Origin of the sequence: Zobellia uliginosa (assembly GCF_018860745.1) — a bacterium.
GTDB classification, from domain to species: Bacteria; Bacteroidota; Bacteroidia; order Flavobacteriales; family Flavobacteriaceae; genus Zobellia; species Zobellia uliginosa_B.
In genome coordinates, this window is sequence record NZ_JAHKPY010000003.1 from 519,045 (window position 1) to 631,982 (window position 112,938).

General features: G+C 37.7%; 100 protein-coding genes (1 of these 100 cut by a window edge). 41 read left to right on the plus strand and 59 right to left on the minus strand.

Annotation, left to right across the window (positions count from 1 at the left end):
• Both KO521_RS05935 and KO521_RS05940 read left to right on the plus strand, forming a co-directional pair.
• Positions 1–1,843, plus strand: partial view of a PorP/SprF family type IX secretion system membrane protein gene (locus tag KO521_RS05935; RefSeq protein WP_215938983.1) — the 3' portion only. The gene continues 20 nt to the left of window position 1, outside the view; the window shows 1,843 of its 1,863 coding nt (coding positions 21–1,863); the start codon falls outside the window, past its left edge; the stop codon is at positions 1,841–1,843.
• Positions 1,844–2,567: 724 nt separating this feature from the next.
• The gene (locus KO521_RS05940; RefSeq protein ID WP_215938984.1) at positions 2,568–3,209 is read left to right on the plus strand and encodes a response regulator transcription factor; all 642 of its coding nucleotides are present in this window, start codon (positions 2,568–2,570) and stop codon (positions 3,207–3,209) included.
• Positions 3,210–3,311: 102 nt separating this feature from the next.
• Here the strand turns inward: KO521_RS05940 and lpxD are convergent, their stop codons facing one another.
• Together lpxD and rlmF are read right to left on the minus strand one after the other, a co-directional pair.
• Positions 3,312–4,304: a UDP-3-O-(3-hydroxymyristoyl)glucosamine N-acyltransferase gene (lpxD, locus tag KO521_RS05945; RefSeq protein WP_215938985.1), complete on the minus strand. Its 993-nt coding sequence runs from the start codon at positions 4,302–4,304 to the stop codon at positions 3,312–3,314.
• Positions 4,305–4,599: 295 nt separating this feature from the next.
• On the minus strand, positions 4,600–5,556 hold the full coding sequence (rlmF, locus tag KO521_RS05950; RefSeq protein ID WP_215938986.1) for a 23S rRNA (adenine(1618)-N(6))-methyltransferase RlmF: 957 nt from the start codon (positions 5,554–5,556) through the stop codon (positions 4,600–4,602).
• Between the two features lie 318 nt (positions 5,557–5,874).
• Between rlmF and KO521_RS05955 the strand changes: the two genes are divergently transcribed.
• The 3 genes from KO521_RS05955 to KO521_RS05965 all read left to right on the plus strand — a co-directional run bounded on the left by KO521_RS05955 (position 5,875) and on the right by KO521_RS05965 (position 8,699).
• Positions 5,875–6,507, plus strand: coding sequence for a nitroreductase family protein (locus KO521_RS05955; RefSeq protein WP_215938987.1), 633 nt, complete (start codon positions 5,875–5,877; stop codon positions 6,505–6,507).
• A gap of 92 nt (positions 6,508–6,599) precedes the next feature.
• Positions 6,600–7,790: a DegT/DnrJ/EryC1/StrS family aminotransferase gene (locus KO521_RS05960; RefSeq protein WP_215938988.1), complete on the plus strand. Its 1,191-nt coding sequence runs from the start codon at positions 6,600–6,602 to the stop codon at positions 7,788–7,790.
• A 123-nt stretch (positions 7,791–7,913) separates the two neighbouring features.
• Positions 7,914–8,699 (plus strand): 3-keto-disaccharide hydrolase, encoded by a 786-nt coding sequence (locus tag KO521_RS05965; protein ID WP_215938989.1) that lies wholly within the window; start codon positions 7,914–7,916, stop codon positions 8,697–8,699.
• Between the two features lie 250 nt (positions 8,700–8,949).
• Here KO521_RS05965 and ribB read toward each other — a convergent pair whose 3' ends face one another.
• The 11 genes from ribB to nhaC form a co-directional block, all read right to left on the minus strand.
• The gene (gene ribB / locus KO521_RS05970) at positions 8,950–10,092 is read right to left on the minus strand and encodes a 3,4-dihydroxy-2-butanone-4-phosphate synthase (RefSeq protein ID WP_215938990.1); all 1,143 of its coding nucleotides are present in this window, start codon (positions 10,090–10,092) and stop codon (positions 8,950–8,952) included.
• Positions 10,089–11,672, minus strand: coding sequence for an LptF/LptG family permease (locus KO521_RS05975; RefSeq protein WP_215938991.1), 1,584 nt, complete (start codon positions 11,670–11,672; stop codon positions 10,089–10,091). Before KO521_RS05975 ends, ribB begins: the two co-directional genes overlap by 4 nt.
• Positions 11,673–11,682: 10 nt before the next feature.
• Entirely contained in the window at positions 11,683–12,327 is a 645-nt protein-coding gene (locus tag KO521_RS05980) for a LolA family protein (protein ID WP_215938992.1), read from the minus strand.
• Between the two features lie 26 nt (positions 12,328–12,353).
• Complete coding sequence (locus KO521_RS05985; protein WP_215938993.1) at positions 12,354–14,741, minus strand: FtsK/SpoIIIE family DNA translocase; 2,388 nt, start codon at positions 14,739–14,741, stop codon at positions 12,354–12,356.
• A 105-nt stretch (positions 14,742–14,846) separates the two neighbouring features.
• Positions 14,847–16,799 (minus strand): LTA synthase family protein, encoded by a 1,953-nt coding sequence (locus tag KO521_RS05990; RefSeq protein ID WP_252729886.1) that lies wholly within the window; start codon positions 16,797–16,799, stop codon positions 14,847–14,849.
• Positions 16,800–16,858: 59 nt separating this feature from the next.
• Positions 16,859–17,227 (minus strand): diacylglycerol kinase, encoded by a 369-nt coding sequence (locus KO521_RS05995; RefSeq protein WP_215938994.1) that lies wholly within the window; start codon positions 17,225–17,227, stop codon positions 16,859–16,861.
• Positions 17,220–17,726 carry a thiol peroxidase gene (tpx, locus tag KO521_RS06000; protein ID WP_215938995.1) on the minus strand — a complete coding sequence of 169 codons (507 nt, stop codon included), beginning with the start codon at positions 17,724–17,726 and terminating at the stop codon, positions 17,220–17,222. Before tpx ends, KO521_RS05995 begins: the two co-directional genes overlap by 8 nt.
• A 188-nt stretch (positions 17,727–17,914) precedes the next feature.
• A complete protein-coding gene (locus KO521_RS06005; protein ID WP_215938996.1) occupies positions 17,915–18,172 on the minus strand; it encodes a DUF6952 family protein in 258 nt (85 codons plus the stop codon).
• Positions 18,153–18,467, minus strand: a complete 315-nt coding sequence (locus tag KO521_RS06010) for a thioredoxin family protein (protein WP_215938997.1) — start codon at positions 18,465–18,467, stop codon at positions 18,153–18,155. The genes KO521_RS06005 and KO521_RS06010 overlap by 20 nt, the downstream gene beginning before the upstream one ends.
• 97 nt (positions 18,468–18,564) lie before the next feature.
• The gene (locus KO521_RS06015; RefSeq protein ID WP_215938998.1) at positions 18,565–19,209 is read right to left on the minus strand and encodes a peroxiredoxin; all 645 of its coding nucleotides are present in this window, start codon (positions 19,207–19,209) and stop codon (positions 18,565–18,567) included.
• A gap of 237 nt (positions 19,210–19,446) precedes the next feature.
• Complete coding sequence (nhaC, locus tag KO521_RS06020) at positions 19,447–20,937, minus strand: Na+/H+ antiporter NhaC (RefSeq protein ID WP_215938999.1); 1,491 nt, start codon at positions 20,935–20,937, stop codon at positions 19,447–19,449.
• Between the two features lie 131 nt (positions 20,938–21,068).
• Here nhaC and lpdA point away from each other — a divergent pair, with 131 nt between their 5' ends.
• Positions 21,069–22,475, plus strand: a complete 1,407-nt coding sequence (gene lpdA / locus KO521_RS06025) for a dihydrolipoyl dehydrogenase (RefSeq protein WP_215939000.1) — start codon at positions 21,069–21,071, stop codon at positions 22,473–22,475.
• A 63-nt stretch (positions 22,476–22,538) separates the two neighbouring features.
• Here lpdA and KO521_RS06030 read toward each other — a convergent pair whose 3' ends face one another.
• Both KO521_RS06030 and KO521_RS06035 read right to left on the minus strand, forming a co-directional pair.
• Positions 22,539–22,766 (minus strand): CDGSH iron-sulfur domain-containing protein, encoded by a 228-nt coding sequence (locus KO521_RS06030; RefSeq protein WP_215939001.1) that lies wholly within the window; start codon positions 22,764–22,766, stop codon positions 22,539–22,541.
• A gap of 204 nt (positions 22,767–22,970) precedes the next feature.
• Positions 22,971–24,170: a heparan-alpha-glucosaminide N-acetyltransferase domain-containing protein gene (locus KO521_RS06035; RefSeq protein WP_289846360.1), complete on the minus strand. Its 1,200-nt coding sequence runs from the start codon at positions 24,168–24,170 to the stop codon at positions 22,971–22,973.
• Between the two features lie 206 nt (positions 24,171–24,376).
• Here KO521_RS06035 and KO521_RS06040 point away from each other — a divergent pair, with 206 nt between their 5' ends.
• The 4 genes from KO521_RS06040 (at position 24,377) to KO521_RS06055 (ending at position 29,552) form a co-directional block, all read left to right on the plus strand.
• Positions 24,377–24,910, plus strand: a complete 534-nt coding sequence (locus KO521_RS06040) for an NADPH-dependent FMN reductase (RefSeq protein ID WP_215939002.1) — start codon at positions 24,377–24,379, stop codon at positions 24,908–24,910.
• Between the two features lie 12 nt (positions 24,911–24,922).
• Positions 24,923–26,218, plus strand: coding sequence for an anthranilate synthase component I family protein (locus KO521_RS06045; RefSeq protein ID WP_215939003.1), 1,296 nt, complete (start codon positions 24,923–24,925; stop codon positions 26,216–26,218).
• A gap of 107 nt (positions 26,219–26,325) precedes the next feature.
• Positions 26,326–27,585: a tRNA lysidine(34) synthetase TilS gene (tilS, locus tag KO521_RS06050; RefSeq protein ID WP_354668196.1), complete on the plus strand. Its 1,260-nt coding sequence runs from the start codon at positions 26,326–26,328 to the stop codon at positions 27,583–27,585.
• Positions 27,585–29,552: a protein-disulfide reductase DsbD family protein gene (locus KO521_RS06055; RefSeq protein WP_215939005.1), complete on the plus strand. Its 1,968-nt coding sequence runs from the start codon at positions 27,585–27,587 to the stop codon at positions 29,550–29,552. The genes tilS and KO521_RS06055 overlap by 1 nt, the downstream gene beginning before the upstream one ends.
• An 82-nt stretch (positions 29,553–29,634) precedes the next feature.
• On the opposite strand, the gene KO521_RS06060 is transcribed toward KO521_RS06055, so the two are convergent.
• On the minus strand, positions 29,635–30,792 hold the full coding sequence (locus KO521_RS06060; protein WP_215939006.1) for a hypothetical protein: 1,158 nt from the start codon (positions 30,790–30,792) through the stop codon (positions 29,635–29,637).
• 275 nt (positions 30,793–31,067) lie between these two features.
• Between KO521_RS06060 and KO521_RS06065 the strand changes: the two genes are divergently transcribed.
• On the plus strand, positions 31,068–33,461 hold the full coding sequence (locus KO521_RS06065; RefSeq protein ID WP_215939007.1) for a penicillin acylase family protein: 2,394 nt from the start codon (positions 31,068–31,070) through the stop codon (positions 33,459–33,461).
• Positions 33,462–33,535: 74 nt separating this feature from the next.
• Entirely contained in the window at positions 33,536–35,071 is a 1,536-nt protein-coding gene (locus KO521_RS06070; protein ID WP_215939008.1) for a YifB family Mg chelatase-like AAA ATPase, read from the plus strand.
• A gap of 862 nt (positions 35,072–35,933) precedes the next feature.
• Here the strand turns inward: KO521_RS06070 and KO521_RS06075 are convergent.
• Both KO521_RS06075 and KO521_RS06080 read right to left on the minus strand, forming a co-directional pair.
• Complete coding sequence (locus KO521_RS06075) at positions 35,934–36,497, minus strand: hypothetical protein (protein ID WP_215939009.1); 564 nt, start codon at positions 36,495–36,497, stop codon at positions 35,934–35,936.
• Positions 36,498–36,515: 18 nt separating this feature from the next.
• Positions 36,516–36,959, minus strand: coding sequence for a hypothetical protein (locus tag KO521_RS06080; RefSeq protein WP_215939010.1), 444 nt, complete (start codon positions 36,957–36,959; stop codon positions 36,516–36,518).
• Between the two features lie 251 nt (positions 36,960–37,210).
• Between KO521_RS06080 and pxpA the strand changes: the two genes are divergently transcribed.
• The 11 genes from pxpA (at position 37,211) to KO521_RS06135 (ending at position 50,874) form a co-directional block, all read left to right on the plus strand.
• The gene (gene pxpA, locus KO521_RS06085) at positions 37,211–37,987 is read left to right on the plus strand and encodes a 5-oxoprolinase subunit PxpA (protein WP_252729888.1); all 777 of its coding nucleotides are present in this window, start codon (positions 37,211–37,213) and stop codon (positions 37,985–37,987) included.
• Positions 37,980–38,717 (plus strand): 5-oxoprolinase subunit PxpB, encoded by a 738-nt coding sequence (gene pxpB / locus KO521_RS06090; RefSeq protein ID WP_215939011.1) that lies wholly within the window; start codon positions 37,980–37,982, stop codon positions 38,715–38,717. The genes pxpA and pxpB overlap by 8 nt, the downstream gene beginning before the upstream one ends.
• On the plus strand, positions 38,710–39,552 hold the full coding sequence (locus tag KO521_RS06095) for a biotin-dependent carboxyltransferase family protein (RefSeq protein ID WP_215939012.1): 843 nt from the start codon (positions 38,710–38,712) through the stop codon (positions 39,550–39,552). The genes pxpB and KO521_RS06095 overlap by 8 nt, the downstream gene beginning before the upstream one ends.
• A gap of 434 nt (positions 39,553–39,986) precedes the next feature.
• On the plus strand, positions 39,987–41,663 hold the full coding sequence (gene ilvD, locus KO521_RS06100; protein ID WP_215939013.1) for a dihydroxy-acid dehydratase: 1,677 nt from the start codon (positions 39,987–39,989) through the stop codon (positions 41,661–41,663).
• Positions 41,664–41,750: 87 nt separating this feature from the next.
• Positions 41,751–43,484, plus strand: a complete 1,734-nt coding sequence (gene ilvB / locus KO521_RS06105; protein WP_215939014.1) for a biosynthetic-type acetolactate synthase large subunit — start codon at positions 41,751–41,753, stop codon at positions 43,482–43,484.
• Between the two features lie 47 nt (positions 43,485–43,531).
• The gene (locus tag KO521_RS06110; RefSeq protein ID WP_215939015.1) at positions 43,532–44,113 is read left to right on the plus strand and encodes an O-methyltransferase; all 582 of its coding nucleotides are present in this window, start codon (positions 43,532–43,534) and stop codon (positions 44,111–44,113) included.
• 129 nt (positions 44,114–44,242) lie between these two features.
• Positions 44,243–44,773, plus strand: coding sequence for an acetolactate synthase small subunit (gene ilvN, locus KO521_RS06115; protein ID WP_215939016.1), 531 nt, complete (start codon positions 44,243–44,245; stop codon positions 44,771–44,773).
• Between the two features lie 93 nt (positions 44,774–44,866).
• Positions 44,867–46,342, plus strand: coding sequence for a ketol-acid reductoisomerase (gene ilvC, locus KO521_RS06120; protein WP_215939017.1), 1,476 nt, complete (start codon positions 44,867–44,869; stop codon positions 46,340–46,342).
• A 78-nt stretch (positions 46,343–46,420) separates the two neighbouring features.
• Entirely contained in the window at positions 46,421–47,671 is a 1,251-nt protein-coding gene (ilvA, locus tag KO521_RS06125; RefSeq protein WP_215939018.1) for a threonine ammonia-lyase IlvA, read from the plus strand.
• Positions 47,672–47,818: 147 nt separating this feature from the next.
• Positions 47,819–49,399 (plus strand): NADP-dependent glyceraldehyde-3-phosphate dehydrogenase, encoded by a 1,581-nt coding sequence (locus tag KO521_RS06130; protein WP_215939019.1) that lies wholly within the window; start codon positions 47,819–47,821, stop codon positions 49,397–49,399.
• A gap of 275 nt (positions 49,400–49,674) precedes the next feature.
• Entirely contained in the window at positions 49,675–50,874 is a 1,200-nt protein-coding gene (locus KO521_RS06135) for an MFS transporter (RefSeq protein WP_215939020.1), read from the plus strand.
• A 76-nt stretch (positions 50,875–50,950) separates the two neighbouring features.
• Here the strand turns inward: KO521_RS06135 and leuB are convergent, their stop codons facing one another.
• The 4 genes from leuB to leuC all read right to left on the minus strand — a co-directional run bounded on the left by leuB (position 50,951) and on the right by leuC (position 55,871).
• Positions 50,951–52,006 carry a 3-isopropylmalate dehydrogenase gene (gene leuB, locus KO521_RS06140; RefSeq protein ID WP_215939021.1) on the minus strand — a complete coding sequence of 352 codons (1,056 nt, stop codon included), beginning with the start codon at positions 52,004–52,006 and terminating at the stop codon, positions 50,951–50,953.
• Positions 52,007–52,143: 137 nt separating this feature from the next.
• Complete coding sequence (locus KO521_RS06145) at positions 52,144–53,658, minus strand: alpha-isopropylmalate synthase regulatory domain-containing protein (protein ID WP_215939022.1); 1,515 nt, start codon at positions 53,656–53,658, stop codon at positions 52,144–52,146.
• A gap of 121 nt (positions 53,659–53,779) precedes the next feature.
• Positions 53,780–54,376, minus strand: a complete 597-nt coding sequence (gene leuD / locus KO521_RS06150) for a 3-isopropylmalate dehydratase small subunit (protein WP_215939023.1) — start codon at positions 54,374–54,376, stop codon at positions 53,780–53,782.
• A 76-nt stretch (positions 54,377–54,452) separates the two neighbouring features.
• A complete protein-coding gene (gene leuC, locus KO521_RS06155) occupies positions 54,453–55,871 on the minus strand; it encodes a 3-isopropylmalate dehydratase large subunit (protein WP_215939024.1) in 1,419 nt (472 codons plus the stop codon).
• A gap of 318 nt (positions 55,872–56,189) precedes the next feature.
• Here leuC and KO521_RS06160 point away from each other — a divergent pair, with 318 nt between their 5' ends.
• Positions 56,190–57,179 carry a DUF4138 domain-containing protein gene (locus tag KO521_RS06160; protein WP_215939025.1) on the plus strand — a complete coding sequence of 330 codons (990 nt, stop codon included), beginning with the start codon at positions 56,190–56,192 and terminating at the stop codon, positions 57,177–57,179.
• A 109-nt stretch (positions 57,180–57,288) separates the two neighbouring features.
• Here KO521_RS06160 and KO521_RS06165 read toward each other — a convergent pair whose 3' ends face one another.
• The 37 genes from KO521_RS06165 to KO521_RS06345 form a co-directional block, all read right to left on the minus strand.
• The gene (locus KO521_RS06165) at positions 57,289–57,687 is read right to left on the minus strand and encodes a DUF3592 domain-containing protein (RefSeq protein ID WP_215939026.1); all 399 of its coding nucleotides are present in this window, start codon (positions 57,685–57,687) and stop codon (positions 57,289–57,291) included.
• A 222-nt stretch (positions 57,688–57,909) separates the two neighbouring features.
• On the minus strand, positions 57,910–58,455 hold the full coding sequence (locus KO521_RS06170; RefSeq protein WP_215939027.1) for an SMI1/KNR4 family protein: 546 nt from the start codon (positions 58,453–58,455) through the stop codon (positions 57,910–57,912).
• Positions 58,456–58,754: 299 nt separating this feature from the next.
• Positions 58,755–59,582, minus strand: coding sequence for a hypothetical protein (locus tag KO521_RS06175; protein WP_215939028.1), 828 nt, complete (start codon positions 59,580–59,582; stop codon positions 58,755–58,757).
• 18 nt (positions 59,583–59,600) lie between these two features.
• A complete protein-coding gene (locus KO521_RS06180; protein WP_215939029.1) occupies positions 59,601–60,569 on the minus strand; it encodes a hypothetical protein in 969 nt (322 codons plus the stop codon).
• Between the two features lie 272 nt (positions 60,570–60,841).
• Complete coding sequence (locus KO521_RS06185) at positions 60,842–61,759, minus strand: hypothetical protein (protein ID WP_215939030.1); 918 nt, start codon at positions 61,757–61,759, stop codon at positions 60,842–60,844.
• A gap of 2 nt (positions 61,760–61,761) precedes the next feature.
• Complete coding sequence (locus KO521_RS06190) at positions 61,762–62,217, minus strand: hypothetical protein (protein WP_215939031.1); 456 nt, start codon at positions 62,215–62,217, stop codon at positions 61,762–61,764.
• Positions 62,218–62,649 carry a hypothetical protein gene (locus tag KO521_RS06195; protein ID WP_215939572.1) on the minus strand — a complete coding sequence of 144 codons (432 nt, stop codon included), beginning with the start codon at positions 62,647–62,649 and terminating at the stop codon, positions 62,218–62,220.
• Positions 62,650–62,873: 224 nt separating this feature from the next.
• The gene (locus KO521_RS06200) at positions 62,874–63,608 is read right to left on the minus strand and encodes an Imm52 family immunity protein (protein ID WP_215939032.1); all 735 of its coding nucleotides are present in this window, start codon (positions 63,606–63,608) and stop codon (positions 62,874–62,876) included.
• A gap of 7 nt (positions 63,609–63,615) precedes the next feature.
• The gene (locus tag KO521_RS06205; protein ID WP_215939033.1) at positions 63,616–64,233 is read right to left on the minus strand and encodes a Tox-REase-5 domain-containing protein; all 618 of its coding nucleotides are present in this window, start codon (positions 64,231–64,233) and stop codon (positions 63,616–63,618) included.
• 275 nt (positions 64,234–64,508) lie between these two features.
• Entirely contained in the window at positions 64,509–65,465 is a 957-nt protein-coding gene (locus KO521_RS06210) for a hypothetical protein (RefSeq protein ID WP_215939034.1), read from the minus strand.
• 117 nt (positions 65,466–65,582) lie between these two features.
• Positions 65,583–66,140: an REP-associated tyrosine transposase gene (locus KO521_RS06215; protein WP_215939035.1), complete on the minus strand. Its 558-nt coding sequence runs from the start codon at positions 66,138–66,140 to the stop codon at positions 65,583–65,585.
• Between the two features lie 564 nt (positions 66,141–66,704).
• Positions 66,705–67,211 (minus strand): DUF6630 family protein, encoded by a 507-nt coding sequence (locus tag KO521_RS06220; RefSeq protein WP_215939036.1) that lies wholly within the window; start codon positions 67,209–67,211, stop codon positions 66,705–66,707.
• A gap of 4 nt (positions 67,212–67,215) precedes the next feature.
• Complete coding sequence (locus tag KO521_RS06225) at positions 67,216–67,917, minus strand: PoNi-like cognate immunity protein (protein WP_215939037.1); 702 nt, start codon at positions 67,915–67,917, stop codon at positions 67,216–67,218.
• 9 nt (positions 67,918–67,926) lie between these two features.
• Entirely contained in the window at positions 67,927–68,961 is a 1,035-nt protein-coding gene (locus KO521_RS20410) for a hypothetical protein (protein ID WP_252729896.1), read from the minus strand.
• Positions 68,962–69,011: 50 nt separating this feature from the next.
• On the minus strand, positions 69,012–69,803 hold the full coding sequence (locus KO521_RS06235) for a PoNe immunity protein domain-containing protein (protein ID WP_215939038.1): 792 nt from the start codon (positions 69,801–69,803) through the stop codon (positions 69,012–69,014).
• Positions 69,804–69,828: 25 nt separating this feature from the next.
• The gene (locus KO521_RS06240) at positions 69,829–71,193 is read right to left on the minus strand and encodes a PAAR-like protein (RefSeq protein ID WP_215939039.1); all 1,365 of its coding nucleotides are present in this window, start codon (positions 71,191–71,193) and stop codon (positions 69,829–69,831) included.
• Positions 71,194–71,205: 12 nt separating this feature from the next.
• Positions 71,206–72,096, minus strand: a complete 891-nt coding sequence (locus KO521_RS06245; protein WP_215939040.1) for a hypothetical protein — start codon at positions 72,094–72,096, stop codon at positions 71,206–71,208.
• 2 nt (positions 72,097–72,098) lie between these two features.
• Positions 72,099–73,943, minus strand: coding sequence for a type VI secretion system Vgr family protein (locus KO521_RS06250; RefSeq protein WP_215939041.1), 1,845 nt, complete (start codon positions 73,941–73,943; stop codon positions 72,099–72,101).
• Between the two features lie 383 nt (positions 73,944–74,326).
• The gene (locus tag KO521_RS06255; protein WP_215939042.1) at positions 74,327–74,689 is read right to left on the minus strand and encodes a hypothetical protein; all 363 of its coding nucleotides are present in this window, start codon (positions 74,687–74,689) and stop codon (positions 74,327–74,329) included.
• On the minus strand, positions 74,673–75,233 hold the full coding sequence (locus tag KO521_RS06260) for a LemA family protein (RefSeq protein ID WP_215939043.1): 561 nt from the start codon (positions 75,231–75,233) through the stop codon (positions 74,673–74,675). The genes KO521_RS06255 and KO521_RS06260 overlap by 17 nt, the downstream gene beginning before the upstream one ends.
• A gap of 10 nt (positions 75,234–75,243) precedes the next feature.
• The gene (locus tag KO521_RS06265) at positions 75,244–76,197 is read right to left on the minus strand and encodes a hypothetical protein (protein ID WP_215939044.1); all 954 of its coding nucleotides are present in this window, start codon (positions 76,195–76,197) and stop codon (positions 75,244–75,246) included.
• 172 nt (positions 76,198–76,369) lie between these two features.
• Entirely contained in the window at positions 76,370–76,984 is a 615-nt protein-coding gene (locus KO521_RS06270) for a hypothetical protein (RefSeq protein WP_215939045.1), read from the minus strand.
• Between the two features lie 65 nt (positions 76,985–77,049).
• Positions 77,050–77,544, minus strand: a complete 495-nt coding sequence (locus KO521_RS06275; RefSeq protein ID WP_215939046.1) for a hypothetical protein — start codon at positions 77,542–77,544, stop codon at positions 77,050–77,052.
• 11 nt (positions 77,545–77,555) lie between these two features.
• Entirely contained in the window at positions 77,556–78,074 is a 519-nt protein-coding gene (locus tag KO521_RS06280) for a hypothetical protein (RefSeq protein ID WP_215939047.1), read from the minus strand.
• A 15-nt stretch (positions 78,075–78,089) separates the two neighbouring features.
• Positions 78,090–78,920 carry a hypothetical protein gene (locus KO521_RS06285; protein ID WP_215939048.1) on the minus strand — a complete coding sequence of 277 codons (831 nt, stop codon included), beginning with the start codon at positions 78,918–78,920 and terminating at the stop codon, positions 78,090–78,092.
• Between the two features lie 14 nt (positions 78,921–78,934).
• Positions 78,935–81,538 carry an OmpA family protein gene (locus KO521_RS06290; protein ID WP_215939049.1) on the minus strand — a complete coding sequence of 868 codons (2,604 nt, stop codon included), beginning with the start codon at positions 81,536–81,538 and terminating at the stop codon, positions 78,935–78,937.
• A gap of 9 nt (positions 81,539–81,547) precedes the next feature.
• Complete coding sequence (locus KO521_RS06295; RefSeq protein WP_215939050.1) at positions 81,548–82,033, minus strand: DUF4280 domain-containing protein; 486 nt, start codon at positions 82,031–82,033, stop codon at positions 81,548–81,550.
• A 4-nt stretch (positions 82,034–82,037) separates the two neighbouring features.
• Positions 82,038–82,895 (minus strand): hypothetical protein, encoded by an 858-nt coding sequence (locus KO521_RS06300; protein WP_215939051.1) that lies wholly within the window; start codon positions 82,893–82,895, stop codon positions 82,038–82,040.
• 20 nt (positions 82,896–82,915) lie between these two features.
• Positions 82,916–84,751, minus strand: coding sequence for a type VI secretion system Vgr family protein (locus KO521_RS06305; protein WP_215939052.1), 1,836 nt, complete (start codon positions 84,749–84,751; stop codon positions 82,916–82,918).
• A 186-nt stretch (positions 84,752–84,937) separates the two neighbouring features.
• The gene (locus tag KO521_RS06310; protein WP_215939053.1) at positions 84,938–86,797 is read right to left on the minus strand and encodes a type VI secretion system baseplate subunit TssF; all 1,860 of its coding nucleotides are present in this window, start codon (positions 86,795–86,797) and stop codon (positions 84,938–84,940) included.
• Positions 86,798–86,857: 60 nt separating this feature from the next.
• Positions 86,858–87,289: a GPW/gp25 family protein gene (locus KO521_RS06315; protein ID WP_215939054.1), complete on the minus strand. Its 432-nt coding sequence runs from the start codon at positions 87,287–87,289 to the stop codon at positions 86,858–86,860.
• 57 nt (positions 87,290–87,346) lie between these two features.
• On the minus strand, positions 87,347–89,809 hold the full coding sequence (locus tag KO521_RS06320; protein ID WP_215939055.1) for an AAA family ATPase: 2,463 nt from the start codon (positions 89,807–89,809) through the stop codon (positions 87,347–87,349).
• 7 nt (positions 89,810–89,816) lie between these two features.
• Positions 89,817–90,326: a type VI secretion system TssO gene (gene tssO, locus KO521_RS06325; RefSeq protein ID WP_215939056.1), complete on the minus strand. Its 510-nt coding sequence runs from the start codon at positions 90,324–90,326 to the stop codon at positions 89,817–89,819.
• Between the two features lie 9 nt (positions 90,327–90,335).
• Positions 90,336–91,478, minus strand: coding sequence for a hypothetical protein (locus tag KO521_RS06330; RefSeq protein WP_215939057.1), 1,143 nt, complete (start codon positions 91,476–91,478; stop codon positions 90,336–90,338).
• A 10-nt stretch (positions 91,479–91,488) separates the two neighbouring features.
• The gene (locus KO521_RS06335; RefSeq protein WP_215939058.1) at positions 91,489–92,355 is read right to left on the minus strand and encodes a TssN family type VI secretion system protein; all 867 of its coding nucleotides are present in this window, start codon (positions 92,353–92,355) and stop codon (positions 91,489–91,491) included.
• Between the two features lie 6 nt (positions 92,356–92,361).
• Complete coding sequence (locus tag KO521_RS06340; protein ID WP_215939059.1) at positions 92,362–93,267, minus strand: hypothetical protein; 906 nt, start codon at positions 93,265–93,267, stop codon at positions 92,362–92,364.
• A 2-nt stretch (positions 93,268–93,269) separates the two neighbouring features.
• Positions 93,270–93,896 carry a C40 family peptidase gene (locus KO521_RS06345; protein WP_215939060.1) on the minus strand — a complete coding sequence of 209 codons (627 nt, stop codon included), beginning with the start codon at positions 93,894–93,896 and terminating at the stop codon, positions 93,270–93,272.
• A 55-nt stretch (positions 93,897–93,951) separates the two neighbouring features.
• Between KO521_RS06345 and KO521_RS06350 the strand changes: the two genes are divergently transcribed.
• The 17 genes from KO521_RS06350 to KO521_RS06430 form a co-directional block, all read left to right on the plus strand.
• The gene (locus KO521_RS06350; protein WP_215939061.1) at positions 93,952–94,971 is read left to right on the plus strand and encodes a PKD domain-containing protein; all 1,020 of its coding nucleotides are present in this window, start codon (positions 93,952–93,954) and stop codon (positions 94,969–94,971) included.
• A gap of 450 nt (positions 94,972–95,421) precedes the next feature.
• Complete coding sequence (tssD, locus tag KO521_RS06355) at positions 95,422–95,811, plus strand: type VI secretion system tube protein TssD (protein WP_215939062.1); 390 nt, start codon at positions 95,422–95,424, stop codon at positions 95,809–95,811.
• A gap of 309 nt (positions 95,812–96,120) precedes the next feature.
• Positions 96,121–96,573, plus strand: coding sequence for a hypothetical protein (locus KO521_RS06360; protein ID WP_215939063.1), 453 nt, complete (start codon positions 96,121–96,123; stop codon positions 96,571–96,573).
• 6 nt (positions 96,574–96,579) lie between these two features.
• On the plus strand, positions 96,580–97,938 hold the full coding sequence (locus KO521_RS06365; RefSeq protein WP_215939064.1) for a DUF5458 family protein: 1,359 nt from the start codon (positions 96,580–96,582) through the stop codon (positions 97,936–97,938).
• Positions 97,939–98,081: 143 nt separating this feature from the next.
• Positions 98,082–98,471, plus strand: coding sequence for a type VI secretion system tube protein TssD (gene tssD, locus KO521_RS06370; protein ID WP_215939065.1), 390 nt, complete (start codon positions 98,082–98,084; stop codon positions 98,469–98,471).
• Between the two features lie 12 nt (positions 98,472–98,483).
• Positions 98,484–99,749, plus strand: coding sequence for a hypothetical protein (locus KO521_RS06375; protein ID WP_215939066.1), 1,266 nt, complete (start codon positions 98,484–98,486; stop codon positions 99,747–99,749).
• Between the two features lie 242 nt (positions 99,750–99,991).
• Complete coding sequence (locus KO521_RS06380; protein WP_215939067.1) at positions 99,992–100,447, plus strand: hypothetical protein; 456 nt, start codon at positions 99,992–99,994, stop codon at positions 100,445–100,447.
• Between the two features lie 41 nt (positions 100,448–100,488).
• Positions 100,489–100,707, plus strand: coding sequence for a type VI secretion system tube protein TssD (tssD, locus tag KO521_RS06385; RefSeq protein ID WP_215939068.1), 219 nt, complete (start codon positions 100,489–100,491; stop codon positions 100,705–100,707).
• A 4-nt stretch (positions 100,708–100,711) separates the two neighbouring features.
• A complete protein-coding gene (locus KO521_RS06390) occupies positions 100,712–101,743 on the plus strand; it encodes a hypothetical protein (RefSeq protein ID WP_215939069.1) in 1,032 nt (343 codons plus the stop codon).
• A complete protein-coding gene (locus tag KO521_RS06395) occupies positions 101,736–102,146 on the plus strand; it encodes a hypothetical protein (RefSeq protein ID WP_215939070.1) in 411 nt (136 codons plus the stop codon). The genes KO521_RS06390 and KO521_RS06395 overlap by 8 nt, the downstream gene beginning before the upstream one ends.
• Positions 102,147–102,226: 80 nt before the next feature.
• Positions 102,227–102,667: a hypothetical protein gene (locus KO521_RS06400; RefSeq protein WP_215939071.1), complete on the plus strand. Its 441-nt coding sequence runs from the start codon at positions 102,227–102,229 to the stop codon at positions 102,665–102,667.
• A gap of 700 nt (positions 102,668–103,367) precedes the next feature.
• Complete coding sequence (locus KO521_RS06405) at positions 103,368–103,754, plus strand: hypothetical protein (RefSeq protein WP_215939072.1); 387 nt, start codon at positions 103,368–103,370, stop codon at positions 103,752–103,754.
• A gap of 175 nt (positions 103,755–103,929) precedes the next feature.
• Positions 103,930–104,355 (plus strand): hypothetical protein, encoded by a 426-nt coding sequence (locus KO521_RS06410; RefSeq protein ID WP_215939073.1) that lies wholly within the window; start codon positions 103,930–103,932, stop codon positions 104,353–104,355.
• A gap of 42 nt (positions 104,356–104,397) precedes the next feature.
• On the plus strand, positions 104,398–105,090 hold the full coding sequence (locus KO521_RS06415) for a hypothetical protein (RefSeq protein ID WP_215939074.1): 693 nt from the start codon (positions 104,398–104,400) through the stop codon (positions 105,088–105,090).
• A 268-nt stretch (positions 105,091–105,358) separates the two neighbouring features.
• Complete coding sequence (locus tag KO521_RS06420) at positions 105,359–106,363, plus strand: DUF4138 domain-containing protein (protein ID WP_215939075.1); 1,005 nt, start codon at positions 105,359–105,361, stop codon at positions 106,361–106,363.
• On the plus strand, positions 106,360–106,896 hold the full coding sequence (locus KO521_RS06425) for a conjugal transfer protein TraO (protein WP_215939076.1): 537 nt from the start codon (positions 106,360–106,362) through the stop codon (positions 106,894–106,896). Before KO521_RS06420 ends, KO521_RS06425 begins: the two co-directional genes overlap by 4 nt.
• Before the next feature lie 984 nt (positions 106,897–107,880).
• A partial coding sequence (locus tag KO521_RS06430; protein WP_215939077.1) for a PKD domain-containing protein occupies positions 107,881–112,938 on the plus strand: 5,058 nt, incomplete at its 3' end.

Sequence of the window (112,938 nt, forward strand, 5' to 3'; positions counted from 1 at the left end):
TATCAACACATTTTTCCTGCTCTTATTATTATGCACCATTTTTGGTACACAGTCTAACTACGGGCAAGAAGCAGTGACGGAAATTAACACGAAGAGCACGTACCACAATCAGTTGTTCTTCAACAGATTTTTGATTAACCCAACGTTCTCATTAGTGAGAGAGAACAAATCTTATATTAACATTCTTCACAGAAATCAATACGCTACGTTTGAAGACAATAACCAAAATTACTTTTTGGGCTTCAGCAATAAGCTTAATGAAAATGCAGCTTTGGGAATTAGTGTTTACAGTCAATGGTCTGGAGTAGTTCAGGAATTTGGTTTTAACGCTAACTACGCAACTGCAGTAAAATTAGGAGATGAAAGTAAATTAACTTTTGGTACGAACGTAACTTACTATACAGAAGGTTTAGACCAAAATAGAGTAGTTGTGGCGGCTACGGACACTAAAATTTCAGAAGCTAAAAAAGAGAGTAAAATAGCCGTTCAGCCAGCTGTAACATTGTCTTTAGGAGGATTTGATTTTGGTCTTTATGCCACTGAACTTTTTAAATATAACCAAACAACCAATGAATTTTTAACGAACCTAAGTACAAAGAGTGTAAAAGCTTCGGTACAGTATACACACCAGTTTTTGGCTAATAGAGGTCTTTTTGCCAATGCACGTTTAATGCCTATGGTACAAGTTGGTAAAAACAAAGAAGGTGGTTTGGGTTATGTGGGGTCGCTTTTATTGGACCTACCTAACTACGGATGGCTTCAAACTAACTTTGATGATGATTACGGACTTTCTTTAGGTCTAGGCTTCAACTTAAGTAAACGTATGTCTTTAGGATATTTATTAGAAAAAGATTTAATGACGGATGATGCTGATTTAGGGTGGAATCATGAAATCTCTTTGGCCTATACTTTTGATAATCATGGTTCAAGTATGGATGCTTATGCAGATAGCTCCGAAGATGCCAAGGTAGATCGCATTGTAAGAAATTATGAGGAACAGATTTTGAGATTAACAGCAGAGAATAAAAAGAACCAAGAAAATAACAATGCTAACTTAGCAAATAGAAGCTTCAAAAATCAAATTTCTACGGAGATAGAGGATGATATTAATGGCATGGCTTATGAAAATAGATTGATTTTAGATGAAATGATCATAAGACAAGATTCAATAGAAGCTGCACGTGATGCCGCTTTTGAAAGACGATTAAAATCTTTAGTAGACGTACTTAAAAAGGAAATAAAAGAGAATATTAATCCAGAGAACAAAGAAGAGGAAATGGTTCCTGTGCCACCGGAATATACCGCTCTTGCAGCTAATACAGAAACTAATTCAACAAAGAATTTTGTAGTTTCCAACCAAGACAGTAATGATAGATTCAATGACGTTCAAGATTTCTTGAAAGTAAATGAAACTAAAATGTCAAATGCCCGTAAAGTAGAGGAGAAAACGGTTGAAGTGGTAGCAGAAACAACATCTCAGCCAATTGTAGAAAAAGATGCAAATGCAAGAGAAATTAAGGATTACACGAAACTTCCTATCAAGATATTAAATCAGTCAGACATAGTTGGTGTAAAATCAGGATACTATGTAATAGCTAATGTATACTCTAATAAAAAGTATTTAAATGCCTTTATGCAGACTTTAAAGGAACAAGGTCTTGATGCTAGACAGTTTTATAATAAAGAGAATGGTTTACATTATGTATACCTAGCCGATTATAACTATAAGGAAGAAGCAGAAACAGCTTATGTTTCTAACCTAAACGGAAAGTACAACGAAGAAAAGTGGATTATGCAAGTAGATGATCATTCTGCAGTAGTGAATAACATATACGAAGACTAAACAATATTAACTTATGGTTAGTGGGACCTGATTTTTTGGTAGAAAATTAGGCTATAAATAGCGGGGGAGGCCCCGCTGTTTTTTTGTTTTTAACCACTATTTTAATGAGTTTCACACTCTTTTTAACTAAATTTTTGTTTTTCGAACATCGTTAATTGGTATCATAATGACGATATAATGCAATACAGTAAGGGCTTTGGCGGTAGTTTAACGAAAATGGACGATTGTACAGTGAGCAGGATAGAAATAATGCTTAAGTTTGATTATATCATACCAAAAGTAGTTTTATTTATTAATCCCCAAATCGCACAAACCATGCAACATTACCTACAACATTACCACAAGAAATGCACACTTGATCACTTCTTAAAAGTGCAACATCTCTGCGTCTGATAGAGACAAAATTTTAAAGTAATCATTTTAAGTTTTAAAGCTTTACCTACAGCAATAAAACCTAACGATTCACCCAGCGTATAGCGCATAAATCTGTTTTAGTTTTTAACTAAGGCCCGGCAGAAAACTGTCATAACCATAGGCTTTAACTACAAACCTTATACAACGGATAATAAAATCTCTTGATTTTTAAATCACGGAGAAAGAGCCCTCTTACGCCAAAATTTGAATAAAAAGTCGCTTTACCGAGCGATAATCTATTAATAGTAAACCCCAATATTAACCTTGTGTTCTATTGATTTAAAATAGGATACTAAAACATCCCACTACCATGGATACAAACATTTTAAAAATTATCGTAATCGATAATGATTTCACATCGCATGAATCTTATGAGACTTATTTTAACTCTTATTCAGAGTATTCTTTGAAAGGAATTTACACTTCGGTAAAGGATGCCTTGGCAGCTTATGATAAAGTTGAACCGGACATTATTTTTTCGGAAGTTTCTTTGCCGGATATAAACGGCATTGAAGGTATTCGTCTTTTTAGAAAGAAAGACCCGCAAGTAAAGATTATCATGCTCAGCGCACAGAACAATTTTGACTTGGTCAAAAAAGCGTTCAAAAATACCGCAAATGGCTACCTATCCAAACCGGTGACTGAACGCGCCCTTTACAATGCACTTGATTCGATCAAGTCTGAAGGCGCAACAATGAGCAATGATATCATAAGTCAGATTATTTCAAAGTTTCAGCGGAAATCAAATGAGTTTTTCTCGGAAAGAGAGAATCAGGTAATTGATTATTTGAGCCAAGGTGCTACATATAAGACTATTGCCGAAAAATTATTCGTAACCGCCAGTGCAATTAATTTTCATGTGCAGAATATCTATTTAAAGCTAGATGTCAATTCCAAATCGGAAGCTCTAAGAAAGTTACAGGAATTAGAATATTCCAATGCTCTGGTATAACAACTTAGGAATAGTTGCTTTTTCCCGGAGGCTCAATAGGAGGGCCTCCAACCATAAAAAAGCTTTACGTTACGTAAAGCTTTTTTTTATAATCAAGGAGTTTTACTTTTTAATCAATCGTCTAACAGACGCCCATTCTTTAAGCATCTCTCTAGCTTCTTGTGCAGGATAACCAAGAACGGTTTTGCCTGCTGCCACGTCATTCATAACTCCTGAACCGGCACAAACCGTAGCTCCGGAATGTATGGTGGTATGGTCCTTAATTGAGGCGCTGCCTCCAATCATAACTCCATCACCTAGAGTAACCGAACCTGCAAGGCCACTATGTCCTGCCATAATACATGAACGGCCTAAAATGCTGTTGTGTGCTATTTGTACCAAGTTATCGATCTTACAATCATCACCAAGTATGGTTGAGCTAAATTTAGCTCTATCAACACAAGAGTTGGCACCAATCTCAACATGATTACCAATAACTACATTTCCTATTTGAGGTATTTTTACCAACCCTCTGCCATCTTCACTAGGGCGGTACCCAAAACCATCTGCACCTATACTTACATTGGCGTGAAAAATACAATGGTGGCCAATAACACAACGTTCACGGATCATAGTTCCAGACCAGACAACGGTTGCTTCACCAATAGTAGTTTCATCAAAAACGCAGACATTAGGATAGAGCACGACCCCTTTTCCCAACTGAACATCTTTGCCTATATAACAATTTGCTCCGATCTTGCAACCTTCACCAATTTGTGCAGTTTCATGAACAACCGCTGTTGGGTGAATATCGGTCTCAAAAACAGGCGTAGATGGTTTAAAAAGAGATAGTATTTCGGCCATAGCCAAATCTACATTTTTTACTTTGATAAAAGCACGATTATCGCCTGGTTCAATTTTGTTTTTTGGACATACAAGTGCAGCGCAAGCTTTTGAATCTGACCAAAGTTTGGAATATTTAGGACTTCCAATAAAAGAAATCTGATTGTTATTGGCCTTCTTTAATTCTTCCGGCCCTTCGATTATTTGATTGGTATTGCCTATTAATTCTCCTTTTAGAATGTCGTTAATTTCACTTACAGAAAAAGATGTCATTAGCTTATTATTGGTTAGTTAGTATTTAAAACAGAAATGTGAAATCAATATTGTTCTTTTATATGGAAATGCTTATTTGTTCACTTTGAGATACTTAGGTTTGGATTGTTATTTGTGAAGTGGATATAAGTAGTTCTAGTTGTGAATTAGGGGACTTTCAAACTTAATTTCATTTATAAAACAGGAAAAACTCCTATTTATTGGAATTTTTCGGAAATATAGTTAAAATATTATGGATTTTATTGAAAATCCCGCCCTTTGAAGTGAATTTATTTTAATAGGATAAAAAGAGGAACTACCATCTGCTTTCAACCCATTCTATCTGTTCTTCTTTTGAGAAAAAAGACCAAGCTACAATACGGCTAGATTTGTTACCTGTACCCATAGGAATTGTTTTGATCTGCGTGGCTTCAACTTTTTCCAATAATTTATATATCCTTTTAAGATTGGATTCTTTTGAAACCAATGTTGAAAATACATAACAATTTTTGGCAAATTTTCTACTCTCCCAAATCATATTTTCTATAAACCTGGATTCTCCGCCATCATAGATAAGTTCATTGCTAATACCGGAAAAATTAAGTTCAGGTGTTTTTACTTTTTTACCGGATAGGTTTTTTATTTTTCTGCGGGTTCCTTTCTGTGCTTCTTCAATTGAAGCGTGAAAAGGAGGGTTACTAATTACTATATCGATTTTTTGCTCAGGTGATAATACACCTTTAAAAATATCTCTGGAACTCTTTTGTAACCTGCACTCAACTTTGCCTCTAAGGGATGGGTTAGAAAGAACAATTTCCTGTGCGGATGCAATGGATTTTGGGTCAATATCAGAACCATAAAAGTGCCAGCCATATTCCGTAACCCCAATAATTGGGTAAATACAACTAGCACCCACACCCACGTCAAAGCAGGATACTTTGTTGCCCGTAGGGATATTTCCAGAATTAGTGCTGCCTAACAACTCGGCAATATGATGAATGTAGTCTGCCCGTCCCGGTATAGGTGGACATAGATTTTCTTCCGGAAAATCCCAACATTTTATGCCGTAATAATGATTTAACAATGCTTTGTTCAAAAGTCTAACCGCCTTGGGATTAGAGAAATCAATAGATTCTGCTCCAAATTTATTAAGTTTAATAAAACCTTTTAGCTCAGGATTGGTAACTTTTAAAGCCTCTAAATCATATCTCTCCCTATTTTTGTTTCGGGCGTGCAGTCTAGCTTTATCCTTGGGCTGTTTTTCTGAAGACATAGAATATTTTAGTTTTTAGTAGTGCGTATATTGGCAGTACTTGCAAATAAATGGAATTCTTTTGGTTTTACGATTACTACACGTGCTTTATACTGCGTACTATCTATATTTATGTGAACCAAACCTACGGTGCTGTGGAACAAAAAAAACAAATTGGAGCAAAATTAGGGTGATAAATAAATACCCTATTTTTGCACCAGGTTGACTAAAACTACGGTTAGGTAAACTAAAAACGGAAAATTAGATTGAGGTTATTGAAAGCCGATTTTAAAAAAGAGCTAATCATCATTTCCAAAAGGAAACATAAATATTGTGAGTTTGGATTCCATTAAAGATTTAGAATGGCGCTATGCCGTAAAAAAGTTCGATTCGGAAAAAATACTTCCGCAAGAAAAAATTGAATGTTTAAAACAAGCCTTCAACCTTACTGCTACTTCATATGGTCTGCAGCCTATTATTTTGGCGGTTATTCATAACAAAGAGTTGCAGAACAAACTAGTAGAGCATTCGTACGGTCAGAAGCAGGTAGTCCAGGCTTCCCATGTATTGATTATCTGTATTCAGAATGATATCAATGAGGCTTACATTAACCGGTATTTTGAACAAGTGAAAAAGGTAAGGGGCACGAGCTCGGACATTTTAGACCCATTCAAAAATGCGCTAATGGCAGACTTCTCTAGAAAAGAAGTTCGCGAGATTGAGCAGTGGTCCAAAAATCAAGCGTATTTAGCATTAGGAAATTTACTAACTGTATGTGCTTTGGAAAAAATAGACTCATGTCCAATGGAAGGCTTTGTTCCTTCTGCCTATGATGAATTATTGGGTTTAAAAGAAAAAGGGTTAACTTCTGTTTTGGTTCTTCCCGTGGGCTATCGTGCTGATGATGATATGTTTTCAGAATTAAAAAAAGTCCGTAAAAACATTGAAGAAAGCATTATTGACATTAATTAACGTTCTTCACCTAACACCTAACACCTAACACCTAACACCTAACACCTAACACCTAACACCTAACACCTAACACCTAACACCTAGAATAAAATATGCCAGGATTTGAATTATTCGGAGACAAGGAACGTCAACAAGTAAATGATGTATTAGACTCAGGAGTACTAATGCGTTATGGTTTTGATGGTATGAGAAACGGTCACTGGAAAGCCCTTGAGCTAGAAAAATCGTTATCCGAAAAAATGCAAGTGAAACATACCCAATTAGTGAGTAGCGGTACTGCAGCTTTAACAGTGGCGTTAGCGAGTGCTGGTATTGGTGCAGGTGATGAAGTTATTATGCCCACATTTACATTTGTTGCCAGTTTTGAATCTATTTTAGCAATTGGCGCTGTCCCTATTTTAGTTGATGTTGATGATACATTGGCATTAAGTCCGGAGGCAGTTGAGAAAGCTATTACAGAAAGAACAAAAGTGGTGATGCCCGTACACATGTGTGGATCAATGGCCGATTTAAAGGCTTTGAAGGCTATTTGTGTCAAACATGATTTATTGTTGTTGGAAGATGCATGTCAGGCTATAGGAGGTACTTTTGAAGGAAAGCCATTAGGAAGTTATGGCGATTTAGGTTGTTTTTCTTTTGATTACGTAAAGACGGTTACCTGTGGAGAAGGTGGAGCTGTAATTACAAATAATGATACCTATAAAACCAATGCAGATCATTATTCCGATCATGGCCATGACCATGTGGGTAAGGATAGGGGAGCGGAGACACATCCATTTTTAGGATATAATCATAGGATTTCAGAATTACACGCAGCAGTTGGTTTGGCGCAAATTAAGAGATTAGATGAATTTCTGGCCATTCAGAAAAAAAATTATTCGGTCTTAAGGGAAGCAATTCAAGATTTACCAAATATAACGTTTAGAAAAGTTCCTAGAGGAGGCGAAGAGAGTTATGCCTTTTTAAGTTTTTTTCTTCCAAATACCGAAACGGCTAAAAAAGCACATTTAGCATTAGGTAAAGCTGGTGTAGATGCTTGTTTTTATTGGTTTGATAACAACTGGCATTACTACAGGGAATGGAAACATTTAATAGAAAAAAAATCTTTGGGCAGATTACCTGTGGAAGTTCAAAAGCAACTACCGGACTATTCAAAATCGGATTTTTCAGCATCCGACAAATGGGTGGGACGTACCATTTCATGCCTTGTGAAATTGGGCTGGTCTGAGGAAGAAGTCCGCGAGCGATCCAAAAAAATGGCAGAAGTACTTTCCAAACTGTAAGTTGATAAATAGAAAAATATCCTGTTATTTTTTATAACCTACAAAAAAGGTTTCAAGAACTAATAGCTATATTTAGTTCTTAATAAATGTATATAGAACCAAAAACAAAATACAATCCGCATTATGAACTTAAACAATTATTCTCTCTTCTTAGCTGCTGCAGCATTCTCACTGCAAGTAACAGCTCAAAAACACTCTAGCACTCCTCCTGAAGTATCGCCAATGCCCATGGAACCTCAGATGACAGAAATCTGGGAACCAGAAGTAAAAGTAGTTACACCGGCAAAAGTATTGGGAGATGCTCCTTCTGATGCCATTATATTGTTTGACGGTAACAGCCTTGATCAATGGGTAAGTCAAAAAGACAATACAAAACCCGCACCATGGAAAATTGTGGATAATGACCATTTTGAAGTCGTGCCTGGTTCTGGTGGCATTAGCACAAAAATGAAGTTTGGTGATTGCCAACTGCATATTGAGTTTAGCGCGCCAGATAAAGTTGAGGGAGAAAGCCAAGGAAGAGGTAATAGTGGCTTGTTCTTGCAGAACAGGTATGAACTTCAGATCTTAGACTCGTATAACAATAGAACTTACCGTAATGGACAGGCGGGTAGTATCTATAAAGACCATGCTCCTTTGGTTAATGCTATGCGAGGCCCATTAGAGTGGAATACGTATGATGTAATCTACAGAGCTCCAAGATTCAAGACAGACGGTAGATTAGACTCAAAGGCTGAAATTACGGTGCTGCACAATGGTGTTTTGGTTCAAAACCATACCGTAATTAACGGTAATACTTTTTATATTGGTTTACATAATTATCCTTCTGCTCATGGAGATGACGTTATTTCTCTACAAGATCATGGTAACAAAACTCAATTTAGAAATATCTGGTTAAGAAAATTGTAGGCCATAGAATTTTTAATGATTTTCTTTTGCATAATAGTCTTTTAAACTATTAAAAAAACCTTCTGGATTCATACAAATCCAGAAGGTTTTTAAATTATAACTTTATATTAATCAAACAAAAAAACATCATATGCCCGATGTCACTACACTCATCGGTTTTAACGACTCTTTGTGTTTTTATAGTTTTTTTAAAGGCAATTTAGATAACCGCTAAATCAGTCAATAAAACACGCCATTTTCAAACAAAATCTTAATATCCTACGTATTCAACAATTTCTAAACCATAACCAACAATACCCACACGTTTGGTCTGTGGTGAGTTTGATAAGGCTCTCATTTTGGCGATGTCCAAATCGTGAAGAATTTGGGCTCCAATACCAAAATCACGAGCATCCATATCTATCTTAGGTGCTTTTTGAATACCTTCTTTTTGAAGTTCTTTTAACTCGGTTAAACGCGAAAGCAGATTAAGCGACTGAGCATCCTGATTTATAAAAACTATAGCACCTTTGCCCTCTTTGTTAATGGCGTTGAACATATCTTCAAGCTTGGCATCAGGATTGTTTGTGAGCGTGCCTAAGATATCGTTGTTTACCAAAGTAGAGTTGATGCGGGTCAAGACCTTTTCGGTCTTGTTCCAAGTACCTTTGGTTAAAGCAATATGAACATGATTGTTCGTAGTCTGTTGGTAAGCTCGTAAACGGAATTTCCCAAAACGGGTTTCAATATCAAAATCCTCCTTTTTAGCAATTAAGCTATCGTGCTCCATTCTATAGGCGACCAAATCTTCTATAGAAACTATTTTCAGGTCAAACTTTTTAGCAACTTTAATAAGTTGAGGAAGACGTGCCATGCTACCGTCTTCGTTCATGATTTCTACAATGTAACCAGCAGGTTTAAGACCTGCAAGCCTTGCAAAATCAATAGCAGCTTCTGTGTGACCTGTTCTTCTCAAAACCCCACCCTCTCTAGCAACAAGGGGAAAAATATGTCCGGGACGCGCCAAATCATGAGGCTTAGTGTCGTCTTGAGTTAGTGCAAGTACCGTTTTAGCCCTATCTGAGGCTGAAATACCAGTAGTGACACCACCACCACGTAAATCTACAGATACTGTAAAAGCCGTTTCCATTGGGTCCGTATTGTTATTAACCATCATATGAAGACCCAAATCTTTACATCTGCCTTCAGTTAGAGGAGCACAAATGAGGCCTCTACCATGCGTGGCCATAAAATTTACGGTTTCCGGGGTAGCCAATTCTGCGGCAGCTAAAAAATCACCTTCGTTTTCACGATTTTCGTCGTCAACAACAATAATGACATTACCCTTTCTAATTTCATCAATAGCCTCTTCAATAGTATTCAATTGAATTTTCTTTTCCATACTGGTAATCATTCTTCTTCATTTTTGTCTTTTCTAGAAAAAAGACGTTTGACAAAGTCAATAACATTCCCAAAATTCATCATTCCCTGGTCTGCTGTGGCTTGTCTTGTTAGATAAATACCTAAAGGTAACATAACCATTGAAGATAGCCATGCTCCGATTATAGGGTGAATATTGCCTTTATAACTATAGTTTTCAGCAAAGACACCTAAAAAGTAATAAACTAAAAAAAGTAAAATGGCAACTACCATTGGCAGTCCAATTCCCCCTTTACGTATGATAGCTCCCAATGGTGCTCCCACAAAAAACAAGATAATACATGAAAGTGCCAAAGCATACTTTTCATGTAAGGAAAAAATATGACGTCTGTGTATTTCGTATCGCTTGTTCAATTCTTGCTTTTTGCCATCAATTGAGGTCATAATACTAGAAACGGAGTTCTTGGCGCCGTTCATAACTTGAACTTTTTGCCAATCTTTAAACAAAGTTATTATATCCGTGGGAGGAGTTTTAACTGTAAACGCTTCTTTAGCTACTGTAACTGAGTCAATTTTATTCTGCGCTATAGTTTCATCGGAATCAATGGTGTTGACCGCATCAACTGCACTTTTTGAAGGCGATTTTTTCTTTGAAGCCTCTTTCTTCCGTAGCAATTCCATTTTTTTGGTAACTGCAGTATCCTTGGGAGTAAGAGGAATAAAACCGCCCATACGGTAAACAATGTTTTTTGAAAAGGCTTGAACAATCCTGCGGTTATCATCCTCAAGAGAATCCATATCTTTAAGCAATCGCGAGACATTTTTCATTTTCTCACGGTTAGAAACATTCTCCTCCTCAAGGTCTTGCTCCATTTCCGGGATTTCTATGTTCATCCGGTATATCTCAAAATCGGTATTGGTGAAAGGATATTTTCGTTTTTCAGTACTTTTGGTCTTATCCATGTCGCGGTAATCATGACCGTCACGTAATACCAATTGAATAAGCTCTGAATCTTCGCTACTGATAAGTTCGCCTGTTTTCGCTTTTATTACCGTATTATTGACGTTGGCAGCAGTTTTTTGATGGATAATTACGTTTTTCAAAAAGCGGTCTTTTTCCCCATACTTTTCATCAACTTTAATGCTCATTCCCTCAAAATCACTAAAAACGCCTTTTTCAATAGCTGCAGCAGGCTTTACTTTAGCAATATTACGACGCATATTGTAGATTTTCTGCTCTGAAGCAGGTATCACGCTGTTCGCGAAATAAAAGGTAACCCCTCCCAGACCCACCATGAATATTATAAGGCTAAGCATAGAGCGCTGCAGGGAAATACCTGAAGCTTTCATTGCTGCAAACTCATAGTTTTCGGCAAGTGTACCAAATGTAAGAATGGAGGCTAAAATAACGGTTAAAGGCAAAACCTTTTCTGTTAAGCTGGGCATCATGTAGAAGAAGAACTTCCCTATAATTCCAATATCCAGACCTTTTCCGGCAAAATCATCAATGAACAACCATATCGTCTGAAATATGAAGATAAACATCAATATTACAAACGAACTCAAAAAATTATAAAGGAACCGTTGTAATATATATCGGTCTAGAATTCTCAATGTGGCAATGTTAATTTCTTACTATGTAGTACCCGTCGTTTTTGTACTTCGCCTCATCAAAAGTAAACAAGGTTTTTGATAAAGGTTGGTCCGTTTTGAAAGAATTAACGGTAATGGTGGTTGTAGTACCATTTTTACCCGTTTCTATCAGTTTGTAAATATGCTTTGTTTCTGCATCAATACCCAATAGAATCGTCTTTATTTCAGAATTAGTGTCAATAGGAGTAAGCTTTACATATTGAATTTTTCTGCCATTCACGTTCTGCAGAATATCCATTTCATAGTTGTGTCCTTCTCTATAAAACGTTAACATTTTAGCGGGCGTAAGTGCATTTTCGTCTTCGGACTTATTTTCAATGGTCACTTCTTCATTTTCAGGGATGATGGTATATACCTTGGAACCATCAAATAATAGCGTAGTGCCAAAGAAATTACCAATGTATTTATCACCTTGTAAAGTAACGTCACCACGGGTCTCTTGATTTATACCAGCCTCGGAATTGTTAAGAACGTACTTAAAGTCAACATAAATATTGTCGTAGCTTTTTACCTTATTATAAACGTCTTCCAACAATGCTTTGGCTTTCTCCGAGTCCTGGGCAAAAATGGTATTTGATAGCGATACAAGGGCAAGAACTAAAAAAATCTTTTTCATTTTATGGTTTAAGTTAATAGCTCTTTTTATGAGCGTTCGTTGCTTAATAATTGGTCTAGGGCTATAAGGTCCGGCACCAAGACTTGTCTGGCTTTGCTTCCTTCAAAAGGACCTACTATACCAGCAGCTTCCAACTGGTCTACTATACGGCCTGCACGGTTATAACCTAATTTTAATTTTCGTTGAATTAGAGAGGCAGAACCTTGCTGTGCAGTAACTATAACTTCGGCCGCATCACGGAACAATGCATCTCTATCCGCTATATCAACATCAATACTTGTGCCAGAATCTTCGCCAGAATACTCTGGCAGTTCATGGGCATTGGGATAGGCTCTCTGTGAACCAATATACTCTGTAATTTTTGCCACTTCCGGGGTGTCAACAAAAGCACATTGAATACGGGTAACATCGTTACCTTGGGTGTATAACATATCACCCCGTCCAATTAGTTGGTCCGCACCCTGAGCATCCAATATGGTTCTTGAATCTATTTTAGAAGTTACCCTAAATGCTATTCTGGCAGGGAAATTAGCCTTAATTATACCGGTAATAACGTTTACGGAAGGTCTTTGCGTTGCAATGATCAAGTGAATACCAATAGCCCTTGCCAACTGCGCCAAACGTGCAATAGGGGTTTCTACTTCTTTGCCCGCAGTCATAATTAAATCTGCAAATTCATCAATGACCAGTACAATGTAAGGCAGAAATTTATGTCCGTCGTTAGGATTTAATTTCCGCGCCTTGAATTTAACGTTATATTCTTTAAGATTACGTACCTGGGCATGTTTCAACAGTTCATACCTATCGTCCATTTCAATACAAAGGGAGTTCAAGGTGTTTATAACTTTAGCGTTATCCGTTATAATCGCTTCTTCCGAGTCGGGTAATTTGGCCAAGAAGTGTCTTTCAATTTTATTATAAATAGAAAGTTCCACCTTCTTTGGATCCACTAATATAAATTTAACCTCCGCAGGATGTTTTTTATAAAGAAGGGAGGTAAGAACAGCGTTTAAACCAACCGATTTACCCTGTCCCGTAGCACCCGCCATTAAAAGGTGTGGCATTTTGGCCAGATCAACTACAAAGGTTTCATTGCTAATAGTTTTTCCAAAAGCAATTGGCAATTCCATTTCTGCCTTTTGAAATTTACTTGAGGCCACAACCGATCGCATAGAAACAATAGTTGCATTTTTATTTGGCACTTCAATACCAATAGTTCCTTTTCCGGGAATAGGCGCAATAATACGTATCCCTAAAGCAGCAAGTGAAAGGGCAATATCGTCCTCTAAGTTTTTAATCTTTGAAATTCTCACTCCAGCTTCGGGCACAATTTCATAAAGCGTTACCGTTGGTCCAATTGTAGCTTTAATTTGCGAGATACCAATCTTATAGTTTTTTAGGGTATCTACAATCTTATTTTTGTTTTCCTCAAGTTCCTCTTGGTTTATAGTGATACCACCAGTTACACCATGCTGGTCTAATAATTCAATAGTGGGGAATTTGTAATTACCAAGTTCCAGGGTAGGGTCGAATTCACCAAAATCCTCTACCAGCTTATCAGCTATGTTATCCGTCTCTTCCGGTTCTTCAACAATTTTTTCGACTTCCATTGCTAGTTCATCGGTCGTTTCTTCCTCAACAGGAACGGTAACCTCAAAATCATCAATACTAACTTCCTCTTTTATTGGAGGAATATCTTTTTTATGGGTATAGGTATCTAGTATTACCGGAGCTTCTTTCTCTGTTTTTTTGATGGATTCTTGAACATCCCTAACTGCATCCGATGCCTCTTTTGAAGTAGATTTCAACTCCGATTTTAAGGTAGAGGTTTTCTTCTTGAAAAAACGTGCCATTCCTTCCGGGGTAAAATGGAAGAAACGAACAAGTATAAAAATCAGTCCAAAAAGGAGGATGAGCACAACACCGATGTTTCCGGTGTAATCTCTCAAGAAATCATTCATTTCATAGCCTACAAGACCTCCTAATAGAGGTTTGGTATCTGCTAAAAATCCCAAAGCAATAGATATCCAAATCATGAAAATAAGACCCCAAATCCATTTTTTTAGGAGTCCTTTTTTTTCTAAGCTCAAAAAGAGATGCAATCCTGTAATGCAAACTAAAATAGTCAGGATAACAGAAGCTACTCCAAATCCTTTATAAACAAAGAAGTGACTTACACTAGCTCCGAATTTATTGAGAAGGTTTTTGGCTTGTTCATTTCTATTAGCGAATTCAGATAACAAACTTTGGTCATCTTGCCACGTGAAATAAAAAGACACAAAAGAAAAGAAGAGTGCCATACTGAAGAGTATCAGTAAGCTTCCTAATATAATCTTGTTCTTTTTGGATACCTCAAAGTTTGCCTTTTTAGGGGTTACTTTTTTTTTGGTTGTCGTTGTTTTCTTTTTGGCCATTACTTTTTTTCCACTGGGTGCAAAAATACGTATTACGAATTTTTTGGAGTAGGGATTACGAAAAGTCTTTTCGATTTAATAGTATACATACTCCTTAAATGTTGGTTATGGTTCTTTTGTTTCTTTATTTTCAGCATCTAAATTTCCGTCTAAAATGCGGTTCATATAATCCTGAACAAAGCCCTCTTCCATAACCTCCATCTTTTTGGTTTCTAACGGATATTTATCGGCAATGTTGTGTTCAAGGCCTTTATCTAAATTTTGGTAGAGTCCTAGGGTGTTTTCATCATCTCGGACCAGAATAAGGCTATCCCTCATAAAAAGGAAATTCGTACCCGTATTTGCTAAGGCGTAGGGCTTTTGAATACTGTCCGAAGTTAAGCTTCTTCCCCAGCTTCTAAACGGTTTCTGATATCCGGTAATTGTGGCCAATGTAGGATAAATATCTATTTGTTGGGCTAGACTATGGTCTACACCTTGGTACTTTTCATTGGGGTCAAAAATAAGAATAGGAACCGCATATCTATTAGCTGTTTTCTGATAGGCCTCATAATAGATTTGGTTGCCATGGTCTGCCGTAATCACAAAAACCGTATTCTTGTACCAAGATTCATTTTCTATGGTCTCAAAGAATTTTTTTAACGCAAAATCTGTGTACCCTACACATTGATGAATGTCTAAAGTACCCTTTGGGAATTTCCCATTGTATTTTTCAGGTATTTGATAGGGTGCATGCGATGAAACTGTAAATACAGTAGAGAAAAAGGGTTGTTGTTTTTTTGATAATACTTGGGCCGTATATTGAAGAAAAGGCTCATCCCAAATACCCCATATACCATCAAAGTCATCATCATTATTATATTCTGTTTTGCCGTAGTAATGGTCATATCCAAGAACATTTCCAAAACCCAAAAAGCCCATAGAACCGTTAGGTGCACCATGAAAAAATGAAGTATCATACCCCATGCTGTTTACAGCAGAGATAATGGATTCTATCTTTTTGTTCGCGTATGGAGTAGAAGTGTAGGCTATTTTAAATGAAGGAATACCGGCCAGTATGGAAGACATGGCATGAATGGATTTCCGGCCATTTGAAAAGGCATTCGGAAAAATTAAACTGTGCTGAGCGAGTGAGTCTATAAACGGAGTATAACCAACATAATCCTTAATATTCATCTCTTTATTAAAGCTGCCTAAATACTCACGACCAAAACTTTCTAATATGATTATAACCACGTTAGGTTTATTGGTCACCTTATTGCTATATTGTTTAATAGGGTGGAAGGTAGAATCAATAACAGCTTGGGGCACACCGCTGCGTCTTTTAAAGTCAGAAGATTTTATGGTTCTTATAAAAGCGAAAGGGGTGTTGAGAACAATATTGGCCTGTTCGGGATTTTTTACATGCCTACTGGCGTCTACCATATTAATTGGTCGCGTGCTATGACTAAAGTCTCCACGAATGCCGCCAATGGTTAATAAAGCTGTTACCAAAAGAGCAGCAATAGAACTTATGAAATACGGTAGTTTTTTTGGATAAGCTCTGTTTTTTACGGTAACTAACCTGTACAATTTAACCCAAATAATGGCGCAAATAATAAATATTAAAAATACGTGCCAATAGTCGATTATAAAAGAGATAAGCAACGCTTCTTTGTTTTTTTCGTTTTCAAGGGATTCAAAGGAGGCAAATGTGCTTCTGGTAAAAGTGTAGTTGTAATAAATGAAATCCACAAAGTTAGTGGCGAATGCAAAAAGGTTCGTTACCATGTATATCCACATGATTGCTTTCTGATACATTCCCGTGGTATTGATCCACAGAGGTAAGATACTTAAGGCTATGAATAATAAGTTAACGTAAAGTATGGCGGTGGTGTCAAAACTAAGTCCCCAAAAACTTAGAGTCAGAAATTCTCCAATACCGTCAATATTAAACAGGCTATGGTTATAAATATAGAATAAAAGACGCGCCACAAAATAGAAGATGTAAGCCAAAAATATGCGGTACAATGTTACGGCATATTCGTTTAATCGATATATGTTTTTAGGGTTCAGCAAAATGTGTTGTCTTTTTTACGAAAAATAACTTTCCTTTTCAGTAAGGATATAAGGCTTGCCTAGAATATTTTTGGCAAATAGATAATGCAACCAATAATAGTTGCGCCAATAGAAACGAGCATTACCGCTCCCGCTGCTACATCTTTTATGAAGCCAATTCTCGCGTCAAATTCTGGATGGATAAAATCGCAAATTTTTTCAATAGCGGTATTGGCGCCTTCAATACCCATAACTAGGGAAACCGCAAAGATTTGTAGAATCCACTCAGTGGCCGATATTTCATAATAAAACCCCGCAATAGTAACCACGATGGCCAAAAAAACCTGAATTTTGATACTGGCTTCCGTCCTGATCAAAAGAAGGGCTCCACGCATAGCGAAGCCCACACTTTTTATTCTATTTACTGCAAACGACTCTTCCTTAGGCATTGGCTAAAGCTTCTAAAGCTGCTTTGTAATTAGGCTCATCTACGGTTTCAGAAACTTGTTCGGAGTAAATAACGTTACCAGATTCGTTAACGACAACTACCGATCTAGATAATAAGGAAGCCAAAGGTCCATCCGAAAAAGCAACGGCATAATCTTTTCCGAAAGCTCCATCACGAAAGTCAGATAGCATTTCTACGTTTTTTATTCCCTCTGCACCACAAAAGCGTGCTTGTGCAAAAGGTAAGTCCTTGGAAACACAGAGAACTACTGTATTTTCTAATTCTGCAGCTTCTTGGTTAAATTGCCTAACCGATTGTGCACAAGTACCCGTATCAACACTAGGAAAAATATTCAGAACCACCCTCTTACCAGAATAATCCGATAGAGAAGCTGATGAAAGGTCATTTTTCGTTAATGTGAAGTTAGGTGCTTTGCTTCCGTTAGTAGGGAGATTTCCTAAAGTATGTATTTCGTTTCCTTTTAAGGTTACTGTAGCCATGATATATTCTATTTATATTGGTTGTGAAATTATAAAATAATGTGGTAATTAAAGGTGCACATTAAAAGAAATATCCTTTTAGCGAAGAAGAAGCTAAAAACAGAAAAGTGAAACAACACTATTGATTCAATTAAAAACCAAAAGTTGTTTCACTTTTTAACGCCTCAGAAAAATCCTGTTTATGAGGTTTATTTATCTATAGCACCCATTACACGCTGCATAAACTCATTCAAAGCCTCTTTTTGAGGTTTACCTTCTTTTATACCTTTTTGTACTTCAAGAGCGCCGTACATATTAGATATCAATTCTCCAATAACATCAAGCTCTTCGTCTTTAAGAGAAGGAACTTCTGTTAGGGCTTCTAGAGTTTCAATGGTCTCAACAACAAAATCCTCGTCGTTTTCAGCAATGAAATTGGTTAAATGCTTAATTACTGGAAGCTTCACTTATCAATTCTTTTAGAACATCATATTTGTTCGTTTGTACTTGATTTTTGAATTCGCCATTAGTAAAAGTAGCAAAAGTAGGCAGGTTGTCTACGTTAGCTAATTTTCTGCTTTCAGGGAATTTTTCCGCATCCGCAATTACAAAAGTAAAATCTTCGTGCGTTGAAGCTTCTTTTTTGAATTTAGGCTTCATAATACGACAGTTACCACACCATCCGGCAGAATACTGTACTATCACATTTTTTTTGTCCGCAATGATTTCTTGCAGATTATCTTGATCCAATTCCAATACCATAACTAAAAGGTTTAAAATTTGTAAAAATTAGTTGTGAAATGAACCGCGTGTATTTTGCTAATATGGCACCATACAAGCGGTTTTTTTTGTACTACAATTAGTTAGCGTGAGCAGAAAGGTAGTCAGCAACACCTTTTCTATCAGCTTTCATTGCATCTTTCCCTTCTTCCCAGTTTGCGGGACAAACCTCACCTTTTTCCTGTACATGCGTGTAGGCATCAATAAGACGTAAATATTCATTTACATTTCTGCCTAACGGCATGTGATTGATTCCTTCATGGAAAACTGTACCTTCTTCATCAATTAAGTAAGTAGCGCGGTAAGTTACGTTATCACCTTCAACAGTAACCACACCGGTTTCTTCGTTGTACTGCTCGTTGGTAATATCTAAAATACCTAGAGTTGAAGAAAGGTTACGGTTGCTATCTGCCAATAATGGGTAAGTAACACCTTCAATACCACCATTATCCTTATCTGTACTCAACCATGCAAAGTGTACCTCTGCCGTATCGCAAGAAGCACCAATTACCAATGTATTTCTTTTTTCAAATTCACCTAAAGCAGCTTGAAAAGCGTGTAACTCAGTTGGGCAAACAAATGTAAAATCTTTTGGGTACCAGAAAAGAACCACTTTTTTGTTGTTTTTCTGAGCTTCTTCTAAAACATTAATTTGGAATGTATCGCCTAGATCATTCATTGCGTTTACACTCAAATTCGGGAATTTTTTACCTACAAAAGCCATATATCTTAATTTTTTAAGTTTCAATTTCATTACAAAATTACATCAATATTGTGGCTAGGGAAATAATGTCTATTTAAAAAACTGATAGAAGAATAACTATTGTAAATGCTTAAGAAGATATGGTTGGTTTGTTGTTTTATCGATAAAATTCCATTGCAAATTTTATGCGATTGTCAGTCTGTTTAAGCAGGGCTGAGAAATTCATAATCTGATTAAAGAGTGAATTATAAATATTCTTTATGAAGGAATACTTTTTGAAGTCAATTGTTTGATTTTAATGTGAAAAGCGGCAAAAATTAAGGTCATTATCGGGCTTAACCAATTAAAAACGGCAAATAGGGCAAACTCTGCCGTGCCAACTCCCAAAACACTACTGTGATAAGCACCGCAAGTATTCCAAGGGATAAGTACCGAAGTTACCGTTCCAGAGTCTTCTAAGGTTCTGCTCAAGTTTTCAGGAGCCAAATTTTTATCCGCATAGGCTTTACTGAACATTTTGCCAGGTACCACAATGGCAAGATACTGATCAGATGCCGTAATATTCAATGCCAAGCAACTACCAACAGTGCTCGCAAATAGCCCAAAAGTTGTTTTGGCCATGACCAATAATGATTTGGTGATACGGTCCAAAGCACCAATGCCGTCCATAATACCTCCAAAAACCATAGCACATATAATCAGCCAGATAGTACCCAGCATTCCTGCCATACCGGATGCTGAGAATAGGTCATTAAGAGATTCGTTGTCTGTGGGTACGGATGTCTCTACGGTAATGGCCGTAAGGATACCTTCATAACCAGACTTGAACGTAAGCTCGTTGGCACCGGTTAAATGGGCCACTACATCCGGCTGAAAGATAAGCGCGAACAAAGCGCCTAACAAGGTTCCTATAAGCAACGCGGCCAAAGGTGGAGTTTTCTTTACTATTAACGCTACTACAATGATAGGCACCAGAAATAGCCATGGGCTAATATTAAAAGCCAGATCAATGGAGGTTAAAATTGAGTCTACATCAGCAGAACCCGCAGTATCAATTGTAAATCCAAGGATTATAAAGAAGATAAGTGTTATAGATATGGTAGGAACGGTTGTGTAAAGCATGTATTTAATATGCGTAAAAAGGTCACCACCGGCCATAGCAGGAGCTAAATTAGTGGTGTCGCTTAGGGGGGAAAGTTTATCACCAAAATAAGCTCCGGATAATACTGCACCTGCAGTCATTCCTAGAGAAATGCCTAGCGCATCACCAATACCAATCAGGGCTATACCCACGGTGGCAGAAGTAGTCCAGCTACTACCTGTGGCAACAGAAATAATGGCACAGATAACAACGCAAGCGGCTAAGAATATAGTCGGATTCAAAACCTGGAGTCCGTAATAGATCATTGCGGGTATGATTCCGCTAATAAGCCAAGAACCAGCTAAAGCCCCTACCATTAATAAAATGAGCAGTGCGCCCGTCGTAGATTTTAGGTTTTCGGCAACTTCGGCTATCATTTGGCTGTAGGTCACTTTATTTAAGACTCCTACGATTGCCGCAACTGCACCGCCCATTAAAAGTATGAATTGATTGGAACCGCTAAGTGCATCGTCTCCAAAAACATAAACATTATAGGCAAGCATAGCTACCAGTGCCAGCACAGGGGTTAGTGCTTCCCAAATATTTAATTCTTTATTTTTTACGATATTTTCGTTTTCCCTGTGGTCTTCTGAATTTTGGCCTGTCATTAAAAACTGTTTAGCTATGAGGTAATATTACAATTTTGATAGGGTTTGTGCAACTTTTGTATAAATTGGTAAAGGATACCTTAAACCGGAAAATAGTGTTAATTTTGTAATCTAAATTCAAAGAAAATTTTATGAGTTCATACGATGTAGCCATTATTGGCTCAGGACCAGGAGGATACGTAGCAGCAATACGTTGTGCGCAATTGGGATTGAAAACGGCAATAATCGAAAAGTACAGCACTTTAGGGGGGACCTGTCTTAATGTTGGTTGCATACCATCAAAGGCTTTGTTGGATTCTTCTCACCACTACGAAGATGCTGTCAAGCATTTTGAAGCACACGGGATTGATATTCCTGGAGAAATAAAAGTGAATCTAGAGCAGATGATTGCTAGAAAGGCAGCTGTTGTAAAACAGACGTGCGATGGTGTTAAGTTCTTAATGGATAAAAATAAAATTGATGTTTTTGAAGGGATGGGTAGTTTTAAGGATGCTACTCACGTCAATATTAAAAAGAACGATGGTAGTACAGAGACAATTGAAGCTAAGAATTCGATAATTGCTACCGGAAGTAAGCCTGCAAGTCTTCCGTTTATTAAAATTGATAAGGATCGGATTATAACTTCTACAGAAGCTTTGACTTTAAAAGAAATTCCAAAGCACCTTATTATTATTGGTGGTGGCGTGATCGGTCTGGAATTAGGCCAGGTGTATAAACGTCTTGGTGCCGATGTAACTGTGGTTGAGTACATGGATAGAATTATACCTACTATGGATGCTTCCCTTTCCAAAGAATTAACAAAGGTTCTAAAGAAACAGAAGGTAAAATTCAATCTTTCGAGCAAAGTTAAATCTGTAGAAAGAAAAGGCGACGAAGTTATTGTGAAGGCCGATGATAAAAAAGGCAAAGAGATAGAGTTAAAAGGTGATTACTGTCTTGTGGCCGTAGGTAGAAAACCCTATACGGATGGTTTAAATGTTGAAGCTGCCGGCGTTAAATTAGATGCCAGAGGTAAGGTAGAGGTAAACGAACATTTACAGACTTCAGCTTCTAATATTTATGCGATCGGAGATGTTGTTCGTGGTGCTATGTTGGCTCACAAGGCAGAGGAAGAAGGTACTATGGTTGCTGAGCAATTAGCGGGTCAGAAACCTCATATTGATTATAATTTGATTCCCGGTGTTGTTTATACTTGGCCAGAAGTAGCTTCTGTTGGTAAAACTGAAGAAGAGCTTAAGGAAGCCGGTATAGAATATAAAGTAGGTCAATTTCCAATGCGCGCATTAGGTCGTTCTAGAGCCAGTATGGATTTAGACGGATTCGTAAAAATATTAGCGGATAAGAAAACAGATGAAGTTTTAGGAGTGCACATGATAGGAGCCCGTAGTGCAGATTTAATTGCGGAAGCGGTTACTGCAATGGAATTCCGTGCATCTGCAGAGGATATTTCAAGAATGAGTCACGCGCATCCTACTTTTGCCGAAGCGGTGAAAGAAGCGGCGTTGGCAGCCACGGAAGACCGTGCGTTACATATTTAGATTTAAGGACACCATAAATAAAAATCCCGTCTGATGAAATTAGACGGGATTTTTTTGTTGTAATTATTTATGGCTTCCGTCGCAATAGGGAGGGTTACTGGTTAGTTTACAGGTGCAAATTCGTGCATCTTTGTCTTCATCCACTTCAAAAACCAAGGAGCCGGGTTTAGCATGTTGTTTATGCGAACCGTCGCAAAAAACGTTTGTTTCTGAATGCCCACACGTACACCATGCGTATCTTTTATTTTTCTCTAGGGCTAATTTAACGGGGGTAAACTTTTGATCACTCATTATAGTCGTTATCTTAAATTTTGGTTGAAAACCTTAAAAATAAAGGATTCCTGTCTAGGGCTTATGTTTTAGGGGTTATTTGTATTCAATCCTAATAGGAGGAGCTGGGTTTGGATTAAGGTGTATTGGTGCTAATCCTATTGCGAGGCCTATTTTTTAAGTAACAGATACTTCTATGGCCTGGATTTATATCATCTATATGGTTCAATTTTTTGCTAAGCCAACTCTTCTTAGAAATCTAAAAAATTGATTTTTTGATATTTGGAAAACCTGTATGGCTAGAATTTCAATTTTAGCCTGTGCAAACCTAAGAACGATTGCCAGCCTTAACTTTACAGCTTCTTTATTGTCTTCATATTTAAGTGCAGTGTAAGTGCAAACAACCATAAACGTGAAGGCTCCTAAAATTGATATAGTAGGCGTAAGGGAGTGATTAAGAAACCGATACAACCCTAGCCCTGTAAACGTGCCGTAAAGAATAATAAAATGAATGATGTAGATAGATAATGTACTTTGTCCAATTTTCAGAACCGTCCTGTTTTTCAGTAAGCTTCTGAATAGCATAAACACACTGAAAACAATTAATACATCTCCTAATCTTATGAATAAGTAATTATTAAAGTAAATATTAGCAAATAACTGTAAATCAGTCCATTTTGAAATTATCAAAAACAAATCCGATGAAAAAAGAATAAGTAATGCCCCAGTTATTGCAAAAAGCGGAATAGCTACTGAATATAAGTACTTGGAATTTTTAAATTTCGTAAAAACAACAGAAAGAAAGCCTCCAAATGCGGCATAGCCAAACCAAGGTATAATTGTAAATACGGAGCCGTTCGCCTTCGTTAGGTAGTTGGCAAAAGCATTCGGAAGAAATGAAAACCCCCAAGTCTTATAGGTAGGCTCAAAAATAAACAACAGAGCGGTTATGCTTAACAGGGCCAAAGGAAAGGAATATTTTTTTTGCTTTTGAGCTAGAAGATATATGCCAATGATGCCTAATAAAGAAAGACCAATACAATGCAGAACATCTACAAGGTAGAAAGAGTCGTAAAATTTACCTTGAAGAAGGCCAAAAAGATTCATTCGGAGTAGGTATCCAATAAAAAGTAGCTCAAGGCCTCTTCGTACTCCTTTTTTAACCCTGGGATTTTGAATTCCGGTTTTGTCACCTTTAATCAAAAGGTACGTAAATATAAAGCCGGAAACCGTAAAGAATACTGGTGCTGTAATACCTCTAAAGTATTTCCAAATAGAAAAAGAGGTGCTTGTGCCATCTCTAAAGGCAGTATCAAGTAGCCCATCTATAAAATGCCCTTGTAGCATCATTAAGATAGCCCATGCTCGCATGGCATCAATAAAGTATAGTCTTGTTGTTTTATTTTCCAATACTGATAATTTCAATAGTTGACAAAAGCATCATTAAAACTCAAAACTTTGCATTTTAGTGCGTGTACTCATAATGGCTGTCAAATGCAAACAACAGGTTTAGCTGTCTTATATACTTGTAATACAGTTAGTTTGGATGTTTGCGATGCAAAATTAGATAAAATACTCGCAATTCAACTGTATTTGCTATATTTTCGCTAAAACACATTAAACAATCAATTATGGCTTCGATATTAGCATTTGCCGGTAGTAATTCTTCTAAATCAATAAATTATCAATTGGTAAAACATACGGCTTCAATAATAGAAGGTCATAAAGTTCATTTGTTGAATATGGCTAATTTCCCTTTTCCAATGTTTAGTGAGGACTACGAAAGAGATAATGGGTACTCAAACTCACTTGTTGAGCTTAAGAACGACATGATTAAGGCAGATGGTATTATTGTTTCGGTAAATGAACATAACAGTGCTCCATCAGCATATTTTAAAAATTTAACGGATTGGCTTTCTCGTGTGGAGCGTAAATTTTTAGATGGTAAGCCAGTACTTTTGATGTCTACTTCTGGAGGTCAACGAGGAGGTGTTTCGGCCTTGGAGGCTACTAAAGCTGTTTTGCCAAGATTTGGGGCAGATGTAGCTGCAACATTTACTCTTCCTTCCTTTCAAGAGAATTTTAAAGAAAAAGCGGGTATCGTTAACGCAGAGCTTGCCGAGGAACATCGTGCCGCAGTAGACCAATTTTTAAGTAAACTTTAAAGCAACATTCATTTGCGCATTTCTGCTTCGTTCACTGTTTCTGATATTGCAAGATTTAAAGAACGGCTTTTGCTTTGGGCTCAACAATTTGAAGAGATTGTTTGGTTGGATAGCAACGAGCATCATGGTAAGTACAGTTCCTTTGATGCTTTACTGGCCGTTGATGCACTAACAACAATTAAGACGGATAGTGATGAAGCCTTTAAAAAGTTAAAGGAGTTTCAGGGGCAAGCCAAAGATTATATTTTCGGGTATCTTTCATATGATCTGAAAAATGATGTGGAACGTCTATCTTCCAAGAATGATGATGGGCTAGGGTTTGCAGAGTTGTTTTTCTTTCAGCCTAAAAAGATAATTAAAATTACAGGAAACACCGTTCTTTTTGAGTATTTGCTTATGGTGGATGATGAAGTTCAATCTGATTTTGAATTGATTTCAAAAGGTTTAAGGGTTGAGGAGCCTACAGTGATTACGGAAAACATCAGAATCAAACTCCGCATTTTTAAGGACGAGTACTTTCGGCAGGTAAGGAAAATGCTGAACCATATTCATCGTGGTGATATTTATGAAGCTAATTTTTGTCAAGAGTTTTACGCGGAAGACACTCAAATCAGTCCATTTAAGACCTATCAGAAGCTAAATAAGATATCGGAGGCCCCGTTTGCGTCATTTCTTAGGGTGTACGATAACTTTTTGCTTTCGGCCTCTCCAGAGCGCTATTTGCGAAAAGAAGGTGAAAAGATAATTTCTCAACCTATAAAGGGAACGGCAAAGAGAGCATCTGAGGTTGAGGAGGATAAACGACTGATAACAGCTCTAAAAGGCGACCCCAAGGAGCGAGCGGAAAATATAATGATTGTAGACCTGGTTCGTAATGACCTGTCCAAAAGCGCTTTAAAGGGTAGTGTGGAGGTAGAGGAGCTATGCGAGGTCTATACCTTTGAACAGGTGCATCAAATGATTTCTACCGTGGTGGCCAATGTGGCAGAGAATGTAAACCCTGTGGATATCATTAAACAAACTTTTCCTATGGGAAGTATGACCGGCGCTCCTAAGGTATCCGCCATGAAAATAATAGAGGAACTGGAGGCTTTTAAAAGGGGTTTGTACAGTGGAGCAGTAGGGTATTTTACCCCAAGAGGCGATTTTGATTTTAATGTAGTGATACGCAGTATTCTTTATAATGCTACCAAAAAATACGTATCGTATTCCGTGGGAGGTGCAATTACAGCAAAAGCGATTCCTGAGAAAGAATATGAAGAGTGCTTGTTGAAGGCGAAGGCTATGCGCGAAGTTCTGGAAGGTTAGGCCTTGGAAAACGTAAGCTTGTTTGCTACTTCTAAATTGTAATTCTTGATTACCTTTGTGATGTGTTAGAGGAGTTCCATGAACATATCGTAACCAATTTTCAAAACGTGCTGAAAAGTAAATTTCTGCTAGCTTGTAGTGGGGGTTTGGATAGTGTTGTATTGGTTGATCTTTGCAGTAAGTCTAAATTGGATTTTGCTATAGCACATTGTAATTTTAATTTAAGAGGCGAAGCTAGTAATGGTGATGAGGCGTTTGTGCGGGAATTATCTTTGTTGAACGATAAAAAATTTTACATAACTAATTTTGATACAATTGGTTATGTTAAAAAAAATAAAGTATCAATTCAAGTGGGGGCAAGAGAGTTAAGATATGATTGGTTTGCAAAAATAATGCAAGAAAATGATATTGGAACCTTGGTTACGGCACATCATATAGATGATAGTGTGGAGACTTTTTTGATCAATCTTTCTAGGGGAACGGGTATAGATGGTTTGACTGGAATTCCTGAAAAAACGGATACATTGTCAAGGCCACTTCTTCGCTTTTCAAGAAGTCAAATTTTGGAGTATGCGCAGTCCCAGAAATTACGGTGGCGAGAAGATGCTAGTAATGCGGATACTAAATATCTGAGGAATAAAATCAGACATGAAATCGTTCCTTTACTGAAAGATTTGAATCCCTCTTTTTTAAAGAACTTTACAAAAACCCAAGATTACCTTTCTGAAAGTGCGGCTTTAATTGATTCTCAGGTTAAAGAATTGAAATCGCGGTTATTTAAGGGAGACACTGGTGTTATTCGCATCTCAATAGCAGAACTGTTGAAATTAGAACCTGTTTCAGCTTACATCCATGCTTTATTTAAGAGCTACGGCTTTACTGAGTGGAATGATGTAGAAAATCTTCTATCGGCTATGAGCGGTAAGAAAATTTATTCTAAAACCCATCGTTTGGTTAAGGATAGAGAGTTTCTCTTGTTAACGGAGGTTAAGGAGGAGGCAGATGCTCAATATCAAGTGCTGGATGGGCAAATGGAGATTTTAGAACCTGTTCAACTTAAGATTGAAACAGTAAACGACCTTTCGGTAAAAAACAAGAACACACTCTACATTGATAAAAAAGCGTTAAAGTACCCGTTAACGATAAGGAAATGGAAAAATGGCGACTACTTTTACCCTTTGGGAATGAAAGGAAGAAAAAAGCTTTCTAAGTTTTTTAAAGATGAGAAAATAGATGTGGTTTCCAAAGAGCAACAATGGTTGCTTTGTAGTGGTGAAGAGGTGGTATGGATAATAGGTAGACGGGCAGATGAACGTTTTAAAGTAACAGAAAATACAAGTGATATTTTAAAATTCACATTAAATTGATGAAGCATATAATAGTATTTACCGCGTTGTTTTTTAGTGTTTTAAGTGTTTTTTCTCAGGATGATGATAATCCGGTGAAATGGTCGCAAGAAGTAAAGAAAATCAACGATACGGATTATGAGTTGGTACTTAAAGGAGATATTGCTGAAGGTTGGCATATCTTTTCACAATTCACCTCAGAAGGTGGTTCTTTGCCAAGTGAGTTTGATTATAAAAAAGTTGGTGAAGGGTATGAGCTTTTGGGTAAAACTGTAGAGAGTGAGACAGTGGTGGAATACAGTGATGTTTTTGAAGTAGATGAAACTTTTTTCAAAGAAACTGCCATTTTTACCCAGAAAATACGGTTGCTAGATTCTAGTGTAAACCAGATTGACATTAATCTTTTCTACCAGGTGTGTAAGGAGGTTTGTATTCCGGTAGACCAAGATTTTAGTTTTGTTCTTGATGGCGGTGCTGCGGTAAAAGAAGAAAAAATTATAGATGAACACAGTAAAACTCTAGGAGCGGCATTAAAGCTAGACCTAAAGAAAAGAGAGCTTTTAGGAAATTCCCATGATGGGGTTGAGACAGGATCTAGTCTTTGGATGATTTTTGGCTTAGGGTTTTTAGGTGGATTAATAGCATTGTTAACGCCTTGTGTTTTTCCAATGATTCCGCTTACGGTGTCTTTCTTTACCAAACATTCACAGCAGAAATCAAAAGGTATTATAAATGCCCTGTTATACGGTCTTTTTATTGTTTTGATATACTTTTTACTCAGTTTGCCTTTCCATATTTTCGATTCGGTAGATTCTCAAATATTGAATACGATAGCTACTAATATTTGGCTGAACATAGCATTTTTCTTGATTTTCGTTTTCTTTTCGTTTTCCTTCTTTGGTTATTATGAATTGACATTGCCTAGTTCTTGGGCCAATAAGATGGATGCTGCTTCTTCTAAAATAGGAGGGGTCATGGGTATTTTCTTTATGGCGGTTACCTTAGCAATCGTTTCTTTCTCCTGTACGGGTCCTATTTTAGGAGGGCTTTTAGGAAGTACCGTCTTGGAAGAGGGTGATGTAGCGGTAAATCTTTCTGCGGGCATGACCGGTTTTGGTGTTGCATTAGCGTTACCGTTTGCTCTTTTTGCCTTGTTTCCTGCTTGGTTGAATTCTTTGCCAAAGTCCGGTGGGTGGATGACAACCGTAAAAGTGGTGTTAGGGTTTTTGGAATTGGCATTGGCACTTAAGTTCCTTTCTAATGCGGATTTGGTTGGTAATTGGGGTATTCTAAAACGAGAAATATTTTTGGGTATATGGATAGTGTTGTTTGTTTTATTGACACTATATCTTTTTGGGGTTTTCAAATTTCCTCATGATGGTCCTAAAAAGAAACTTTCTTTAGGGCGAAAAGCAATAGGTTTCCTTAGTGCTGGCTTTTCAATCTATATTATATTGGGCCTTTTAGGAGTTTCCAGCCTAAAATTGTTGAGTGGTTTTCCGCCACCGGCATTCTATAGTGTTTTTGAAACCGAAAGCGATTGTCCTCTGGGTATCAACTGTTTTAAAGATTTTGAAGAAGGCGTAGCGTATGCAAAGGAGGTAAATAAGCCAATTCTATTGGATTTTACGGGTTGGGCATGTGTCAACTGTAGAAAAATGGAGGAAAACGTTTGGAGTGAGCCTGATGTGTATGAGATTTTAAAAGAAGATTATGTTCTTATCTCACTATACGTAGATGATCGAAAGGAGTTGCCAGAGTCTGAGCAATTCGATTTTAAATATGATACAGGCCGTGTAAAACATATTGAAACCATAGGGCAGAAGTGGGGTACTTTTCAGACGGTTAATTTTAATGCGGCCTCTCAGCCGTATTATGTTCTAATGTCGCCAGATTTGGAAATCTTGAATAATGCCGTTCAGTACACGGATGGTGATGTGTATCTGGAATGGCTTTTAGAAGGGCTGAATAATTTCGAGGAAAAATAGAATTTATCTTTCACATACTAAATAGAAAATAAAAAGGCCGCCATATAAAGGCGACCTTTTGCATTAAATATCTATAAAATAATTATCTAGCGACACTTCTTGGTGCTGCCGTATTTGTAATTGAGTTTAACTCTGTAAGAAAAGCCAGGTGTACTGCTTCTTGACTAAGAATTTTGCCTTTTTTCTTTGCGCCATTGGCTAAGTCATAACCAGCTTTAGCTGCAGCTAAACGTTGTGCAGGCGTACCGTGATGGCCAGGATTTTCAAAACCACAATCACCTATATTAAAAAAAGCAGATAAAAAGTCTTCAACGCGTTTCCAGTTATAAGTGGCTCCTCTTTTGTGGGTTAGATAGTAACCTGTAATGAAGTCAGCTTCTAGTTCGGTCATTCTAGTAGATTCAGGAGTGTTACTAAACGCAGGTAATGGGTATTCCCAGTTTTCAAAGTTTAAGAATTGTATTTGGTGCCCCCATTCATGGGCTAAAATACTTGACCAAACCACTTTTGGGTCTAGACCAGTATCTTCAAGTAATGTTATGATACCGTCACCAATTACAATTGTCCTGTCAAAAGTGGCAAAACCATCTGATGCAAAAAATGGGTTTTCAGGTATTTGGTCGCTACCAATATTAAAAGTCTCCGCAATGCCCAAGATATAATCAATTTCTTCTGCAGGCGCATCGGAGTAATTTTCATAAACGTACCGGATAAAGTCTAAATCCTCTAGTGTAGCTGTATGTTGACCGTTTACGGTTATTGAATTACTCATATCCCAAAACTTTTCAAGACTCTTAGTACGTTGTTTCACGTAGTTCGTGTACTCTCCATCTGCTCCAAAGTAATCGGTGTTCTTGTTTTCGTATGCCGCTGCAATTTGGTTTATGGCAAAATAATCTTCTAGAATTATACTAATTGCATCAGGATTACCGTCCCATGCAGAGATAAAGCCATCTATTACCAGATTGTTATAATAATCCGCTACCTCATTAAAGGGAGTATCTTCACACTCACTAGGCTCAACTGCGCTAGATAAATTTAAATCGAGCTCAAATTCTCTTACAGCACCAGAGAAGTCTAGATTAAAATGACCATTAGTAGGTGTTTGAATTGAAGCCGTTGCATTCACAGCCGATGGCGCAGCAGTTTCTTCTATTTGAATGGAATCATCTGAACAGGAACCTAGCATTAGTCCAGTAGCTACCGCTAGGGACAAAAGTTTTCTTTGATTTTTTTTCATTTTTAGTGTTTTTTTATGATTTGCCCTGAAAGTATTAACTTTTTTTAACAAGAAGTGTTAAATAACAAACAGATTGAGTAAGAATTAAGAAGAAAAATTGTAATTAGTTCGCTATGAGATTTATATAGTTGAAAGTTATACATATAGAAATGTTATTATTTTCAGTATTGTCTATAAGTTTAATGATTCCGTCTGGAAGGACTTAATAGTAGTTCGCCCATGAATTTTATTCGCCATATAAAAAATTCCTATATTACATGAAAACTTGAAATTGAATGAGAATATTTAAACGATTGGGGTTGGGTTTACTCACTCTTATTGGTGTTCTAGCCGTAATCATCGGTGGTTTTACATATCACTTAAAACCAGATTACGATGGTGGAAAAAAACTTGAGGGTCTTTCTCAAGAGGTGCAGGTTTATTATGACACTTACGGGATTCCACATATTTATGCGGATAATGACAAAGATGCATTTAAGGCATTGGGTTATGTGCATGCTCAGGATAGGCTTTGGCAAATGGAGCTCTTACGCCGTATTGGCAGTGGTGGATTGGCAGAAGTGTTTGGGAAGGATCTATTGAGCACGGATAAGTTCTTTCTGGCATTGGGAATAGATGACTATTCCGCTGAAACCATAGCAAAGTTGAATGCATCTGATGCTGCTGTACAGATGTCTCAGGCATATTTGGAAGGGGTTAATCAGTTTATTGCAGATGGCCCCACACCTGTAGAATTTTATCTTACCGGCTTAGAAAAAAAACCTTTTGTCATTAAGGATGTATATAATACCTTAGGGTATATGGCTTTCAGTTTTGCTATGGCACATAAGACTGATCCGTTATTAAGTAAAATAAAGGATAAGCTAGGTTTTGAATATTTAAAAGATTTAGAAATCAATAGCGATACTACCACTCTGAGGATAAAAAACTATCCTATTACAAGGTCGGATTCAATACGTGAATCCATTTCAGAAGTAATGTCCTCGCTTGAGCAGTTGTCAATCCCACTTTTTGAAGGTAGTAATGGGTGGGCAATAGCACCTTCAAAGACTAAAAATGGTAAGGTAATTTTCGCGAATGATCCTCATATAGGGTTTTCTCAACCATCCGTGTGGTTCGAAGCTCATGTTCGTACGCCTAATTATGAAAAATATGGGTATCATTTGGCTGGGGTGCCATACCCTATCTTGGGTCACAATAGAAAACTGGCCTATGGTATGACCATGTTCGAGAATGATGATGTTGATTTTTATTATGAGAAAACACATCCTGAGGACCCAAGAAAATATAAAAATGGCAATGATTGGAAGGATTATGAGGTGATTGCAAAAACAATAAAGGTAAAGGATTCTGATGATGTCCGATTTTCTTATAAGAAAACAAACCATGGTCCCATCTTAAATGGTATTGCAGATCAGGTTTCTGGAGACCGCCCAATAGCTATGTGGTGGATATTTACCAAAGTTGAAAATAAATTGCTTAACGCCTTGTACAATATGTCTTATGCAAATGGGCTGAGTGAGTTTGGTAAAGCCTTGGAGGAACTGCATGCACCAGGTTTAGGTATTGTATATGGAGATGCGGAAGATAATGTGGCCTGGTGGGCGGCAGCTAAACTTTATAAAATCCCGGATAGTATAAACACAAAATTTGTGAACGAGGCGGGCAAAGGACTTCCTGTGGAAAAAGAATATTTGGGTTTTAATGAAAATCCGCATGCTGTAAATCCGCCATGGCACTACGTGTATTCGGCCAATAATCAGCCGGATTCTATTGCAGGAATGCTATACCCCGGGTATTATTTGCCAGAAAATAGGGCAAGAAGAATAGATGAACTGTTGAAGGGAAAAAATGATTGGGATAAGGAGGCTGTTGCCAATATGATTACGGATGACATTTCCCCTGTAAACGTTGAGATAGTTTCAGAACTATTAAAAAGAGTAGAGGTAGATAGTCTTAATGATGAGCATTTAAAAATTTTAGATGCCTTAAAACTATGGAAGGGCGATTATCCAAAAGAGAGTGTAGAAGCTACAGTTTATCATAGATGGTTGTATGTCATTTTAAAAAATACCTTTAAAGATGAGTTGGGTGAAACGCTTTTTGAGGAATTGCTCAATACGCATTTGATTAAGCGCACGATTGCGCCAATTATAGCAAATGAAAGCTCTATTTGGTGGGACGACACAAGTACACAAAATATAACTGAAACCAAGACAGATATTATAAATACATCCTTTAGGGAAGCGTTAAAGGATTTAGAAGGAAAATTAGGAGAAGATAGGTCTTCTTGGGTATGGGCTCGTGTTCATACTATTGAGCATGGCCACCCTATTGGGCAGATAGATGCTCTTAGATCGTTTTTCAATGTGGGTCCGTTTTCCGTAAGAGGTACTCGCGATGTTATTAATAATATGTATTTTCCGTATACTGAAGACGGAGAGAACAAAGTAAGTTCGGGTCCATCAACAAGGCGGGTGATAGACTTTTCCGATATAGAAAACGGAATGAGTATTTTACCTACGGGACAATCTGGAAACCCGTTTAGTACACATTACAAGGACCAAGCTAAAATGTATGTCAATGGACAATTTAGAAAGATGATGCTAAACAAAGATGAGATAAAGTCTACTGCAAAATCAAGGCTTACTTTAAAGCCTGAAAAATAAAAAAGCCTAAGCCCCTGTTTTAATAAAAAGGACAAAAGATAATCTAGCCATAGAATACTAAATAACAAACCAATATGCTCACCAAAGTTTTTGGAAGTGCCGTTTTTGGAGTCGATGCGACTACAATTACCTGCGAAGTAAATGTTGATAAAGGAGTTGGCTACCACCTGGTAGGCTTACCCGATAATGCTATCAAGGAAAGTAACTATCGGATTGCGGCAGCGCTTTTGAATAATGGGTATAAGATTCCGGGTAAAAAGATTACTTTAAACCTTGCACCGGCCGATTTACGTAAAGAGGGCTCCGCGTATGACTTGACTTTGGCTATTGGCATTCTAACAGCCTCAGGGCAAATTAAACTAGAGAATGTAGAAAAGTATATAATTATGGGTGAACTTTCCTTAGATGGCGGTCTTCATCCCATAAAAGGAGCTTTGCCAATTGCCATTAAGGCAAAGGAGGAAGGTTTTGAGGGGTTTATATTACCAAAGGAAAATGCAAAAGAAGCAGCTATTGTTTCCGATTTAAAAGTATATGGAGTAGAGAATATTAGTGAGGTAATCGAGTTTTTTGATAATGGCACTCCGTTAGAGCAGACCATAATAAATACACGTGAAGAATTTTATAAGACGTTAGATTTCCCTGAATTCGATTTTGCCGATGTCAAGGGGCAAGAGAGCATTAAACGTTCTATGGAAATTGCTGCGGCAGGTGGCCATAATATAATTTTGGTTGGTCCTCCGGGCGCAGGAAAAACTATGCTAGCCAAACGGTTGCCATCAATTTTGCCACCAATGACTCTGCACGAGGCTTTAGAAACTACCAAGATTCATAGTGTGGTTGGAAAGATAAAGAACATGGGGCTTATGAGTCAACGTCCGTTTAGAAATCCCCATCACACTATAAGTTCTGCTGCACTTGTTGGGGGAGGAAGCTACCCGCAACCAGGTGAGATTTCTTTGTCCCATAATGGCGTACTTTTTCTAGATGAGCTACCTGAATTTGAACGTAGGGTACTTGAAGTAATGCGCCAACCTATGGAAGACCGAGAGGTGACTATAGCACGTGCACGTTTTACGGTTACCTATCCCAGTAGTTTTATGTTGGTGGCAAGTATGAACCCAAGCCCAGGAGGCTATTTTAATGACCCAGATGCACCGGTAACCTCATCGCCAGCAGAAATGCAAAGGTATTTAAGTAAAATATCTGGACCGTTATTAGATCGTATTGACATTCATATTGAAGTGACGCCGGTTCCTTTTGAAAAACTATCCGAAGATAGAAAAGGAGAAAGTAGTGTAGAAATCAGAAAACGGGTGACGGCAGCAAGAGAGCTTCAGACTGTACGATTTGCTGAATACCCCAATGTACATTACAATGCTCAAATGAATACTAAGCAGATTAGAGAATTCTGTAGATTGGACGAACCTTCTAAAGAATTGCTTAAGAATGCCATGGAGCGTTTAAATCTGTCCGCGCGTGCCTATGACCGTATTTTAAAGGTTGGGCGTACGATTGCAGATTTAGAAGGAGTGGAGGCGGTAAACGGGACACATATTGCAGAGGCAATACAATACCGGAGCTTGGATAGAGAGGGTTGGCTGGGGTAGGAACCAAAAAAAGCTCCAATCTTATAAGTTAGGATAGGAGCTCTAGGTAATCTAAGTTTGAACTTTTAATAGATTTCTAAAATGGAGAATTGTTGTAAAGAAAAATCGCCATTACGATTATAAAAATAACATTGAACGCAACATAGGCGTAGGTTAGTTTATCTCTTGTTTTCATAGAATATCAGTGTTGTTACTTCAACAAAGTTAAAAGTATGTACTCATAAGAAACAGAGAAAAACCTCACAATTTTTGGGGTTTTTATTTCAATAAAAAAGGTAATTGTTCAAGAAGAACTTTTGATACTCGGTAAGGGAATTTATAAAAAATGCTCCAAGACCCGTTTTAATTGATGTTGGAGCTATATTTGTATTAATGTACCGTGTAGAATATGACGTATAGCGACCAGAGGAAACAAAAGGCGCAAAAGATATAAACAAGGTAATCGTTAAGAGTAGTTTTTTCTTTCATAGTAAATGGTTTACATATAAAACGCCAGACTGTGGTGTTAGCACTGGTATATATCGGGCAAAGGGCATTAAATTCGATTGAAAACCGGAATCCCGTTAACTTGCAGAGAGAATTCCATGAACGGAAAATCCAGAAAATCACCTCATCCCATTATTGAAACAATTCATCATGCCACATTTAGCATTGGATGTAGTTGGTTTGAATTAATTAGAATGAATTTGTTAGAATTAACGTAAAGAAAATATAATAGTACGGGGTATCTTGTAAATGAGTTTGTTCAGATATGCGTAATTGTCGTACTACAGGTTGGTTATAAGGTAGGCTAAATGAACTAAATCAAAGAGATGGACTAGTAGAAATTAAATTTTTCTGTAGAAGTAGGTGTTATTAGTTGCTACAACTGAAACTCCCCGTTTCCGTGATCTTCTTCCCCTTTTTTGTCAACAGCGAATACATCTTTAAGAATGTAGGCCACTATTATTGTAATTCCCACTGCAAGAAGCGGAATTGCATAGGATTCGTTCAGCATATTCAAAAGACTGCCAGCTATTATAGCTAGAGCACCTACAACCATAGCTAGGTTCCATAGAACGCGGGCCATGTTGTTTTTTTGTCTACGGTCTTCGTCTAAGAAGTATGCAGTGCCCTCCATGATAAACCAAGTAATAAAGGAGATAGCAATAAGAATTTGAAAGAGTAGGGTAAAGGGTAAATCCAACACCCTGAAAATTCCATTGAGTGCCCAGCTGACTACCATTACCAGTTTAACCCCATCTATAAAGACTTTTGTTTCTTTTTTCCAGAAACGAATGCTGTAAAGCAAAAGAATAGCGGTAAATGCTACAAAAATAGTTTCTGAAGCGTATGGCCAATGAAAAATGCGCGATAGCATGCCCAATAACAAAATTGCGATTGAAATTCTCAACGGAGTCTTTAAAATCTTTGTAGTATTTGACATGGCAATAAGGTTTTAAGTTTATATCGCTTTGATATGTACACGCAAGCCTTCCATTATCCCTAGAATATTTGTAACGGTTTCTTTAAGATAATATTTTATAAGAACATGAGGTATTCGTATCGTGGTAAAGCCATTTTTAAACGAATGCATCGCTTCTTCTAGGTCATTTATGGCTTGTTCGTGAGTCATCATATGATACTCCGTATCTATTTCAATATTGAGTTTTACTCTTGATATAGCTATATCTATTGACTTGGTGCCATCCCACCACTCTAACATGGACGATACGCCGGCTTCTTTAAGACCATAGTATAATTGTATGGCTTCGGGTGGTGTTTGATTGATTTGTGTCAATTTGGCCATTCTTGGTCTATGTTCACTACATAATTCAACACCTAGGGTATCCATAGAGTGTTTGTGATCAATGTAGCCAAGCGCTTTATTACATTCTAAACAATTCATTTCAGTAGGTCAATTTGGCCCCGGATAAAATGAGGGGGAAGTTCGATTTGGGATAATAATAACCTGTAATTTCTGCGGATATTATATCCATTCGATATACAGCACCCTAGTTTTAGATGAACTGCAATTTTTTAGATAAACGGCATTAAAAAATGTTAAAACTGTGGTGAAACAAGGGCTTGCGAGAGATGGTTCGTTTAGCCTAGTCTTAGTTAAGATAAGGTCTTTTCTCACAAGAAGTTTAAAAGTTTATGAGTATTTTAGATATTCTAAATTTTAAAATGACGCCAATTTATATTGATTTAAACTGTGATGTTGGAGAAGGTGTTGGTAACGAAAAAGAACTCTTACCTTTTATTTCTTCTTGCAATATAGCCTGTGGAGGGCATACTGGAGATAAGGCCTCTATGGCCAACGTTGTTCAATTAGCAAAGGAAAACAAAGTACTGGCAGGTGCTCACCCTTCTTATCCTGATGTTGCTAATTTTGGAAGAGTTTCTATGGATATGGATGAAAAAGTTTTTACTGAAAGTGTAAATGTCCAGATAAGAAGCCTAGTTGAGGTGCTGAACGAAGCAGATGTTCAATTACATCATATTAAACCACATGGTGCGCTTTACAATGACTTAGCCAAAGATCACCAATTGGCCCTTTGCTTTTTAAAAGCAGTTAAAAATTATAAGAATTCTACTTATTTATATGTTCCTTATGCCTCGGTAATAGAGAGGTTAGCTGTAAAAGAGGGATTTCGGGTAAAGTATGAAGGTTTTGCGGATCGGAACTATGAAGAAGACTATAGTCTGGTTTCAAGAAAGCATCCAAAGGCATTGATAATTGATAAAGGAGATGTTTTGGAGCATATAATAGAAATGGTAAACGATAAGAAAGTAACCACAATTAACGGAAAGCGGTTATCAATTTTTGTGGATACCCTATGTATTCATGGAGATACACCTTCTGCATTGGAAATAGTATTGTATCTTACTCAGGAATTACCAAACCATAATATTTGCATAAAAAGTGAATAGTTATCCTATATCCATACGACCTTTTGGCATTCATGCAATTCTCTTAGAGTGGCCTAGCAGGGTAGACGTGGCCATTTTGGAAGATATTCTGCAATTCACCCAATACATTAAAGAGTGTTGTTTAAAGGGAGAAGAATGGGAGATTGTTCCAGCCTATAATTCGGTTACACTTATTTATAGGGAAGCCCCAATAAATTTTAAAGAATTAAAAACCAAACTTCTTGATTGGTATAAAGAAGACATCAAGGTGGTTAAACGTCAAAAAAACCTATGGCGTTTGCCTGTATGTTATGATGAGGATTTTGGAATAGATCTAAAAGAGCTTTCTGAGAAATCAGGAAATACTATTGATGAGTTGGTAAAACTTCATACTTCTCATATCTATACGGTTTTTGGAATAGGTTTCTTGCCAGGGTTTACTTATTTGGGTGGAGTGCCGGAGGAATTACAATTTAATAGAAGACCGGAGCCTCGCTCTAAAGTCTTGAAAGGTTCCGTAGGTTTGGCAGGAAAGCAAACTGGTATTTATCCTCAAGATTCTCCAGGAGGGTGGAATATTATCGGAAAGTGTTCCGTACCTATGTTTGATCCTAAGGCAAAGGAACCTTGTTTTATAAGTGTTGGTGACCAAGTGCAATTCCATAAGATAACAAAGGCTGAATTTGATTTGTACGAAATTGAAAGTGAAGTTGGGATTTATAAACTTGAAAAAATAGTGTTAGATGCTTAAAGTTCTTAAATCAGGTCTGTTTACCGCTGTTCAGGATATAGGCAGGTATGGCTATTTAAACAAAGGTGTGCCCGTTGCTGGATTTATGGATGGTGTTTCAGCTAAAAAAGCAAATCGGCTTTTAGACAATGATGCCCATGCTGCCGTTTTGGAGATTACCATGACGGGTCCTACACTATTTTTTGAGGAAGCAACTTATATATGTATGACCGGTGCATTACTTTCTGCAACATTGAACAATGAACCTATTAACAATTATGAGGTAATAAAAATCAAGGAGGGCGATATTCTTTCCTATGGTAAGCTGGAGAAAGGTTTTAGAAATTATCTTGCAATCAAAGGAGGTTTTAAAACACCTTTGTTTTTGGGTAGCCGTTCACTTTTCTCTTCGGTAACAAAGAAGAACCATCTTGTAGATGGCAATGAATTGGAATATGATGAGTGTTCACATTTTGAACCTAAAATAAGTAAGCTAAAAGTAGATTCTTTTTTAGATGAAAAAGATTTAATGGTAACCCAGGGTCCTGAATACGGACATCTTTCAGATAAACAATTGGAAATGATATTCGGAAAGAAATTTAGTATATCCAATGAAAATAATAGAATGGCCTATCAATTAGAAGAAAAAATAGTAGGGCTTTCTATTTCTATGATTACTTCTGCTACTTTGCCCGGTACGGTTCAGTTAACCCCTTCTGGCAAATTAATCATTTTAATGAAAGACGGTCAGACTACAGGAGGATATCCTCGGATACTACAACTTTCGGACAGAGCGATTTCAGTACTTGCCCAGAAAAAATATGGTGATGAGGTTCGTTTCAAATTGAATGCATAATTATAACAGGGTATTTCTGCGAATAATTCATTGGTGTTCGTTTACATTTTGTTTAATATTGTTCTAATGAAAATCAAAGTGTATACAATGGTATTGATTAAGGTCATTCTCGAAAGAGAGTGATGCAGATTTTCGTTGTTAAGAAAGGCCTGTATCATAATTTATATGATGCAGGCCTTTTTTATGTTTTAGATGTTTTTAGCAAAAAAAGAATCATCTTCTTCGTAAAAATAGCAGTGTGTAGTTGAAAAAAAATGAATTGAATATGATAAAATTAAGCAGTTAAATTATTGAAATTCAATGTTTTGTATAATAATTTTAACTATTGGATTTAGATGCGAAAGCCACACCTAAACCCCTGAAATATAGAAAAGAATACCTTTGAGTAGAGAGAGTACATATTGTAAAAGGAACAACCAATTATATAGCACTTAATGGAACTGAATAAATACAGTAAAAACGTAACACAAGACCCAACACAACCAGCCGCACAGGCAATGCTTTATGCCATCGGTTTTAAAGATGAAGATTTTAACAAGCCGCTAATTGGCATCGCGAGTACTGGTTATGAGGGGAATCCTTGTAACATGCACTTAAATGATTTGGCCAAGTTGGTAAAGGAGGGTGTGAACTCAAAAGAAACTGTCGGTCTTATTTTCAATACCATTGGCGTTAGTGATGGTATTTCTATGGGTACACCTGGAATGCGTTTCTCTCTTCCTTCCAGAGATATCATTGCAGATTCTATGGAAACAGTCGTACAAGGAATGTCATATGACGGTCTTGTAACTGTTGTTGGGTGTGATAAAAATATGCCGGGTGCGCTTATTGCGATGTTACGTCTTAATCGTCCAGCAATTTTAGTTTACGGTGGCACCGTAGCTTCGGGATGTCATAATAGTAAAAGGTTGGATATTGTTTCTGCTTTTGAAGCATGGGGCGAGAAAGTAGCTGGTACGATGAAAGAGCCTGAGTACAAAGAAATAATCAAAGAGTCAATACCAGGAGCGGGAGCTTGTGGGGGTATGTATACAGCTAATACAATGGCATCTGCAATTGAAGCTTTGGGTATGTCTATGCCTTACAATTCTTCTAATCCTGCTATTAGTAATGAAAAAAAGGAAGAAAGTATAGCGGCTGGTAAACAAATGCGCCTTCTTATAGAAAAGGATATTAAACCTTTGGATATTGTTACGCGTAAATCTCTAGAGAATGCTATACGTTTGGTTACCATATTGGGTGGTTCAACAAATGCCGTACTGCACTTCTTGGCTATTGCAAGAGCCGCGGATATTAAATTTACACTGCAGGATTTCCAGCATATAAGTGATACCACTCCGTTTATTGCGGATTTAAAACCAAGTGGTAAGTACTTAATGGAAGATGTTCACCGTGTTGGTGGAATCCCAGCGGTTTTAAAATATCTATTGAAAAATGGAATATTACATGGTGATTGTTTAACGGTTACCGGTAAAACGTTAGCTGAAAATCTAGAATCGGTTCCGGATTTAGAAGAAGGTCAAGATGTAATCATGCCTTTGGAGAACCCGATTAAGGCTACGGGTCACTTGCGTATGTTATATGGGAATTTAGCAGAGAACGGTTCTGTAGCTAAAATTACAGGTAAAGAAGGGTTGTTGTTCAAAGGAACAGCTAAAGTTTTTAACGGAGAGTACGCTGCCAATGATGGTATTCGTACGGGCTTGGTTAAGAAAGGTGATGTTGTGGTCATTCGTTATGAAGGACCAAAAGGAGGTCCTGGTATGCCGGAAATGCTTAAGCCTACCGCTGCTATTATGGGAGCGGGACTAGGTAAAGATGTTGCATTAATTACAGATGGTCGCTTCTCTGGTGGTACACATGGTTTTGTTGTAGGACATATTTCACCGGAAGCACAAGAAGGTGGGAATATTGCTTTGGTAGAAGATGGCGATATTATTACCATTGATGCGGAAACCAATTCAATTAATGTAGAGGTTTCGGACGAGGTATTGGCAAAAAGAAAAGAATCTTGGGTTGAACCTGAGTTGAAGTTTAAGAAAGGTGTGTTGTACAAATATGCACGATCAGTATCATCCGCTGCACAAGGTTGTGTAACCGATGAGTTTTAATGAACATGAAAGGATTTTTCGGAGTATAAAGAGAAATCACAAGCAGAGAGGTCTCTGCAAACTAGCTATTATAAGGAATGAAGGCCTATGGAAACAGTTAAGATCAAAACGGAAGTGAACCCAAAGAAAACAAAAATGAAGATTAGTGGTGCAGAAGCCATCATACATTGTTTGCTGGCAGAGGGTGTAGATTTGCTATATGGTTACCCAGGTGGTGCGATCATGCCTGTTTATGATGAACTATATAAATTTCAGGATAAACTAACGCATATCTTAACGCGTCATGAGCAAGGTGCTACACATGCAGCTCAAGGGTATGCTAGGGTTTCGGGTAGAGTTGGGGTTGCTATGGCTACATCTGGTCCTGGGGCTACAAATCTGGTTACTGGTTTGGCGGATGCTCAAATAGATTCTACGCCAATGGTTTGTATAACGGGGCAGGTTACCCGTCATTTGCTCGGGTCCGATGCTTTTCAAGAAACGGATATTATCGGAATTTCCACTCCGGTTACGAAATGGAATTATCAGATAACCGAAGCTTCTGAAATCCCTGAAATTATGGCCAAGGCTTTTTATATAGCCAAGTCTGGCAGACCGGGTCCGGTGTTGGTAGATATCACTAAAAATGCTCAGATAGATGAGTTTGATTTTAGTTATGAAAAATGCACAGCTGTACGTAGTTACAATCCGGTACCTAAACCTAACGTTGAAGCTATAGAAGCTGCTGCTAAACTTATTAATAATGCTAAGAAACCACTTATAGTTTGGGGTCAAGGTGTTATATTAGGAAAAGCTGAAGAAGAGCTCAAAGCTTTAGTTGAAAAGTCTGGCGTTCCTGCAGCGTGGACTATTATGGGAGCTTCCGCGTTGGACAATGAACATCCTTTAAATGTGGGTATGGTTGGTATGCATGGTAACTATGGGCCAAACGTATTAACCAATGAGTGTGATGTTTTGATTGCTATTGGTATGCGTTTTGACGACCGTGTTACGGGTAGTTTGGATACCTATGCGAAACAAGCAAAGGTTATCCACTTTGAAATAGATAAAGCGGAAATCAATAAAAACGTTCATGCAGATGTTGCTGTTTTAGGTAATTCCAAAGAAACGCTTGGATTATTGTTGCCAATGCTGAAAGAAAATAAACATACGGCTTGGCATAACGAATTCAAAGAGAAGTATAAAGTTGAATTTGAACAAGTAATCAAAAACGATATTCACCCAACTAAAGAGGGGTTGACTATGGGTGAGGTCATTGAGCAGATAAATATTGAATCTGAGCAAAAAGCCGTAATTGTTACGGATGTAGGGCAGCACCAGATGATTGGTTGTCGTTACGCCAAATTTAAGCAGAGCAAGAGTAATATAACGTCTGGTGGTCTTGGGACTATGGGATTCGCTCTTCCTGCGGCTATTGGTGCTAAAATGGGCGCTATGGAGCGTGAGGTCGTTGCTATTATTGGTGATGGCGGTTATCAAATGACCATACAAGAATTGGGGGTTATCTTTCAACATAATGTACCTGTAAAAATAGTGGTGTTGAATAATGAACACTTGGGCATGGTGCGCCAGTGGCAAGAACTTTTCTTTGACAGAAGGTACGCTTCAACGGTAATGACCAATCCTGATTTTGTCAAGATTGCAGAAGGGTACAGTATAGAGGCCAGAAGAGTAAGTACTCGTGAAGATATGAAGGCCGCAATTAAGGAAATGATTGCTTCTAAAAATCCGTATTTCCTTGAAGTAAAGGTAGAGCAGGAAGATAATGTGTTTCCAATGATTCCTTCTGGAGCTTCGGTTTCTGAAGTCCGTCTTAAATAACCTGCTAGAACAATACTTCATTTAACTATCCATTTAAATCAACCCAGGTGTTAGATTCCAATATACAGGACAAGCCAGAAATTCATTCGCAAATAGAACAGAAGTCAAAGGACATAGGCTTTACTATGCCTTCTGATTTGTATATAGGTACACTGCTAAAAACCCTTATGGCTTCAAAACCCAAAGGAAGGTTTTTGGAATTGGGCACGGGAATCGGTTTGAGTCTTTCTTGGATGGTAGATGGTATGGATTTGGAATCTGAATTGATATCAGTCGATAACGATTCAAAGCTAATTGAAATTGTTTCGGAATATTTCAAAGCGGATAAAAGAGTAGAGCTTATTTGTGAAGATGGTTCAAAATGGATAAAAAATTATTCCGGAGATAAGTTCGATTTGATTTTTGCCGATGCTTGGCCTGGTAAATATAGTGAGATTGATGAAGTATTGAACTTTATCAAAGTAGGTGGTTTTTATGTCATAGATGATATGACCGCTCAACCCAATTGGCCAGAAGGGCATGAAGATAATGTAGAGCGGTTGGTTGCTTATTTAGAAGAAAGAGATGACGTTACATTGACCAAATTAAATTGGTCCACGGGCTTGATTATTGCAGTTAAGAATAGTTGAGTAATGCGATTTGAATCGCAGATTTTGAAATATTAGGTTGTAAAAACTTGCTCTCGGGTGCAGCCGAGAGGTTAAAAAATTACATGTTTGTTATCGGCTGCGCTCGATGAAACCTTATTAAATTGAACAATGGAAAAAGAATGGTTTACCATATCGGTATATTCGGAAAACAATGTAGGTTTACTGAATAGAATTTCTGGAATTTTCTTAAAGAGACACATTAATATAGAGAGTTTAAACGTCTCAAAATCAGAAATTGAAGGTGTTTCAAAATTCACTATAGTCGTCCATACTACGGAAAAATGGACACGTAATATCGTGGGACAAATAGAGAAACAAATAGAGGTTATAAAGGCATTTTATCATACTGATGAAGAAACTATTTATCAAGAATCCGTTCTGTTCAAAATAGCTTCTAATTTACTTTTTGACGAAAGACAAATTCAGAATATCATTAAGGACAACAATTCGCAAATAGTAACGGTTGCCCGAGACTTTTTTGTAATTGCAAAGTCTGGCCGTAGAAATGAAATCAACGAAATGTATGACCAACTAAAACCTTTTGGTATTATGCAGTTTGTGCGCACAGGTCGTATTTCGGTTTCAAAAGAAGAAATGCAGATTACAGCTTTATTGAACGAGTTTTATCAAGATAAATAACAAAATAGAAATCAATAATTAATTTAATAAAAGATTCTGGTCAACGTCTATTTTTAAAGTAGCTTTGGGTGGAATTTAAAACACGATTGAAAAATGGCAAATTACTTTAATACACTATCATTGAGAGATCAATTGAAGCAATTGGGCAAATGTAGGTTCATGGATGCTTCGGAATTCGCCGATGGTGTATCTGCTCTAAAAGGAAAAAAAATAGTTGTTGTTGGTTGTGGAGCCCAAGGCTTGAACCAAGGTTTGAACATGCGTGATTCTGGTTTGGATATCGCTTATACCTTGCGTGATGCTGCAATTAAAGAAAAAAGACAGTCATTTTTAAATGCCACAGAAAACGGATTCACCGTTGGTACATACGAAGAATTGATTCCTTCTGCGGATGTTGTTATCAACCTTACTCCGGATAAGCAGCACACAGCTGTTGTTAATGCTGTAATGCCATTAATGAAAAAAGGAGCTACATTATCATATTCACACGGTTTTAATATCGTAGAAGAAGGTACGCAGGTTCGTGAAGATCTTACGGTTATCATGGTAGCGCCAAAGAGTCCAGGTTCAGAGGTTCGTGAAGAGTACAAAAGAGGTTTTGGTGTGCCAACATTAATTGCGGTTCACCCGGAGAACGATCCAGAAGGAAAAGGTTTGGAACAAGCTAAAGCATATGCAGCCGGTACAGGTGGTCATAGAGCAGGTGTTCTTGAGTCTTCCTTTGTTGCTGAAGTAAAGTCGGATTTAATGGGGGAGCAAACAATCCTATGTGGGTTGTTGCAAACCGGAAGTATCCTTTGTTTCGATAAAATGATCGAGAAAGGCATTGATGCTGGTTATGCTTCCAAATTAATTCAATACGGATGGGAAACCATTACGGAAGGAATGAAGTACGGGGGTATCACTAACATGATGGACCGTCTTTCCAACCCTGCCAAAATTAAAGCTTTTGAACTTTCAGAAGAATTGAAGGATATTATGCGTCCGCTTTTTCAAAAGCATATGGATGATATTATGACCGGTCATTTCTCTAAAACAATGATGGAAGATTGGGCTAACGATGATAAGAACTTATTAACATGGAGAGCGGAAACTGGCGAAACCGCTTTTGAAAAAACTCCTGCAGGTAGTGTTAATATTTCTGAACAAGAGTTTTATGACAATGGTGTATTAATGATCGCTATGGTTAGAGCTGGTGTAGAATTGGCTTTTGAAAGTATGACGGAATCCGGAATCATTGGTGAATCTGCTTATTATGAGTCATTACATGAAACTCCGCTAATCGCTAATACCATTGCAAGAAAAAAGTTGTTCGAAATGAACCGTGTTATTTCTGATACCGCTGAGTATGGTTGTTATTTGTTTGATCATGCATGTAAGCCGTTGTTGACGGATTTCATGAAAAAGATAGATACAGATGTTATTGGTAAAGCATTTGCTGCCGATAAAGGTAATGGTGTAGATAATGCTAAGTTAATTACGGTTAATAAGGCACTGCGTGATCACCCAGTAGAGATTGTAGGCGCAAGACTTCGTGGCGCTATGACGGCAATGAAGCCGATCGTATAATTAATAAAACAACCCTGTCCGGTTTTTTTAATCTTCCAGAATATAGGAACATTAAAATTCTAGACAGGGTTTTTTAATATGGCATATTTTCCTAAAATATCGGATATACAAAAGGCAGCGGCTACCATTGCGCAAGTGGCAACGGTAACTCCGCTTATGTCCAGTATTCGTTTATCTAAGTCATATGATGCCAATATACTTCTTAAAAGAGAGGATTTACACCGGGTTCGCTCGTATAAAATTCGTGGAGCATTTAATAAAATAAGTTCGCTCTCGGAGATAGAAAGAGAAAACGGAATTGTTTGTGCCAGTGCTGGTAATCATGCCCAAGGCGTAGCTTTTGCTTGCAATCATTTAGAGATTCCGGGTACAATATATATGCCATCTGTAACACCAAAACAGAAAGTAGAGCAAACTAGATTGTTTGGGGGAGAGTGGGTAACCATAGTTTTGGAAGGTGATACGTTTGATGATTCCTCAAAGAGTGCCAGAGCATTTTGTAAGCGTAATGCAAAAACTTTTATTCATCCTTTTGATGATCCTAAGGTAATAGAGGGTCAAGGTACTGTGGGGTTGGAGTTGTTGGATCAATTCAAGGAACCTATAGATTATATATTTGTGGCCATTGGTGGTGGAGGATTGGCATCTGGGCTAATTGGCGTTTTTAAAGAATTGTCTCCCGATACCAAAATTATAGGGGTCGAGCCAGAGGGAGCACCATCTATGAAGACTTCCATAGAGAACAATAAGAATACAGAGCTTCTTAAAATCGATAAATTTATTGATGGCGCTGCGGTACAAAAAGTGGGTGATCTTACTTTTAAAATCTGTAAAAACGGTTTATACCGTATGGTTACAGTGGCAGAAGGTAAAGTTTGCCAAACTATATTGGATCTTTACAATAGGGATGCTATAGTTGTTGAGCCGGCAGGTGCATTGACTATTTCTGCTTTAGATGGTTTTGCAAAAGAGATAAAAGGTAAGAATGTAGTTTGTATTGTAAGTGGAAGCAATAATGATATCACCAGAACCGCAGAGATTAAAGAACGTGCTTTACTTTATGGTCAGCTTAAACATTATTTTATAGTTAGATTTCCGCAAAGACCAGGGGCGTTAAAGGAGTTTGTTGCTGAAATTTTAGGTCCTGACGATGATATTACTCATTTTGAATACTCTAAAAAATCGAGTAGGGAGAATGCTCCTGCTATTGTAGGTATAGAATTAAAGAGCCCGAATGACCTTCAGCCTTTAATTCAACGTATGAAAGCCAACAACTTTTATGGAGATTATTTAAACGATAAACCAGACCTTTTTCAATATTTGGTTTAAGGTTTCACAATTTCTTACTCTTTTATGAAATTGCGGCTAATCACCTACATTTAATTTTCTTAAAAAACAGCTTCAATTTCAGAATTACGTACTTTCGTATAGTTACTTTTTGTGGCATAATATCTATTACCATAAACCATCCTGAAAATGAAAGCAATACCCAAAGACTACGAGATTGACCAAATTATAGACCAAAGAAAATATTTGGTTAACGGCGAACTAAAAACATGGGCTGGCAATACCACTCAAGTATTCTCTACGATATCATCAACGGAAGAATATAAACCAACTTTATTGGGAAGTATACCGGATATGGGTGAACCTGAGGCCTTGGAAGCTTTGGATTCTGCCATGGGCGCTTATAAAAGAGGACAAGGGGTTTGGCCTACCATGCATGTAAAAGACCGTATTGAGTGTATGGAAAATTTTGTGCGTCAAATGAAGACCAAGCGAGAGGTTGTCGTAAAACTTTTGATGTGGGAAATAGGGAAATCTCTACCAGATAGTCAGAAAGAATTTGATCGTACCGTAGATTACATTAACGATACTATTGAGGATTATAAAGAGTTGGATAGAAATTCGGCTAAATTTCAAAAACAAGATGGGGTATATGCCCATATAAAAAGAGGTCCTTTGGGAGTTGTATTATGTCTGGGCCCCTATAATTATCCGCTCAACGAAACATTTGCCTTGTTGATTCCTGCTATCATAATGGGAAATACCGTAATTTTTAAACCTGCCAAACATGGGGTTTTATTGATTACACCATTGTTGGAGGCTTTTCAAGCTTCTTTTCCAAAGGGAGTTGTAAATGTTATTTTTGGCAGAGGTAGGGCTGTGGCTGCACCAATTATGCAGACCGGTAAGATAGATGTACTTGCTTTGATAGGAAATAGTAAATCGGCAAATGCCTTACAGGAGCAACATCCAAAAAGCAACCGTTTGCGTTTGGTTCTAGGATTAGAGGCAAAAAACCCTGCAATTATCCTTCCGGATGCAGATTTGGATTTAACAATAGATGAATGTATAGCAGGTACGTTATCGTTCAATGGTCAGCGGTGTACGGCGCTAAAAGTAATTTATGTGCATGAGGATATAAAAGATGAGTTTTTAAAGCGCTATTCTGCAAAGGTTGATGCTCTAAAATTTGGGAATCCTTGGGAAGACGGAGTAAAATTAACCCCACTTCCAGAACCTGGTAAACCTCCATATATTCAGGAATTGATTGATGATGCACTTGCAAAAGGAGCTAAGATTGTAAATAAAAAAGGAGGTAAGCAAGATGATAACTACATCTGGCCAGCCGTACTTTTTCCTGTTAGTAAGGATATGAGAGTATATCAAGAAGAGCAATTTGGACCTGTTGTACCTGTTCTTTCTTTTTCTGACATAGAAGAACCGCTAGATGATATGGCTGAAAGCAACTATGGTCAGCAAGTAAGCCTTTTTGGTAAGGATGTATACGCACTTTCTCCGCTTATTGATACTTTGGTAAACTTGGTTTGTCGCGTAAACTTAAATAGTTCGTGCCAACGAGGTCCCGATGTATATCCGTTTACAGGAAGAAAAGATTCGGCTCAGGCCACTTTAAGTGTTCATGATGCTTTGCGTTCTTTTTCAATTCGGACATTCGTTGCATTTAAGGATAATGATTTGAACAATGAGACTATTCAGCAGTTGTTGGAGGCTAAGTTGTCTAACTTCGTGAGTACGGATTATATTTTATAATCTATCCATTTAAACTTTGAAAGCACAAAGATTTCAATAATAGCTTTGTCATAATTCGGGATTTTAATGGAAATGCTAACATATGTTTAAAGTATAAGATTTTACCCCTATTTATAGGGGTATTCTTTTTTAAGGGTAATTATAAACATAAATTTGATAATCGCGCATATTTTTAATTGATTTTCTCGTCATACCTTTGTTTAAAATTTTCGTTAATTTTTAATGTAAGTTCCAAATCTTACAAATAATATTGTTTAACTAAAAAGGTGTGTGCTATGAAAACAAACACAGCAAACAGAAAAGCGCTAATAGCTTTAGCGATAGGAGGTTTTGGTATTGGACTAACGGAATTCGTAATAATGGGAATTCTACCAGATGTAGCCAAAGGTTTGAATATTACTATTCCCCAAGCAGGTCATTCAATTGCAGCATACGCGTTAGGTGTGGTAGTGGGAGCCCCCTTATTAACAAAAATAGGAGCCAAGTTAAATTCTCGAACGGTTTTATTATTATTAATGGGGTGGTTTACCTTATTTAATACACTATCGGGTTTTTCGGATAGTTATACTACCTTATTAATTACTCGTTTTTTATCTGGGCTTCCACATGGTGCCTTTTTTGGAATTGGTGCTGTAGTTGCCGGTAAATTGGTGAAAGCAGGAAAATCAGCGCAAGCGATTGCCGTAATGTTCTCTGGGTTGACCATTGCCAATGTTATAGGTGTTCCAACAGGAACGTATATAGGTCACCACTATGATTGGAGTTTGTCTTTTTATATGGCGGGAATCGTTGGGTTTATGGCAATTTTAAGTGTGCTTTTTTGGATGCCAAAAATAGCACCGGACCTTCCGAAAGCCCGATCTAATGAGCATAAAGGTTTGAAAAATGGAGAGTTATGGGCGCTTATTGCGTTGACAACGATTGGAACAGGGGGATTTTTCGCTTGGTACAGCTATATAGCGCCTTTGGTAACCGATATAGCCGGAATGGGCGAAAACATGGTCAGTTATGCCATGATTTTGGCCGGTCTTGGTATGGTAGTCGGGAATTTCTTAGGAGCAAAAATGGCCGAGTGGTTTGCGCCTTTAAAAGCAGTGGCTTTAAGTTTAAGTTTTATGGTGATCTTATTGCTCATCAATGCTGTCATTGCAACGAACCCGCAATTATTGTTGATAATGACCTTTTTGATGGGGTTGGCTTCTTTTACGGTTTCAACCCCCATACAGATGGCGATTATCAATACATCCAAAGGAAATGAAATGTTGGGCTCTTCAATGAATCAAAGTGCCTTTAATATGGGTAATGCTTCTGGAGCTTATTTGGCAGGATTGCCCATAGCGTATGGTTATGGTGTTGTCTATTCAGGAATTGTAGGAGCAATCCTTGCAGGTATTGGAGTCGTTATGGCAATCTCAATTCTAGTGTATAGAAGACAAAAAGCGAATAAATATAGAAAATTGGCTTATAATAGTTGATGTGAGAATTTAAGTCTATATAAAAAAACCTCCCAAGAATCTTTCTTGGGAGGTTTTTTGCTGTTATAAAATATACTTAAACGTTCTTGGCCAACCAATCACCAACTTCGCTTGTTTTGTACGATTTGGCATCTTCGGAAAGGTCTTCGGTTACAATACCTTCAGCTAAAGACTTATTCACTACACGACGGATATCGTCTGCTTCCTGTTGTAGACCAAAATCTTCAAAAAGCATAGCTGCTGAAAGTACAGTTGCCAATGGGTTGGCAATGTCTTTTCCTGCGGCTTGTGGGTATGAACCGTGAATAGGCTCGTATAATTTTGTTTTCTCACCAACAGAAGCAGAAGGCATTAATCCCATAGACCCAGAAATAACAGAAGCTTCATCGGTTAAGATATCCCCAAAAAGGTTTTCAGTAATAATTACGTCATATGCTTTGGGCCATTGTACCAAACGCATGGCTACAGCATCAACAAATTCATAAGACACTTCAACTTCAGGATAGTCTTTTTCCATTGCTTGTACGGTTTCTCTCCATAAACGGGAAGATTCCAATACGTTGGCCTTATCTACGCAACAAAGACGTTTTGAACGGGTCAATGCCAATTCAAAACCTTTTTTAGCTAAACGTTGAATTTCTGCGCGAGTGTAGGTCATAGTATCAAAAGCGGTGTTGCCATCGTCTTTTCTACCACGCTCACCAAAATATACACCACCTGTTAACTCTCGAAGGATAATCAAATCGGTTCCTTCGATACGCTCACGCTTTAAAGGCGACTTATCAATTAATGAAGGAAAAGTAAATGTTGGACGTACGTTAGCGAACAGACCCAATTTTTGTCTCATTTTCAATAAACCTTGCTCTGGGCGAACTTTTGCCGAAGGGTCGTTATCAAATCTCGGATGACCTATAGCCCCAAAAAGAACAGCATCGGCATTAGCACAAACCTCATGCGTGTCATCAGGGTAAGGTTCTCCAACGGCATCAATGGCAGCAGCACCTGTCAAGGCAGGTTTCCAACTAATTTCATGCTTATATTTAGTTGCGATTGCGTCGCAAACTTTTACGGCTTGGTCAATAACTTCGGGGCCGATTCCATCTCCGGCCAATAGTGCAATGTCTAATTTCATTTTTTTTGCTTTACGCGAAACGCTGTACGCTTATTGCAATACGCCTTACGCTCTTTTTGATTTTTATTTGTTCTCTTTAAATTAATTCTTTCGCTCTGATATATTTGACTACGCTTAAAACATTATTTTAATTGTAATTAAATAATATTTAGCATCTTTTCTGTAGCCTTGATAGCGGATACCGTTTGATCGGAATCCAAACCACGGGTAATAAATTCTTTGTTGTTGTTCTGCCAAGTAATAATGGTTTCACAAAGTGCATCGGAATTACTTCCGGGCGGGATTCTAACGGCGTAATCTATTAATTTAGGCAACTCAATTTTTTTGGAAACATAGAGTTTCCGAATTGCGTTCATAAAGGCATCGTATTGTCCATCTCCTTGCGCATGTGCTTCTAAAAGCTCTCCGTTTATTTCCAAAGAAACTGTTGTGGACGGTCTTAATCCTTTAGAGTGGGTGAGCACGTAAGATTTTATAAAAACCTTTTGCTGGTAGCTTCCACTATCTAAAATATCGGAAATAATATAAGGTAAATCTTCCTTGGTAACTCGTTCTTTTTTATCACCCAGTTCAATAATTCGTTGGGTAACTTTTTTAAGCTCATCATCATTCAAGGTGAGCCCAAGCTCTTGAAGGTTCTTCTGAATATTTGCTTTACCGGATGTTTTACCTAAGGCATATTTACGTTTTCTGCCAAAACGCTCTGGTAGTAAATCGTTAAAGTAAAGATTGTTCTTGTTGTCTCCATCGGCATGAATTCCGGCAGTTTGTGTAAATACATTATCGCCCACAATAGGCTTATTGTATGGAATTCCAACACCTGTAAACGCAGAAACAAGCTTACTTACCTTAAATAATGATGATTCGTTTACGTTGATATCAACATCGGTCAGAAAATCATTTATAACCGCAACTGCACTGGCCATTGGGGCATTACCCGCACGTTCACCCATTCCGTTAACGGTAAGGTGAAGACCGTGACATCCTCCTTTTACGGCTTCCATAACATTTGCAACGCCAAGGTCATAATCATTATGTCCATGAAAGTCAAAATGGCTGTTTGGGTATCGGGCAACTGTTTCTGAAATGAAATCGAAAGTTTCGGTATGCGTAAGTACCCCTAAGGTATCCGGCAATAAAATTCTTTTAACGGGCTGTTGCGTTAAAAAATCCAAGTATTGAAAAACGTATTCTTTTGAATTCCGCATTCCGTTACTCCAATCTTCTAAATACACATTGGTCTCAATATTACTTTCTGCAGCAAGTGCTATGGTTTTGGCAATGTCAGAAAAATGCTGTTCAGGTGTTTTTTTAAGCTGATGGGTAAGGTGGTTTAAAGAACCTTTGGTAAGTAGATTTTGAACCTTTGCACCTACTTGGTTCATCCAATCTATAGAAACACCACCATCTACAAAGGTTAAAACCTCTACTTTGTCTAAGCACCCCTTATCTTTGGCCCATTGAGAAATTTGTTTTACCGCTTCAAATTCACCTTCCGATACTCTTGCGGAAGCTACTTCAATACGATCTACTTTTAACTCTTCAATTAGAAGTTTGGCCAAAGTAAGTTTTTCCGAAACCGAAAAAGATACTCCTGAGGTCTGTTCCCCGTCCCGTAGGGTGGTATCCATTATTTCCAGCTTTCTTTTCATTTGCTCTAGATGTTCTTTATACTATTTTTTTGGATTGATTTATCTGGTATTGTAAAGGAAAACAATCTGCTGAAACCAAGGTTCAGCAGATTGTTTCTTAATGCTTCTTATTGACTGCGGCTTATAAAGGCCTGTCAGAAGCAAATTCTTTAATTTCCTTCTGGATATTTAAAAGGTAATCAATATCATCAAAACCATTCAAAAGGTTCGCTTTTTTATAAGCGTTGATATCAAAGCTTTCAGATTCTCCACTGCTTTCTATTGTAATGGTTTGTTCTGGTAAACTTACTTCAAAAGTAGCGTTAGGATCTGCTTCAATTGCTTTAAGGATTTTGTCAAGAAAATCAGCACTCACCTGTACGGGAAGAACACCAATATTCAAACAATTATTTCTGAAAATATCAGCAAAAAAGCTAGAAACTACACAACGGAACCCATAATCGTAAACTGCCCATGCCGCATGTTCACGAGAAGAACCAGAACCGAAGTTCTTGCCACCCACTAGAATTTTACCGCTATAGGTAGGGTTGTTCAGTACAAAGTCTTTCTTTTCAGTTCCGTCACCGTTATAACGCCAATCTCTAAAAAGATTATCGCCAAAACCTTTACGTTCAGTAGCTTTTAAGAATCTTGCAGGTATAATTTGATCGGTGTCCACATTCTCTATAGGAAGAGGTACTGCCGATGATTTTAATGTGTTGAATTTATCGTATGCCATTTTGTTCTAGTTATTCGTTGATGGTTGTTCGTTGATGGTTTAATTTTTCTTCTTTGCGAAAAATAACGATCAATTTTTAACCGGCAACCATTTCTGTCATTAACTCTCTTGGATCTGTAACCTTTCCTGTAACAGCTGCAGCTGCAGCAACTAACGGGCTAGCTAAAAGGGTTCTTGAACCAGGACCTTGTCTACCTTCAAAGTTTCTGTTGGAAGTACTAACTGCGTATTTTCCTGCAGGTACTTTATCATCGTTCATAGCTAAACAAGCAGAACAACCAGGCTCACGAAGTTCAAAACCGGCATCGTTCAAAATTGCTAAAAGACCTTCATCTTTAATAGCTTTTTCAACCTTGTGAGAGCCAGGAACCAACCAAGCAGTAACATTAGGTGCTTTCTGACGTCCTTTAACCAAAGAAGTAAACAATCTAAAATCTTCAATTCTTCCGTTGGTACAGCTTCCTAAGAAAACAAAATCGATAGGTTTCCCCATCATACTATCGCCTTCACTGAAGTTCATGTACTGCAATGATTTTTTATACGTAGCTACACCACCTTCTACAGCATCCGCTTGCGGAATACCATTGGAAATTCCGATGCCCATACCCGGGTTGGTACCATAGGTAATCATCGGTTCTATGTCTGCTGCGTTAAAAGTAATTTCTTTATCGAATTCCGCACCTTCTTCTGTTGGTAACGTTTCCCAGTATGCCATAGCTTTATCCCAAGCTGCCCCTGTAGGTGTGAACTCTCTTCCTTTTACATATTCAAAGGTTTTCTCATCCGGAGCAATCATACCTCCACGAGCACCCATCTCAATACTAAGGTTACAAACGGTCATACGCCCTTCCATGGTCATATCGCGGAAAACCTGACCGGCATATTCAACAAAATACCCCGTAGCACCAGAAGTAGTTAATTGAGAAATAATATACAAAGCAACATCCTTAGGTGTAACGCCTCTGTTCAAACTGCCTTCAACGTTAATTCGCATACTTTTTGGCTTGGTCTGCATAATGCACTGCGTAGCCAATACCATTTCTACTTCAGACGTACCGATTCCAAAAGCAATAGCTCCAAAAGCACCGTGAGTAGAGGTATGGGAATCTCCACAAACAATGGTAGCACCTGGTTGGGTAATACCATATTCAGGACCAACAACGTGAACGATACCGTTCTTTTCGTGACCTAGCCCCCAGTAAGAAATACCAAACTCATTTGAGTTTTCCTCTAGCATACGAAGTTGGTTCGCAGAAAGAGGATCTTCAACAGGAAGGTGTTGGTTGATCGTAGGCGTGTTATGGTCTGCCGTAGCAAACGTTTTTTCAGGATGCATCACTTTGATACCTCTAGTTTTTAAACCTAAAAAAGCAACGGGACTCGTTACTTCGTGCACCAAGTGGCGGTCTATAAACAATACGTCTGGTCCGTTTTCTATGTGTTGTACCACATGTGAATCCCAAACTTTATCGAATAATGTCTTTTTTGTATTCATCTCATTTAAATTCTAAGCTCACAAATCTAACGAAAGTGGGCGTTGTTAGGAAATTATAGTGGTTGAAAATTACGATGTTCAACGTATGTAATTCTATTTTTTTGTGTTTTATAAGTTGACGAAATGCATATTCGTGGACCATTTTTTTTGGTGGTAAGTAAAAACACCGTTGAAAGGTAATGTTCTTATCCGATTAACGAAATATGAATCACGATAACGAAAAAAGTATCGGAGCTTAATAATAGACCCTACTTTTGTTGTGCTATATGTTTAAATGGCAAGGTCTATTATCCCAAATTACCTTAAACCTACTTGTTTATGAAGCTGAATTCTATATTTATCCTTTTGTTCATTGCATTTTCTTCTGTGGTAATGAAGGCGAATAATTCACCCATACCTGTAACGGTCAATGAGAGTATTACGGTTACGTTATTCTTTCCTTCAGAAATAAAAAAGGTAATAGAACCAGCCCCCCATTATAAATTCAGCTACGAACCAAACGGTAAAATGGCAACCCTGTTAGCCAGAAAGGGAGCGGCCAGTAATCTTACTGTTATTACCAAGGATGGTAGTATTTTTTCATTTCTTTTACAATATAATACTCAAGTCAACAACTTCACCTACATGTTGGCTGAAGATCAAGCAATAGGAAAAATGAATGGTTCTAGTGTTGTCGCGGTAAGTGCTACAAATATAGAGCTGAACACTCATGATGAAAATGCTGAGGACCAAAAGCCTATTGCGCAAACAGAACCTGATACTTCTGAAAATCCATTTTTAAAAGAAAACGGGAGTGCAAAGAAAAAAGAAAAGGCTAGTTTAAAAGCTAGTAACCCTACTTTAGAAGAATCACCTGAAATTACCGGAAGTAGTCTTTATAACTCGGATAGGGAAGGGTACTATCAGATTTTTTGCGAAAATAGTTATAAACAAAAAACGCGATTCAAAAAAAGCTCAAACACGATAAATTTAATAGGGCTGCATCTTAACAATATCATTAAGGACCACAATGACCTGCATTTTGTATTAGAAGTGAAAAATGATTCATGGACGGATTACAAGGTAAAATCGTTGAAATTTTTTATAAAATCACCGGAAGGAAGTCACGAAATAGAGATAGAAGAATTGTTTATTTATAACTTACAGGAGACTATTAAGGAGCACAGTGGCAATCACCTTGTTTTTGTTTGTAAAGACTTTGTTCTTGGTGAAGGTCAGAATATGTATGTCATATTGGAAGAGGAGGGTGGCAGAGAACGCTCTGTAATGTTAAGTTTAAATGCAAAACAAATCAAGCCTAGTAGATAAACTACTTGTACTTTTCTTGCGATATTTTAAAAAAGAAAGCTATCTAAATGTTTAGGTAGCTTTCCTTTTGGTTTATCATTGGTTTTTAGTTCTATCGCCAGCGCACTACTTAAGCGGTATCTCCTCCTAGTTTCTTTCTAAAATTATAAAGCGAAATTAAGATTCCCGCACCAATTAAGAGGTAAAGTCCGTACGATTGTAAAAAAGAAGTTTCCGGGGATTTTGCCAATGTAGGATTAGCTGGGTCGTAATAGACCGTTACAGAATCATTAACCGATTTTAAGGTACCAACAAAAGGGATAGCCAATAATTCTACCCTACTTTGATATGGATTACCATCTTCTCCAGTGTAGGAAACCGTAGCAAAAGACCTAGTTCCTCTTGCTTTTATATTGTTGTGTATTTCGGTAATCTTAGCCTCGGTCTCAATCCAGTTTTTAGAAGAGTCCTGAGCACTAATGGGCCAATAGAGTAGGGTGGACAAAAGAAATAGTAGGGATGTTTTCATTAGGGCATCTTGTTTCTACAAATATGCACATCATTTTGGTATTTCAAGAAAATTTTAAAGCTTTAGTTGGTTGCTATTTTTGAACGCGAATCTCTTTTGAATAGCTCAACTCTATTTTACAATGACTATATTTTCAAAAGCTATCTAAATATTTAGATAGCTTTGTTTGTTGTTTCTTACGCTGTACGGCACTGGTTACAAACGAGCGCTAGCGGGAGGTAATTATGGTAATTTTAGAATGCTAATAGGTTTAAAGATATTAGGTAAAGAATTTTCAGAGAAAGGTAAGACTTCTTTGAATTTGTTTTTGGAGGTAATCTTTTCAAAGAAATCGTATAAATTTCTTCCAGCCTTAGTAAATCCTAAACCTTTGAAATCTGTTATATAAATATCAAATTCCTCAGAGCTTTCACTTTCTATATCCCAAAAAAGGTAATGTCCATTTTCACTCATGGCGAAAGGAATCAAATCTCTTAATTTTTTATAAGATAAGTCAGGCTCCATGTCAAACCAGAGTTCATTTTCATTGTCAAGCACATCTTGATAGGTCCCAATTATTTCCTTACTTCTTATAAAAAAAGAATCAGGATAACTTTCCATTGGAATATAAATGATAAATAGATTGCATGATAGACCGTAACCGAAATTTTCAACAAAATCTATATAAGATTTTGGAAATTTTCTTCCATTGGAAAAGTTATGACTATGCAACAATTCTGCATTACCATGAGTTAATTTTTCGCTTATTTTCTCTAAATTAAAATTCATATTATTTGCAACAAATTGTATTTTGCCTTAACCCATTCTCTATGGTTGTATCAGCGATTACGTTTCCCCCCGCTAGCGCTCATATTTTACGAGTGCCGTCCCAGTTACTGCCTATTAAGAATCTGAAATCATCAATTGTAAAACCAAGGCTTTTATTGGCTAGGTTTCTCGCATTACCATTTTCTGCTAATTGTTTAAAAATACAAAAGCTATCTAAATGTTTAGATAGCTTCGTTTGTTGTTTCCTAAGCTGTACGGCACTCGTTGCAAACGAGCGCTAGCGGGGAGCTATAGTGGAATTAATAAGATTCTTTGCCTTTATTCGCTTTTTCCATCCCTTCAATCCAATTATCAGCTACTAGGTGAAATAGCTTATCTTTTGTTTTCGACTTTAAAATTTCTAATCCTTCTGCAACATCGTTTAATATCCAATTATTACTATTTAAGGTTAGCCATGCTTCTTTTAACTTATCTTCTGAAATGTATTTATTAAATAAAGTAAATTTTTCATTTTTAAAATTTAGCCAACTAGGAGCTTCGAAAATGGTTTCAATTACCTCTTTAGTCGCAATTTCATAAGAACAAGCATCTTTAATATAATTTTTATTTAATAGCTTAGGGGATGACGGATATTGTCCATCATAAGTGTCGATTGTTAATGCATATCTTAAAGGAGTTTTTTGCGCAAAAACAGGTAGATTTATGTAATCCCTTGGGTTATTACCATATTCTTCGCAAAAAGCATCTATTTCTTTAGCGTTTTTTATGTTTATTTCTTTACAGAAAGAAAGTATTTTTGGGGATAATCCTTCTTCAATCATATCCATATCAATAACCATTCTTGTAAAGAATTGATCAATAGTTCTAGATACTTCGCTCATATAACCATTTTCCAACTCAAACTCAACGTAGGACATCTCTCTTTCAAAAAAGAAATGTCTAATAACTCCTTTGTAAGATGCTCCAAATCCTGTAAAAAAAGGGATTAAACAAGGAGGGTGAGGATACCAGTAACCTTCTATATGGTTATAATCATCTAAATAGGGGATTTTTATCTCTTGATTAATTAATCTAATTAAATTTTCATCTAGGTCTAAATTATCTAAAATTTTGTTTAGTAAAATCATAGTTTAAAAATACTTTTTTTAATCTAATTTCATGCTATTTATTGGTATTTCATGTACTGGGTCTATTTTATCAACAAATTTATTTGTTCCTGAAGAAGTTGATTCATGTATTAGTTCATGAGTAGCCCGATCAATAGGTTCGGTTAAATTTTTAGGGTTAGCAATTTGATCTGGGAAATCTTTTTTAGGAAAGTTCCAATGATGAATTTCACCATCAATTACATGTCCTAAATCCTCAGCTTTATTTTTGAAAGTTTGTCTAACGTATTTATATGTATCTCCTAAAAAATCATTATCCATTGGGACACCATTTCTTAGATTTTCTAAATATGTTTTGTAAATATTCCCTCCTTTTCTTTTAGAGTTCGCTAATTTCCTAAGTGTATCATTCCAAATTTTCAATAATTGCGGATTATCCGCAATCATAGTAACTCCAAAGTCAGAGGGTTTTTTAGGAATCACCTCATCTAAATGCACCACATCCCCCAATTCCTCCGGCACTTCAATTTTAGCACCATCCTGAATTTTCTCACCTGCTCTTGATATATCCCCCAATTCCTTTGGTGGCGGCAGTAGTTTGGTCCCATCAGAAATATCCTCCAATTTATCGGCAGCTTTTGCGGCATCGCCAAGGTCAGCTATCTTATCAAGTGCCCTAGCTGCATCAACGGTCTTATCGGCAACCTTAGCGGCAGTTAGCGCTGCTGCCCCTCCTGCAGTGGCCACTTCCATACCCACTTCAAACAAAACTTGTCCGGTAAAGTCTCCCCACTCTTCAGCGCTCATGTTGGCAGCTTTTTCCATCAATTGTTCGGCCATTACGGCGTTTTCTTGTTGGGCGGCCATATAATCCGCTGGATCGGTGAGCATATTTATGGCAGAGTTACGGTAGACGAACGTACCTGCTTTTTTGGCCATATTGCCCATGGCGGTAAAAGTTTCCTTATCTTTTTGCAGTTGTTCGGCATAACCTTGAGGATTAGCCATTATATAGATTGGGTGGTGCTTGCCTGCCTAAACTACAAGGTCTGCAACGCCGATTACGGTACCTTTTGCGCCTTTCCAAAGGCCAGTGCCCAATCCTTTGGTAAAGTCCCATGCATTGTCCCAAAAGCCGTTTTCCTATAGGGTTATGAATTTTATTCTGTTATATGTCTTTTTTTAAAATACAAAAGCTATCTAAATGTTTAGATAGCTTAGTTTGTTGTTTACTGCTCAGTACGGCGCTTGTTGCAAACGGAGCGGCTTACAGAGGAACTTTACAGTTTAAATTCAACACCCGGGTTGTCCGCCTTTAACTTGGCTTTACATTTTTCCACCAGTTCGTCTGTAGGCCAAGGTATTGATTGCTCCGGTAGTTTGTTGATTTCCATTTGCATTAATTTATTCTCGGGAGAAGGGGTGTAGCCCGGTAAGCCCAAGTCTTTACGAATGGCCAACCACATTAAAATCTCTACAGGAAAAATGAAGTAATCCGCACTTGTGAACTCTAAATCGTAACCGTCCCCGTTTTCGTCATTTTCACCGCCTTGTTCATCTTCGTCAGATTGTGCAATATGGAATTCGGAAAGGTCATCAACAATATCTGAAAGTAGGCCGGTATCTTTTGTGTCCCAATTGTCCAAGGCTTTTTGATAAACTCCCAAATCATCTGGGTATCGGGTGCCGGTTTGTTCCAGTTCTTTTCCCTGCCACCTGCAGAAAAGCTCTAACATGAACCAAGGATGGATTGGAAAGCTTATCCAGCCGTCATATTGTTTTCCATAAAGCATTTTTAACAACAAATTACCATAAGTTATGGCTTTTTCTTTTTGCCCTAAGTAAAGCATTTGGGCCAAGTGTTTTACACTTTGGGTTAAGGATGTTGCCGAATTGTAGGTTGGTACTAATTCTGCAATGAATAGATTATAATTGTTACACTCCATGGCAAAATATGTACTCTTTGACAAGTATGAAAAGTCCAAATTTTTATAAAATAAAAAATGATGAATAAAATTATAATGGTTCCAAAAAGATAAATAATTAAAGTTTTCACCAACGAAACTGTCATCTTCTTGATTGGCTAAATAATCGTTTAGTTCCTCAATTGGCTCTTCAATATGTGACTTCTCTAATCTAGAAATTTGTTGTTGCTTTTTCTTTAAAGTATACTTTATTGCTTCTTCAAGTGTTTTCATAACTACTTACCCTTTTTTTTAGGTGTGTTTCCTTTAGCTTTTGTTTTAGGTGGTTTGGCTTTCCAATCTTTAGCTTTTGGAGTATCTCGCAAGTTACCGTCTTTGTCTACATGAACATCTATTTTTTTATGTTCAATCTTATTACCGTTTCTTTCTGCTTTTTTAATAGCCTTTTGAGCCTTTTTTGCCTCTTCAGTACTTTTTCCGTCTGTATAGCCATCTTCCTCTTTTGCTGCTCTATTCAATCTGTCATTAGTATATTTTTCACCACCCATTTCTCTCTGAGGTTTGCTTAATTCTGATTCTTCTTCAAGTTCATCTGGATCATATGTTTTTTGAAAGATCAAATAATTTGAAGGATTACTGTCCTTTGAATCAGCTAATAAGACCATATAATACATATCTTCTTTGTTATCAGTAATAGATATGTTTTTAACTTTAAAGTTTATTTCGAACATTTAATTACAACCTTTAGGGTGAAATTTAGGGTTTTTACTTGTTGAATCGATTGTCTTTTTACCATCTTGGAATTGAACATGTTGTGCTTTTCCTGTATCATCTGTCCATTTGTAATCAACAGTTGCACCAACACCACTTGCACCTCTCATTTTACCTCTACAAGAATTACAAGGCGGATATTGTCCTATGATTTCCATTCTTTGTCCAGGTTGTAAAGGTAATTTTTTAACCGCTCTTGCTTCTGTATGTGTTGCTAAAGTACTTTGTGGAAATCCTAAAGCTTTTTCAGCAGCAGTCATATTACCACTTTGGAATGCTTCGGTATGAATGAGGTTTCCAGAATTATCAAATACATTTACAGTCCCAGCTAGCGCTCGTATTTTACGAGTGCCGTCCCAGTTACTTTCTATCGAAAACCTAAAAACACCAATTGTAAAACTAAGGCTTTTATTGCCAAGGTTTCTTGCTTTACCATTTTCTGCTCATTGTCTAAAAATACAAAAGCTATCTAAATTTTTAGATAGCTCTTAGTATTGTTTTTTAAGCTGTACGGCACTCGTTGCAAACGAGCGCTAGCGGGGTTACAAACGAGCGCTAGCGGGGGGGACTAGCTGGGTTTCAATATTTTCGGTAAATCTTATATGGAATAAGAATCTTATAATAGTTTGGAAAGTTCCAAGCGCTCTTTAATCTCTTTTGCAATTGATATCTCCCTTTCACCCATGTTACAAGGTTTATCAGTGTCTATTATAAACAGGGCTCCGTCGAAGAGGTTATTCTCAATAATATCGTTGCGTTTTGGTAAATATTTGAGTACTTCCTTATTCGAAAAATAAGTAATCCAGCCTACCCAAAATTCATCATTTATTTGATCAACATTGTCATAGAGGGTATCAGTTACAATTACCGAATATTCTGCATTTGTTAGATTGATTAAAACTTTCATTAAGGTAGTGCAAAAGCTGTCAGTACAAAATATGTCATATCCCCATTGAGGAAATTCTATATTTATGAATCCATTACCTATACCTTTTCCATCCGAAATAGTTACGGAAACCTTACCGTCTTTTTCGTTTTTTGTGTTTGAATAAGCGTTTGAGAATCCAATATGACTATATGACTGGTACCGGAGTTCTTTATCAAGTTTATCTTCGTTTATAAATGCAAGTTCTTCATCTTTTAGCTGCTCAAAAACAACATTGTCAAAATCCTTTAAATTATTATCAAAGCAACACCAAGCATCTGCAGAAAATCCCCAGCTACACATATTTTCAAAAATTGGGTGTATAGGTTGCAGAGCTTTTAAAACCGTTTTGCTGAAATTTAGATATTCCTGTAAGGTTAGTCTCCTGGATTTGAATTGTACTTTTAAGAATATTTCTTCCCTCATGATTTTCCTATTTAGGCGTAACAGTTACTTTTATCCCTTTTACATCATTCTTTTTAAAGATTTTATTTAATTGGTTGGCCTTTTCCTGCGAAGGTACTCGATATTCCAAATTGGCACCAGCTTTTTTAGCAATATCTGCATCAATTTGAGCTTGTTTAGCTACTTTCTTTTCAGCCCAATCCTGACCCTTCGGTGGCCATTTATCCCATTCCTTAGCATCGAGAAGTGTATTAGTGTCAGGGTCGTAACCATCAAATTTCTTCTTGCCACTTTTCATTAAATCCGTTTTGACAACGTATTCGGTGTCCTTTGGGGCACCCGTTACCTTTTCTTGGTAATCCGCACCTTTTTGTGGGGTGGTTTCTTTCTGCCATTTGCCCGGACCGCCATCACTATTACCATGCTTATAGGATGGTTTTTTCTTTGGAACATGCACCACATCCCCCAACTCCTTTGGAGGAGGCAGTAATTTAGTCCCATCCGAAATATCTTCTAGTTTATCGGTAGCTTTTGCGGCATCGCCAAGGTCGTCCAATTTGTCCAGTACTCTAGCAGCGTCAACAGTTTTGTCTGTCACCTTTGCGGCAGTTAGCGCTGCGGCCCCTCCTGCAGTGGCTACTTCCATACCCACTTCAAACAAAACTTGTCCGGTAAAGTCTCCCCACTCCTCAGCCCCGCTAGCGCTCGTATTTTACGAGTGCCGTCCCAGTTACTTCCTATTAAGAATTTGAAACTTCAATTGTAAAACCAAGGCTTTTATTACCAAGGTTTCTTGCTTTACCATTTTCTGCTCATTGTCTAAAAATACAAAAGCTATCTAAATGTTTAGATAGCTTTGTTTGTTGTTTTCTTACTCTGTACGGCACTCGTTGCAAACGAGCGCTAGCGAGGGGGGATGCTTTAAAGTCTAATTAGGTATAGTGTGAAGTCCTTATCGCCGAAACCTCCATCGTTAATGATAATATATTTCCCATTAGGATTGGTGTAAATGGATATTTTAGTCTTAGGAACTTTACTGCCTTTGTACAATACTGAATTTTGTTCTTTAAAGAGAATTATTCCATTTTTAAATTTTAAGTCGTAGTAGCTTACTCCTCGCCAATGCGGAGGCATTAAACCGTTTACATTATAGGAAAAATTTGGTGTTATATGACCATTCCATTCTTTTTTTTTAAAAAATGATACATCAACTAAATTATTTAGGGCTTCAAAGTTCAATTGAGCTGAATATTTGTAGGTTTTGTTAAAACCTTCATTACTTTCGGCATAAAGTTCAGACCATTTTCTATCCTTGTAAAAAACTACTTTTAGCAAGTGTTTCTGAGTTTCCGAATATAACACGTAATCATAGAAAAAATGTTCAGCGTTCTTAATATAGTTTTTTATTTCTTCAGTCGTTAAAAGTGCTCCGTTTTGAATTAAATTGAAAGGTTTTCGAGAAGCATCTCCATCTTTCAACCATGTACAGTAAAATCCTTTTTCAATATTTATAAGGTAATCATCTATAGGCTCTATGAACTCATTGATAAAACGCAACGAATCTATCAACATACCATCTTCATTTATTTTATAAAATACTTCCGAATGCAATTTGTCGTTTGCTCCCTCATCCTTACGCTGAGCAATCCAAATATGACTTTCATCCTTTATTTTTCCAGATGAAAAAGATTTGGTTTCAATTGTTTGAATATCGAAGTTTTTATTAGTCGCTAAGTGTCTTAAATTTTGATAGCGTTCAAATTTAGCTGGAGTATGTGTGAATAGAAGATTGACTGTTTCAAAGATATTCACGATATTGAGAACCGCAAACAAAAGTAAAATCGTTACTAAAATTTTTAAAACCATTTTTTTATTCATTATCGAATTTCTTGACCGTTACAATGTTGAAATATTAAAAATTTTGAGGTTTTGTCTCTATATATCTTCAGTTCCCCGCTAGCGCTTGTATTTAACGAGTGCCGTCCCAGTAGCTTATTATTCTAAGAAACCAATATCGTCAATTTTAAGGACCGTATGATCATCCGCAAAATTTTTAGCACTAGAGTATTTCCAATCTATTGGGTCGCAAACAAATCCGGAAACAACCGGGTTGCTATGTATATATTCTATTTTTTGTTTTATAACGGCAGTACTCCATAGTTCAATGGGCTTGTTGTTGTGCTGCCAAAATTGATATTTAGATATATTTCCTTTTTGTTTTCCCGCTCTTTCAAACATCCACAATAACCATTCTTTTCTGCTTTCTGTAGGGTTTTCCTCAATTGCTTTAAGGATTTTTTTAGAGGTATGTTTTTTAAAATCTCTTAATAGATTCATTGGATTTTCATTAGAATCCCTGAAAATTAAATGTATATGGTTAGGCATAAAACAATAAGCATATAATTCCATGCCTTTTTCTTTTCTGCAATAGTCTATACTTTCCAGTAGGATATTGAAATATTCTTGTCTGGTAAATATATCTATCCAATATACCGTAGCAAAAGAAACAAAATAGGCTGCTGTTGGATTTTTAAACTTGTACTTTCTGCTCATTGTTTAAAAATACAAAAGCTATCTAAATGTTTAGATAGCTTTGTTTGTTGTTTCTTACTCTGTACGGCACTCGTTGCAAACGAGCGCTAGCGGGGGGGAGATTATTATTCGAATAATTAATCCAATAAATGAAAATATTCCTCCCAAAAAATGATTGTCTTGTGAGCTGCTACCCCCTTCACTTTGAAAAAACATCGATGCTAACGAAATACCAATAGAAAGGGCAATTGTATTCATAAGAATTAATCCAATAATCTCTAAAGCAGTATTTTTTTTTGGTTGTTCTCCCATTATTCTCTAATGTATAGTCTAATTTGATTGGTTATATTTCAAACGCTGCTAGGGCTCATATTTTACGAGTGCCGTCCCAGTTACTTCCTATTAAGAATCTGAAAGCATCAACTGTAAAAACAAGGCTATTATTGCCAAGGTTTCTTGCTTTACTATTTTCTGCTCATTGTTTAAAAATACAAAAGCTATCTAAATGTTTAGATAGCTTAGTTTGTTGTTTCTCACGCTGTACGGCACTCGTTGCAAACGAGCGCTAGTGCTAAATGATAATACTTAGCTCTTTATTTTACCATAACCAGCCTTAATGGCCAATTGTTTTGCGGCAGTCAAATCGGCTAGGGAAATAGTTGTTAATGGGTAACTGTCGCTATCGATATCCAACCAAATTAATTGCACCTTACTCGATTCAAGTTTCCGGTTCAGTTGTGGTATAAATTCCTCTATATCCTCGTCTATAAACGGTTCTATTTTTAATAATTGTTTAGAAATTGAATCATAATCTGTATGGCCCTTAAATAATTGAAGTGCTGTCGAGACAAGTTCTTCTGGGTCATCTTTCCAATCCAGTTCTATTAAAAGGTCCCGTCTGGCCAAACCGTCTACCATGGCAAGCCAGGGAAGCTCGGGTACAGGTTTATCAATACCACGTTCTTGTAATATAGTGGCAAATTGGCTCAGGTAGTTTAATGGTTGGTTTTCGGCCAGCTGTATCTCCGACACCAAGGAGCTGTCCTTGGTGAGTAATTCTGCTAAGTCAAACAAGGGTTTGATTTTCTTCATTAGTCTAGTCTTTCCAATGGACCATATCATATGGGTAGTATTGTTGATCTCTTAAAGAGCTGTCGTCTAAACCAAGAATTTTTACAACCGCACCGCTTTCAAAACTCCAATAGCCAAAATACGTATTATGCTTTCCATTATGGCTATTATGCCATCCTGCACTAGAATGGCCTTTGTACCATTCTTTGTCAAGATATTTTTTTAGATTTTCAAGAGCTATTTGCTTATCCGTTTCATTGATTACCGATTCTATGCTTTTGTATGGAATTGAAAATTTAAATGCTTTGGTGCTAATTGGCCTGCTAGGTTTTCTAGATTGAATTAAAAAATCAACTAAATGATCTTCTAAATCATCATTCTCTACCAAATTTATTAATATGTCAAATGAATCGTTATCAATCTCTAGTAAAACCCCCATGGATAGCATCCAGATTAATTGAACATAAAAATTTTGAGAATTATAAATCTTTGCAAACCATTTTACAGATTCAATGTAGTCCTTTTTTAAATCTATAATTTTCGCCCCAGAAGAATATTTTGCGATTAAAATATTTCTGGTTTTAAGGTCTAATGTGGTATCAAATGTTCGTTGACCGGCTACAGGTAATTCCTTGTCTTTAGTATTTTCAATAAAGAAATCAATTGCCTTTTTTTCCTTATCGATATAATTTTCAAAATATGTTTTGTCTTTTACTTTATCTCTCATAATAAAAATTTATGGCCAGGCACCTGCAACATTACCTAAAGCGTCTACTGCGCTGGTGGTTACGTTCCCTGCAGGGTCTATATGTACTAGCACTGATTGAACACTCTCGGGATCCAGCATTTTGGCCAGTCTGATTTGATTTGCAGCTTCTTCGCCTACAGCATCTGTCAACCTATCGCTTCCGTTAATCCAGTCATCACTCATTTGGGGACCGTCTAAGGTATTACCCAATTTTGAGGTATTATATTTTGCTTCTGCAATAATGTATTGCGGGGGCGGATTAGCGTTTTCATAAACACCGTCAATACCTTTTGCAATAGTCTGGTCAAGACTTTCTACAGCATCATCACCTAATCTTGATAGATTTGCGGGATTGCCATTAATTTCTGTAATGTCCTCCAAATGGCGATCCATTTTCATTTCGCCATAGTTTCCTTTTCTTTTATTGGTACCTAAAGTTTCAACTCCATTCTGAACGTCATCAATTACATCTTGTTGACGCATCGCTCTCTCAGACAATTCTTCACCAACCTCAAGCAATTGATCACCAGCTTTGGCGGCTTTACCCGCCTTCCACATACGGAATCCTTTTTCAATCACCTTCCCAGCCCCCAAAAATAAGAAACCTAAAGCAACTTCTTTAAATAAAGCCTCTTCATCTCCATCTTGGGAGTAATCATAAAGTGCTTTAACAGTCAATAAACACCCTGCGACTTCTAATGCTGCTACCGTGACGGCAATACCTGTTGCTAAAGCACCAGAAGCGGCTCCAACGGCAGCTATGGCAGCAAGTGCCGCACCTCCAGTAACAATTATTAAAGCAACCGCAGCCACTACCAAAACCACTTTGCCTAGAGTCTCCCAAAAACTGGACTCTTCCTCCGCCTCCGCACAGGCGGCAGTAGCTTCTTCCAGCGAATAGAAAATCTCTATTTTACCTCCAGCGGTACATTGCAAAACCGAATCTTCCAGCAAGGGGTTAAAGTAGCCTACGAATATACCGTCTTCGAAACCATCCCACATAACAGGGGCCGGTGAACTCATTTTCTTTTTCTTCTTTCTTTGAAGAAAATATACTTTTAAAAATTCCCATTTTAAACGGATACTTTATCTTGCCAATGCACCATATCATAAGGGTAATGTGGATGGTCTTTGAAACTACTATCATCCAAGCCCATGACCTTGACCACGGCACCGGCCTCCCAACACCAATAGCCAGAATAACCCCATTGACGCTTATGGGAATCATACCAAGCCATATCCTTGTTCAATGTATACCACTCATCAAGATACTCATGGACTAATCTTATAGCCTCCTCACTACTTGACTCTATAGCCAAAGAAAGGGATTTGGTTAGTTCTGGATAAGCTACCTTATTTGGTTTACTTGACGTTTTTTCCAATTTGTTTTTCATTAGAAACCATATAAGATTATCAGCTAACAGAGATTTAAAATTGTCATTATCTTGGGGTTTCTCAAACAAATCTGAAAATATTTTAAAATTTTCAAACTTAAAATTTAATAAGGTACTTAATGAAATTACATTTAGAAAGTCAGTATATGCACTTTGCTTTTCAAGAGCATGACAAAAATTGATAAATGCATTGTTAAATGTTGTTTTTATAGTTTTAATTTCAATTCCTAGAGAGTAGGATACTTGTATTTTTTGAAACATCAAGGTATAGTTCGCATAATAATGAGATGGCAATAACTCTACATGGCTTTTCAGGTATTGTCCTTGATTAGATTTATAAGAATTTTCCCACTTTGAAATACGTTTTAATTCTTCCAAAAAATAGAGTTCGTCTTTATACTGGGATTGACGTAGAATATATGTAGTATTTGTTTTTTTATTAGAAGTAAATATACTTTTAAAAATTCCCATTTTATTTTTTTATAAAATTAGTCAGTTAAAACCAGCCAGCCAAGGCTTTCCCAAAGCTGCTACCTGCAAGGCCACCAATGACACCCCCGATGATGCCCCCCACTACGGTACCGATACCCGGGCAAATTGCCGTACCTATAATAGCACCCAATTGGGCACCGGCCCACCCACCTGCCATACCACCGGCGGCAGAACCTGCAGCAGCCTGTGTCTTTTCACCGAACTCCCCTTCTTCGGCATAGGCCGTACCAATACTATAGGTATCCATAACTACACCCACAACGACAGCTCCTCTACCAACTACCTTACCGTATTTGGCTATTTGATCGGAATTACGCCATAAATACTCGTTTGCCTGTAGGGCGGCCTCGGAGTTCCTGACCGCATTAGACATTTTAGAATCGGCCAAGGCCTGTATGGGGGCAGAATTGGAAATAGATGATCGTACCGAAGTTGCCAATTGTTGGGCACGGGTCTGCGGGTATTCTATATCTGTTCCTTGCCCTCGTAACTTAGAAGCATTTCCATCTACGGGTTCAGTCCGCATAGTTCCATCCGTATGGGTACGGGTAATAGCGCGATCTAAGGTATTATTTTGATTTCTATTTGAGATTTCCAGTGCGTGATCTGGATTGGAAATTGCCCCATTGTCGAGATGATTCTGACTCCAATTCTGATCTAATTCTTTAAACCCCGTTCCTTTATTTTTTTGTAACTCTGCACTATTGTACTTTCCATCAGTTTCTTTGTAATCTCCACCGACCCCTCCTTTATTATAGGCCCCATCGATACCGGGAGCCGTTGGTTTGTCAATATCTATAAGCGGGTGTTCGGCACGTATATCGTCCCAACCATCCGCTCTATGAAATACATTGTCCTTCATCTCGCCATAATTACCATGGCGTCTATAGTCACTGGCACTATTAGATCTTACTAAACTGAGTTTTCCGCTTTCCACATCATAAATAATGCCCCGTTGTATAAAATCTATGGCCCTGTTATAGTCTACCCAAGGTAGTGCGCCAAAGCCCATACCGGTAAGCCCAAATTGTATGGTGCCCGTACCACTTGTTGCGGTTATACTAACCATAATCTGCCCGCCCGTAGCACATAATAATTTAGCATCTTCGAATACCAATTTATAGCCGTTTACCTTAACATCTTTATTGCACTTGTCCCAATACAAAGGTGCAAAGGCGCAAGGGCTACCATTTTTAACACTGCATGCACCAAAGGGCATGATGTTTTCTCCTGGCTTCATATCTGCTTCCGAAGCCAAAAATTCGCCGTAGATCTTGGTATTGTTATGGTTGGTAACGATCAGCTGGGTCGGTGCGGCCCCTTTGTCACAAACCAGACAACTACCATTGGGTATATATTTTTTTGCCATTGCTGCCGGTTATTAATGGGTTAGCTGTTCTGTTTTTGCAAAACTTTGCAGTACCAGTTCACTTTCTTCTTTGCTTATTTGTTTCACAATATGTGCATTTGCCAAGGCGTACATATTCGCGGCGTGTGTTTTAAGGTATAGGTCGGCCTCGGTAATCCACCCCATGTTATTATAGGTGTATTTTTCCTCCATTTCTACATGTAAGGTGGCATCAACATCTAAAACCCCTATCATTCCTTTTATATACTTGGTAAAGGCTTCTTGCTTAAACTTGTCTTTATTTAAGAACCCCTGGGTGTCTATTGTGGTAAAGCTCTGACCTTCAATTTTAGATTTAGAAATCTCGGTTTGCAAGTTTAGGGGTAAATCTATTTTGCCAAAATGGCCCTTGATTTTATATTCACTACCTCCTGTGGAGAGCTTTTTTTCGTAATTACCTTGAAAAAAAATGTGGTATAAGTTAAATCCGTCAAGTGATTTTAAAAGTGCCTTTTCATTGCTAATTAGCTTAGTAGTTAGGTCTACCATCAATTTCGTACCGTCGCCTCCTCTTTTTTTATATTTTTGGAGCATTTTGGCCATGAAGCCGCTGTGCCATTTGATGTAAAGGTCATTTCTATTTTGAATTCCGATGATAGCACCGTTTACATCTGTCTTTAAAACAAGTTTATTTTGCAATTCTTCCATATCGCCTGTCCACTCATGTATAAGGCTCGTACCTATTAACTTATGTCCTAGAAGCTTAATCGTAAATATCTTGTGGTCAGCTTCACTTTTATCCAATGAAACTTCGATTACTTTGTCTAAAACGAATTCGATTTTTTTTGCTCCGATAACAGTTCTGTTTACGGTAGTACACTGATATATGGTGGGTGCTACTTTCTTTTTTATTAACATCTTCATAATCAAGAATTTATTTTCACCTCACCACCAGATATAATAGTCTCTGAATTTCCGTTTAGAGAAACTTTTTCCTTACCGATTAGATTTATATTCTTATTAGAATCAAGAGATATATTTGTTTTTGCTTTGGCAGAAAATTCAGAATCTGTACTTTCAAAACTTATCGATTCTTTAGCACTGAAAGTTAAAGTTTCATCAATTACCTGTGTTTTCATCATTTTTTGCGCGGTTATACTAACTATGCCTTCGGCCGAACCATCGTCATCATCTCCCGGTTTTGCACTAAGATTAAGACTGTTACCGGCTTGTATATTAATATCAGTAGAAATGAGTGTCAGTTTTTTCGGCGCTTTAATAACTATTTCTCCATTTCCTTGCATAATAACTGTATTGCCACTGGGGTCGGCCATAGTTATACTACCATTTTTGTCGTTTAATATGATTTGGTTTCCACTACGGGTCTTGATGGCTTTTATGTTGTTGTTCGGGTCGTAAAAATCACTCTTGGCGTTAGCATTGTATCCAGCACTTGACACATACGGTTTTTCCGGATTTCCGGCCTCAAAGCTTACCAATACTTCCTCTTCTTTTTCAGGAATAAAATAAAAACCTTTTCCGCTACCACTATAGGGTGTTGGTACCTTTATCCATGGCGTACTGGTGCCCATAGGCTTTTGCCATGGGAACTGTACTTTAATTCTACCTAACCCATCAGGGTCGGCGTTGTCTAATACGAGTCCGCGTTGGTCCGCGGCCCGTGGTGCCGCAAAGCTGTTGGAGTAGGGCAAGTGTTCGGTACCCTCAGGTACGCCCTCAAAAGAATTGGTGTAATGGCCGCTATGGTCAAAACGGTGTACTACTTTTATGATATCGTAAGAACCGTAAGGGTCTTTTTTTGTAGGATCGGAGAAATTGAGGCCGTCTAGCGAGAGTGTATCCCCCACGCGCAAGGAAACCAGTTCCGAAGTTCCCGAAGCGGTTACCATACCGGATGCCCTACCTAAGGTATTTACTTTAGTAGCCGTATCAAGCCCGCCCTGTGCACTGTATTCATGTTGCCCAATTGTATAATCGTAACTACCTTTTTTAGTGAATACGGCATCCGATTCATCTTTTACCGGCGCGAGGTACGGGTGAGAGGAATTGGCTATGTGAGAAGATGAACTTGCCTCTAAAAGCGTATCGTTCACCCAGTCGTGGCCCTTTATGTCAAATGTTTGTTCTTTTAACGAAGTGGACAGATTGAACGAAAGTACATCAACACCATAGACGCCGTTGAGTGTAGTATTTCCTGATCTTCCTACACAAAAATCCATACCGTTGTGATAGAGCCATACGCCGTAACGACTACAAAGCCGTTGTAAAAACGAGAGGTCACTTTCGTTGTACTGAACCGTATAGGGAAGGGTAACGTCGGTACCTGTGCCAATACTTTTCTTTATTATATCCGTTGAATGTCCTTTTAACGTGTCTTCTACCACTTGTGATAACGATGTGCCTTCTTCATAACTGAAGCACTGTACCGAATTGGCCAATAGCACGGCAGGCCCATGGCCTGAAACAACAAGCGTACCCGCTGCACCGGCTCCTTTTTGAAGGTCTACATTGGTGATGATACCGGTAAATTCCATTTTCCCCGCATTGAGCCCAATGGACATTTTCTTGCCGATAAAACCAAGGGCGGTCTCCATAAGTGGTCCCGCATAGGTCTCCGTAGCGTGTGCAGGAAAGGAAACCCTAAAAGCACTGTGGCCACCTATGGCCTGTTCTACGGAAACGGTATAACCCGATTTTGGCAGAAATTCGTTGCCATTTAAAATAAGTTTGATATCGACAATTTTAGACATGCGGTTGTATTTAAGCGGTTTAAGGTATTTAGAATTATACGAGTTACCAAAAAAATAGATTTTAAATCGATGAACGGTATTTCGTACAGGCACTCTTTTTACATACGGATAAATGTAGGGTAAGGGATGGCGTGGGTTTAACATTAATTATTATAGATTGAAATTTGAAAATGGAATTAACTTATTTTATAAAATCACATTTTATATGTTTTCCTAACATTGCCTTGGGAATGTTCATTGCTGGTAAGCGTTTGTGAAGAGTACCCAAACGAGTAAGCCAACCCATAATCAATCCGAAAAGGTTACTGACGATAAAATAAATACGTTGAGAGGCGCAGTATCTATTTGGAGGATTAGACATTTTAATAGTAGAAAACAGTGGTTTACTCCGTGTTCATTATCCTCTTTAGTTTACTTTGATAAATCTTGTACAAAAGGGAATTATTATTCAAAACAAACATGAGGTTAGCTAGGGCTATAATGGTCCAAACTAAAAATAATTTTAATACCGGTAGGTCATTATATTGCATAATACCAACTACTATAGCACCAATGAACCATGTGGCACCAAAATAGAATAGGCCCAAAATATTCATTTTACCATCGGGAGCCTGATTGAAAAGGCTAATCAAGAACCTGTAGGGCAAATACAATACTAAAATACCTATATAGGCTAAGGATTGAATAACAGCAAGATTGCTGTTCAAAACCATTAGGAAATCATAATACTCAAAACTGAACTCCATGGTACTGCTTTTCTATTTCGGAAATCTGTAGTAGTTCTTTGTTACTGTATCCCAAAGGTTTGGCTAATAATAGGGCGGGAAATTCATTAATGCCTATATTATATAAATTCACGCTGTCATTATAAAGTTCTCTGCGATCGGCCAAATGATTCTCCAGTTCCGAAACCCTTCCTTGTAGGGAGACGAAGGATGTATTGGCTTTTAAATCGGGATAGTTCTCGGAAACCGCTAAGATATTGGCAAAGGCCTTATTCAGTTCATTTGCTGTTTTTATCTTGTTGTCATTATTGGTAGCATTTAAATACTTGGTCCTTAATTCGGTCACCTTGTTCATCAGGCCCTCTTCATATTCCATATACTTCTTAACGATCTTTATGAGCTCCGGTATTTCATCGGCGCGTTGTTTTAAGAGCACATCAATATTGGCGAAACTCTTATCAACGTTTAGGTTCAGCATTACCAAACGATTGTAGATTCGTACGCCACTGGTAATAATGAAAAGGATTATCAGAGCGAGTATTACAAATCCGATTATATTTTGCATGGGTGTTGTTTTAGAGGTTGAAGTTAAAAATTTCCGACAGGTTGAACGATTCGTATACCGATGAAATAGAAATGTACAGGGTACCGTCTTCAATTTTTAAATCCATCATGAAAATTAAGGTTATTAGTGCAAGTAGCATTATGAGATGCCTAATGAGAGATTTTCTTAAGGGGCGATATAAATTATATCTATATACCTTTTCCCTCAAGGAAAGGGCAAAGATGTCTTTTCCTTTATCCTTTTCTATACGAACCTTTTGATTTTTATTTACGGCCTTGCCTATAAGTAAAACCGACATGTTTTCTACAAGCAGGAATAGTTGATAACGTCTACTATTTGATTCATAAGAATGTGGCGACTCCGGTAAATCGACAAAAGAAATATCCGTACCGCTGACTACTGCTGAAGCCGTGCCGTCATTTAGTAAAAAATCATTACAGACCGTTTCGGTCGAGATATTATTGTACGATTTTTTTCCATCTTTATCCCTACTAATGGAATCAATTTTATATAAATAACCAATACAGGGTTCTTTTTTTATTCTGGATATAACAGGTTCCAACATACTCGTTTTACCAGTTACCTCTACCAGACCCATGGCCATTGAACGTATTTTAGAAGTGGGTAGCGCTCGTTGCAATTCATAAAAGGTGCTTTTATCGCTTGGTTTAATGATAGCCATTAAAACGCCATACGCGAACAAGAGCCCAATGCCCCAAGGCCAAGTAAGCATTAGTATAGGTAGGCCTAAGAAAAAAAGCAAAAGATGCAATAGCGACTCTTTTTTTCGAATAGATTTATAGATTCCCCCAATAATCATTAGCAAAAGAAGAATAGGGAAATTTACAAGGCATGCGAATGGAACATAGCCAGGGTCGTATAATGCGGTAAGGATTACAACGACAGGAGAAACAACAAAAAGCGGCCAGGCCGGTTTTAGGTGTAGTTCAAAGAGCGCTTTCAAGACAAGATAATAGAAAATGCCAAATGCTGACGAGAATAGCGTTAGAAATCCAACTATACTAGCATCGATATTATTTGTATGGAAGGTTTCCAGGATATGCTATTTTAAATAGAATTGCTTTTAATTTATAACATTTAATTAACCTAAATATTTTATCTATCTCATTGCATTTTTATCCTTTCAGGCCATAAAACAGAAGGATGGCGAATGTAATAATACCTAAAAGTGCAAAATAAACAAAACCCTTGACTCCTGTTTTTTTAAGATATTCAGTGTCTTTACCAATTATAACAAATATCAAATAGAGAATAGGGTAGAACAAGAAGATGCATAGTAAGACAGTGCCTGCCAAAAAGAGATAAGCCTTTGTGGAGATTTCATATATTACCTTGTTCTTATAGGCAACCTCTCTAATACTGCCAATTTCAGGTCTTTCCGACGTTGATATGTCCAATGTCATTTTAAGATACTCCGTACTATTTTTTGGTTTAAAACTAACGATTGGAGTGTACATAAGAACCCTACGCCTGCTTCCGCTTCTGTTTATCCAACTAGATTCACTTTTTAGGTCAATTATTTCGGCCTCGTACCTGGGATAGGTAATGAAGGCGTAGCCAGTTTTCACCAATTCCGGAGTTAAATAAAAAAGTAGTAAAAAGACCATATTCACCCATAAAAAAGTAAAGCCTTTAAAGGCTATACTGGTCTTATTCCGAGATTTTTTTTTCTGCAGAAAAAGAAAACTTAAGATTGAGGCTAATAATATGGGGATTAGCAAGTAGGTCATTGATTCAGTTGTTTGCTCACTAGCTTAATTCGATAGTAGGAAAGACTCACTGATTACGAAAGCCGTTAATTTGCCAGTATAATATTACTTGAGGAAAGAACCTCGCTATAAAACACCTTATCATCAATATTTTCTCTTTGGTTCCCAGATGAACTTAGGGTGATTTTTCGTTTTTCGTTTTGCCATTGTTGCGACATGCCATAATCATTCTCATAGATTTTTTTCCCGACACCATACATTTGTTTTGAATGTTCCTGCCATTTTTGTTTTTCCTCAATCTTTTCAGAAGTAATGGTGTATCCTACAATCTTACCATTTTCACAATAAACATAGGCTTTGTCTCCTTTTATATTGGGGTGGTCGAAATCACCTTGTTTGAGTATGTAGAATGAAAAATATTGATTTCCTTGACGGGGAAATTCCATAAGCAATTTTTCTTTTTCACCTATAATGGTATTTAAAGGAATATTACCTTTTTTGGAGCAACTTGCCAAAAGGGGAGGGGAACAGAGACCTATAATTGTAACCAAGGTACTTTCGATAAATTGTCTTCGTTTCATGAATAGTTTTATTAATCAAAACGGTTTAAAAATAATGGACCGGTTTCAGTTATCCTGTTTTCAAGAATTCTATTTTCCCCATCCAGAAAATGAACAAGTAAATCCCTTGTGTCGATAAAGTTGATTTCCCTTATGCAGGTTGAGAAATCGGTCACAAGCTTTTTATCGGCACTTCCGAAAAATTGTTTCCATTTGGGTACCTCCACCATTTTCGGTCTGCTATATTCAAGCGAAAACCGCAAATCGTTTTCCAAAAAAGAATCGTTACTTGCAAAGTTGGGTACAATTAATAGTTGTGATTTTTGATGTTTTACATCGGAGTAGGAGATGTTGAAATACCAAAAATCGTTTCTCGGGTCTGCCTCTTTTTTGTCCGTATTTCCATCTTGGTTTCTAGAGAAGGATTCTATCACCAGTTTGTGCCAATTTATTTTTTCAAAATCGGCTAAAACTTGTTTTTTGGAGATTCCTTCTTTTACAAGTTCCTTTTCCATGAAAGGATCCAAAAATTCATATCGTAGATTTTTCATATTTCGAAAAACTGACTATATGATAGAGAACCCTTTTGAAAGGTCCCGTTTGTGAAGCTTTACTTCAAATTCAATATCGCTTTGGTTTTTTGGGTCTGGACTCTTAAATTTTAAAGCTTCCGTACCATCAAGGCGCACCAGACGCACTAGCTTACCATGTCCCATGACCTGCATACGCAGCTCTTCTTTTTTTATGGGTACCATTTGCAATTCTTGACCAAAAATTTGCATGGCCCCTTTTTGAAAACTCACTTTTCGTTCTTCTGAAAAGTAAAAGGCTTGCTCTTGCAATCTCATTTTTTCTTTGGAAAGTTCTAAATATTTTCCTGCATTATGTGATTCCATCACTAAATATAGTTGGTTGTAAAAGGCAAAAACCTCTTCAAAAAGTTTTTCTTCTTTAATTTTTGAGAGGTCGACCGAGTTTTGCCAACCATCAAGAACAAAAGGTAATTCAACTTCTATTTCTGTTAATATTTCAAATACAGGATAATTAATATTTTCGCTAAGGCCATCCCAAGGTTGTTCTATACGGGGGTGAAATTTGTACCTTGTCTTTTTCATTGTACCCAATGGCCCTTCAGCCTCGGCTACATGAAAGTCTAGAGTCATATATTCTTCTTCCGTAATGGTTTTTTTACCATATCTAGGAAGCATTTTGCCTACTACTTTATATTTACCACTTTCTAAAATAACATTGTTGATAGGCACGGTCCCAGTAGAACCGCCTTCTTGTGTCTGGTCTCCAAAAAAACTGTATACCAATACGTCGTTCACATATAGTTCGCCGGAACACCCAAACCTTTGATATAAGGAATAATAGGGCTTTAAAAAATTATGTTGCATAAAATACTATTTTACTAAAATAAATACTTTTTATCGAATCTTTTCTCGTCTTCAGGCATTACCCTTTCCTCTATTTTAAAACTGGATTTCCACCACCCTATTTCTCCTTCTATTTCTCCTACAATCATAATTCCGGAAAATTTAACCACTGGTTGTACGAATATACCATTATCATCTGAGTCAATTTCAATATCGCCACCGAAATAGCCATCTCCCTTAATACCAGCCTTGAAACTCGCATCAATAGGTTTAGTTTTTGCACCTGCTAATTTACCAAGCTCTATGTCAATACTAAGTTCAATTGTAACGCCGAACTTACCTCCAATAGTGGTTTTGCCACCTAGGGAAAAACCATTAAGGGTATCAAATTTTACGGCTAATACTTCAAATTTGAGCTCACCATAAAAAGTTGCCTCAAAAGTAACGCTTGCTCCTAATTTGTCCAATCCTCCACGAAAATTGTTTATCAATCTTGCTGCGGCTGGGTTACCAGTAGCACCATAAGAGGCCGCAGCTATGGCCATTCCTATTATGTCTACAACAGCTTCAGCCCCAATTAAAGGGTCGAAAGATAAACTTAGTTCTCCCGCGGTAACTATTTTATTTGTTTTGTCATCACGTTTAAAAAACCAGCTTGCAGCGACTTTGAATTTAGGATATCGAATATCAAAGCCAACGGGTATTGCCGTCGCTTTTGCCGTACTTTGGGCATAATTGATTGCGTTTTGGACAATTTCAGAAAATGTAGAAACGGTTTCTGCAAGGGGTTGAATTTTCTTTTTAAATTCTTGAGTATAACTTCTCTTATGGTCACCATTGTTCCATTCTACTGAAAGTCCCAATCCAATATCTATAGGAAGCTTACCTGTTTTATTGAGTTGCCATCTTGTATAGCCTGCCTCTCTTGCTTTTTCATTATGTTTTTGGTAAATACTACCAGAAGGCATATTGGCCGCCTTATAGTTGGAAACCCCGATTGCGAGTTCTGCCGCTAATTCCCATTTAATATCTGGATAGACTTTTACTATTACTGCTGCTTTTTTTGGGTCACTATAATATCTGCAGCTACTTATATAGTATAAAAAATTATTGGTGGTAATTGATTTGGAGAGCCAGATATAATCAAAGGGAACAAAAGTATCGGGTAACACATCGGAGTATAGTTGATGGTTAACGTTTTCCTTTGGATAATTCTTCAAGTCACTTTTTCCTTCTCTTGTCAACTCTGCAACATATACAATTTCATCATGCGGGTCACTCAGTTCCACCCTCAAACATTTTTTTATATTGTAGTCTTCAACTTTTAGAGTGAAATCTTTTTGTTTGGTAATGTCAGGAGCAACTGTATTATAAATAATACTTTGTGCATCACCTCCGCTAATATTAAATTGTATGGTAACTCTACGATTTAAGAGGTGTTCCGCTTCTGAAAGATTATCGCCTTTTATATAGGGGCGCCTTTTGCCATAGCCCTTTGCTGTTATTCTAGTTCTCGAAACTCCTTTGTTAACTAGATAATCTACTGCAGCTATTGCGCGATTATTTGAAAGTTTGTCATTATATTCATTTGATCCACGACTATCGCAATGCGCCCCTAATGTTACAGGAACAAATGGACTATCCAGTAAAAAAGTGGCAATACCATTAAGTACTTCCATGGCCCCTGCTTTAATATTCCATTTCTCAAAATCAAAAAAAATCTTTTCCGATACCGCAAAATCCTTTTTACGGTCTTCATCTATTTTTAACGTCCCTTCTTCAAAAAGTTCTATTTCAGCACCTTCATCGGTAACCGTTATTTTCTTGAACCTACACGGCTCGTAACGTTCTAAATCAATTTCGTTCTCATCTATCTTTACAGGTAAATCACTAGTTGATTTTTTGGTGGACTTTTTGGTTATTTTATCTTTGAATACGACATGTTGGGCAATTTTATGGTCACCACTTTTATTGGCAACGTAATAGCTTTTCCCAATCACTTTTATTTTTACGTAGAATTCCTCACTATTGCTGGTTATCCAGCCCGTGCCGGCTCTCCATTTGTAGGTGTTCTTAATATTCAGGTTTACTTCTCCTCCATAGCATTTCGCCGTATAGCTTGTAACATAACCATCGTCTCCATATTGCTCATTAAATACACTTATATTTAATTTGGCACCATTTAATCCTTCAGTTTCTAAATGAAGCCAAATATCATTTCCAAATTTGTTGGGAGTGGTACTAAGACTGCTTCCAGTTTTCGACTTTCGCCATTCAGCTTTGGTAATTTTTTGTGGAGCTTGGCCTTGAACAATAATGCGATTTGGCTCTCTATTTATAGGGTCATCCGCAAAAGCTTCAATATGATACTTTTGTGGCCCACAATATTTGGCCTCAACTTTAGCGCCCATAATATCACCGGTATGACCATTCATATCCTTTGAGCTAAAAGGACCTTTTTCCCTGGGTTTAGCAATCCATTTAGGTCTGAATTTAGCTCCAGCGTTTTTAAAGGCTTTAATCTGAATTTCGCAGTCCGCCTTCACCTTAATATACGAGGGGAACTTAACACCTTTATTATATAAAATGTTGCTATCATTCGGATTGATCAACCCTATTTTTTCAATATTATCACCCATATTTAAAACTTAGGAAACTATTATTTGGTCCTCAATTTCTGGTGCCTGCAAATCTTCCAAACTCACTAATGGATTAATTTGCTCTGCGACCTCTTCATTTTCGGTAGTAGCATTGATGGATTGTTCATTCGTTTGACCATGAAACAGAATGCTAATGCACGGGCTGCCGCCGATAGGGCATATGGCTTTACTATCTTCCAATAGAATTTGCCCTCCATTTGTCAATTCTACATTTTCATAAGATCCTTCCCATTGGGTAATCACAATCTGGCAGGGTTTGAAACTACTGCCCATAGGTTGCATTTTACATTGTCCAAAGGTGTTTTTTTCAAATGTAGCACCACCAATTTCCAATGTAGTAGCAATCAATTTATTGCTTGCCTTATTGTCATTTGCATAAATTTTTTGCTGTGACAGTACTTTTAATTTATCAGGAAAGTCACCGAACTCACATTCGCATAAGGCATCTTGTACTACTACATATTTGCTGCTCATAATTTTATTCTAAAAGAAACATTTTTACTAATACTTTTCGGGTAGACCCAAATTTCAAATCAAAAACACCATTAATACCTTCTATTATTTTGGTTTTATTATTCAGTAAATAAATAAAAGAGCAAGATCCTTTTTCTTCTTCATCTTCGGTACTATAATTAGGATAGTCAAACTTTTGCTCTAAATCCGCTAGACTGCGGTCATCATCAATCTGGCCATTAATATGTATACGATACTCATTTTGTTGCAATTGTTTTTCATCAATAGATTGATTTACCTTAAAATTGACAGGTTTGGATAAACCTAAAACAGGAAATGAAAGATTAGTTTCAAAACTCAAAAACGCGGTATAGTAAATGAAGATGGGTTTAAAATATACGGACAAGAAATAATCACTTTCTAATTTTACCAACAACCGTTCTTTAAAAGCAAGAGAATAACATACCTTTTCAATATACTTTTGCACACTTTCATCGGTATATTTATTCAGTAATTCATCTTTTTTAACCGACCACCTTTTTTGAATTTCAGGAAAATTTGTGATTATTTTAAAACTTCCGGTAGAGTTGCATTCAACATCCAAGGGGTATAGTGTCATGCTCACCTCATGGCTTAATTCTTCAAGAAAACTGTCTGGTTTTCTATCATTGATGAATATATCTTCAAATCTGGTAATTCTAAAGAGATGATTTTGTCCATTTCTTTCACCAAGATATTCAAACTGTTGTTTGTAGCGTAACATGTTTGAGCTTTCGCCTGACTGAAACTCAATCATGCAGCCATAAACGCCGTTAAAACCTTTAGGGTTCAATCTAAGGTTTACTGCCGATAATAGGTCCGTGTTGAATGGATTTTTGGTCATCTTAGAGCTTGGTGTTCAAATTAGAATAACTTAACTTTTTCCTTGCTTTGAACGTCTACTGTTTTTCCTGAAGCTAAAGTTAAATTTTTTGATTTACTATCGAGCGTAATTTCATCTGCAGTGGTTTCTTGAACTTTTGCATCTACGATGAAGTTTTCCTCAACAATAATATTCTTATTCTTGGTTAGGGTATTCTGATTCTCTGAAACGCTGGTTGTGAAATCTTTACCAGCTGATAAAGTTATGTTTTCATCAGCACCAATGTTAATGTTCTTAGCGTTTAATACCATAGTTTCTTTAGCGGTTACCATAATATTGTTTTCAGCGTTTACATTAATGTCATTATTTGAAAATATGGTAATGTTATTGGTTTTAGTGTCAATAGTAAATAAATTGTCATTCTTATCCTTAATCGTTATACTCTCCCCACCATCCGTATCATTCAATTCTATAACATGCCCGCTTCTTGTCTTGATGGCCTTGATGTTGTTATCCGCATCAGCAAAGCCACTACTGGCACTGCTGTTGAACCCTGCACTAAGTACAAAGGGTTTTTCCGGGTTTCCGCCCTCAAAGCCTACCAATACCTCTTCGTCCTTTTCGGGAATGAAATAAAACCCCTTACCGCCACCACTGTAGGGAGTAGGTACTTTTATCCACGGAGTGTTGGTTCCCATAGGTTTTTGCCAAGGAAACTGCACTTTTATCCGTCCGAGGCCATCGGGATCTGCGTTGTCCAAAACAAGTCCGCGCTGATCGGCAGACCTTGTAACAGCAAAACTGTTGGAGTAGGGAAGGTGTTCGGTACCTTCTGGCACGCCTTCAAAAGAATTGCTATAGTGTCCGCTATGGTCAAAACGGTGTACCACTTTTATAATATCGTATGATCCGTAAGGATCTTGTGCTGTAGGGTCGGAAAAATTAAGACCCTTTAAGGAAAGCGTATCGCCCACGCGCATGCCCACTAGCTCGGAGGATCCGGAAGCGGTCACCATACCGGATGCCCTTCCCAAGGTGTTCACCTTGGCAGCGGTATCAAGACCGGCCTGTGCACTATATTCATGTTGTCCTATGGTATAGTCGTAACTGCTTTTTTTATTGAACAGGGTATCGGATTCGTCTTTTATGGATGAAAGATAGGGGTGGGACGAATTGGCGGTATGGGCGGCCGAGCTTGCCTCTAACTGGGTGTTATTTACCCAATCGTGCCCTTTAATGTCAAAAACCTGTTCTTTGAGCGAGGTAGATAAATTGAATGATAGAACATCGATCCCGTACACGCCGTTAAGAGTAGCGCTGTCCGATTTCCCCACGCAAAAATTACGTCCGTTATGATAGAGCCAAACCCCGTATCGGCTGCACAATCTCTGAAGGAACGAGAGGTCACTTTCATTATATTGTACCGTGTAGGGCAAAGAAATACCTGTACCCGTACCTATACTTTTCTTAAGAATGTCCGTTGAATGTCCTTTTAGGGTATCCTCAACGACTTGTGATAGCGATGTACCCTCTTCGTAACTAAGGCACTGTACCGAATTTGCCAGTAGAACGGACGGTCCATGGCCCGAGATGACCAGGGTGCCGGAAGCTCCGTTTCCTTTTTGAAGGTCTACATTGGTGACCACACCTATAAATTCCATTTCACCGGAATTGAGTCCGATGGACATTTTCTTGCCGATATAGCCCAAAGCTTTTTCCATAAGGGGTCCGGCATAGGTTTCCGTGGCATGGGCGGGAAAAGCGATACGAAAAGTACTGTGGCCGCCAATGGCCTGTTCTACGGATACGGAATAACCCGAATTTGGAAGAAATGCATTACCGTTTAAAATGAGGTTGATATTGACGATTTTGGACATGCGGTGGTTTTTTAACTGATTAAGATATTTAGAATTCTAAGGGTTACCAAAAATTCAAATGACAATTCGATGAACGGTATTTCGTACAAGTTGCCTGTTTGTATACAGGCAACTTTGTAAATTATAGTTTACAAATTATATAACGCTATAAGCTAACGCATTACCCTATTGGGGTATTATAGGTTGCTACATATAGAAAACCCGAAAAGGCAAAACGTTTGATGATTTGGTCTTAATGCCTATGAGAAGCTCTTTTTTAAGGTGCTCCCAATCATTTTCACTATAATCCGCGTCTGGATTACGGCTAATATAAATATCGGTGGTAGGGGTGTAGCCTACGGAGTTATCTTGTGAAACCATGACGCCTTTTTCTACAGTAACTTTAGTGATTGCTCCTTTGAATACGGCAAAGCAGTGATGTACAATGTCTTGACGTGTTATGATACGGCCCCTAGATAGAATTTGCTCCCGGTAAGCATAGATTTTTTCACTAGGGTTTGGTTCGTCATGACCACCTAAACTACCCGTTACGAAAACTAACGAATCTGGCTTAAAAGCCGTTCCCGAGTATTGGTATAATTTGCTGTACGGATTTATTTTATTCGCTTTATCCCCTGTAGTCGTCCAATAATCCGTAAAGACAATTTTATCCCTATTTTTCTGAACACTATTTCGATTAACTATCAAATAGGGAATTTTGTGTTTCCTGAAATTTCGCAGTTCTATCTGTTGCTCGATTCTGGAAACAATCTGCTTGAGTTCCTTTAAGTTGGAGTTGATAAAATCATCACCCATGGCCGAAAAAGCCACACTGTCCTCTTTAAGAAGGTCTAAGGTGTAATTTAATAGTTCCGAAGCGTCTCGTTCATCAAACCTGCTTACGCCACCATAACGTAAATAAGCTTGGGGTCGCGCATCGTCTTTTTTATTTCTGTCCCTTACATAGTATTCGTTTCCGCTGTCTCCCAATACATTATGCACATCTAAAAAGAAATCGTTTCCTGATTCCAAAGGAATGATATTAAAATTAGGCTGTAAACGTTTACTGATGCTATGCGATTTTTTGTTCAGCGTTGGGAAGCAATTGACGTGACAGTGCAAGTTTTCAAGCATTTCTGAAGAAACTACGGTCGAAAATTCTATTTTAATCCATAGTAAAGGTGTACTAAGGGCATCAAGGTCCTTTTGGGTCAAGAATTCTTTGAATGCTTCAGGATACTTTTTCAGCTTTCCCTTTAAATCTATACTTCCATCTACTGTGTAAAAATGATTTCGATAAAACTCTTGTACGTATTCCTCGTAAAACTGAATTTTACTCTGTATGCTCTCATTGATGTAAGCACTATAATCGTCTTTTACGATTTCCCGTTGGGCATACCCTTTGGATACATTCAGCAATTGGCCATTTATAGACCAATCAGCAATACCCAAATGGTGCACCAAAAGCTCTTTGTTGGCAAAATTCAAAAGGTCAAAATAACAAATGAGATCATCCAAGGTCTTCATGCCAGGGGCAGGCTTAATGCCCATATAAATACTGGAGTTTTCGGTACTACCTTCAAAATCAGAACTTTTTAACCAAGGAATTGTTCTGTGATTATGGTATGAAACAACCTTGTCCGGATAGGCAATATAGTTGAGTTCGCAATTATTTAAAGTAAATTCTCCGGAAGGGCAAAAGAAAAAATCCTTAAAATCTTCCTTTCCACTATCCCTGAACAACGGCATTCTTTTTCTGTGAAAAAACTGACTTCTCTCATTGATTACCATTTTATCATCAACGGGCAAAGCATGCATAACGGCGTGTGCTGGTTTGGCAGTTACAGATATTTCTGGGGTCAGAAGGTCTACCAAACGTTCGGTTACTTTGGTCCGACTTGTTTTTATGGTATCTGAAATACGTTCGAACTCGTGCGCACAGGCATCAAAAAGAATACCTACAATAGGGTCAAAGGAATATTCTATTTCCATATCGTCTACACCCCAATCCTCGGCAGCTCTACGAATAAGTCTATCTTTTATCTCCTCTTTGGTAAGGCCCTTCATCTTGTTGTTTTTTTACTGAAAGTTGAATTTGGTTTTTCTTGATTACCTTCTGTTAGACAATCATTTATAGGACAAAGGCGCTAAATAATAATCACCGGTAAATACAAAAGGCTCGTCGGTTTTTACAATGGTTCCTTTAATAGTAATGTAGAGATATTTCTTTAGGCGCACCTTATTGGTCTTAGACGAGAGGCTTTCCATCAATTCAATGTTCAGATCTATATTGGTCAAGCGTTTTTCGTAGGTTTTGATTTGTTCCGTCAAAGATTTTTTAATTCTTTCCTTTAGCACATTGGTATTTACCAAAAGGTCAAAATCAGTTTCCCAAATTTCACTTCCAAACTGCTCATCAAAAGTATACTCTTCAAAATAAGTAGTTATGATAACGCTTATAAACTGAGAAATGGAGTCTTGAAGCGTTAACTTTTTAAGCTCTTTTTTTTCAAAAAAACGCTGAAAATCAAATGGGACTTGGTAATACGGTTTAGCCATTATTTTTTAAATCAACTACAATTGTTATTGCTTGTAAAATTTTTATAATTATTACGACTACTTGATTACTTTAAAATCTAGCTCGCCTTTCTTTAACGTAACTTTTACCGTTTGTGGTGCCTTGATCGCTCCAGAAATAATCATTTTAGATAGCGGACGTTTTAATTTGTTACGGATAACGGCCTTTAAGGGGCGAACACCATACGTAGAGGAGAAGCCATCCAAAGATAAATGATCCTTGGTTTTTTTATCGATTTGTAAAGTAATCCCCAATCGTTCAGTAAGCACCAATAATTCTTTCTTCAAATGAAGATCAAAGATGAATGGGGCGTTCTTTTCAGAAATTGGCGCAAAAGGTACAATTTCAGTAATCCGGCCTAAAAACTCTGGTCTAAAATATCCTGCCATAATCTCTAACAATTCGTTAGATTTAGGAATTTTACCTCCTTCAATTGATTTGCTGATAAAATCGGAACCAATATTGGAAGTGAACAGGATAACCGCATTGGAAAAGTCTCCGACCTTTCCTAAACGATCATTTAGCTTCCCTTCATCAAGAATCTGTAAGAACACATCAAAAACGGATTGATGCGCTTTTTCAATTTCATCAAAAAGTACGATCGAATATGGTTTTTGGCGTATTTTGTTTACCAAAACCCCGCCCTCTTCATAACCTACATATCCCGGAGGTGCTCCATATAATAAAGCTGCGGAATGTTCTTCTTTAAATTCCGACATATCAAAACGAAGAATTGCCGTCTCATCATTAAATAGAAATTCTGCCAATGATTTGGCTAATTCCGTTTTTCCTGTTCCTGTAGGTCCTGAGAAGAAAAAAGAGCCGATGGGCTGCCCGGCTTTTGAAAGTCCGGACCTAGATTCAATAATGGCTTCCGTAACGGTCTGTATAGCATTATCCTGGCCTATGACCCTTTTCTTTAGGGTGGCTTCCATCTCTAGCAAGCGTTCTCTTTCTTGGGTTTGTACCTTACCGGCAGGAATACCCGTAATACCGGCTACCATTGCTGCAAGGTCTTCTTCGGTTACTGCGGTCCGGTCTTCTTTTGAATGATTTTCAATACCGGACAATATCTTTTTTATATAGGCCGATTTTTTTGAGAAGGTAGGTAGTCTTAGACTATCTTCCGTATCAAATTTACCAGTTACTATAGGGCTCAATCTATTCTTAAGTTCAATGTAAACCCAATCTATAGCCTGAACCTTATCTGCTTCTTGTTGTTTTTCCCCTTCCGATTCTATTTCTGTAATCTTAGCGTTCAAATCTTCTAAATCTGTTGGTAATGATTGCGTGGAAACGTTTGCCGCAGCCATAGTTCTATCTACCAAATCCAGGGCAGAATCGGGCAAGCTTTTTTCTTTTAAATACCGTTTTGATAGGCGAATAGACTCTCTTAAGGCCTCATCATCTATGTTTAACGTATGATGTTCGGTATAGGTTTGGCCAACACTTTTTAAAATACGGAAAGCCATTTCAGAATCCGGCTCTTCTACCGTCACAGACTCAAACCTTCTATTAAGTCCATCATCATTGGCAATATGTTTTCTGTAATTATCGGCCGTTGTGGCACCAATTAAAATAACCTCTCCTTTGTTTAATTCCGATTTAATGACATTTAAAATGCCTTGGCTGGCAGACGCATCTTGCAACAGCACATGAAAATCATCAACAAATAAGATGGGTTTCACCAAATTTTTGGCTTCGTTAAAGATACTTTGCAAACGATCTTCAACCTCTCCTTTATACGATGCTCCCGAAAGTAGCACGGCAGTATCCACTTCTAATAGGCTGGCCTGTTGTAAGGTGTCTACAATTTTTCTAGAATGAATTTCCTTGGCTAGATTATTGATTAAAACCGTTTTGCCAACCCCAGACTCCCCTTGAACCATAACATTGGGTTTGGATTTTCTACTTAGGATTTCTGCAATTTGCTTTAATTCGCGATCACGGTTTATGATATGGTCATAATCACCACTGGATGCTTCAACAAGCAAATCGTTGGTGTATTTTTTTAATACGTCGGTATCTGAAGTGAAATCGCTTGTACTGGTAACGGTTTTCTTTTTTGCTCCCCCGTTGCTGCTAGTTCCTGTTGAAAAATTATCAAGCAATTCTGAACTACTTACAGGTAATGATTTTACTTGGTCAAAGCTAAAACCAACACCAGGAGTGATGGCAGAAATGAACAAGCATATAAGATCAACATCTGGCTTGTTCAATTTACCTTGTACCTCTTCTGCTTCTATAAATACCATTTTAGCCTCTGAGCTAGCTTTAATGGTCATTGTACGACTTGACCGTTTGGGGTGTGATTCCATATTAACATCGGCCCATTCTTCAATAAAATATACATCTACTCCTTTGTCGTGTAGGGCTCGGAGTAAAGAAAGGTCTCTGTTCAATGAGGCCTTTATTAAGTGGGCGGGACCAAAACTTTCATGTTGGTGTTCTTCGGCAAGTTGTGTAGCAATGTGTATAGCTTTCTCTAATTCGGTGTTCATGTAATGGTTAGTTTCGGTTCATACGTTTAGCAAGATCTAAAGCTGTATTGAGCCTGCTTATTTCTTTTTCATAATCGGTAACTTGTTCCTCAAGATCTTTTATTTCCTGTCTTGCGGTTTCTACTTGTTTTAAATCTCTCTTGGCATCTACGAGTTTATTGTAGGTTAAGACCAGGTTCTCGTACATGCTACGGTCATCCAATGAATCTTTTGGGATATCACTTCTAAGGTCTATTAGATTCTTGATGATGGACTGTTCTACAAAGAACCAACCTTCTTTTACCGTATCTAGTGAATCTATTTGTTTATCTACATCTTCCAAAGTATTGATGAATTTTTTCTGGTAAAGAAACTCGTATTGCATTTTTTTATTTTCCTTACGTAGCACCGCATTCTCTTTCCATGGCAGTTTATAACTGTAGAAGAAAGCTGTAAACAGAATACCCACCGTTATGACGAACATTAGTAAAAAAAGTAGGAAAGAAGAAGTTCTTTCTTTTTTGTTAAGTATCTCCATAATATGTTTTTATTCAGCTAGGAACGAAGTCTTACCTGATTTGTCCTGTTTGTTCTTGACTATGTTTTCATTTACGAAAATACCCATGTCCCTTCGTTTTCCAATATAATCAACTTGCGTTAACACCGTAAGTAAACGATCAATAACACTCATAAAACCAGATGCTAAAATTACATTTTGGTTTACATCGTTGTGGTTGTATTGCATATTGATCACATCCGTAAATATTTTTTCATAGTCACCTCCTTTTAATTCGGTCCACTCTCCAAAATAATTGAAAAGTTCTTCCTTGTTCTGAGAAGATGAGATATCTACCGATCCTTTAAACACTCGTGCAAAACTTACGATAATTTCCAAAAGTTCTTTGGGGTGCATGTCATATTCTTCCCATTTGATCTTCGTAATTTGCTGGGCAAGGTATGCATACGCTTTGTCAACAGCCAAATGCATGGCATCTGCAACAGGATTGTCACTCTGTTTGGCCATTATCTTTTGAACGATAAGGATTGCGTTTCGCTCCGTCATCTTTACAAAGTTCTCTGTTTCGTTATAAAAGTCTATTAGGCTTTCATGAGCACCAAGGGTTAAACTAGGGGGTATGTAGTCTGTTGCAATGGAAAGGCTTTTGCCTTCTTTTTGAATTTTAGCAATAGGGAGCTGATTGCCTGATAAGCCGGATTTTGCCAAATCATCACTCGTAATAAAAGTAAAAAACTGTCCGTTGGTCAAAAATGGATATCTTGGTGGTATTTCTTTTGGGTCTTGCGCGCCAAAAGGTATGGTGTTGTCCGTATCCAAATTTATCAGCAAAAAACCTTCCTCTAGTTTACTGTCCGCCAATTCATCAACAACAATTTCTTCTTTGACCGAAGGTGTGTTCTCCGTAATTTCTATTCGGTTTCCATTGGGGGTAATAGCGCGTAATTTTTTGATGCTTACTTTAAGGCTTTTATGAACATCCAGGTTTATAGCATATTCATTGTTGCCATCAAGATAAGAAGCCAAGAAACCATGTCCGTATCTGCCTTTGCGCACGACGTAAGCATCTTTAATACTGTTTTCGGCAAAATTTTGAAGGCTTTCAAAATGCTCCTTGGAGATTTTCATGCCATCTACCCAATTGATTTTAAAATTTTTGATATCCTCTATCATGCTATTTATATTATATACGTTGGCAAATTACGACATCGCCGTCGTTTAGGTTATTATCTTCTACGGTAAGCTCGGAATCTATATGTTTAGAAGCTCCATACCACTTTGGTTTGCTATAAAAATACCAACCGTGCGGGTCACCCGATGCATCGCTCAGTTCTATTTTCGTTGTTGTTTTTTTTACGTTATAGTCGTTTATGAAGAAAAAGAACAATCTTCCAAATTCCATATTCTTGGGCGCTTTAGCTTTAAAGCTCGTCATTTCCCCGGATTCGGTATTTTTATAGAACATAAAGTTAAGTATGATCATGTTCTTAAGCTCATAATGTTCTGGGGTATCGTATTTTTTCTGAATAGGATAATACCATTTAGTGTACAACTTTACCGGAATTGAGATAGAATATTCAAAGAGCACGAAAAAGCTGGTAGGTACTGTAAATGCAGCAATCGTTAAAAAATAGTAGGGTAGATACTCCAAATCTTTATAGTGTGCAGCGATCATAATGACCGGAACCATGACCGCAAATGATGTTATGATTCCAAAAAGCAATTCTTTTAATCCTTTGTCCGTATCGAATTTTTCAAATAAATAGCGGTAGAAAAATACATGAAGGCCACCCATTATCATTGCAAAGGCAAGCATCCAAAAATAACGGAACATTAAGGTAGTTTGCTTTAAGTTGTATATAATAGCCAAGAATATTCCCATTATGGCAATTAAGGCTGCAAGATAGTAGTAGTACTTTTTCTTTCTTCTTTTAAACCCAGGAGTTTTCCGGGCCAATAGACCAAGCGCCAATAAAATGAAAACCATGACAATGGCAAAAGGAATCAGGGCTTGTATATTTATAAATCTCTTTAGGTAACTTCCGATCATAGGGGTCTAAATTGTAGCGGAAACGCCGAGTCTTCCGGAATATATGTCTTCACTCATCACAAATTCTCTTTCTTTTTCGGCCAACGTAAATTGTATTTCAAAATCGGCCTCATAAGGTAAGGTGTGTTCCAAAAAGAAATTCATTAATGCGTGAATTTTTCCATCTGGCATATAATCAACTATTTTTTCAGGTCGTCTTATTTTGTCAATAATAAAAATATATTTTGGAAGAAAAGTAATTGGTTTTCCTTCTGTTGCCATGTTTATGCCCAATTGCCATGGTTCTTGTTTTGTCTCCGCCGCTATCGTGGCATAGTCCTGTTTAATAATTAGTTTTTCTTCAATGATATTCTCCAATACTAGTTGTAACAACGGCAAATCCCCGGCTATCTTGTACATGAAGGGCATAGTCTTTAATATCTTTGCGGCTATATTTCCGGGAATCCTTGGATCTATCTGCCAAAGGTTCAATAAAAAACCAACCAACTCCGGGCTTCCTAAAGATTTAAAGGTAAGGTCTTCGGCTGATTCTATGGCAACCCGCTGAAGAAAAAACTCGGTTTCTAAAGGCTTAAAAAACTTCCTGGCATTTTCTTCTTCTATTTTTCTTCCGTTGTAATCCGTAACCATGGTTTCAACAAAAGGGGTGCTGGAGTAGGTACGATGAAAAAATCTTTCGGGGAAAATATTATAAAAACTTCTACGGCTCAGAGAAATCTCCGTGGTATTACTTTTGTCTAAACTCTCTTGTACAGATGTAATATCCTTACTAAAGCGTCTTTTAAAAAAATCTACAAGTACAATATCTAGCTCAGTCTCTTCATTTAAATAAGAGATAAAAGTTTCCGCTTTTAAATCAAAATTAAGATCAAACAGTTCTTGTTGTATTTGTTCTGGGGATAAGGTCTTCATTATTACAGGTTTTTGAGCAAACGTGCACCGGAAACAAATCTATCTTGCCAGTATTTTGAGTTCAAATCCGCAATTTGAACTCCCTTGGGAGAATTGGAGCCTGTAAACTTTCCATTTTGAAGATAGATTCCTACATGGGAAACCACTCGGTCTTCATCTCGTAATCTAAAAAACAGTAGATCACCTTGTTGTAAGAATTTTTGACCGGAAAAGTGTGCTTTAATATCATAATTAAACTGCTCTATTGAGGTTCTTGGTAATTCAAAACCATAAACTTTCTGGTAAATATCTTGTACATACGCTGAGCAGTCTACACCATTTTTAGTTGTGCCTCCCCACAGGTAAGGCGTGTCCATCCAATCATCTATATTCGCATATAATTTTTCGTTCTTTATATCTTCATAAGGGATGCCCAATAACTTAGAAAAATCAAGTCTTTGTTCTTCGGTTAGGTAAGAAGGTTCAACAATAGTAATTTGTTTTTTATCTTGTGCTTCTTTTTCGGCTGCCAAACGTTTTGATTTTTCTATTTCTTGCCTGTAGTACTCGCCTTGGCCCGCTACAGCAGTTTTATTGGCGCAACCGGCAAGTAATGCAATAATTAAAAAAAAAGACAGTTTTAATTTCATATAAAAAATCGTACATTTAATTGAAAGGAAGAATGGATAAAATTAGAGATTAATTATGAATAATAAAAGTATTAAAACTCACTTTGATAGTAACGTGTTTATCACTTTTTTAGTATTGTTCCTTGTTGGATTAGCACTTTTTTCTTTCCGTCTGAATAGTGAGGTGGATTGTAGTAATGTTGATTTTGAGATCATTTCCAATTCTTACACCACGGAAGATCTTATCGAATTCAAAAGTACGGATAGTTCAGGATTTAATTGGACCTGGAATTTTGGGGATAATGAATCTGAAGCATACCGTTCAGATGTCGTTCATCAATTTAAAAAACCAGGTAAATATTCTGTTTCATTGCAAATGAACGGTGAGTGCATGGCTTCACGCGAAATTGTAATTACAAAAGACAAGATAGTACGTGATGCAAAGCTTATACCTAATATTGTTTTACCTAAAAAAGTCAGGGTAGGAGATGAAGTTGAGTTTTTTAACGACTCTAAGTTTGCCAATTCTTGGCAATGGAGCTTTGGCGAAACCGCAGCGGTAGATGGAAATGATAGAAGAGAAAGATATACATATAAGACGCCGGGCGAAAAAACAATCCTGCTAGTTGTAAACGGAGACCGAAGGCACGAAGCAAAACGGATTTTAACAGTTTACCCTTCTAAAAAGAAAGAGCGGATAGGAAGAAGCCGAAATGCAAGTGCACCTATAGAAAATGTCTTGGCAACAATTCCTGAAGCTCCAAAAGAGGAAAAACCGGTAGTAGAAGATAGTGATACCATAGATGCACCACCTTATATTGAGATTTCTAGTGAAGAGATAGAGGATATGCTAGTAAGATACTCGGTAAGAAATCTTGACGATGTTAGTATTCGGAATTATTTTTGTGTCACTAACATTCCTGTTTTCAACAAAAGCGGAGACCGTTTTACCGTTAGCCAGTTCTTTAAAGCTGTGCGGGATGTTAAGATTGAAATTAACAGTCTTAAGCTTTATAGAGACAAAAAAACAGGTTGCATAAAAAGTATGACGGTAGATATGCGTACAAAAAAAGGATTGTTCTGGAAGAGCTTTTAAAAATTTAGGCACGCTCATTTAATCAAATTATTCGCATTAATTATAATCTAGTGATATTCAATATAAATGAGCTAGAGGTTTTTATGATGGATAATTCTTGCTTATTTCTACAGAATAAATAATCTCTCAATTGGTTTAAATCTTAAAAGCCTAAAAACCAAGCGGGGTTATTCCATTAAACTATGGGCCTGTGAACCGCAGGGCTTGAGTAGGGGAAATTAACTGACAGTATTAATCTTATTTAGGAGAATTTTACTTCAAATTATAGGTGGTATTTTCGTGCGTAACAAAGACCTTCTTTTCCTTCATTTTTTTTACTTAATAATTATTTAATGTTGCATTTTATCGAAAAATCTTTGGATAGTATCAGATAATTAATAGTTTAGCAGCGTCTTATTGACGTTTTTTTTTATATAAATCAGGTATTAATTACCACAAAAATTATTTTTTATGTCTTTCAAAGCTAAATTGAATTTAGGAGGAAAAGAGTACAATGTTTTAAATTGTAACTACGATCTTTTTCAAGAAACAGATCCAACAGGTCGCCCGTCTTCTGTAACAAGAGGAGGTAAGATTACTGTTACTGTAGAATCCAATGACGACACTACCGGTGTTGAATTAATGATGGATAACTTCGGTAAAAAAGATGGATCTATTACTTACACGAAAAGAGATACGGATGCTAAACTTAAAGAAATTAAGTTTACCGAAGCTTACATGGTAAAGTACAGAGAAAACTTTGATGCTTCTGGTACCAATCCTTTAACGGAGACCTTTACTTTATCTGCAAAAGAATTAAGTATTGGTGGTGGTCAGCACCAGAACGAATGGGTAATGTAATCCATTTAATTCCAAATATTATTAAAAGGAGGCTGGTAAATGCCTCCTTTTTTTTACTTTTCTCACGAGCACACTAGGTATTTATGGTCGTCCACAATACTATTTTTGTAATCTTTACGGTTATAGGGTAGTGTAAGGACTTATTTTTAGTAACACCTGCGTAATAAGGTGTTGTAAACATTACATGTAGTTTTTTAGTGTGTATCATATTTAAATGGGAGTAAAGAAAAACTTACGCAAGCTCATTCAAGTACTTTGCTTGCATATACCATTTTTTTGAGTAAATTTAAAAATTAAAAAAATATAAATATGGCTATTGATAACGTAGGTATTGGTGGTAATGAAGTGAAAGGCGATGCTAACGAAGCGTTGAACGTCATTCCACAAAACAGGGCTTTGATTGCCGGTAAGCTTACCCCTAACGCACCCGTAAAACCCGAAGTTGTAGAGGGTCTTAGAACCGTTGAAGACGTTTTTGAGCATTATGAACCCGAACTTAAAATCCCTTTTGAAGATAAGGATGGTGGCACGGTAAACGAAACCTTAAAATTCAGAAATCTGGGTGATTTTGGCAAAAAAGGCATTACCAATAATAGTGTTTTTTTAAAAGAGCTTGAAATTGAGAGCGATCAATATAAAAAAATGATCAAGCAATTAAAGACCAATAAGATTTTAAAAGCCGCTTTGGAAGATCCGGAAGCTAAAAAATCTTTGGTAGATACTATCGATGCTTTGATCGATGAAATTAAAAACACTAAATAAATTTACATGGCTGATACACAGAACAACCAAAAAGCCGCACAGCTAAGTGAGAAACCTTATGCGGAACAGATAAAGGAAAAATCGGACGGACTAGTTAAATATGGCGGGTACGACCTTTTGGAATCTGCCATTGATGACGTACAGAACCTGAATCCTGATCGTAAGGCAAGACGAAAAATGTTTCTTACTGAAAACAGTAAAAAACAAGAGCGTAACGATTTATTGAAAAAATTAGAGCTTTGGTCTGAAACCCTTAAATCTGGTGATGATATCATTTCATTGGTACAAGCTGCAGATGATAAGGCAGAATTGGCGCAACAGGTACTTACAAAAAATTTGAAGTCGGCTTTAGAGGAAACTCGAGAATTGGAAACTTCATACCGTTCCGTAGCCTTATTTTACAAAAATACAGATTTACCTTCCTTAAAGAACGTTTCCGTTATAAATGCGGAACTTGATCAACTTACGGATTTGGACAATACCCGTTTCTTTGATCACATTCGTGAAGAACTGGTTGATAAATATGACCGTTTGGACCTTCGCGAAAATTATTCGCTAATGGTACTTCCTGGGTATTTAGGTTCTAAATCAGTAGTTGATAAATGGGCCAAAGTAGCACATGACAACAAAGTGACCTTAGTGACCGATTTTGCACATTTAGATGAGCCGGACGATGTAATGGAAATGTTCGAAAGCGCCAATCTTGCTAGTGGCGATATGTATTTGTCCAACACTATCATGACCTGTAACTGGTTAGTAGGCCGTGGTAAACATGCCGAAGTTGGTGAAGAAGAAGATGTACACGTACCGCCTTCTGGTGCGCTTGCAGGTAAAATTTACAAAACCTTGATGTCTCAGGTAACCGCCGGTAAAAAACACGGTGGCCTTAGTGAAGTAGACGGAGTTAAGTTTGATTTAAGAAAAAGCGAAATCGCCAATTTGGAAAATCTAGGTTTGGTACCTATGGTTAACGAATACGGTAAGGTTATGGCCTTTTCTGCCAAGACACTTTTTAATGGAGATAACCTAGGTCTTCAGACCTATTCTGTAGTTCGTGTGTTTGATTATGTGGCCAAAGTATTAATGGACTTTTTAAACCGTAGGGCTTTTGAGAACTTTAGCACCAAGACCCGTAACGAGATACAATCGCAGATTGTACGGTTTTTAGATGAAATTACCGGACCGGACAAGCTGATCGAGAATTTTGATATTCGTAGGTTTGAACAAGACCCGAATCAAAAAGACCGTATTTATTTAGATGTCCACCTTAAACCTTATTTCCCGGCCAAGAACTTTATGATCAAAATGGATGGTCAGAAAGGTGATGATGGTGCGGAGTGGGATACGGAATACGCACAACAATAAATAAGGCAAATCTAAACGAAGCTACAGCTTCTAAAGTCTTGTTATAGAGAATAATAAACAAAAACTTGGGTTTTGGTTAGGATGGTTTTGCTCAAAAGTGAACCTATAAACAATACCCCGCTATTTTTAAAACCTGAATAATTATGTCATTTTTAGCAAAACTTACTGTTGACGGGCAGATATATAATGTGCTTAACTGTACCTATAATTTTGAACAGCCTATTGATGGAACAGGCAAACCATCAGGTAAACCAAGAGGAGGGCAAATTATGGTCACTCTTGAATCAAAGGGTGAATATGATTTGTTTCATTGGATGAATGAGCCTGAACAAACAAAAGATGGTACCATCGTTTTCTTTAAACGTGATGCCATGTCAAAACTACAAGAAGTGAAGTTTACCAAAGGATTTTGTGTTAAACTTACAGAGAATTTTGATGCTATAAGTTCTAGGCCCATGCAAAAAAGAATCGTCATTTCTGCAAAAACCATTACTATTGGAGATATGAATTTTGAAAATCAGTGGGGCGAGTAAAATCTTTAATTTATGGAAGAAGAATTACTAAAAGAGTTGGATAGTATCCTTCAACCTGCAATTGCCAAATCTTGGGCAGACGCCAAAAGAAATGCCTATGGGAATGACCCTAGGGATGCTTTTTTGGATTTACTTAAGGTGCAGTTGGACAATACCAAAGTTGATATTTCAAAGAGCATGTACCAAATCGATTTGGCAATGCAGGGCAATTCTACAAGGGTTGAGTCCGCTTTACAAGATATGAGTCAGCCAGAAGAGGTAGTTAAGGTTGATATGAGTAATTATGTACGAGATACTCCAAATGGAACGAAAGTATTTGATGGCACTCAATGGTTTCTTTTTTCCAAAGAATCACAAATAGATTTTCAGGTGAACACTTCCCCGGAAACCTACAATGCACCCTTGGTCAAAGTTAGTGCCTATGATCCAACAACTAATTTTAGGGTAGCCTATATTGATTATGATACTACCGTAGAAGGTAATGAATTTTCATATTCGGGTAACGCAGATGATTTTGCAATGAGCGAATTGGATAAAAGTATATTTTACCAAGATCCACTTTATGCAGGAGCTAAATTTGCAGTCGGGAGCGTGGGTCTTGTTGCTGGAGAGTTAGAGGCATTTACTATGGCTCAGCATTATATTAATTATGATGATATATTAAGGATTCCACGTAAAGGAGGCGGTAGGAACTATGCAAATGGAGCTGGAAAGTTTAAAATGTTGGATGGTAAATGGGCTAATTTTGATGAAATAAGAAGTGTCAAAGGGTTTGAGCAAAACAAACTTAAAGTCAGTGCCAATAGCGCAAGAATTCGTGGAGCTAAAGCCGCCAAGGGTTTTAAAGTTGTTGGAAATGTGTTTTTTGCACTTTCAGTAGGTTTTTCTACAATTGAGATTATCAATGCTAGTATGAGCAATGATTCAAATAGAAAAGAGGTGTATTTTAAATCAGGTTTAGATATTACAATGAGTGTTGTAGCATTTATTCCAGTAGTGGGTTGGGCTATTTCAGGGACTTATTTTATAGCTGATGCATTCGGAGCCTTTGGTGATTTTGGGCAACCTAGTGGTATATCTCAAGAAGAATATAATAAGAACGCACTGCAAGAGATTAAGGTAATGCATGGTAATGGAATTAAATCTTTGAAATTTCAAATTGACTATGTACCTCCTGTAGAAAACGAAATAATTGATTTATATAGAGAAGAAAGACAGGTTAAAATAGATAACACCTATGTGGCCCCAAGCGTAAATATTCAAAAAATGAAATTTTAATGGAAGTTTGGCTTAAGAAAATACGGCCTCCTAAATACTTAAGGTATTTTTTTTTCATTATATACAGGTGGTATTCTTCATATAGTAGTGAAAAGCCAACAGCTCATTATACTGCGGCGATTTTTTTATCTATTCCACATTCTTTAGTATACATCTCAATCTGTATTCTTTTTGGGGTTCAAAGAATAAGTAAGCTTTATTTTTTATTTTTTTATCTTTTTATTTTTGTAATTCACTATTATATGTTTTTGTACAAGGACAAGTGGAAAGGGTTTTTACAAGAATTTAAACATTTGGATAGGAAAAAACGAGGCAAAGGTACTTATCTTGTCTTTTTATATCTTATCTTTTTTCTTTTTATAGCGATTTATCCTGCGGTTATTCGTTCTAATGAAAATTCCGATTCATATAAGTTAGAGACCTCAATAAGTAATAGTCTAGATACTTACGGTATAGCAAAATGTCTATCAATTCAAAAAGAGAAATCTTCAAATTTTGTATTTTATGAATTTTATATAGATGATCGAAAAGTATTGGGAACTACCGCTATAGAAGCTGTTGATGAATCATTGATCAATAAGTACTTTAAGGTGAAATATTCAAGCAAGAAAATCAACGAAAGTAAATTGTTGTTGAATCAGCCAGTTACGGATACTGTTGAAATAAAGAACGCTGGGTTTGATTTGGGCAGGAAGTAACAATTGTATAGTTATAAGGTGATTACGATTTGTTCCATTGGATGAAGGAGCCTGAACAGACAAAAGATGGGGCTATTGTGTTCTTTAAACGGGATGCCATGTCAAAACTACAGGAAGTTAAATTCTCTAAAGCCTATTGTGTTAGTCTTGAGGAAGAGTTTGATGCAAATGATGAGATGCCTATGCAAAAACGGATAGTCATTTCTGCAAAATCGATTACAGTAGGTGATATGGTTTTTGAAAATAGTTGGGGAGAATAAGCCTATGGATGCTCTAACCCAAAAATCACGTCAGCAAAGGTTAAAGCGAGAACTTAACAAATCGTTGGGTAGCGTGCGTCTTTCAAAGAACAAAAAACTGACTCTTGCTGATAAAAGCAAAATTAAGAAAGTTGCAGTAAAAGGTCTTCAACGTTATTTGACCGCTGAAATAAAAAGAACTAATACTAAGACGTATGATTGGTATTTTTTTAAAGATGACGGTGAACTATTTCATATTGAAGCTTTCAGAAATAGTCTGAACCATAATCGATATTTTATAGTTGATCATGAACAAGTGATGATTGAATCAAAGTTTGCACTTGGTTCATCTTATGGTCAACAGCGCATAACACAGTACGATATTTCAAGTAAAGAAATTGGCGATATTATATCTAGTTCTAAGAAATTATTCGCAGATATAATGAGGATTACCGTAAGTGAAAAAGAAGACGCCAAAATTTGGAAATCCTATGATACGATTGATGAAAAATCTATTATTACTATAACCTTAGGGTTGCCTGTCGCCATTATAGCTTCTGCAGAAGCTGTACCTCTGATGGTAATGGCAAGTAAGAGTAGTTTAACAAGCTCTGCTGTTTCTTCTTTAGGGAAGTCCTTTACCATTAATTCCTTTAGAACAGGACTTTATAATGGAGGAGCTAATTTATTTGGGCAACTTGCAACAAATGACTTTAAATTTGATGAGAAGATTGACTATTTCGACCCATTAATTTCCGGGGTGTCGGGAGGGTGGGGTTCCCTAGTGGCAGAATCTGCTTTTGAACTAAGATTTTCTAATGAAGGAGTAAAGTTCGGATATGAAGGCCATCAAAATTTTGTAGTGAATACTTTTACGGGTCTAATGGGCAGTCAAACTGGAGAGAAGTTAAGTAATTTTACAAAACCTTTAACTGATTTGAGTCCAAATATTGGTGGTTTAATGACTGATTTTTTGGGAGGGTCTGTTATAGGAGCAGGAGGAAATGTTTTGGGTGAAGAAATAAAGCTTAAACTCGAAATAGAAAAAAATGACTGAAAAACCATCAGTAAATAAGAATTTTAGGGGTTTAGTTCTGTTTTTGGTACTTATGTTATTGTTGTATATTGGATCTTTGGTCTATAATAATTACGTCAATAAAAAAATTCAGAACGGAAAAATGGTTACTATTGGTAGAATAATTGAGATAGCATCAGGAGCAAAAAATCTTTCAGTTAAATATCAATTTAAGCTACATAACGAAGACTATCGTGGTGCCTTGCCTATAGATAATTATCCTAAAATTAATATAGTAGGCAAGTTTTTTGAGGTTCATGTTTCACAAGAAAATCCAGGATTTAATAAGATATTTTTAGATAAAGAAATCACGGATTCAATTGCAATTTTAAAGGCAGGATTTTCTTTTGAAACAAGGATTAAAAGAAACCAATTTCAAGATTAATTCCTGTACTTTGTTAAAGTTCGCATTATACTTGTAATAAATTATAACTAAGCGGTGCTTTTTTTAACTTTTTGTTAAATATGATAAGATTAAAACTAATCATAAGTTCATTAATTATTTTTCTTTTATTCTGTAATCAAGGTTTTGAAAACAAACTACAGGGAACTTGGGAATATTCTAGAATAATTGATTCGGGAAAAACACTTCAAACATTATCAATAGAAGGAAAAAAGGAATCCACTAAATCACAGAAAGTTATTGATAGGTATATGAGGGAAGGAGTTGAGCGTTTCTATCTTGTATATGGAGAAAATGGAGAGTTAATTGAGTATAAGTTAGGTATGGGTATGAAGTTTAAGTATCGAGTTTCAAACGATACCATTTTTACTGACAACGAACCATATTATCGAATAGAGGAATTAACTTCGGAAAAATTAGTATTAAAATATTTTTATAGTGATGTTCCAACCACATATAAAAAGGTAGAGGTTGATTTATCAGATCATGAAATGGTAAATTGAGTATTCCTCCTGCTAGCGCTCGTATTTTATGAGTGCCGTACAAAGTAGGAGCAGGGTTAAACTAAAAGCAAAGTATCTGAAGTCTTTTATAGTTTTAGATTATAAGTTGATTAATGTAATCTAAGAAACATAGACGGCACTCATAAAATACGAGCGCTAGCGAGGAAGGCATTTCAAAAGGTATTGAGGAAGGGGTAGAAAGTACAAGTAATTCTAAAAAGGAAGAATAATGTTTGGTGCCGTACCCCGTTTCTTTGGAACTGTCGTTCGCTTCGTAATCGTTTATAGATTCGATTGGAACGTAATGGACCGGGCTTATCGAAAAGATAGAGGAAAAGAGAATTTGGAAAATCTGAAGGTAGGCCTATTGGTTATTGTTATAATTTTCGCGGTTGGTTTTATCGAATATTTGACAAGGACTTGATCCTCGCTAGCGCTCGTTTGAAACGAGTGCCGTTCAGAGTAAGAGCATTAATAAACTAAAAAGAAAGCTATCTCAAACATTTTAGATAGCTTTTGTATTTTTAGGTAATGAGATTAAATTGTAACGGAAGTACCTTGGACGGCACTCGTAAAACACGAGCGCTAACGGTAAGCCTTTTATAATTACGGAGGTCAATTTACTATATCAACCTTGATTTCTACGGCTAAAAAAAATAATGCTAACAAAGATTCCAAAGAATAATTTTATATTTCGAGAATGATTTTGGATAAAAGTAAAATTAGAGTTCTCATAGCGGTAGGTTTTTTATTGTCGGTAACCTATTTTGTTTCAAGGTATATCAAAAATGATATAAATTCAAATTCAGAATATACCATAGGTTTTGTTTATGACTATATGGAAGGTATAACATCAGGAGAATATATTTACTACCGCTATTATGTGTCGGGTCAGGTTTATGAAAATAGTAATTCTTATGATAATGCTCAAAAAGTAAAAGTCGGTGATTACTATACGGTAAAATACTCTACGAGTAATCCTGAACATTCTGAATTACTGCAAGGGCTTCTGATAACCGATACAATTCAAATAATAGCTGCAGGATTTAAATTGCCTAATAGTAAACAAAAATTATCAAGAAATTAAGTTGGTTTATCATAGTTTTTTGAAATGAGAAAACGGTAAAATAAAATGACCATTCACGTAAAGGCAGTGTATTGTTCTACAAATATCAGAATATATCCATATGGTCATAGGGAAGTATAAGATGTATAAAACTAAAATTTAGTTGGGAAAATAAATATTATAGATACAAATAATAATGAGGTACCTTATTGTTTTTATTATGTCGTTGCCTTTTGTTGTGTCAAGTCAAGAAAGTGAAGTGAATTTATACGGAACTTGGCATTATGAGCGCCGTTCAAAACCGGAAATAGGCTTCACCATGAGAATAGATGGTGAAGATGTTATCGAAGCATCGAATGATGAATCGGAAGACGGGGACGGCATGGATCATTTTTATTTGGTTTTTGAGAGTGAAGGACAATTAATCGAATATAAGGTAGGCATGGGGTTTCGCTCAAAATATAAAATCCTTGACAACACGGTCTACTCAAACGGAGACCCATTATATGAAATCGTGACATTCAGGGATAGTTTAATGGTCATAAAACAACCGAATGAAGTTGATACCGCCACGTATGAAAAGGTGGAGACAGATTTAAGTCATCTGGAAATAATTAATTGATATCTTTAAATAGAGAAGAAAAACAATATTTCCTAGAGCTATATGAATTTCAACAAATCTTATCTAGCAATATCCTTTTTACTTTTAATAAGCTGTCAAGCCCAAAAGAAGGATGTTTTGGTTGAAAAACTTTCACAAAAATATTGCAAGGCTATTGAAAATATAGAAATGAATGGGAAATCTAACCAAGTCATTCTAGAGGATATGCTAGTAGCTGCAAAAGCGGTAAGCAGTGAAAATACTGATTTGGTGAATACGATTAAAAAAGAAATAGCTATAGAAATAAAATCGACCGACGAAAAGAAAATAGGTTATGCTTTCGCAACAGATTTTGTAACGAATTTGATGGAGAATTGCCCTTCTTACTTTAAAATGGGAAGAGCAATAATTGAAAGACCAACTGAGACTAACGGTACGATAAAGTATGTTTCTAACAGAGTACAAGACTTTATGGCAAAATGGCAAAACCTCCCATTAAACGAACTTTATAAAAGAGCTAATGACTCTATAATAACAAATATTGATTATTCAAATTCTTATTTCTCGGATTACAAATCGGAAGACCAGTGGACTAACATAAAACCGATTACTGATATTCACTTAAATCTCTTGAATACATCGGATACTTATTTTAAAGCATTTTTAGTAAATGAACAATCTCGGGCAATGGGTTTGCCAGCAGAAGATTTTCCCCAAGCAAGAGTTATACAATGGGAATTTCAAGAGATCGATTGAACTAATTTTAAATAGACAATATCCAAAATTCTGTTTACACAAAATTTTGGATACTGTCTTGAATTTGGTCGGTATTAAAAACTATAACTTTGTTCTCTTTCCCAAACTTAATTCCGTTGTTTAACTATATAGAAACTCCTAAAACCAGCAAACTTCTCTATTCATCGATTATTTGGTTAATTGTTCCGTTAATTAGTATTTTTGTACTTTTCCTTTTTTGTTCTCATATAAGACATTAACATAGTCGTTGAAGAAATTAGACCTACTTATGAAGTCGTTCCCTACATTACTTATTTTTTTTCTAGGTAGCTTGTTGTTTTCGAGTCATAATCTTTGGTCGCAGACCCCGATTAATTTAAAAACCAATGATTTTGTAACTACTACTATTTTTTTTCCATCTAACATTAAAAAAGTAGTCGCGCCTGCGGCAAATTTTAAATTTAGTTATGAAAACGACTCTAATATTGGACTGCTTAAAGGGGGGAAGGGCAGGCCAAGCAATCTTTTGGTCATAACGGAACAAGGTTATATTTATTCATTTGCATTGAGTTATGCAGAAGAGGTACCGGAATTCAGTTTTATTCTAACAACCGATCAAGCCATTAGTAGAACCATAGCAAGTAATATAGAGAGCTCTGAAAAACCAAAAAATGTAATAAAACCTTCTGATACTAGTAATAAAGAAGCTAAAGAAGAATCGGTAGAAAACGAAGCAGTGAGGGGCGATCTTGATGATACAGAAAGTACATTAAAAGAGATAGATAACCCGGTTCAGAAAGAGAAAAATATCAAACAGGACCCCACAGTCGAAAACACAGCTGATATGGGCGACGAAGATTTATACGACGTGGATCGCGAGGAGTATTATCGTATTTATTGTGAAAATAACTATTTGCAAAAAACCGTTTTTAAAAGAAGTTTTAGACAGAACAAAAAAATTGCTTTGCGCTTAAATAATATTTTAGTAGATCGAAATGAAAAGTACTTTGTAGTGCAAATCGAAAATAACTCAAAAAGGACTTATAATATTGCCGGGCTCAGTTTCTTTAAAAAATCTAAGGTAGGCCAACTCGAGAAAATCATGAATCCTCTGTATACTTTTAATCTTCAGGAAAATATTGATCCGGATGGGATCAATGAAGTTGTATATGTGTTTAAAAATTTCAATATTAGCGCCAGAGAAAAAATCTCTGTAGTTTTGGCAGAGACAAATAGCGATAACTTGGTCATATTACCTCTAGATTATTTACTAATTAATTCTCCCTCCAATTGAAACATATCACGATATTATTTTTATTGCTATGTTTTCCTATAGTACTTGCTTCTCAAACTTATTCCAATACCTTTTCTGTATCCGGGGGTTTGTTTGGTGATGGTTATGGTGGAGAGATAACTTACAACACTAATTTAAGCGAAACAACCCGAACACAGATAGCTTTAAATGGTACCTCTACCAACTATAAAAGTGGAGTTGTGCGTATTCCATATACAAGTGTAACAGCTAGCTACTCCTACTTTATAACGGTTTTGAGCCGTAACAGAAAAATGCAATCCCTTTCATTGGGTGGAGGGGCCTTGGCGGGTTACGAATCGGTTAACAATGGAGATGTTGAGTTGAGTAATATACTTTCGGTTGATGGAGAGAGTAAATTTATTTTCGGTGCCGTAGTTACGGCTGATCTGGACATTATACTCACGGAACACCTTTCCCTTTTGGTAAAAACCTCACAGTTCTATCATGTGAACAGTGATTTTGGAAATCTCACCAATTATAGCGGACTAGGTATAAGATACTACTTCAATTAATTGAAAATTAAGTTTTAAAAATCGATAAGTTTAATTTTCTACCTTATCCGATAATTTTGCGTTTCAACTGGACTTTTGATTAAAAAGGGTCGTGTTCTATTTATAATTTAAACGTATTGCATATCTTGTAGGACTTTCTTGATAAGGAAGGTTTTACCGAGTACGTATTTTTAAAAGGAATATTTAGTCCCCTGTTGCGAAATGAAAAAGTATCCCAAGATTCTTATTTCCTGTTGTTGTCTATTTTTGATAGTATTGGCCTGTACCAAGGAGGTAGGGCTCATTACCGAGGTAGAGTTCGATCTCTTGGAGCAGCACACGGCCGAAGGTTTCGTAAACCAGGGACTTCCCACCACTTTTACGATCTTACCTGAAGAGATTTTAGAGAACTACGAGTATAATCTCACGTACGAGATATTGGAAGGCGAGGGCCATTTTGAGGATATGGACGGTAACCCCTTGAAAGCAGGGGAAGGTCAGTCCGTGCCTACGGACCTGACCAGTTCCCTGATGTACAAAGGCTCCGAAACGGGAGCGCACAGGGTGAAGATAACGGGAGCCGATAACTTCGGCCTGTCGCAGGAGATCGAGGTCACGTACGACCTGGTCGATGTCCCGGTGGTCTGGGAGGCATCTAGCGAGCTCTCCGAGCTTGAACTGGATAAGCCGGTGGACCTGTCCCTTTTGTTCGAGACCGGGGACGCCTCGGAAGATATCGATTACGAGGCCCTGTACGGTTTCGGTTCGGGCGCCGGAAGCCTTCGGTCATCGGAGGAGAACGGTTATGCTCCGACCGGTGAGTACGGTTCTATTGACCCCGGCAGCTACCCCCTTGTTTTCACGCCTTCGGAAGTAGGCCCGCAACAGCTGGTCTTCACCCTTCGTGACAGTAACGGTCAGGAAATAGAGGCAGGACTGGACTTCAACGTAGTCGAGTTCATCGATGTGATTTCCATTACCCTTGTAAGCCAGGATACGATCAAGATGAAACTGGGGGACGAAATCCCTCCCGCTTTCACTTTCGACCCACCCAATGCCACCGATCAGGGGGTGACGGTGGTCTCCAGTGACCCTGATATCGTGTTTATCGACGAGAACAATGTTTGTATCGCCGTAGGATTGGGCACGGCGGAAGTAACCGTTACCTCCGTCTCCAACCCCGAAGCGAGCGATACGGTCACGGTAGTGGTCATAGAGGCCGATAGGATACCTGTAACGGGCATCACCGTTTCACAGGAGGACCCCGGGGCCACGGGCACGGAGCGCCAATTGTTGGCCACCGTCCTTCCCGAGGAGGCGACGGACCCCAGTGTGACCTGGTCCTCCAGTGACGATACGATAGCCTCCATAGACGATAATGGACTGTTGACCGGTCTTTCTGCGGGAACGGCCACGATAACGGCCACCTCGGTCTCGGACCCGGAGATCAGTGGCAGTGTACAGATAGAGATCACGGGCGTATCGCTGTTGTCGGCGAACGCTATCGAGGCCTTCGCATTGAACGGTCAGATCGAGACGGCAACGATAGATACGGAGGCGCATACCGTTTCGGTTACCGTTCCGGAGGGCACCGCCCTGAACGTGGCGCCCATAACCTTGGCGGTATCGGAGGGTGCGACCGTTGCTCCCGGTCTCCTGCAGGCACGTGATTTCAGTTCCCCGGTTGAATATACGGTGACTTCGGGCAATGGTACCGAGCAGGTATGGACCGTGACCGCCAAGGTATTGACCCTGCCAGTGGCGGGCGATACCGATATCACGGCCTTCGGACTCCAGGACCAGAACCGTTCCACGATCGACCCGGAAACCAATACCGTAACGGTGAACGTTCCCGACGGAACGGACCTGAACGTAGCGCCTCAGCTGCTGGAGGTATCCCCCGGCGCGACCGTGGCCCCTGCCATAGGGCAGGTCCAAGATTTTTCCCAGGCGGTAACCTATACGGTGACCCCCGAGACCGGGACACCTCAAGTGTGGACGGTGAACGTTACGGTCTCCGTCCCTGAGGGAAGCGGGGACAACGCGATAACGGCTTTTGAACTGCTCGGTCAGACCGATGTGGATATAGACGACACGGCCGGCACAGTAACGGTTACCGTACCTAATGGTACCGAACTGAATAGCGCTCCTTCGGTATTGAACATCTCTCCCAATGCCACGGTGAACCCTGCAATAGGGGATGCACAGGATTTTTCTGGTGCCGTTACCTATACGGTGACCGCAGAAAATGGTGATGAACGAGAATGGACGGTGAACGTTACAGAACTTCTTCCCGTCCCAACTGAAAGTAGTGCCAATGATATTACCGCTTTTGTAATCGCAGGGCAAAATAGTTCTACTTTTGATTCGGATAACAGTATTATTTCGGTCAATGTCCCAGATGGAACCGATCTTAATGTTGCTCCACAGAACTTGGAAGTTTCACTTGATGCGACTATTTTACCCGCAATCGATGTCGTGCAAGATTTTAATACGCAGGTAGTTTACACGGTGACCGCTGAAAACGGCGATGAACAAGACTGGACGGTGAACGTTACCGTTTCTGCTGCAGAAGGAAGCGTTGAAAATGCGATAACGGCCTTTGAGCTTACGGGTCAGACCGATGTAGATATTGACGATACGACCAGTACGATAACGGTTACGGTTCCCAATGGTACGGACTTAAATATGGCTCCTTCGGTATTGAACGTTTCTGACAATGCAACGGTGAACCCTGCAATAGGGGATGTACAAGATTTCAGCCTGCCCGTTGCTTATACGGTAACCGCTGAAAATGAAGATGAAAGAGTTTGGACTGTGAATGTTACCGTGACAAGTAGCAGCAACAAATCCATAGACAGTTTCGTGGTTGATGGTGTATCGGGAACAGTCAATGGTACCGATATATCGTTGACTTTGCCATTTGGAACCGATGTAACTGCATTATCTCCGGAAATCGAATTTTTTGGACAATCTGTGAATCCGTCTTCGGGAACACCGACCGACTTCACTAACGATGTGGTCTACACTGTTACTGCCGAGGATAACAGTACCTTGGATTATACAGTTGCCGTAATAATAGCTGCTAAAACGAACACTGCACCTACGGCAGAAGATTTCCCCGTTAGTGTCAATCGGGATAGCAATGATAATAGTATCGACCTTTCGCCGCATATTAACGATGCCGATGAGGACGAACTTGAGGTTGCCATAATATCCGATTTTAGAAATGGTACGGCTACGGTTTCAGGAAATACCATAGTCTATACCCCGGCACCAGGCTATACCGGGATAGATAGCATTGTCTACACTGTAAATGACGGCAATGGAGGAGAAGTTACAGCAACGGTTACCGTTACGGTCAATACCCAACCTACGGCAGAGGATTTCTCCGTTAATGTGGAGCAGGACAGTAAAGATAATAGTATCGACCTTTCGACACGTATTAACGACGCTGATGGAGACGAACTTACCATTTCCGTAAAAAATAATTACGAAGAGGGTTCGGCTACAATCTCAGGAAATACTATGTTATACACCCCTAATCCTGGTTATAGCGGGATAGATAGCATTGTCTATACTGTAAGTGACGGCAATGGAGGAGAAGATACAGCAACCGTAACCTTTACGGTGATGCCTGCAGCAATCAAGAAGAAACCTATAGTGAGTATTGTTGACATTGCGGATATCACCTTGCCGACGAATTCAGTAGAGCTGTCTGGAAGTGCCACTGATGAAGACGGTACGATTGTGAGCTACGAATGGACAAAGAACAGTGGTCCGGCTGCGAACATAACGAACGCTATCTCTTCGGCCACCATGGCAACGGACCTTGTAGCTGGCGATTATGTGTTCAGGCTTACAGCCACCGATAACGACACTGGTACTGGTAGCAATACAGTCGCTTTTACCGTTATTGAGGCTCAGAACAAGATACCGGTCGCAGTTTCCTCGGCCGATGCTATAAACGGTAATGCTCCTTTGACGGTAAAATTCACAGGCAGTACATCTTCTGACCCAGACGATGACGACTTGAGTTATATATGGAATTTTGGTGATGGTAGCACATCTATTTCAGAGGATCCAACTCACGAGTTTTCGGCTGCAGGTACCTATGACGTTGTTCTAACGGTAACCGATGACGGAAATCCTGAACGAAGTGATACAGCAACTACTATTACAATAGAAGTAGGTCAGGCAAACCAAATTCCGATTGCCGTTTCCTCGGCCGATGTTACTAATGGAAACGCCCCTTTGACAGTAAAATTTACGGGTAGCGATTCTTCCGATCCTGATGCAGATGATACCTTGAGCTATTTCTGGGATTTCGGCGACGGTAATAATTCCACATTGGAAAACCCGTCGCACGAGTTTTCTTCAGCGGGCACATATGACGTGGTATTAACGGTCACAGACGACGGAAGTCCTGTGCGTAGTGGAACAGCACCAGAAATTACAATAGAATTAAGTCAAGCAAATCAAAGTCCGAAGGCGGTGGCCTCGGCCGATGTTACCAATGGAGAAGCCCCTTTGACAATAAGCTTTACAGGGGATACATCCTCCGACCCGGATAATGATACCTTGAGCTATTTATGGGATTTCGGTGATGGTAGCACATCCACACTGCAAAATCCAACACATGTTTTCCAATCTCCAACCACATATAACGTGGTACTGACGGTAACCGATGACGGAAGTCCTTCACTTAGCGATGAGGCATCGGCTATTACTATAGAAGCAGGTAACGCGAATCAATTTCCGGTTGCGGTGGCTTCAGCCAATACTACTAATGGAAACGCCCCTTTGACGGTAAACTTTACGGGTAGCGATTCTTCCGATCCTGATGCAAATGATATCTTGAGCTATTTCTGGGATTTCGGCGACGGTAATACTTCCACACTGGAAAACCCGTCGCACGAGTTTGCGGCAGGCACCTATGACGTGGTTCTGACGGTAACTGATGATGCAAGTCAGCCACGCAGCAATTCGGCAACTGCCATCAGGATAGAGGCGGGCATTGCTAACAGAATTCCGGTCGCACTTTCCTCGGCCGATTTTACTAATGGAAACGCCCCTTTGACGGTAAAATTTACAGGTAGCAATTCTTCCGACCCGGATAATGATACTTTGAGCTATTTATGGAATTTTGGTGACGGGAGTACATCAGAGTCAGAAAACCCAGTTCATGAGTTTTCGGCCGCAGGTTCTTATGAAGTTGTTTTAACAGTAACGGATAACGGAAGTCCTGTGCTCAGCAATGTAGCAACGACTATTACGATAGAAGTTAATCAGGCCAATCAAAGTCCAACAGCCACTGCTTCAGCCGATGTTCTCAATGGAACAGCTCCCTTGACGGTAAAATTCACTGGGAGTACCTCCTCTGATCCAGATGATGATTCTTTGAGCTATTTTTGGGATTTTGGTGATGGAGGAACATCGACTTCAGATGACCCAACCCACAAGTTTTCGGCTGCAGATACTTATAACGTTGTTCTAACGGTAACCGATGACGGAAATCCTGTTCGGAGCAATAGTGTTAGTTTATCAATAGAAGTTGATCCGAACACAGCACCTGTAGCTGTTAATGACACTTTTACAGTAGGTGAAGCCGGTATTTTGAACGAACTTATCCTAACAAACGACACAGATAGCGAAGATGAAGATTTGACCGTCAATTGGATTGGCGGTAGCACAGCGAATGTAGGGCAATCCGTTGGCGGTTCAGATGGCGGTTTGTTTACTATAACCGCCGGGGGTGGTCTTAATTTCAATACAAACAACGACTTTGATGGTTTGAATGATGGAGAGACCCAAACGACAACTATTCAATACAGAATAACTGATGGTAACTCTAATTCGAATACGGCAACAGTTACCGTAACGGTAACAGGTGTTGATGATCCCAATAATAGTCCTACTGCAGTTATTTTAACAACTGCCATAAGTGGCACGACTCCCCTTAGTGTTGATTTTACGGGGGACCAATCTTTCGATAACGATGGTTCAATAGTTTCCTATTTTTGGGAATTTGGAGAGAATAACCGAACAAGTTCAGAGGCAAAT

Coding starts and splice junctions, on each gene's coding strand:
- KO521_RS05940 (WP_215938984.1), top strand. CDS start 2,568: ATGGATACAAACATTTTAAAAATTATCGTAATCGATAATGATTTCACA.
- lpxD (WP_215938985.1), bottom strand. CDS start 4,304: ATGACATCTTTTTCTGTAAGTGAAATTAACGACATTCTAAAAGGAGAA.
- rlmF (WP_215938986.1), bottom strand. CDS start 5,556: ATGTCTTCAGAAAAACAGCCCAAGGATAAAGCTAGACTGCACGCCCGA.
- KO521_RS05960 (WP_215938988.1), top strand. CDS start 6,600: ATGCCAGGATTTGAATTATTCGGAGACAAGGAACGTCAACAAGTAAAT.
- KO521_RS05965 (WP_215938989.1), top strand. CDS start 7,914: ATGAACTTAAACAATTATTCTCTCTTCTTAGCTGCTGCAGCATTCTCA.
- ribB (WP_215938990.1), bottom strand. CDS start 10,092: ATGATTACCAGTATGGAAAAGAAAATTCAATTGAATACTATTGAAGAG.
- KO521_RS05980 (WP_215938992.1), bottom strand. CDS start 12,327: ATGAAAAAGATTTTTTTAGTTCTTGCCCTTGTATCGCTATCAAATACC.
- KO521_RS05985 (WP_215938993.1), bottom strand. CDS start 14,741: ATGGCCAAAAAGAAAACAACGACAACCAAAAAAAAAGTAACCCCTAAA.
- KO521_RS05995 (WP_215938994.1), bottom strand. CDS start 17,227: ATGCCTAAGGAAGAGTCGTTTGCAGTAAATAGAATAAAAAGTGTGGGC.
- tpx (WP_215938995.1), bottom strand. CDS start 17,726: ATGGCTACAGTAACCTTAAAAGGAAACGAAATACATACTTTAGGAAAT.
- KO521_RS06010 (WP_215938997.1), bottom strand. CDS start 18,467: ATGGTATTGGAATTGGATCAAGATAATCTGCAAGAAATCATTGCGGAC.
- KO521_RS06015 (WP_215938998.1), bottom strand. CDS start 19,209: ATGGCTTTTGTAGGTAAAAAATTCCCGAATTTGAGTGTAAACGCAATG.
- nhaC (WP_215938999.1), bottom strand. CDS start 20,937: ATGACAGGCCAAAATTCAGAAGACCACAGGGAAAACGAAAATATCGTA.
- lpdA (WP_215939000.1), top strand. CDS start 21,069: ATGAGTTCATACGATGTAGCCATTATTGGCTCAGGACCAGGAGGATAC.
- KO521_RS06030 (WP_215939001.1), bottom strand. CDS start 22,766: ATGAGTGATCAAAAGTTTACCCCCGTTAAATTAGCCCTAGAGAAAAAT.
- KO521_RS06040 (WP_215939002.1), top strand. CDS start 24,377: ATGGCTTCGATATTAGCATTTGCCGGTAGTAATTCTTCTAAATCAATA.
- KO521_RS06055 (WP_215939005.1), top strand. CDS start 27,585: ATGAAGCATATAATAGTATTTACCGCGTTGTTTTTTAGTGTTTTAAGT.
- KO521_RS06060 (WP_215939006.1), bottom strand. CDS start 30,792: ATGAAAAAAAATCAAAGAAAACTTTTGTCCCTAGCGGTAGCTACTGGA.
- KO521_RS06065 (WP_215939007.1), top strand. CDS start 31,068: ATGAGAATATTTAAACGATTGGGGTTGGGTTTACTCACTCTTATTGGT.
- KO521_RS06070 (WP_215939008.1), top strand. CDS start 33,536: ATGCTCACCAAAGTTTTTGGAAGTGCCGTTTTTGGAGTCGATGCGACT.
- KO521_RS06075 (WP_215939009.1), bottom strand. CDS start 36,497: ATGTCAAATACTACAAAGATTTTAAAGACTCCGTTGAGAATTTCAATC.
- KO521_RS06080 (WP_215939010.1), bottom strand. CDS start 36,959: ATGAATTGTTTAGAATGTAATAAAGCGCTTGGCTACATTGATCACAAA.
- pxpA (WP_252729888.1), top strand. CDS start 37,211: ATGAGTATTTTAGATATTCTAAATTTTAAAATGACGCCAATTTATATT.
- KO521_RS06095 (WP_215939012.1), top strand. CDS start 38,710: ATGCTTAAAGTTCTTAAATCAGGTCTGTTTACCGCTGTTCAGGATATA.
- ilvD (WP_215939013.1), top strand. CDS start 39,987: ATGGAACTGAATAAATACAGTAAAAACGTAACACAAGACCCAACACAA.
- ilvB (WP_215939014.1), top strand. CDS start 41,751: ATGGAAACAGTTAAGATCAAAACGGAAGTGAACCCAAAGAAAACAAAA.
- ilvN (WP_215939016.1), top strand. CDS start 44,243: ATGGAAAAAGAATGGTTTACCATATCGGTATATTCGGAAAACAATGTA.
- ilvC (WP_215939017.1), top strand. CDS start 44,867: ATGGCAAATTACTTTAATACACTATCATTGAGAGATCAATTGAAGCAA.
- ilvA (WP_215939018.1), top strand. CDS start 46,421: ATGGCATATTTTCCTAAAATATCGGATATACAAAAGGCAGCGGCTACC.
- KO521_RS06130 (WP_215939019.1), top strand. CDS start 47,819: ATGAAAGCAATACCCAAAGACTACGAGATTGACCAAATTATAGACCAA.
- KO521_RS06135 (WP_215939020.1), top strand. CDS start 49,675: ATGAAAACAAACACAGCAAACAGAAAAGCGCTAATAGCTTTAGCGATA.
- leuB (WP_215939021.1), bottom strand. CDS start 52,006: ATGAAATTAGACATTGCACTATTGGCCGGAGATGGAATCGGCCCCGAA.
- KO521_RS06145 (WP_215939022.1), bottom strand. CDS start 53,658: ATGAAAAGAAAGCTGGAAATAATGGATACCACCCTACGGGACGGGGAA.
- leuD (WP_215939023.1), bottom strand. CDS start 54,376: ATGGCATACGATAAATTCAACACATTAAAATCATCGGCAGTACCTCTT.
- leuC (WP_215939024.1), bottom strand. CDS start 55,871: ATGAATACAAAAAAGACATTATTCGATAAAGTTTGGGATTCACATGTG.
- KO521_RS06160 (WP_215939025.1), top strand. CDS start 56,190: ATGAAGCTGAATTCTATATTTATCCTTTTGTTCATTGCATTTTCTTCT.
- KO521_RS06165 (WP_215939026.1), bottom strand. CDS start 57,687: ATGAAAACATCCCTACTATTTCTTTTGTCCACCCTACTCTATTGGCCC.
- KO521_RS06170 (WP_215939027.1), bottom strand. CDS start 58,455: ATGAATTTTAATTTAGAGAAAATAAGCGAAAAATTAACTCATGGTAAT.
- KO521_RS06175 (WP_215939028.1), bottom strand. CDS start 59,582: ATGATTTTACTAAACAAAATTTTAGATAATTTAGACCTAGATGAAAAT.
- KO521_RS06180 (WP_215939029.1), bottom strand. CDS start 60,569: ATGGCTAATCCTCAAGGTTATGCCGAACAACTGCAAAAAGATAAGGAA.
- KO521_RS06185 (WP_215939030.1), bottom strand. CDS start 61,759: ATGAAAACACTTGAAGAAGCAATAAAGTATACTTTAAAGAAAAAGCAA.
- KO521_RS06190 (WP_215939031.1), bottom strand. CDS start 62,217: ATGTTCGAAATAAACTTTAAAGTTAAAAACATATCTATTACTGATAAC.
- KO521_RS06200 (WP_215939032.1), bottom strand. CDS start 63,608: ATGAGGGAAGAAATATTCTTAAAAGTACAATTCAAATCCAGGAGACTA.
- KO521_RS06205 (WP_215939033.1), bottom strand. CDS start 64,233: ATGGAAGTAGCCACTGCAGGAGGGGCCGCAGCGCTAACTGCCGCAAAG.
- KO521_RS06210 (WP_215939034.1), bottom strand. CDS start 65,465: ATGAATAAAAAAATGGTTTTAAAAATTTTAGTAACGATTTTACTTTTG.
- KO521_RS06215 (WP_215939035.1), bottom strand. CDS start 66,140: ATGAGCAGAAAGTACAAGTTTAAAAATCCAACAGCAGCCTATTTTGTT.
- KO521_RS06220 (WP_215939036.1), bottom strand. CDS start 67,211: ATGAAGAAAATCAAACCCTTGTTTGACTTAGCAGAATTACTCACCAAG.
- KO521_RS06225 (WP_215939037.1), bottom strand. CDS start 67,917: ATGAGAGATAAAGTAAAAGACAAAACATATTTTGAAAATTATATCGAT.
- KO521_RS20410 (WP_252729896.1), bottom strand. CDS start 68,961: ATGAGTTCACCGGCCCCTGTTATGTGGGATGGTTTCGAAGACGGTATA.
- KO521_RS06235 (WP_215939038.1), bottom strand. CDS start 69,803: ATGGGAATTTTTAAAAGTATATTTACTTCTAATAAAAAAACAAATACT.
- KO521_RS06240 (WP_215939039.1), bottom strand. CDS start 71,193: ATGGCAAAAAAATATATACCCAATGGTAGTTGTCTGGTTTGTGACAAA.
- KO521_RS06245 (WP_215939040.1), bottom strand. CDS start 72,096: ATGAAGATGTTAATAAAAAAGAAAGTAGCACCCACCATATATCAGTGT.
- KO521_RS06250 (WP_215939041.1), bottom strand. CDS start 73,943: ATGTCTAAAATTGTCGATATCAAACTTATTTTAAATGGCAACGAATTT.
- KO521_RS06255 (WP_215939042.1), bottom strand. CDS start 74,689: ATGGAGTTCAGTTTTGAGTATTATGATTTCCTAATGGTTTTGAACAGC.
- KO521_RS06260 (WP_215939043.1), bottom strand. CDS start 75,233: ATGCAAAATATAATCGGATTTGTAATACTCGCTCTGATAATCCTTTTC.
- KO521_RS06270 (WP_215939045.1), bottom strand. CDS start 76,984: ATGACCTACTTGCTAATCCCCATATTATTAGCCTCAATCTTAAGTTTT.
- KO521_RS06275 (WP_215939046.1), bottom strand. CDS start 77,544: ATGAAACGAAGACAATTTATCGAAAGTACCTTGGTTACAATTATAGGT.
- KO521_RS06280 (WP_215939047.1), bottom strand. CDS start 78,074: ATGAAAAATCTACGATATGAATTTTTGGATCCTTTCATGGAAAAGGAA.
- KO521_RS06285 (WP_215939048.1), bottom strand. CDS start 78,920: ATGCAACATAATTTTTTAAAGCCCTATTATTCCTTATATCAAAGGTTT.
- KO521_RS06290 (WP_215939049.1), bottom strand. CDS start 81,538: ATGGGTGATAATATTGAAAAAATAGGGTTGATCAATCCGAATGATAGC.
- KO521_RS06295 (WP_215939050.1), bottom strand. CDS start 82,033: ATGAGCAGCAAATATGTAGTAGTACAAGATGCCTTATGCGAATGTGAG.
- KO521_RS06300 (WP_215939051.1), bottom strand. CDS start 82,895: ATGACCAAAAATCCATTCAACACGGACCTATTATCGGCAGTAAACCTT.
- KO521_RS06305 (WP_215939052.1), bottom strand. CDS start 84,751: ATGTCCAAAATCGTCAATATCAACCTCATTTTAAACGGTAATGCATTT.
- KO521_RS06310 (WP_215939053.1), bottom strand. CDS start 86,797: ATGAAGGGCCTTACCAAAGAGGAGATAAAAGATAGACTTATTCGTAGA.
- KO521_RS06315 (WP_215939054.1), bottom strand. CDS start 87,289: ATGGCTAAACCGTATTACCAAGTCCCATTTGATTTTCAGCGTTTTTTT.
- KO521_RS06320 (WP_215939055.1), bottom strand. CDS start 89,809: ATGAACACCGAATTAGAGAAAGCTATACACATTGCTACACAACTTGCC.
- tssO (WP_215939056.1), bottom strand. CDS start 90,326: ATGGAGATACTTAACAAAAAAGAAAGAACTTCTTCTTTCCTACTTTTT.
- KO521_RS06330 (WP_215939057.1), bottom strand. CDS start 91,478: ATGATAGAGGATATCAAAAATTTTAAAATCAATTGGGTAGATGGCATG.
- KO521_RS06335 (WP_215939058.1), bottom strand. CDS start 92,355: ATGATCGGAAGTTACCTAAAGAGATTTATAAATATACAAGCCCTGATT.
- KO521_RS06340 (WP_215939059.1), bottom strand. CDS start 93,267: ATGAAGACCTTATCCCCAGAACAAATACAACAAGAACTGTTTGATCTT.
- KO521_RS06345 (WP_215939060.1), bottom strand. CDS start 93,896: ATGAAATTAAAACTGTCTTTTTTTTTAATTATTGCATTACTTGCCGGT.
- KO521_RS06350 (WP_215939061.1), top strand. CDS start 93,952: ATGAATAATAAAAGTATTAAAACTCACTTTGATAGTAACGTGTTTATC.
- tssD (WP_215939062.1), top strand. CDS start 95,422: ATGTCTTTCAAAGCTAAATTGAATTTAGGAGGAAAAGAGTACAATGTT.
- KO521_RS06360 (WP_215939063.1), top strand. CDS start 96,121: ATGGCTATTGATAACGTAGGTATTGGTGGTAATGAAGTGAAAGGCGAT.
- KO521_RS06365 (WP_215939064.1), top strand. CDS start 96,580: ATGGCTGATACACAGAACAACCAAAAAGCCGCACAGCTAAGTGAGAAA.
- tssD (WP_215939065.1), top strand. CDS start 98,082: ATGTCATTTTTAGCAAAACTTACTGTTGACGGGCAGATATATAATGTG.
- KO521_RS06375 (WP_215939066.1), top strand. CDS start 98,484: ATGGAAGAAGAATTACTAAAAGAGTTGGATAGTATCCTTCAACCTGCA.
- KO521_RS06380 (WP_215939067.1), top strand. CDS start 99,992: ATGTTTTTGTACAAGGACAAGTGGAAAGGGTTTTTACAAGAATTTAAA.
- tssD (WP_215939068.1), top strand. CDS start 100,489: ATGAAGGAGCCTGAACAGACAAAAGATGGGGCTATTGTGTTCTTTAAA.
- KO521_RS06390 (WP_215939069.1), top strand. CDS start 100,712: ATGGATGCTCTAACCCAAAAATCACGTCAGCAAAGGTTAAAGCGAGAA.
- KO521_RS06395 (WP_215939070.1), top strand. CDS start 101,736: ATGACTGAAAAACCATCAGTAAATAAGAATTTTAGGGGTTTAGTTCTG.
- KO521_RS06400 (WP_215939071.1), top strand. CDS start 102,227: ATGATAAGATTAAAACTAATCATAAGTTCATTAATTATTTTTCTTTTA.
- KO521_RS06405 (WP_215939072.1), top strand. CDS start 103,368: ATGATTTTGGATAAAAGTAAAATTAGAGTTCTCATAGCGGTAGGTTTT.
- KO521_RS06410 (WP_215939073.1), top strand. CDS start 103,930: ATGAGGTACCTTATTGTTTTTATTATGTCGTTGCCTTTTGTTGTGTCA.
- KO521_RS06415 (WP_215939074.1), top strand. CDS start 104,398: ATGAATTTCAACAAATCTTATCTAGCAATATCCTTTTTACTTTTAATA.
- KO521_RS06420 (WP_215939075.1), top strand. CDS start 105,359: ATGAAGTCGTTCCCTACATTACTTATTTTTTTTCTAGGTAGCTTGTTG.